The organism is Paenibacillus sp. YAF4_2, from assembly GCF_052113225.1.
Lineage (GTDB): Bacteria > Bacillota > Bacilli > Paenibacillales > Paenibacillaceae > Pristimantibacillus.
Window position 1 is genome coordinate 115,343 of the sequence record NZ_JBFRCT010000003.1, and the last position, 115,343, is coordinate 230,685.

General features: G+C 47.3%; 115 protein-coding genes, 5 tRNA genes, 1 pseudogene and 1 other annotated feature (2 of these 122 running past the window's edge). Of the genes and pseudogenes, 88 read left to right on the top strand and 33 right to left on the bottom strand.

The window, feature by feature from the left end; translation table 11 throughout:
* A protein-coding gene (locus AB4Y93_RS08035; protein WP_441890719.1) for a hydrolase/acyltransferase crosses the window boundary here: on the bottom strand, positions 1-26 show its start. It extends 325 nt beyond the left edge of the window; 26 of the gene's 351 nt are visible here — the first part of the coding sequence; it begins with the start codon at positions 24-26; its stop codon lies off the left edge, out of view.
* Positions 27-127: 101 nt separating this feature from the next.
* Here AB4Y93_RS08035 and AB4Y93_RS08040 point away from each other — a divergent pair, with 101 nt between their 5' ends.
* From AB4Y93_RS08040 to AB4Y93_RS08090, 11 genes are all read left to right on the top strand, one after another.
* The gene (locus AB4Y93_RS08040) at positions 128-601 is read left to right on the top strand and encodes a SprT family protein (protein ID WP_441890721.1); all 474 of its coding nucleotides are present in this window, start codon (positions 128-130) and stop codon (positions 599-601) included.
* A gap of 114 nt (positions 602-715) precedes the next feature.
* Positions 716-791, top strand: a tRNA-Asn gene (locus tag AB4Y93_RS08045).
* 1 nt (position 792) lies between these two features.
* Positions 793-883: transfer RNA gene (locus tag AB4Y93_RS08050), tRNA-Ser, on the top strand.
* 59 nt (positions 884-942) lie between these two features.
* Positions 943-1,017, top strand: a tRNA-Glu gene (locus AB4Y93_RS08055).
* Positions 1,018-1,068: 51 nt separating this feature from the next.
* Positions 1,069-1,144, top strand: a tRNA-Lys gene (locus AB4Y93_RS08060).
* A 53-nt stretch (positions 1,145-1,197) separates the two neighbouring features.
* Positions 1,198-1,282 (top strand) — tRNA-Leu (locus AB4Y93_RS08065).
* Between the two features lie 103 nt (positions 1,283-1,385).
* The gene (locus tag AB4Y93_RS08070) at positions 1,386-2,078 is read left to right on the top strand and encodes a response regulator transcription factor (RefSeq protein WP_441890723.1); all 693 of its coding nucleotides are present in this window, start codon (positions 1,386-1,388) and stop codon (positions 2,076-2,078) included.
* Positions 2,075-3,586, top strand: coding sequence for a HAMP domain-containing sensor histidine kinase (locus tag AB4Y93_RS08075; protein WP_441890725.1), 1,512 nt, complete (start codon positions 2,075-2,077; stop codon positions 3,584-3,586). Before AB4Y93_RS08070 ends, AB4Y93_RS08075 begins: the two co-directional genes overlap by 4 nt.
* A gap of 101 nt (positions 3,587-3,687) precedes the next feature.
* Complete coding sequence (locus AB4Y93_RS08080) at positions 3,688-4,818, top strand: TolB family protein (protein WP_441890727.1); 1,131 nt, start codon at positions 3,688-3,690, stop codon at positions 4,816-4,818.
* Positions 4,819-5,171: 353 nt separating this feature from the next.
* Positions 5,172-6,653 carry a hypothetical protein gene (locus tag AB4Y93_RS08085; RefSeq protein ID WP_441890729.1) on the top strand — a complete coding sequence of 494 codons (1,482 nt, stop codon included), beginning with the start codon at positions 5,172-5,174 and terminating at the stop codon, positions 6,651-6,653.
* A 138-nt stretch (positions 6,654-6,791) separates the two neighbouring features.
* The gene (locus tag AB4Y93_RS08090; protein WP_441890731.1) at positions 6,792-7,673 is read left to right on the top strand and encodes a fumarylacetoacetate hydrolase family protein; all 882 of its coding nucleotides are present in this window, start codon (positions 6,792-6,794) and stop codon (positions 7,671-7,673) included.
* 45 nt (positions 7,674-7,718) lie between these two features.
* Here the strand turns inward: AB4Y93_RS08090 and AB4Y93_RS08095 are convergent, their stop codons facing one another.
* On the bottom strand, positions 7,719-8,576 hold the full coding sequence (locus tag AB4Y93_RS08095; protein ID WP_441890733.1) for a helix-turn-helix transcriptional regulator: 858 nt from the start codon (positions 8,574-8,576) through the stop codon (positions 7,719-7,721).
* A 158-nt stretch (positions 8,577-8,734) separates the two neighbouring features.
* Between AB4Y93_RS08095 and fabF the strand changes: the two genes are divergently transcribed.
* A complete protein-coding gene (fabF, locus tag AB4Y93_RS08100; protein ID WP_441890735.1) occupies positions 8,735-9,973 on the top strand; it encodes a beta-ketoacyl-ACP synthase II in 1,239 nt (412 codons plus the stop codon).
* Here fabF and AB4Y93_RS08105 read toward each other — a convergent pair.
* Positions 9,917-10,777, bottom strand: a complete 861-nt coding sequence (locus tag AB4Y93_RS08105) for a WYL domain-containing protein (RefSeq protein WP_441890737.1) — start codon at positions 10,775-10,777, stop codon at positions 9,917-9,919. The genes fabF and AB4Y93_RS08105 overlap by 57 nt on opposite strands.
* Positions 10,728-12,080, bottom strand: a complete 1,353-nt coding sequence (locus AB4Y93_RS08110; RefSeq protein ID WP_441890739.1) for a WYL domain-containing protein — start codon at positions 12,078-12,080, stop codon at positions 10,728-10,730. The genes AB4Y93_RS08105 and AB4Y93_RS08110 overlap by 50 nt, the downstream gene beginning before the upstream one ends.
* A gap of 770 nt (positions 12,081-12,850) precedes the next feature.
* Here AB4Y93_RS08110 and AB4Y93_RS08115 point away from each other — a divergent pair.
* The 9 genes from AB4Y93_RS08115 to AB4Y93_RS08155 all read left to right on the top strand — a co-directional run bounded on the left by AB4Y93_RS08115 (position 12,851) and on the right by AB4Y93_RS08155 (position 19,870).
* On the top strand, positions 12,851-12,988 hold the full coding sequence (locus AB4Y93_RS08115; protein ID WP_441890741.1) for a hypothetical protein: 138 nt from the start codon (positions 12,851-12,853) through the stop codon (positions 12,986-12,988).
* A 51-nt stretch (positions 12,989-13,039) separates the two neighbouring features.
* Positions 13,040-14,158, top strand: a complete 1,119-nt coding sequence (locus tag AB4Y93_RS08120) for a slipin family protein (RefSeq protein ID WP_441890743.1) — start codon at positions 13,040-13,042, stop codon at positions 14,156-14,158.
* 12 nt (positions 14,159-14,170) lie between these two features.
* A complete protein-coding gene (locus AB4Y93_RS08125) occupies positions 14,171-14,968 on the top strand; it encodes a nucleotidyltransferase domain-containing protein (protein ID WP_441890745.1) in 798 nt (265 codons plus the stop codon).
* Positions 14,969-14,994: 26 nt separating this feature from the next.
* A complete protein-coding gene (locus AB4Y93_RS08130; protein ID WP_441890747.1) occupies positions 14,995-16,674 on the top strand; it encodes a sensor histidine kinase in 1,680 nt (559 codons plus the stop codon).
* The gene (locus tag AB4Y93_RS08135) at positions 16,671-17,348 is read left to right on the top strand and encodes a response regulator (protein WP_167279471.1); all 678 of its coding nucleotides are present in this window, start codon (positions 16,671-16,673) and stop codon (positions 17,346-17,348) included. The genes AB4Y93_RS08130 and AB4Y93_RS08135 overlap by 4 nt, the downstream gene beginning before the upstream one ends.
* 139 nt (positions 17,349-17,487) lie before the next feature.
* On the top strand, positions 17,488-18,111 hold the full coding sequence (locus AB4Y93_RS08140) for an FMN-dependent NADH-azoreductase (protein WP_441890750.1): 624 nt from the start codon (positions 17,488-17,490) through the stop codon (positions 18,109-18,111).
* 172 nt (positions 18,112-18,283) lie between these two features.
* On the top strand, positions 18,284-18,439 hold the full coding sequence (locus tag AB4Y93_RS08145) for a hypothetical protein (protein WP_441890752.1): 156 nt from the start codon (positions 18,284-18,286) through the stop codon (positions 18,437-18,439).
* Between the two features lie 439 nt (positions 18,440-18,878).
* Positions 18,879-19,463, top strand: a complete 585-nt coding sequence (locus AB4Y93_RS08150) for a C40 family peptidase (protein WP_441890754.1) — start codon at positions 18,879-18,881, stop codon at positions 19,461-19,463.
* Positions 19,464-19,549: 86 nt separating this feature from the next.
* Positions 19,550-19,870, top strand: a complete 321-nt coding sequence (locus tag AB4Y93_RS08155; protein WP_441890756.1) for a hypothetical protein — start codon at positions 19,550-19,552, stop codon at positions 19,868-19,870.
* 133 nt (positions 19,871-20,003) lie between these two features.
* On the opposite strand, the gene AB4Y93_RS08160 is transcribed toward AB4Y93_RS08155, so the two are convergent.
* Positions 20,004-20,234 (bottom strand): hypothetical protein, encoded by a 231-nt coding sequence (locus AB4Y93_RS08160; RefSeq protein ID WP_441891595.1) that lies wholly within the window; start codon positions 20,232-20,234, stop codon positions 20,004-20,006.
* A gap of 130 nt (positions 20,235-20,364) precedes the next feature.
* Here AB4Y93_RS08160 and AB4Y93_RS08165 point away from each other — a divergent pair, with 130 nt between their 5' ends.
* The 8 genes from AB4Y93_RS08165 (at position 20,365) to AB4Y93_RS08200 (ending at position 26,766) form a co-directional block, all read left to right on the top strand.
* On the top strand, positions 20,365-20,847 hold the full coding sequence (locus AB4Y93_RS08165; protein WP_441890758.1) for a tetratricopeptide repeat protein: 483 nt from the start codon (positions 20,365-20,367) through the stop codon (positions 20,845-20,847).
* 416 nt (positions 20,848-21,263) lie between these two features.
* On the top strand, positions 21,264-22,421 hold the full coding sequence (locus AB4Y93_RS08170; protein WP_441890760.1) for a Gfo/Idh/MocA family protein: 1,158 nt from the start codon (positions 21,264-21,266) through the stop codon (positions 22,419-22,421).
* 15 nt (positions 22,422-22,436) lie between these two features.
* Positions 22,437-23,510: a Gfo/Idh/MocA family protein gene (locus AB4Y93_RS08175; RefSeq protein WP_441890762.1), complete on the top strand. Its 1,074-nt coding sequence runs from the start codon at positions 22,437-22,439 to the stop codon at positions 23,508-23,510.
* Between the two features lie 30 nt (positions 23,511-23,540).
* The gene (locus AB4Y93_RS08180) at positions 23,541-24,404 is read left to right on the top strand and encodes a sugar phosphate isomerase/epimerase family protein (protein ID WP_441890764.1); all 864 of its coding nucleotides are present in this window, start codon (positions 23,541-23,543) and stop codon (positions 24,402-24,404) included.
* A gap of 1 nt (position 24,405) precedes the next feature.
* Positions 24,406-25,230 (top strand): AraC family transcriptional regulator, encoded by an 825-nt coding sequence (locus AB4Y93_RS08185; protein ID WP_441890766.1) that lies wholly within the window; start codon positions 24,406-24,408, stop codon positions 25,228-25,230.
* 425 nt (positions 25,231-25,655) lie between these two features.
* The gene (locus tag AB4Y93_RS08190) at positions 25,656-26,225 is read left to right on the top strand and encodes an alpha-L-fucosidase (RefSeq protein ID WP_441890768.1); all 570 of its coding nucleotides are present in this window, start codon (positions 25,656-25,658) and stop codon (positions 26,223-26,225) included.
* On the top strand, positions 26,183-26,602 hold the full coding sequence (locus AB4Y93_RS08195; protein WP_441890770.1) for an alpha-L-fucosidase: 420 nt from the start codon (positions 26,183-26,185) through the stop codon (positions 26,600-26,602). The genes AB4Y93_RS08190 and AB4Y93_RS08195 overlap by 43 nt, the downstream gene beginning before the upstream one ends.
* Before the next feature lie 17 nt (positions 26,603-26,619).
* Positions 26,620-26,766, top strand: coding sequence for a hypothetical protein (locus tag AB4Y93_RS08200; protein ID WP_441890772.1), 147 nt, complete (start codon positions 26,620-26,622; stop codon positions 26,764-26,766).
* Positions 26,767-26,811: 45 nt separating this feature from the next.
* On the opposite strand, the gene AB4Y93_RS08205 is transcribed toward AB4Y93_RS08200, so the two are convergent.
* Entirely contained in the window at positions 26,812-27,714 is a 903-nt protein-coding gene (locus AB4Y93_RS08205) for an AraC family transcriptional regulator (RefSeq protein WP_441890774.1), read from the bottom strand.
* Positions 27,715-27,882: 168 nt separating this feature from the next.
* Here AB4Y93_RS08205 and AB4Y93_RS08210 point away from each other — a divergent pair, with 168 nt between their 5' ends.
* The 3 genes from AB4Y93_RS08210 (at position 27,883) to AB4Y93_RS08220 (ending at position 31,523) form a co-directional block, all read left to right on the top strand.
* The gene (locus AB4Y93_RS08210) at positions 27,883-29,634 is read left to right on the top strand and encodes a beta-galactosidase (protein ID WP_441890776.1); all 1,752 of its coding nucleotides are present in this window, start codon (positions 27,883-27,885) and stop codon (positions 29,632-29,634) included.
* A 10-nt stretch (positions 29,635-29,644) separates the two neighbouring features.
* Positions 29,645-31,111 carry an arylsulfatase gene (locus AB4Y93_RS08215; RefSeq protein ID WP_441890778.1) on the top strand — a complete coding sequence of 489 codons (1,467 nt, stop codon included), beginning with the start codon at positions 29,645-29,647 and terminating at the stop codon, positions 31,109-31,111.
* A 190-nt stretch (positions 31,112-31,301) separates the two neighbouring features.
* A complete protein-coding gene (locus AB4Y93_RS08220) occupies positions 31,302-31,523 on the top strand; it encodes a hypothetical protein (protein WP_441890780.1) in 222 nt (73 codons plus the stop codon).
* 94 nt (positions 31,524-31,617) lie between these two features.
* Here the strand turns inward: AB4Y93_RS08220 and AB4Y93_RS08225 are convergent, their stop codons facing one another.
* Together AB4Y93_RS08225 and AB4Y93_RS08230 are read right to left on the bottom strand one after the other, a co-directional pair.
* Positions 31,618-33,387 (bottom strand): sensor histidine kinase, encoded by a 1,770-nt coding sequence (locus tag AB4Y93_RS08225; RefSeq protein ID WP_441890782.1) that lies wholly within the window; start codon positions 33,385-33,387, stop codon positions 31,618-31,620.
* Complete coding sequence (locus tag AB4Y93_RS08230) at positions 33,384-34,811, bottom strand: response regulator transcription factor (protein WP_441890784.1); 1,428 nt, start codon at positions 34,809-34,811, stop codon at positions 33,384-33,386. The genes AB4Y93_RS08225 and AB4Y93_RS08230 overlap by 4 nt, the downstream gene beginning before the upstream one ends.
* 266 nt (positions 34,812-35,077) lie before the next feature.
* Between AB4Y93_RS08230 and AB4Y93_RS08235 the strand changes: the two genes are divergently transcribed.
* The 7 genes from AB4Y93_RS08235 (at position 35,078) to AB4Y93_RS08265 (ending at position 44,314) form a co-directional block, all read left to right on the top strand.
* Positions 35,078-36,973, top strand: coding sequence for a beta-N-acetylhexosaminidase (locus AB4Y93_RS08235; RefSeq protein ID WP_441890786.1), 1,896 nt, complete (start codon positions 35,078-35,080; stop codon positions 36,971-36,973).
* Between the two features lie 66 nt (positions 36,974-37,039).
* Positions 37,040-38,440, top strand: coding sequence for a sulfatase family protein (locus AB4Y93_RS08240; RefSeq protein WP_441890788.1), 1,401 nt, complete (start codon positions 37,040-37,042; stop codon positions 38,438-38,440).
* Between the two features lie 272 nt (positions 38,441-38,712).
* Positions 38,713-39,651 carry an ABC transporter permease gene (locus AB4Y93_RS08245; protein ID WP_441890791.1) on the top strand — a complete coding sequence of 313 codons (939 nt, stop codon included), beginning with the start codon at positions 38,713-38,715 and terminating at the stop codon, positions 39,649-39,651.
* A 25-nt stretch (positions 39,652-39,676) separates the two neighbouring features.
* Positions 39,677-40,570, top strand: a complete 894-nt coding sequence (locus tag AB4Y93_RS08250; RefSeq protein WP_441890793.1) for a carbohydrate ABC transporter permease — start codon at positions 39,677-39,679, stop codon at positions 40,568-40,570.
* Positions 40,571-40,638: 68 nt separating this feature from the next.
* The gene (locus AB4Y93_RS08255; protein ID WP_441890795.1) at positions 40,639-42,273 is read left to right on the top strand and encodes an extracellular solute-binding protein; all 1,635 of its coding nucleotides are present in this window, start codon (positions 40,639-40,641) and stop codon (positions 42,271-42,273) included.
* A gap of 694 nt (positions 42,274-42,967) precedes the next feature.
* On the top strand, positions 42,968-43,693 hold the full coding sequence (locus AB4Y93_RS08260; RefSeq protein ID WP_441890797.1) for an MBL fold metallo-hydrolase: 726 nt from the start codon (positions 42,968-42,970) through the stop codon (positions 43,691-43,693).
* A 45-nt stretch (positions 43,694-43,738) separates the two neighbouring features.
* Entirely contained in the window at positions 43,739-44,314 is a 576-nt protein-coding gene (locus AB4Y93_RS08265) for a WHG domain-containing protein (protein ID WP_441890799.1), read from the top strand.
* On the opposite strand, the gene AB4Y93_RS08270 is transcribed toward AB4Y93_RS08265, so the two are convergent.
* Positions 44,311-45,180 (bottom strand): AraC family transcriptional regulator, encoded by an 870-nt coding sequence (locus tag AB4Y93_RS08270; RefSeq protein ID WP_441890801.1) that lies wholly within the window; start codon positions 45,178-45,180, stop codon positions 44,311-44,313. The two genes, AB4Y93_RS08265 and AB4Y93_RS08270, sit on opposite strands and share 4 nt — an antisense overlap.
* A gap of 163 nt (positions 45,181-45,343) precedes the next feature.
* Between AB4Y93_RS08270 and AB4Y93_RS08275 the strand changes: the two genes are divergently transcribed.
* From AB4Y93_RS08275 to AB4Y93_RS08300, 6 genes are all read left to right on the top strand, one after another.
* Positions 45,344-46,624: a glucuronate isomerase gene (locus AB4Y93_RS08275; RefSeq protein ID WP_441890803.1), complete on the top strand. Its 1,281-nt coding sequence runs from the start codon at positions 45,344-45,346 to the stop codon at positions 46,622-46,624.
* A gap of 132 nt (positions 46,625-46,756) precedes the next feature.
* Entirely contained in the window at positions 46,757-47,098 is a 342-nt protein-coding gene (locus tag AB4Y93_RS08280) for a hypothetical protein (protein ID WP_441890805.1), read from the top strand.
* A gap of 126 nt (positions 47,099-47,224) precedes the next feature.
* Complete coding sequence (locus AB4Y93_RS08285) at positions 47,225-48,457, top strand: MFS transporter (protein ID WP_441890807.1); 1,233 nt, start codon at positions 47,225-47,227, stop codon at positions 48,455-48,457.
* Between the two features lie 120 nt (positions 48,458-48,577).
* Positions 48,578-48,868 (top strand): ArsR/SmtB family transcription factor, encoded by a 291-nt coding sequence (locus AB4Y93_RS08290; RefSeq protein WP_441890809.1) that lies wholly within the window; start codon positions 48,578-48,580, stop codon positions 48,866-48,868.
* Positions 48,869-48,907: 39 nt separating this feature from the next.
* Positions 48,908-51,388, top strand: a complete 2,481-nt coding sequence (locus AB4Y93_RS08295) for an FAD-dependent oxidoreductase (RefSeq protein ID WP_441890811.1) — start codon at positions 48,908-48,910, stop codon at positions 51,386-51,388.
* Between the two features lie 75 nt (positions 51,389-51,463).
* Positions 51,464-52,150: a hypothetical protein gene (locus AB4Y93_RS08300; RefSeq protein ID WP_441890813.1), complete on the top strand. Its 687-nt coding sequence runs from the start codon at positions 51,464-51,466 to the stop codon at positions 52,148-52,150.
* 69 nt (positions 52,151-52,219) lie between these two features.
* Here the strand turns inward: AB4Y93_RS08300 and AB4Y93_RS08305 are convergent, their stop codons facing one another.
* Entirely contained in the window at positions 52,220-52,447 is a 228-nt protein-coding gene (locus tag AB4Y93_RS08305) for a 3-dehydroquinate dehydratase (protein WP_441890815.1), read from the bottom strand.
* Positions 52,448-52,814: 367 nt separating this feature from the next.
* Between AB4Y93_RS08305 and AB4Y93_RS08310 the strand changes: the two genes are divergently transcribed.
* The 4 genes from AB4Y93_RS08310 (at position 52,815) to AB4Y93_RS08325 (ending at position 56,587) form a co-directional block, all read left to right on the top strand.
* Positions 52,815-53,582, top strand: coding sequence for a sugar phosphate isomerase/epimerase family protein (locus AB4Y93_RS08310; RefSeq protein ID WP_441890817.1), 768 nt, complete (start codon positions 52,815-52,817; stop codon positions 53,580-53,582).
* Positions 53,583-53,615: 33 nt separating this feature from the next.
* Entirely contained in the window at positions 53,616-54,635 is a 1,020-nt protein-coding gene (locus tag AB4Y93_RS08315) for a Gfo/Idh/MocA family protein (protein WP_441890819.1), read from the top strand.
* 379 nt (positions 54,636-55,014) lie between these two features.
* Positions 55,015-55,833, top strand: a complete 819-nt coding sequence (locus AB4Y93_RS08320) for a CAP domain-containing protein (protein WP_441890821.1) — start codon at positions 55,015-55,017, stop codon at positions 55,831-55,833.
* A 118-nt stretch (positions 55,834-55,951) separates the two neighbouring features.
* Positions 55,952-56,587, top strand: coding sequence for a 3D domain-containing protein (locus AB4Y93_RS08325; RefSeq protein ID WP_441890823.1), 636 nt, complete (start codon positions 55,952-55,954; stop codon positions 56,585-56,587).
* A gap of 29 nt (positions 56,588-56,616) precedes the next feature.
* On the opposite strand, the gene AB4Y93_RS08330 is transcribed toward AB4Y93_RS08325, so the two are convergent.
* Complete coding sequence (locus AB4Y93_RS08330) at positions 56,617-57,426, bottom strand: polysaccharide deacetylase family protein (RefSeq protein WP_441890825.1); 810 nt, start codon at positions 57,424-57,426, stop codon at positions 56,617-56,619.
* A gap of 345 nt (positions 57,427-57,771) precedes the next feature.
* Positions 57,772-59,037 carry a methyl-accepting chemotaxis protein gene (locus AB4Y93_RS08335; RefSeq protein WP_441890827.1) on the bottom strand — a complete coding sequence of 422 codons (1,266 nt, stop codon included), beginning with the start codon at positions 59,035-59,037 and terminating at the stop codon, positions 57,772-57,774.
* 242 nt (positions 59,038-59,279) lie between these two features.
* Here AB4Y93_RS08335 and AB4Y93_RS08340 point away from each other — a divergent pair, with 242 nt between their 5' ends.
* A complete protein-coding gene (locus AB4Y93_RS08340; protein WP_441890829.1) occupies positions 59,280-59,714 on the top strand; it encodes an O-methyltransferase in 435 nt (144 codons plus the stop codon).
* Positions 59,715-59,762: 48 nt separating this feature from the next.
* Here the strand turns inward: AB4Y93_RS08340 and AB4Y93_RS08345 are convergent, their stop codons facing one another.
* The gene (locus tag AB4Y93_RS08345) at positions 59,763-60,185 is read right to left on the bottom strand and encodes a DUF1980 domain-containing protein (RefSeq protein ID WP_441890831.1); all 423 of its coding nucleotides are present in this window, start codon (positions 60,183-60,185) and stop codon (positions 59,763-59,765) included.
* Complete coding sequence (locus AB4Y93_RS08350) at positions 60,182-61,204, bottom strand: permease (protein ID WP_441890833.1); 1,023 nt, start codon at positions 61,202-61,204, stop codon at positions 60,182-60,184. Before AB4Y93_RS08350 ends, AB4Y93_RS08345 begins: the two co-directional genes overlap by 4 nt.
* A gap of 156 nt (positions 61,205-61,360) precedes the next feature.
* Positions 61,361-61,622: a binding site (T-box leader), on the top strand.
* Between the two features lie 67 nt (positions 61,623-61,689).
* Here AB4Y93_RS08350 and trpS point away from each other — a divergent pair.
* Entirely contained in the window at positions 61,690-62,679 is a 990-nt protein-coding gene (gene trpS, locus AB4Y93_RS08355; RefSeq protein WP_441890835.1) for a tryptophan--tRNA ligase, read from the top strand.
* Between the two features lie 42 nt (positions 62,680-62,721).
* Here trpS and AB4Y93_RS08360 read toward each other — a convergent pair whose 3' ends face one another.
* On the bottom strand, positions 62,722-62,904 hold the full coding sequence (locus tag AB4Y93_RS08360; protein WP_441890837.1) for a DUF5325 family protein: 183 nt from the start codon (positions 62,902-62,904) through the stop codon (positions 62,722-62,724).
* A gap of 131 nt (positions 62,905-63,035) precedes the next feature.
* Between AB4Y93_RS08360 and AB4Y93_RS08365 the strand changes: the two genes are divergently transcribed.
* Positions 63,036-63,263 carry a small, acid-soluble spore protein, alpha/beta type gene (locus tag AB4Y93_RS08365; protein ID WP_441890839.1) on the top strand — a complete coding sequence of 76 codons (228 nt, stop codon included), beginning with the start codon at positions 63,036-63,038 and terminating at the stop codon, positions 63,261-63,263.
* 139 nt (positions 63,264-63,402) lie between these two features.
* On the opposite strand, the gene AB4Y93_RS08370 is transcribed toward AB4Y93_RS08365, so the two are convergent.
* Complete coding sequence (locus AB4Y93_RS08370) at positions 63,403-64,389, bottom strand: metal-dependent hydrolase (protein ID WP_441890840.1); 987 nt, start codon at positions 64,387-64,389, stop codon at positions 63,403-63,405.
* A gap of 153 nt (positions 64,390-64,542) precedes the next feature.
* On the opposite strand from AB4Y93_RS08370, the gene AB4Y93_RS08375 reads away from it, so the two are divergent.
* Entirely contained in the window at positions 64,543-64,800 is a 258-nt protein-coding gene (locus tag AB4Y93_RS08375; protein WP_441890842.1) for a hypothetical protein, read from the top strand.
* A gap of 3 nt (positions 64,801-64,803) precedes the next feature.
* Here the strand turns inward: AB4Y93_RS08375 and gerQ are convergent, their stop codons facing one another.
* Complete coding sequence (gerQ, locus tag AB4Y93_RS08380) at positions 64,804-65,361, bottom strand: spore coat protein GerQ (protein ID WP_441890844.1); 558 nt, start codon at positions 65,359-65,361, stop codon at positions 64,804-64,806.
* 105 nt (positions 65,362-65,466) lie between these two features.
* A pseudogene (locus AB4Y93_RS08385) lies at positions 65,467-65,562 on the bottom strand (cell wall hydrolase); the annotation flags it as partial.
* A 224-nt stretch (positions 65,563-65,786) separates the two neighbouring features.
* Here AB4Y93_RS08385 and cyoE point away from each other — a divergent pair.
* Genes cyoE through AB4Y93_RS08400 form a run of 3 tightly spaced genes read left to right on the top strand, consistent with a single transcriptional unit; the run spans position 65,787 to position 68,256 of the window.
* Positions 65,787-66,662 (top strand): heme o synthase, encoded by an 876-nt coding sequence (gene cyoE / locus AB4Y93_RS08390; RefSeq protein WP_441891597.1) that lies wholly within the window; start codon positions 65,787-65,789, stop codon positions 66,660-66,662.
* 31 nt (positions 66,663-66,693) lie between these two features.
* Positions 66,694-67,314: an SCO family protein gene (locus AB4Y93_RS08395; RefSeq protein ID WP_441890846.1), complete on the top strand. Its 621-nt coding sequence runs from the start codon at positions 66,694-66,696 to the stop codon at positions 67,312-67,314.
* A 3-nt stretch (positions 67,315-67,317) separates the two neighbouring features.
* Positions 67,318-68,256 carry an AEC family transporter gene (locus AB4Y93_RS08400; protein WP_441890848.1) on the top strand — a complete coding sequence of 313 codons (939 nt, stop codon included), beginning with the start codon at positions 67,318-67,320 and terminating at the stop codon, positions 68,254-68,256.
* On the opposite strand, the gene AB4Y93_RS08405 is transcribed toward AB4Y93_RS08400, so the two are convergent.
* From AB4Y93_RS08405 to AB4Y93_RS08415, 3 genes are all read right to left on the bottom strand, one after another.
* Entirely contained in the window at positions 68,234-68,587 is a 354-nt protein-coding gene (locus AB4Y93_RS08405) for a toprim domain-containing protein (RefSeq protein WP_441890850.1), read from the bottom strand. The two genes, AB4Y93_RS08400 and AB4Y93_RS08405, sit on opposite strands and share 23 nt — an antisense overlap.
* A gap of 139 nt (positions 68,588-68,726) precedes the next feature.
* Positions 68,727-68,846 carry a dihydroorotate dehydrogenase gene (locus tag AB4Y93_RS08410; protein ID WP_139230780.1) on the bottom strand — a complete coding sequence of 40 codons (120 nt, stop codon included), beginning with the start codon at positions 68,844-68,846 and terminating at the stop codon, positions 68,727-68,729.
* Positions 68,847-68,974: 128 nt separating this feature from the next.
* The gene (locus tag AB4Y93_RS08415) at positions 68,975-70,138 is read right to left on the bottom strand and encodes an MFS transporter (RefSeq protein ID WP_441890852.1); all 1,164 of its coding nucleotides are present in this window, start codon (positions 70,136-70,138) and stop codon (positions 68,975-68,977) included.
* A 164-nt stretch (positions 70,139-70,302) separates the two neighbouring features.
* Between AB4Y93_RS08415 and AB4Y93_RS08420 the strand changes: the two genes are divergently transcribed.
* From AB4Y93_RS08420 to AB4Y93_RS08500, 17 genes are all read left to right on the top strand, one after another.
* Positions 70,303-70,761 carry a hypothetical protein gene (locus AB4Y93_RS08420; protein WP_441890854.1) on the top strand — a complete coding sequence of 153 codons (459 nt, stop codon included), beginning with the start codon at positions 70,303-70,305 and terminating at the stop codon, positions 70,759-70,761.
* A 43-nt stretch (positions 70,762-70,804) separates the two neighbouring features.
* Positions 70,805-71,962, top strand: coding sequence for a transglutaminase domain-containing protein (locus AB4Y93_RS08425; RefSeq protein ID WP_441890856.1), 1,158 nt, complete (start codon positions 70,805-70,807; stop codon positions 71,960-71,962).
* Positions 71,963-71,982: 20 nt separating this feature from the next.
* Positions 71,983-74,052: a peptidoglycan D,D-transpeptidase FtsI family protein gene (locus AB4Y93_RS08430; protein WP_441890858.1), complete on the top strand. Its 2,070-nt coding sequence runs from the start codon at positions 71,983-71,985 to the stop codon at positions 74,050-74,052.
* Positions 74,053-74,383: 331 nt separating this feature from the next.
* Entirely contained in the window at positions 74,384-75,304 is a 921-nt protein-coding gene (locus AB4Y93_RS08435; protein ID WP_441891599.1) for a metal ABC transporter solute-binding protein, Zn/Mn family, read from the top strand.
* A 59-nt stretch (positions 75,305-75,363) separates the two neighbouring features.
* A complete protein-coding gene (locus tag AB4Y93_RS08440; protein WP_441891601.1) occupies positions 75,364-76,140 on the top strand; it encodes a metal ABC transporter ATP-binding protein in 777 nt (258 codons plus the stop codon).
* A gap of 7 nt (positions 76,141-76,147) precedes the next feature.
* Entirely contained in the window at positions 76,148-77,104 is a 957-nt protein-coding gene (locus tag AB4Y93_RS08445; RefSeq protein ID WP_441891603.1) for a metal ABC transporter permease, read from the top strand.
* Complete coding sequence (locus tag AB4Y93_RS08450; protein WP_441890860.1) at positions 77,101-77,973, top strand: metal ABC transporter permease; 873 nt, start codon at positions 77,101-77,103, stop codon at positions 77,971-77,973. Before AB4Y93_RS08445 ends, AB4Y93_RS08450 begins: the two co-directional genes overlap by 4 nt.
* A 171-nt stretch (positions 77,974-78,144) precedes the next feature.
* Positions 78,145-78,897 (top strand): Cof-type HAD-IIB family hydrolase, encoded by a 753-nt coding sequence (locus AB4Y93_RS08455; protein WP_441890862.1) that lies wholly within the window; start codon positions 78,145-78,147, stop codon positions 78,895-78,897.
* A 7-nt stretch (positions 78,898-78,904) separates the two neighbouring features.
* Positions 78,905-79,390, top strand: coding sequence for a DUF456 domain-containing protein (locus AB4Y93_RS08460; RefSeq protein ID WP_441890864.1), 486 nt, complete (start codon positions 78,905-78,907; stop codon positions 79,388-79,390).
* A 13-nt stretch (positions 79,391-79,403) separates the two neighbouring features.
* On the top strand, positions 79,404-80,129 hold the full coding sequence (locus AB4Y93_RS08465) for a ThuA domain-containing protein (RefSeq protein WP_441890866.1): 726 nt from the start codon (positions 79,404-79,406) through the stop codon (positions 80,127-80,129).
* A gap of 38 nt (positions 80,130-80,167) precedes the next feature.
* Positions 80,168-81,808 (top strand): putative polysaccharide biosynthesis protein, encoded by a 1,641-nt coding sequence (locus AB4Y93_RS08470; RefSeq protein ID WP_441890868.1) that lies wholly within the window; start codon positions 80,168-80,170, stop codon positions 81,806-81,808.
* Positions 81,809-81,925: 117 nt separating this feature from the next.
* Entirely contained in the window at positions 81,926-83,506 is a 1,581-nt protein-coding gene (locus tag AB4Y93_RS08475; protein ID WP_441890870.1) for a copper amine oxidase N-terminal domain-containing protein, read from the top strand.
* Positions 83,507-83,537: 31 nt separating this feature from the next.
* Complete coding sequence (locus tag AB4Y93_RS08480; RefSeq protein ID WP_441890872.1) at positions 83,538-83,882, top strand: thioredoxin family protein; 345 nt, start codon at positions 83,538-83,540, stop codon at positions 83,880-83,882.
* Between the two features lie 198 nt (positions 83,883-84,080).
* Positions 84,081-85,013 carry a COX15/CtaA family protein gene (locus tag AB4Y93_RS08485; protein WP_441890874.1) on the top strand — a complete coding sequence of 311 codons (933 nt, stop codon included), beginning with the start codon at positions 84,081-84,083 and terminating at the stop codon, positions 85,011-85,013.
* The gene (locus tag AB4Y93_RS08490) at positions 85,010-86,770 is read left to right on the top strand and encodes a UbiD family decarboxylase (RefSeq protein ID WP_441890876.1); all 1,761 of its coding nucleotides are present in this window, start codon (positions 85,010-85,012) and stop codon (positions 86,768-86,770) included. Before AB4Y93_RS08485 ends, AB4Y93_RS08490 begins: the two co-directional genes overlap by 4 nt.
* 32 nt (positions 86,771-86,802) lie before the next feature.
* A complete protein-coding gene (locus tag AB4Y93_RS08495) occupies positions 86,803-87,510 on the top strand; it encodes a Cthe_2314 family HEPN domain-containing protein (protein ID WP_441890878.1) in 708 nt (235 codons plus the stop codon).
* A 23-nt stretch (positions 87,511-87,533) separates the two neighbouring features.
* Positions 87,534-88,313, top strand: coding sequence for an SDR family oxidoreductase (locus tag AB4Y93_RS08500; protein WP_441890880.1), 780 nt, complete (start codon positions 87,534-87,536; stop codon positions 88,311-88,313).
* 59 nt (positions 88,314-88,372) lie between these two features.
* Here AB4Y93_RS08500 and AB4Y93_RS08505 read toward each other — a convergent pair whose 3' ends face one another.
* On the bottom strand, positions 88,373-88,618 hold the full coding sequence (locus AB4Y93_RS08505) for a NifU family protein (RefSeq protein ID WP_167280498.1): 246 nt from the start codon (positions 88,616-88,618) through the stop codon (positions 88,373-88,375).
* 87 nt (positions 88,619-88,705) lie between these two features.
* On the opposite strand from AB4Y93_RS08505, the gene AB4Y93_RS08510 reads away from it, so the two are divergent.
* On the top strand, positions 88,706-88,939 hold the full coding sequence (locus AB4Y93_RS08510) for a YuzB family protein (protein WP_441890882.1): 234 nt from the start codon (positions 88,706-88,708) through the stop codon (positions 88,937-88,939).
* A 2-nt stretch (positions 88,940-88,941) separates the two neighbouring features.
* Here the strand turns inward: AB4Y93_RS08510 and AB4Y93_RS08515 are convergent, their stop codons facing one another.
* On the bottom strand, positions 88,942-90,009 hold the full coding sequence (locus AB4Y93_RS08515) for an NAD(P)/FAD-dependent oxidoreductase (RefSeq protein WP_441890884.1): 1,068 nt from the start codon (positions 90,007-90,009) through the stop codon (positions 88,942-88,944).
* Between the two features lie 73 nt (positions 90,010-90,082).
* Positions 90,083-91,186 carry an aminofutalosine synthase MqnE gene (gene mqnE / locus AB4Y93_RS08520; RefSeq protein ID WP_167280495.1) on the bottom strand — a complete coding sequence of 368 codons (1,104 nt, stop codon included), beginning with the start codon at positions 91,184-91,186 and terminating at the stop codon, positions 90,083-90,085.
* Between the two features lie 291 nt (positions 91,187-91,477).
* Between mqnE and erpA the strand changes: the two genes are divergently transcribed.
* Positions 91,478-91,852 carry an iron-sulfur cluster insertion protein ErpA gene (erpA, locus tag AB4Y93_RS08525; protein ID WP_341805887.1) on the top strand — a complete coding sequence of 125 codons (375 nt, stop codon included), beginning with the start codon at positions 91,478-91,480 and terminating at the stop codon, positions 91,850-91,852.
* Positions 91,853-92,315: 463 nt separating this feature from the next.
* Here the strand turns inward: erpA and pstA are convergent, their stop codons facing one another.
* From pstA to AB4Y93_RS08545, 4 genes are all read right to left on the bottom strand, one after another.
* Positions 92,316-93,221, bottom strand: a complete 906-nt coding sequence (pstA, locus tag AB4Y93_RS08530) for a phosphate ABC transporter permease PstA (protein ID WP_441890887.1) — start codon at positions 93,219-93,221, stop codon at positions 92,316-92,318.
* Positions 93,218-94,168, bottom strand: coding sequence for a phosphate ABC transporter permease subunit PstC (pstC, locus tag AB4Y93_RS08535; protein WP_441890889.1), 951 nt, complete (start codon positions 94,166-94,168; stop codon positions 93,218-93,220). The genes pstA and pstC overlap by 4 nt, the downstream gene beginning before the upstream one ends.
* 86 nt (positions 94,169-94,254) lie before the next feature.
* A complete protein-coding gene (locus tag AB4Y93_RS08540) occupies positions 94,255-95,121 on the bottom strand; it encodes a phosphate ABC transporter substrate-binding protein (protein WP_167280490.1) in 867 nt (288 codons plus the stop codon).
* Positions 95,122-95,221: 100 nt separating this feature from the next.
* Positions 95,222-96,553, bottom strand: coding sequence for a TolB family protein (locus AB4Y93_RS08545; protein ID WP_441890891.1), 1,332 nt, complete (start codon positions 96,551-96,553; stop codon positions 95,222-95,224).
* A gap of 283 nt (positions 96,554-96,836) precedes the next feature.
* On the opposite strand from AB4Y93_RS08545, the gene AB4Y93_RS08550 reads away from it, so the two are divergent.
* The 4 genes from AB4Y93_RS08550 to AB4Y93_RS08565 all read left to right on the top strand — a co-directional run bounded on the left by AB4Y93_RS08550 (position 96,837) and on the right by AB4Y93_RS08565 (position 101,498).
* Positions 96,837-97,556 carry a winged helix-turn-helix domain-containing protein gene (locus tag AB4Y93_RS08550; RefSeq protein ID WP_441890893.1) on the top strand — a complete coding sequence of 240 codons (720 nt, stop codon included), beginning with the start codon at positions 96,837-96,839 and terminating at the stop codon, positions 97,554-97,556.
* A complete protein-coding gene (locus AB4Y93_RS08555) occupies positions 97,553-98,614 on the top strand; it encodes a sensor histidine kinase (protein ID WP_441890895.1) in 1,062 nt (353 codons plus the stop codon). The genes AB4Y93_RS08550 and AB4Y93_RS08555 overlap by 4 nt, the downstream gene beginning before the upstream one ends.
* Positions 98,615-98,818: 204 nt before the next feature.
* Entirely contained in the window at positions 98,819-99,595 is a 777-nt protein-coding gene (locus AB4Y93_RS08560; RefSeq protein WP_167280486.1) for an ABC transporter ATP-binding protein, read from the top strand.
* Positions 99,570-101,498, top strand: coding sequence for an ABC transporter permease (locus tag AB4Y93_RS08565; RefSeq protein ID WP_441890898.1), 1,929 nt, complete (start codon positions 99,570-99,572; stop codon positions 101,496-101,498). The genes AB4Y93_RS08560 and AB4Y93_RS08565 overlap by 26 nt, the downstream gene beginning before the upstream one ends.
* 21 nt (positions 101,499-101,519) lie before the next feature.
* Here AB4Y93_RS08565 and AB4Y93_RS08570 read toward each other — a convergent pair whose 3' ends face one another.
* Together AB4Y93_RS08570 and AB4Y93_RS08575 are read right to left on the bottom strand one after the other, a co-directional pair.
* The gene (locus AB4Y93_RS08570; protein ID WP_441890900.1) at positions 101,520-102,467 is read right to left on the bottom strand and encodes a hypothetical protein; all 948 of its coding nucleotides are present in this window, start codon (positions 102,465-102,467) and stop codon (positions 101,520-101,522) included.
* Positions 102,468-102,516: 49 nt separating this feature from the next.
* A complete protein-coding gene (locus tag AB4Y93_RS08575; protein ID WP_441890902.1) occupies positions 102,517-103,671 on the bottom strand; it encodes a metallophosphoesterase in 1,155 nt (384 codons plus the stop codon).
* Between the two features lie 176 nt (positions 103,672-103,847).
* On the opposite strand from AB4Y93_RS08575, the gene AB4Y93_RS08580 reads away from it, so the two are divergent.
* From AB4Y93_RS08580 to sda, 3 genes are all read left to right on the top strand, one after another.
* Positions 103,848-106,001, top strand: coding sequence for a DNA topoisomerase III (locus AB4Y93_RS08580; protein WP_441890904.1), 2,154 nt, complete (start codon positions 103,848-103,850; stop codon positions 105,999-106,001).
* A 128-nt stretch (positions 106,002-106,129) separates the two neighbouring features.
* Positions 106,130-106,801, top strand: a complete 672-nt coding sequence (locus AB4Y93_RS08585) for a YheC/YheD family protein (protein WP_441890906.1) — start codon at positions 106,130-106,132, stop codon at positions 106,799-106,801.
* 285 nt (positions 106,802-107,086) lie between these two features.
* Positions 107,087-107,230, top strand: a complete 144-nt coding sequence (gene sda / locus AB4Y93_RS08590) for a sporulation histidine kinase inhibitor Sda (RefSeq protein WP_441890908.1) — start codon at positions 107,087-107,089, stop codon at positions 107,228-107,230.
* 9 nt (positions 107,231-107,239) lie between these two features.
* On the opposite strand, the gene AB4Y93_RS08595 is transcribed toward sda, so the two are convergent.
* Both AB4Y93_RS08595 and AB4Y93_RS08600 read right to left on the bottom strand, forming a co-directional pair.
* On the bottom strand, positions 107,240-107,476 hold the full coding sequence (locus AB4Y93_RS08595) for a hypothetical protein (RefSeq protein ID WP_441890910.1): 237 nt from the start codon (positions 107,474-107,476) through the stop codon (positions 107,240-107,242).
* A 216-nt stretch (positions 107,477-107,692) separates the two neighbouring features.
* Entirely contained in the window at positions 107,693-108,694 is a 1,002-nt protein-coding gene (locus AB4Y93_RS08600) for an NAD(P)/FAD-dependent oxidoreductase (RefSeq protein ID WP_441890912.1), read from the bottom strand.
* A gap of 338 nt (positions 108,695-109,032) precedes the next feature.
* Between AB4Y93_RS08600 and AB4Y93_RS08605 the strand changes: the two genes are divergently transcribed.
* Together AB4Y93_RS08605 and AB4Y93_RS08610 are read left to right on the top strand one after the other, a co-directional pair.
* Positions 109,033-110,226 (top strand): NAD(P)/FAD-dependent oxidoreductase, encoded by a 1,194-nt coding sequence (locus tag AB4Y93_RS08605; RefSeq protein ID WP_167280477.1) that lies wholly within the window; start codon positions 109,033-109,035, stop codon positions 110,224-110,226.
* Positions 110,226-110,486 (top strand): hypothetical protein, encoded by a 261-nt coding sequence (locus AB4Y93_RS08610; protein ID WP_167280476.1) that lies wholly within the window; start codon positions 110,226-110,228, stop codon positions 110,484-110,486. The genes AB4Y93_RS08605 and AB4Y93_RS08610 overlap by 1 nt, the downstream gene beginning before the upstream one ends.
* A gap of 606 nt (positions 110,487-111,092) precedes the next feature.
* Here the strand turns inward: AB4Y93_RS08610 and hemQ are convergent.
* Positions 111,093-111,839, bottom strand: a complete 747-nt coding sequence (gene hemQ / locus AB4Y93_RS08615; protein WP_441890915.1) for a hydrogen peroxide-dependent heme synthase — start codon at positions 111,837-111,839, stop codon at positions 111,093-111,095.
* Positions 111,840-111,996: 157 nt separating this feature from the next.
* Between hemQ and AB4Y93_RS08620 the strand changes: the two genes are divergently transcribed.
* From AB4Y93_RS08620 to AB4Y93_RS08635, 4 genes are all read left to right on the top strand, one after another.
* The gene (locus AB4Y93_RS08620) at positions 111,997-112,284 is read left to right on the top strand and encodes a YuiB family protein (protein ID WP_167280474.1); all 288 of its coding nucleotides are present in this window, start codon (positions 111,997-111,999) and stop codon (positions 112,282-112,284) included.
* Positions 112,285-112,436: 152 nt separating this feature from the next.
* Positions 112,437-113,957, top strand: a complete 1,521-nt coding sequence (locus tag AB4Y93_RS08625) for a helicase DnaB (protein ID WP_441890917.1) — start codon at positions 112,437-112,439, stop codon at positions 113,955-113,957.
* Between the two features lie 23 nt (positions 113,958-113,980).
* A complete protein-coding gene (dnaI, locus tag AB4Y93_RS08630; RefSeq protein ID WP_441891606.1) occupies positions 113,981-114,937 on the top strand; it encodes a primosomal protein DnaI in 957 nt (318 codons plus the stop codon).
* Between the two features lie 349 nt (positions 114,938-115,286).
* Positions 115,287-115,343, top strand: the start of a protein-coding gene (locus tag AB4Y93_RS08635) for a peptide-binding protein (protein ID WP_441890919.1). Its footprint extends 1,686 nt past the window's final position; 57 of the gene's 1,743 nt are visible here — the first part of the coding sequence; the start codon lies at positions 115,287-115,289; its stop codon lies off the right edge, out of view.

A 115,343-nucleotide genomic window follows, 5' to 3' on the forward strand; every position in this document is an offset into this window, starting at 1 on the left:
ATAAGGACATAACGCATAGTAGGCATAGTGTAAGTAAACTCCCCTCATAAGGCACGTTCTATAATGATTGCTACTTGACAGTGTAGCCTATGATCGCTTTAAAATTCAAGTAGTGGGGGAGAATACAATGACGATAACAATGAATAATGAAGAGCTGCAACGCTGGGTAGAGCGTGTATCGCTCGAAAACTTCGGACGACAGTTCAAACATTTAGCGACGTTCAACGGCAGACTGAAGGCGACTGGTGGCCGTTACTTTACGAAGTCACATCATATTGAGATCAGTCCGCATCAGCTAGCCGCGTTTGGTGTTGAAGAAACCGAAAAAATTATTAAGCATGAGCTGTGCCATTATCATCTCCATATTATGAAGAGAGGATATCAGCATCGGGATGAGGATTTCAAAAAGCTGCTCGCTTATGTTGGCGGATCCCGCTATTGCAATTCACTACCGGAACGAGCAGCAAAGGCGCCTGCGCCTTATAAATACATGCTAGTCTGCCGTAGCTGCGGTACAGAATATCCGCGTAAAAGAAAGCTTGATCCTGCCCGTTATGTATGCGGAAAATGTCGCGGAAAACTTTTTTTAAAAAATGCTTGACCTTCTGAAATGACCGTGATATATTATTACTTGTCGCCGCGGTAAACAAGCGGTTGAAACGAAAGAAAAAAGCAAGTCAAAAGTAAGTAAATTAGCAGCAATTGATGGAAGTATTCCCTGATAGCTCAGTTGGTAGAGCACTCGACTGTTAATCGAGTTGTCACAGGTTCGAGTCCTGTTCGGGGAGCCATGGAGAGATACCCAAGTGGCTCAAGGGGACCCTCTGCTAAGGGGTTAGACTGCGTAAGTGGTGCGAGGGTTCGAATCCCTCTCTCTCCGCCATATTTTCTTGGTGGACAAGTCGCTCGAGAGAGATGACGATAGGAACAAGAAATAAGTAAGGCCCGTTGGTCAAGTGGTTAAGACACCTCCCTTTCACGGAGGTAACAGGGGTTCGAGTCCCCTACGGGTCACCAAATTTCCTCAATGAGTGAAGCAAGCTCTCAAGAGTGCGTTTTACAACATGAGAGCCATTAGCTCAGTTGGTAGAGCACCTGACTTTTAATCAGGGTGTCGAAGGTTCGAGTCCTTCATGGCTCACCATTTACTTCTTCCCTCGAAGTGATATGGTATGAAGGAAAGACAATTTAAAATGTGCGGTAGTGGTGGAACGGCAGACACGCTATCTTGAGGGGGTAGTGTCCCATGGACGTGCAGGTTCAAATCCTGTCTACCGCACCATAACTTAAAACCAACAAGTCCTTGCGCAGCAAGGGCTTTTTTTGTTTTGTTTTTGTTATAATGAAAAGAATACATAGTAATAAGGACGAGGAGTGAACACGGCATGATCAAAGTGCTGGTTGTAGATGATGAAGTTAGTATCTCCAGCGCGATTGCTTATGCGTTGCAGCGTGAGGGATATACAGTGGAGACGGCCGGAGATGGTTTGGAAGCACTGGAAAAGGTGGCAGTATTCAAGCCGGATGTTATGGTGCTGGATGTGATGATGCCAAAGATGAACGGCTACGAAGTGTGCCGGAAGCTGGATGACAATAATAGGCCGGCAGTTATGCTGCTCACGGTTAAGAACGATATTGTAGATAAGGTGCTAGGGCTTGAGCTAGGGGCCGACGATTACATGACCAAGCCATTTGATATCCGGGAAGTGGTCGCCCGGGTGAAGGCACTGTATAGAAGGCGCCAGATCGAAACGCCGGATCCGGCTTCGAGCAAAGAGGGTCGGATAGAGCTTGGCGGGATAATGATCGAACTGCTCAGCCGCACGGTTAAGATTGATGGAAAACTGCTAGATTTGACGCCAAAAGAATTTGATTTGCTGGCGCTGCTAGCCCAGCATCCTGATCGGGTATACACCCGAGAGGCGCTGCTCGGGCAGGTGTGGGAAATGGATTTCGCTGGTGGAACTCGTACGGTGGATATTCATGTTCAACGGCTGCGCAAGAAGCTAGGCGATTGGCAGGGACACATTCAGACCGTTTACGGTATCGGTTATAAAAGCACGAGGACAAACTCATGACTCGATCCGCCGTTTCTCGGCATAAGTTCAGGATCGGTCTGAAAGGGAAAATCACCTTTTTTCTCGCTTTGCTGCTCGCGTTTGTTGTGGTGCTGCTGAGCATGTTGGTACTTGCGGGTATCCATGAGGATCAGCAGAGAAGGATGGAGCAAAGCTTCGCCCAACTGGCGAATTCAGCGAATCTTCGTGTGCGCGAGGAGTATTTGACTGGTGAACGGGTGTCACCAGATGAATTTATGGAACGAAATGGACAAAGCCTGGCAGTAGATCTAGGTGGACAAAGCGGTATTGCGGTCACGCTGTATAGTGCTGCCGGGGAGTTTGCCGGGACATCGCTGCCTGTTCAGCCACTTACTGACGTCAAGGATGCACTCGCTCATACGGCCAAAGGTCAAGCGGCGTACATTACACTAGGTAATCAGGTTTTGTACCTGGCACCACTCTATAATGCCGATCAATTTCTTGGCAGTGTACAGTTTCACGGCTCGCTGCAAGAACAAAACATGTTCTACCGCCATATCCGCGACTTGTTTATCGGAACAGGTGCTGCCGTATTGGCCGCTGGCCTCTTGCTTGGATATTTGTACGTGTGGCGGCAAGTGTTTATCCTTAGGAAACTAAATCAGGCTGCCCGGGAGATCGGTCAAGGCCGTTATCTAGACAAGCCGCCTGTCCGTCGGCGAGATGAAATCGGGGAGCTGTCGGAAGGGATTTATGATATGAGTGGCAGCATTTCTTCCTATGTTAACGAGTTAAATGAAGAGAAGCAGAAGCTGTTGACCGCTATTCAGCGATTGCAGGAGCTTGAGCAGCAGCAGAAGCAGTTTATCGGCAATATCAGCCATGAATTAAAAACCCCGTTAACCTCGATTCTGGCTTACTCGGATCTGCTGGGTATGTACAGTGATGATCCAGTTCTACTGCAAAATGCACGTATCCAGATCAGCAAAGAAGCGGAACGGTTATATGCCCTTATCGAGAAGGCGCTTCAGCTCTCATCGATGGATATTTACGATTTTGAGACGAATGCTGCCTTATTCGAGGTAAAGCCGCTGCTGGAAGAGGCTCTAGGACGGCTGCATATCAAGGCGGAAAAGCGAGGTATCTCCTTGGATTCGGATTTGATCGATGATCAGGTATGGGCGGATCAGGAGAATCTTATGCATATCGTCACGAATCTGCTTGATAATGCGGTGAAATATAACCGTTCCGGAGGGTGGGTGCGGCTGTCGAACCGTTCGGAAACGGATGCGACTGGAGAACGCCGAGTTGTCATCGAAGTAGCGGACAACGGGATTGGTATTCCTGAAGAGTTGCAGAGTCAGATTTTTGATCTGTTTTATACGGTTAGTGATGACCGTTCGCGTGAAACTGGAGGTACTGGACTAGGCCTTGCCTTGGTAAAGAGTTTGGCAGAGAAGCAGCATGGCTCTATAAAACTGGCCGAATCAAGCCCCGAAGGCTCCAGATTCGTTATTTCCTTGCCCGGAAATCCAGTAGGTAACTAAATAATAAGTTTGTTACAACTTGGATACAATTCAGAGATGTTTTCGACATAAGGGGCTTTTATACTAAGAGAAATTGGTTATAAAGTCCGGGAGGATTAGCGATGAAAAAAATCATAAAATTAACCGCAGTGCTGTCGCTCGCAGCAGCGCTTGCGGCGTGTTCCTCTACTCAGAATGGTGATCCTGCGAATAATGGTAATAACACGGATACACACGGAGAATTGACGGTCGTAAAAGGATCAAAGCCAAAACCGAATCAGGATATTGTGGTGCAAAGCATTCACCGTTTCGAGGGAGCTAGTATGGAAAAGTGGCTGTCTGACGATCAGGTACAGCTCATGTTTACCAAGCTCGTCAAAAAGGCTACAGCTACGGAAGAGGCTCAATATGAATACACTACGATGAAGATTGATTTAAACAATAACGAGCAGAAATCTGCCGCTGAGCCTGTGAAGCAGATTGAAACGGTCGAGAAGGAGCAGCCTTCCCCTGACGGTAAGTATGTTTTCATCCAGCAGTGGAAGGATAAATATTCGGCACGTAACTTTATTAAAGAAGTCAGCACCGGGAAAATGACAGAAATAAAGGGCAGCAACTATTTGGAGAGCGGCGGCTGGCTGGATAATACAACTTATATTCTTGCTGCAGGTTCGATGAACGGACTTGGCGATATTCGTCAGATTAAGGTAGATGGAATCATGACGCTGCTGAAGCTTGATGATCTGGACCTGGGAGAACAGCCGTTTACGAACTTCGGAACCGGTCAAGGTCATATTTATTACACGGATAGTAACCAGACCTTGAAGCAATTCGTACCTGGAGATCCAAAGCCAAGCGTGCTGGTCAAACATGTTATGACGTTCCAGCTATCGCCTGATGGTAAACATCTCGCAGTCGAAGTTCAGAAGGAAGCCGGGAAGGCTGGCAGCGAACTGCGTATATTTGACTCGAATGGAAGTGCGGAGGGACTGTCGATTGCAAAAGGTGATTTGATCCCTTATATAGCGTGGTCACCGGATTCGATGAAGCTTGCGGCAGCGTTATATACTGAGAATCAGAGCGGGATGAACGGGGTCTATATTTTTGATTCGGCAACCGGCAAAGTTTCTCCAATCGGACCAAGTTATTTCCCTGAATATCCGCTTAGCTGGAATCCGTCAGGTACTCGTCTTGGTGTGACGGTGTCGGATAAGAACGGCATAGCTGTCACTCATATTATTGATTTCAAATGAAAGATCCGGATCAATTGATCCGGATCTTTTTGTATCTTATTTTTATCCTATAAATGTTACATGTTCGATACAAGCCCGATATGTTTTGGAGATATCGGCTTACTATACTAGGTTTATCAACAAGAACAACAATAAAGGAGAGGACAGTATGAATTAATCATTTTTGAAATCGAGCGAGGCAAAATGTTTACAGGTTCGTTACAAGCCGGAAATGGTTTAGAGATATCGCCTCTATATACTGAAGTCAGTAAGGAGCTTCAAACAAGCGCAAACAGGTTATAAAAATCAGAGAGATAAAAAGGTTAGAAGTTAGAAGAAAACACAAAAAAACGATTCTAAAGGAGATAATAAAAATGAACAAAAACGTTAAAAGAACTGTTGCAACGATGATGATCGCAGGGATGACGGTATCGGGAGCGGCAGGGGTATATGCCGGAACAAATTTGCAGAAGATCAGCGCATTTCTGAACTACAGCATCGGCTTTAAAATTGACGGCAGCACTTATATTCCTAAAGATGAGAACGGCAATAAGCTTGCACCAATTACGTATCATGACACGACTTACCTGCCGGTTCGCGCCCTCTCCAATGCGTTGAATACACCAATCCAGTATGACAGCAAGACAAATACGATCTACATTGGTACAAGCACAACTGAACAGTGGGTATTGACGAACTATACTGCAGCTCAACTCGATGAGATTAAGAAAGCTTTTGCTGGCTTTGACGGATTCGAAACGGCTTATGCTCCACAAATGATGATCAAAGGCGACGCCCTGCAAAAGGTAGTAGCAACAGCAGACGGCGTAAACCTGCTCTTCAATAACATGACGGTAAATGTATCGCCGCGTGATTACTCGTACGAATATGACGGTACAACGGTGACTTTATCGAACGGAGCAAAAGCAAAATGGTATACAGAAGGTAAAACGCAAATGCTGACTGTAAAAGTAGATGACCGTTATGTAACGGTAAGCTCTCCGAACGGGAAGTTGAGCAAATCCCAACTGGAAAAAGCAGTGGTAAGTGTAACAAAAGTGGGCGCTATCCAAACAGATCTAGTAAAAGTAACCTATACAGCAGCCCAACTGGATGAGCTCAAGAAAGCTTTTGCCAGCTTTGACGGATTCGAATCTCCATACGCACCACAAATGATCGTAAATGGCGATGCACTGCAAAAATCAGTGGCTACTGCAGACGGGGTAAACCTGCTCTTCAACAACATGACAGTAAACGTATCGCCGCGTGATTACTCTTATGAATATGACGGTACAACGGTGACGTTATCGAACGGTGCAAAAGCAAAATGGTACAAACCAGGCGATACTCAAATGCTGACCGTAAAAGTGGATGACCGTTATGTTACCTTGAGCTCCCCGAACGGAAAACTGACTCAAGCCCAACTGGAAAAAGTAGCAGTTAGCGTTGTAAAAGTGGGCACTGTACAAACGGATCTGGCAACAGTAACATATTCGGCTGCACAAACCAAAGCGATTAAAGAAGAATTTGCGAAATTTGACGGCTTCACTGCCGCCTATGCTCCAACAAAAATGGTGAAAGACGATGCTTTCCAAAAAGTAGCGAGTGGAGATTCGGTTATCTTCTGGTTCAAACATATGACTGTCCAAATCTCGCCGCGTGACTATTCCTTCGGATATGACAGCACGAATGTAACGCTTTCGAATGGTGTAAAAGCGAAATGGTTTAAGCCAAGTGACACGGCGATGTTATCCTTCCAAATTGACGACCGTTATGTAACAATCAGCTCGGCGGATAACAGTCTGACTAAGGCTCAAATCGAGCAAATTGCAACTGGCATAGTGAAATTGAAATAAGCTCTCTGAAGGACTCCCCGTACAGCTTCTGCAGCTGTACGGGGAGTTTTTTTATTTTGTTCCGGGGATCAAGCAGGGCTATAATGGAGAAAGTTGCCGCAATTATTTTTGTATCTCAATTATGGGGAGGATTTGTTCATGAGAATAGTCGCTTTCAGGGAAAAGGAAGCTTTTGCTTCTTACCGCATGGGAATATGGACGAATAAAGGGATCATTGATGCAAACAGCGTTCCAGGAGCAGCAAACACAATAAGTGGATTATTGCATGGCGGAGAGACGGAATGGGATAAACTTCAACAATGTATTGCGGGCATGGAGGATGAACAAGTCTTTTACATAAACGAATCGGAAATCAATTATGGTCCATGTGTGCCGGAGCCAGGGAAAATCATTTGTATCGGTCTCAATTACCGCAAACATGCGGAAGAGACCAACATGCCGCTGCCGGATTATCCGATCCTGTTCAGCAAATTTAATAACGCGCTGGCGGCACATGGGGAAGCTGTGCCTCTGCCGCAGGCAACACTGAAGGTTGATTATGAGGCGGAGCTTGCCATTGTGATCGGACGTACGGCGAAAAATGTATCTGTGGATGAAGCGCTCGATTATGTATTTGGTTATTGTGCATCTAATGACCTGTCGGCTCGTGATTTGCAGACGCGGACAAGCCAGTGGCTGGCCGGCAAATCCTGCGATAAATTCGCACCAATCGGGCCATACCTTGTCACTAAGGATGAGGTGGGAGATCCGAATGCATTACGGATCAGTTGTACTGTCAACGGCGAAGTTCGCCAAGACTCGAATACATCCGATATGATCTTTAACTGCCAGGAAATTGTCAGCTATATTTCGCAATGTATGACCCTTCAGCCGGGAGACATTATTCTGACGGGTACTCCGGAAGGTGTCATGATGGGCTATCCGCCTGAGAAGCAGGTTTACCTCAAGGCTGGAGATGTTGTGACGATTGAAATCGAGAAGCTTGGTGCTCTGACGAATCGGATGGTTACAGATGTGTAAATAGTTACTAGGAGAAAGAAAGCCGTCTTTGGCCCTGATCATGGGCTAAGACGGCTTTCCTCGCATTAGCTTGCTTAATTTTTCCTCCGTATCGCTGTCCGGTGCTGGAGTATAAATGCTGCAGCGCAGATCCGACCCGCCCTGTAATTGCAGGGAAGTGAGATGGAAGAGCATTTTCCCCGCCTTCGCATGCCGGAATTCAAGCACCACCTCGGGCGCCGTACGAACCTCGCTATGCTCCCACAGCTCTTGGAAATCCGGGTGCAGCTCCATCATTTCCTTCAGAAATTGATCATACCAATTATCCTCTACATATTGCCCGTAATAAGCCCGGAAGATCGATAAAAAACCGCTGGCGAACTGCTTCCAATTAACAGCGAGACGCTTCAGTTCTTGCCTTGTAAAAAGGAGTCTGATCATATTTCGTTCCTGCTCAGGAATCTGAGCAAAGTCAACAAAGACATGTGCAGCAGCTTCGTTCCAGCCAACAATCTGGCAGCGGCGGTCCGAGATGATGGAGGGACATTGCCTGAGTTCTTGTAAAATTTTGCGCAAGGGCGGGCTGACAGCATCGGAGGAGTAGGAAGGTATTTCACTTATGGATAATGTTCCGGTTCCGGACTCCATAGCAAGGCCATATAAGTAGTTGCGTTCATCATGAGTCAGGCGCAGCGCGGAAGCGACAGCATCCAGCACATTGGGCGAAACTTGAATATCCCGGCCTTGCTCCAGCCATGTATACCAGGTCGTACTTACACCGGCCAGCACAGCAACCTCTTCCCGTCTTAAGCCAGGTGTTCTTCTTCGGATGCCTGGGGGCAGGCCAGCATCTTCGGGAGATAGTTTGGCGCGTTGTGCTTTAAGAAAGCTGGAGAGAGCGGCAAGCCTTGTTTTATGATTCATATCGCTTGATACCTCCATTAGGTTTGTTCATAGTACTCATTATACTAGGATAAACAACAACTTGTAATAGGATAACGGCTGTGGCAACATGACTTAATATCAGGTACTAATTTTCGAGTGTTGAGGAAGCAACATCTAATGAAGGAGTGTTGATGAATATGGAACGAGTCGTTGTTACCGGAATGGGAGTTATCTCACCGCTTGGAAATTCGGTTGATGAAATGTGGACCCGTATGAAGCAGGGCGAATCGGGCATTTCCCGTATAGAGGCTTTTGATACAGCAAGGTTAAAAACCAAAATGGCAGGTGTAGTAAGCAACTTTGACCCGGAAGCATTGTTTGGACGGAAAGAAGCTAGAAAGTTGGATCGCTTCGTTCAATTCGCTGTTGCGGCAGCTGACCAAGCAATCAGTAGTTCAGGGCTGAAGCTGCATGAAATGGATCGTGATCGGATAGGCGTATATGTGGGGTCAGGAATCGGTGGGCTAAGTACATTGGTTGAACAGGATCGCATATTACGCGATCGCGGACCGGAGCGTGTAAGTCCAATGCTAGTACCGATGATGATTGCGAACATGGCGGCGGCATCCATCAGCATTCGATACCAGTTAACAGGTCCAACACTTGCGCCGGTTACCGCCTGCTCGATTGGAAATACCGCGATTGGTGAGGCGATGCGGCTCATTCGGCTTGGAATCGCCGATGTTGTTATTGCCGGAGGGGCTGAGGCTGCGATAAATGAACTGTCGCTTGCAAGCTTTGGCAATGCCCAAGCTATATCTTCACGAAATGATGATCCTAAGGCAGCAAGCCGGCCTTTCGATACAGACCGGGATGGCTTTGTGATGTCAGAAGGAGCAGGTATCGTTGTACTTGAATCTCTCGCTCATGCTCAGAAACGGAATGCTGAGGTTTATGGAGAAGTGCTGGGTTATGGAGCAAGCTCTGATGCTTATCATGTCGTGGCGACACATCCTGAAGGGGCAGGGGCGTTTACGGCTATGCGGACGGCCATGGCCGATGCAGGAATCAGCACATCTGAAGTGGATATGATCAGCGCGCATGCAACAAGTACAGGACTTGGCGACCGCTCGGAAGGGCAGGCCATCAGCAGATTGTTTGGCGAGGAGGCCAGCCGGATTGCGGTGACGGCGAACAAGTCCATGTTAGGCCATATGCTTGGCGCAGCAGGCGGCGTTGAAGCGATTGCTTTGATTCAAAGTCTTCGCGAAGGTATCGTGCCGCCAACGATAAACTTAGGGCAGTTGGATCCAGAGTGCGGAATCACCAATGTCTCTTCACATCTACAATCCGTTCCACTGCGTATTGGGGTATCCAATTCATTCGGCTTCGGCGGACATAACGCCGTTATTGTCCTCAGCCGGTTCGAGGGTTAATCCGTAACGGGCTAAAGATTTCTGCGCTGCTTCACGCATTCGAAACTTCATAAAAGGATGATCAGTCACACGGACACGAAGGCCGAGAAAACGAAGCTTTGACAGAATATATTCCGTTTCATCACCAAGAAAGGTCAATTTAATCGTATAAGTGTCTGCCTGCTCGTCATAATGAACTTGCTTGTCAAAGCAGGAGAAGGCATAAAGAATACGCGAAAGCTCCTTGTTATACGCCGGAATGATCTCAATAGCTGCGTGCTGCATACGCTTGTCGAGCTGTCTGGCAAGCGTTGCGGCCGCCTGATCAAAAAACTCCGCACTTACAGGCATCTCCTCCACCTGTTGTATGCTTCGTAACTTGGTCGACATCAATGAGCGGGTTCTCCGGTTGTACCAAAGAAGATACCACTCGCGTTTCACCATGGAATATTCCAGCTTATACGGAACGCCGGTTTGACGGGGCAAGATTGTCCCGTCCTTGCGGGAATAGAGGAGCTGCATGCCGGATTTGTTCACGATCATCCGCCGAAGCGTCCGCATCAGCGGATGATAGATGGAGGAGGAGACGCTGCCAGCCTTTTCCACAATAAAACCGCGTATTCGTTCAGGATCCTGCAGCTTGTCATCCATACCAAGGCTTTGCCGAAGTCTTGCCAGCGTATCCGCTTCAAGTGCTGAAGCAGCTTCCGGATGCTCCAGCATCATCAGGAGCCAGCGCCGTTCTTGTGCAGTAACGGCAATGGCACCATGCTCATCAAGCTGTGCCATCATCTTGTAATTGAATATTTTTTCGAACAGGTTCATAATAAGCCGCTAGCTCCTTCCATTCTTTAATCAGCTCTCGGCGCAATGCCGAAGGCTCTAACACCTCACAGCTTGATCCAAAGCTGCGCAGCCAAGGCTTAATCTCCTGTGTGCCATTAACTGTTATTTCGAAGAGGAAAGACTCCTCATCCTGTTCTATTATTACTCCCCATTGTCCTTGCAGCAGCACCCGTTCTTTGATGAAATTGCGTTTTGCGCCGAATGGATTAAAAAACCTCACTTTCACTTCTACGGGCCTGCCCATATCGACCAGCCAGCTAAATTGCGTGTTCCGCTCAAGCGAGGCTAGCTTCGCCTGATACTCCTCTTCGTTAACTAGAACACTTTCCTCAAGCTGTGTAAGGCCCTCCATCCGGAAGATGGCCACACCAGATCTGCCTGAGCTATAGCCAAGCAAATACCAGCGTCCATATTGATGGTCATAGGCAACCTTCAGCGGCAGCATCTCGATCAGCCTGCCTTCGGACTGCCTGGCGAACAGTGGATTCGTATTTTTTGAATGATAGCTTTGATTCGATTTGGGTGTGAAGTAATGGAAGCTCAGCTTCCGTCTTGCTTCAATCGCCTGCATGATCGTATAGAGATGCGCTTCGTCCAGAATGCGCGAATGATAATGGTATTTATATAAGAAGAGATCGCTTGCTCCATCTGGCAGCTGCCGCCGTCTCATCGCCTTCTTCAGGCTGTCACGGAGCAGGTATCCTTGAACGGAAGGGACTTGCGTATTCGCCATTACGTCTACAAAAGCATACAAGTCCGATAATTCCTCATCCGTCAGTTCGCTGACAAAATCATTATGCGCGGTATACTTCTGTGGTCTTCCACCTGCCAGCCGTCTTATGACGCCAGCCTGCTCCAAATATTTTAGATCGGAACGGATTGTTTTCTCATCTGGCAGGGACAGCTCCTCGGGTATCCCTTTGCTGCAAAGGTCTAATATCTCTAGGGATGTGAGCGACTGCTCCTGTAAAACAGCGATGATGAGGGATAACCGATAGCTCTCGGATTCCTTAAGTGACTTGGAGCGGAACAGGAAAAGCAGCAGCGGATCTGCTGATTCGTAATAGCTCGTCCGCATCATATCTGCCATTGCTTTGTTCGGTTCCTCTGCAGCCTGCTGCTGGACCGTCCCGGCAATATCCTTCAGCCGCCGGATCGTTTTATCAAAGGTATGTACAGAAATGCCAAGCCGGTCAGCAAATTGCTGCCGATTATAAGCGCCGCTTGTCAGTACAAGCATGCGGAGGAATTGAATTTCTTTATCAAAGCTTTCTTTTGCCACGTTTCCTAAGGCCCCTTTCGGAAGGAAGAGGATTGATTCTTTTATTGTAACAAGCGATGGAGGAAGAGGATAGAAAAGTTTGAGTGTACGTTGGATATTATCCATTAGCTTTGAATCCGTTAGTAATTTGAGATCCACTATGCTGGATTTCATCCAATCTAATCAAGCTTCTTCATGAATTACTCGGATCAAAGAGCATATTTCACTGTATGGAATCCAACGTAGCAGAGCAAGGGACGTCCGTTTGACCAATAAGATGGAAGAAATCCAATGTAGCATCAGGGATAGGCTTAAACTTTTCGCAAACTGCGCGAAAAGTTTAAGCCTATGCTTTCGATTTAACTTTTCGCAAACTGCGCGAAAAGTTTAAGCCTATGCTTTCGATGTGAATTTTCCTTTGGAAAATTTTTAATCGCCATACTTTTACCATGTTCCGGAAGTGTGATCTGAATGATAATAGGTTTTGTAAAGCAACGGCCGGGCCGAACCGGGCTGGGATTTCGATAGATGATCAATCCCGCAGTGCCGGTACAGTCTCTGTACGCGGTGTGCTGTCGGAGTCGGAACGTACTTTACGGTAAAATGTGGAGGTTCGATTCCTCCATCGTCCTATGGAGACGATCTTGGTTGAGCCAATACTCGACTTTCACTCGAGTGAATTCAAACATGTAATAATGCAGTTGGCGAAAATGCTCAGCAGGCTCTTATAGCTGCACCAAACACGGAAGCTATGCAGTTCGCGGATACCGATCTGGAGATGCACTGCATCAATGGCTGCTGCACAAAGCGAGCGAGAGCAAGCTAGGCAAGATGGCTTGTTTCGCTGCTGGATGCGTACGCCGGAGAGCAGAACAATATCCGGTCTTAAGCTGGACTCCGCTTCTGGTTCGGGAGCATTTTCACCATAAGCACAAAATCAAGCTATTGTGTGGTAATTCATTTTAGGAGGATATCTGCCTATGACTACATATATAAACAAGATTACGATTCAAAATGACCAGCGAGGATTATTATTCAAGGATGGCAGCTATACTCGTCTGCTTGGTCCGGGCAAGCATCGCTTTCCCTTTTTTGCGAAAATGACGGTCTATGTGATGGATGTGACGAAGCCATTTGCGGTACCGGGCAAGGAGCTGGCGTTATTCCTGCATGACAGTAATTTGATGGAAGAACTTCTTGTTGTAGATGTCGCTGATGATGAATACGTGCTTCACTATGAAGATAATAGATGCAAGGGCGTCCTCAAGGCAGGGAAACATGCCTTTTGGCAATCAGCGATTACGCATACGTTCACTCGGTTGAACACGCTGGAGATTGAACTGCCAGCAACGCTTAAAGCGGCTGATCTGTTGAAGTTGAACGGACTTTACAGCACCCATGAGGTCGCAGGACATGAGAGAGGATTCTTGTTCTATGATAACGTGCTGCAGCGCGAGCTTGGTCCCGGCAAATACCGGTTCTGGCACACGCCAGTTACCGTATCCGTCCGAACGGTTGATATGCGCCGTCAGCAGCTTGACTTAACCGGTCAAGAAATGATGACAGAGGATAAAGTCACACTGCGGTTAAACTTTGTCAGCCAGTATGTCATGAAGGATCCGCTTAAGGCGATGGAGATTAAAGGATTCGAAGAACAGCTGTATATCCAGCTTCAATTAATATTGCGGGAATATGTAGGGACAATGAAGCTCGACGAGCTGCTTCGTACGAAGCAGGAGATTGGTGCTTTTGTGCTGGAACGGCTGGCAGTAAGAAGCGGGGAGTATGGTGTTGCTTTCCTAAGTGCAGGGGTGAAGGACATCATTCTGCCGGGCGAAGTGAAGGACATTATGAATACGGTACTTCTAGCGGAGAAAAAAGCGCAAGCTAATCTCATTACCCGCCGAGAGGAAACCGCGTCTACGAGAAGCCTGCTGAACACCGCAAAGCTGATGGATGAGAACGCAACGCTGTACCGCTTGAAGGAGCTCGAGTTCCTGGAGAAAATATGCGATAACGTCGGCAGTGTATCACTGACGGGCGGAGGCAATTTGGTTGAGCAGTTAAATCAGCTGCTGGGCGGCAAACGTACAAATTAGGAGGAGTGCGGCATGGATGAACATTATCGGTTGAAGATCGAAGCCGAGCTTGCTCGCATCGAGGAGGAGGAGAATGTCCGTATCCTGTATGCCTGCGAGTCCGGTTCCAGGGCTTGGGGCTTTCCTTCGAAAGACAGTGATTATGACGTTCGCTTCCTCTACGTACGCCCGGTGGAATGGTATTTATCGATCCGGGAGCGCCGGGATGTGATCGAACGTCCGATCAGCGAGATGCTTGATATTAACGGCTGGGATTTGCGCAAGGCGCTAGGCTTGTTCAGCAAGTCGAATCCACCTCTCCTGGAATGGCTGGAATCGCCGATCCGTTATCGAGAGCCTTACTTCACAGCTGAACGTATCCGTACCTTTTCCAAAGCTACTTTTTCGCCAAAGTCCTGTATGTTTCATTATCTTCATATGGCAAAGGGCAATTACAGGGAATATTTGCAGGGCGATACGGTACGAGCGAAAAAATATTTCTACGTGCTTCGTCCACTGCTTGCCTGCGGCTGGATTGAAAAATATAACGCAATGCCGCCTATCCTGTTCGAGCAGCTTGTTGCTGAGCTGGTGCCCGCTGAAAGCGAGCTGCATAGCATCATTCAAAGCCTGCTTGTACGAAAACGTGCCGGAGAAGAGCTTAGCATGGAGCCACGTATCGAGCAGCTTAATGATTATTTGGAAGCCCAAATCACTTATTATGAGCAAGCAGCCAAAGCATTACATTCGGCTGAAGGTCTGGCGGATGAACAGCTGGATGAGCTGTTCCGGCATGCTTTGCTGGAGGCATGGGGAAAAGTAAGTGTATAATGGTCGTAGAAGAGGAGGGATGCCGGATGCCAAGGGAAATTCGGGAGAGCGAGCTCGCTGCGCTTAAGGAAATCGCAGAAATGCTCAACATGACCAATGATATGGATCAAATGTTGAATGATGTGTTAGCGAAGCTACTTGAAGTGACTGATTTTACGACAGGCTGGATTTTCTTAATTGATGATGATGTGCCTGGAAATACTTGCGCGGCCCATCATAACCTGCCTCCCGCTTTAACGGTCGGCAATTATGCGCTTATGTGCGGGGAAGACTGCTGGTGTGTGGAGCGTTATCGCCAGCTTAAGCTTACCCATGCTGTTAATATTATTGAATGCAAAAGAATTAACTATTCAGTTACTCATCAATTGGGCAGTACAGAAGGGATTACCCATCATGCGACTGTACCACTCAAGGCAGGCAAAGACCGGTTCGGACTGCTGAATGTTGCGCAGGCTGGCAAGGAACAATTCAGCGAGGAAGAGCTTGCTCTGCTGCAGGCTATCGCCCTTCAGATTGGAACAGCGATAAATCGGATTCGACTGTATCAGGCGCAAGAACAGAATGCGATGCTGTATGCAAAGCTTGGAGACGTGATTCAGCAGATTAACGGTGTTCAGGATATTAATCAGCTGCCGATCAAGGCGGTACAATATATTGGAGACGCCTTCGGCTGGCCGAATGTCTCCTTATTTATGTTTGACGGGCAGCAGTTATCACTTAGGGCTTTATATTCTAACGGGAAAGTGACAAAGGAATGGCAGTCACTCGCCACGGAGTCTGCTGGTCTTGTCAGCTTGGCTCTGCGGGACAATCGTTTGGTTACTGAATCGTCTTGTATCGAAGGCGGTTTGTTAAGCAGTGTTGGTATTCCGCCATATCGTTCGGCAGCAGCGATTCCACTGCGTGTCCGCAGCCGTACGATTGGCGTGATGTTCATTAGTAGTCCGGATCAGCGGCAATTTGATGGGCTTAATGAGGACTTTATGTATTCACTTGGTGATCATTTTACATTAGGTGTAGAGAATTTGCGGGTGTACGAGCATCGGAGCGAGCTTGCCCGCATGGAGGAACGGAACAGGATGGCGCGAGATCTTCATGATTCTGTTGTACAGAAGGTATTCTCTTTATCTTTCCTTGCGAAAGGAGCGGAGACCATCCTTGCTGGAAAGGATCCTGTTGTGCAGAAGTCTCTTCTCGAAATTCAGCAGCTCTCGCAGGAGGCGCTGAAGGAGATGCGCACGCTCATCTGGCAGCTTCATCCAGCAGGCTTGGAGAATGGACTTCTGCCAGCGCTTAAGCAATATGGGCAAGGGCTTAACTTAACGGTTTATGACCGGACGGACGGGGTGAAGGAGCTCCCTCGTGCAATTGAAGAAGCGTTCTGGCGGATCGGTCAGGAAGCCTTAAATAATGTTCGGAAGCATTCCGGGACAGAGACCGCTTATATACGGCTCAATAAGCAGCAGGATGGGGCAGCGGTTCTGGAGGTTAAGGATGAAGGAGCCGGTTTTCAAGTGGACCGGAAAAAAGGACGTCAAACGTTGGGGATGCGTTCTATGCGAGAGCGGGCAGAAACGCTTGGCGGCTCCTTAACGATTACAAGCGGCAGAGGGAAAGCAACCATAGTTAGAGCGATTATACCGCTTGAATCGGTGCAGGCGCATTGCGCAGAAGAGAAGGGAAGCAACGGTGATTACTTATTATGAAAATCAAAATTTTGCTTGCAGATGATCATCAAATCGTGTTAAAAGGAATCTCATTCTTTCTTTCGATGCAGCCGGATTTCGAATTAGTCGGGGAAGCACATAACGGGCAGGAAGCCGTGGAAAAGGCGGCAGAGCTTCAGCCGGATATCGTTCTAATGGATCTGAATATGCCGATTATGGACGGGATTGAGGCAAGCGCCTTAATTAAGGAACAGCATCCGCATATCAAAGTGCTGGTGCTGACTAGCTTTTCTGATCAAAGCCATATCGTTCCTGCCCTACAAACCGGCGCGATCGGCTACATGCTGAAGGATGTAGAGCCGGATCAGCTCGCTGAGGCGATAAGAAGCGCCTATAAAGGGAACATTCAGCTGCACCCGGATATATCACGAGCGCTGCTTAGTCGTCCGGAGCCGGAGGCTAGAACGGAGCTGGTTAGACGGTCTGTGAGTAAGGACAAATCACTTGATGCATTGACGCCAAGGGAGCTTGAGGTGTTGGAGCTGCTCACGAAAGGGCAAAGCAATAAGGATATTGCACAGACGCTTATTGTCGCCGAAAAGACCGTTAAGACGCATGTTAGCAGCATATTGAGTAAGCTCGAATTGACAGACCGTACGCAGGCAGCGCTGTTTGCGGCACCCTTGTTTCAAGATAAGGGGCAAATGGCATAAAGGTTCTACGCCTAAAGTCGTAAGACTAGTCCCGAACTATTTTCCGCCTAATTGCTGATGTTGGCGGGGTTAAATCTCTATAAAATAAAGGTAGTTACAAAAAGTTACTGCAAATTATTTTATGGAGGGAATTAAAAAGATGAGTACTGTACTGTTCGTAAAAGCAAATGACCGTGGAGAACAAGCTGTCAGCGTTAAGCTGTATGACGCTTTCTTGGCTAGCTATAAAGCAACTCACCCGCAAGACACTATTATTGAGCTGGACCTGTTCAAACAAGAGCTTCCTTACCTGAATGCTAACCTGATCAACGGTGGCTTCAAATCGGCTCAAGGCATGGAGCTGACTGCAGAAGAGCAAACAGCTGTAAGCATTGCAGACAAATACCTGGATCAATTTATTGCTGCAGATAAAGTTGTATTTGGCTTCCCGCTTTGGAACTTCACAGTTCCAGCTGTACTGCACACTTACATTGACTACTTGAACCGTGCAGGCAAAACATTCAAATATACAGCAGAAGGTCCAGTTGGTCTTCAAGGCGACAAAAAAGTTGCATTGCTGAACGCTCGTGGCGGTGTATATTCGGAAGGTCCTGCTGCTGCAGTTGAAATGTCCAGCAGCTTTGTAAGAAACGTAATGGGCTTCTTCGGCGTAACGAACTTCGAGACGGTTATCGTTGAAGGTCATAACCAATTCAGCGACAAAGCAGAAGCGATTATTGCTGAAGGCGTAGCGAAAGCTGAGCAAGTGGCAGTAGGCTTCTAATTTTATCAATATGTGTAAGTGAATAAATATAAAGTCCCGTATTTGCCTTGAGAAAAGGGTGGAATACGGGACTTTTTTCTTAGTTTACGACAAATTTTGACAAGTTTATTGATGCGGAAGTACAATAGGGCTCTAGTGTACAACATGATGCATTTGACGGAGATGGTAGCAGGTGGATAAACAGTTTTTTGCGGAGATGAGAAAGATCAGCCATGAGGACGAGCTTAGATCTAAGCTGCTGCTGCATGGTGTAAAGCGGATTCTGGAGGAGAGACAAGAGAAGCTGCTCGGATTTATAAGAAAAAAAGAAGAAAAACATCTTATGTAAGATGTTTATATGATGCAGCCAGGCATAGATGCCTGGTATATTTTTTATTCCGCAGCGAACAAACCATATGCAAATCTAAAATTAAAAAACTTTAACGAGCTATTTCCCTAATGTAAATCTGCATTAGTATAACGTCATAATTAGAGAAATAAATATGCGATATAACCCTTTTTGCGAATTAAATATTGGGTTTTATTTAAAATATAAGTAAATTACTTTAATTTTAGTCTTATTTTTTTATCTATGTCCGTATTTATTTACATTTTATTCTTTTCAGGAGAAAAAAGGATTAATAAAAGAATACTTATTTTCCGGATTTGCAATCGAATTGGTAACTTTTATTGGCTGACTCTCCCAGTAGAAGTCATTAGTATAAAAGTGCCAAACAAAACTTGATCTGGCAGCTTATACACGAATACACACTGGGAGGAATATATACATGACTAAAAAAATGATTTTCAAAAAAGGGATCATCACCCTTGCCGGCGTCATTGCATTATCCGGAGTTGTACAAGCACCTGCAATTGGAATAACCACTCCTAAAGCGGCAGCGGCTACTACTGTCCAAAGTACGCAGCTCAGTAAATTGATTACAAAAGGCAAAACCCAGCTTGGTGTCAAATGGCGCAGCGGAGTGCAAAAGGCCGGCTACGGCTTTGACTGCTCCAACTTTACTTCCTGGGTATACAGCAGCACGCTCGGTATCAAGTTCTCCAGCGCTTCGCGCACACAGCGTTACAGCAGCAGCATCGGGAAGCAAGTTATCCTTGATTCCAAAAATAAATATAAAAACCTGAAAGTGGGAGATCTGCTGTTCTTCAAAAACTCAGCTGATCCCGGTGACGGAACATTAAACCGCTCCACAAGCGGAGGCGGCGGTCACGTCGGTATCTATGCAGGCATCGTGAATGGCAAGCATTATATCCTTCAATGCGGCGGCGGACGTGCAAAGGTAACCTACGAGCCAATGGAAGGCACATGGTTTGCATCTTCGCTGGTTTACGCGAAAAGAATTGTGAATTAATACCGGCGGGACGACAAGAACATATATACAACGGAAGTCGCATAAACTGCGGCTTTTTTTGTTTTTTGTATAGAAGTTCTTGTCATGTGCCTATCAAGAGCAGTTTATATTCTATTTATATAGCTGCTTTATTCTATATAACATCGGCATTAGAAATATTAACGGACAACTGGGCACATCACGCCGGTTACGGTTATGGGCTTGGCGTAAGAACCCATATTTCTAAAGCGGGCAGCGGCTCCCTGTCCCCACTCGGCGAGTTCGGCTGGAGCGGCGCGGCCGGCTGTTTCGCTATCATCGATACCGAGTCACAGTTGACCGTCATGTATGCGCAGCATTTGGTGAACAATCAGGAGCCTTACGTACATCCTCGATTAAAAAACATCGTGTACTCCTGCCTGTCATAGGGATCCGGACAGTCCGAGACAATATGTTAGCAAGGAACGATAGTTTAGAACCATTTAATGGCAGCCGATCTGAGGATCAGCTGCCATTTTAATGTTTCCTCCGTCCTCGGCGTCGCGGGGATTCGGGCCGAGGTCAAATCCCCGTACGATACTTACGTTCGCTGAAAGAATCCTGTTTCGTACGGCTCTTGTTCTTCTCATCCTGCTGCCCGATGGTCTGGTCCTCGACCGGGATCGGATCGACCGTACGCTCGCTGGCGAACTTGTCGAACAAGCTTTCTTTTTCGGTCGGAATGCCCTCCGGATTATCGCGCTTGCCTTGCTGCTGCCGCCGGCGGTCGGCGCTTCGTTCGAATGGCTTCATCGCTGTCACCTCACAAGTAGATTGTATATCTACTTACCCATTTTCCGGTATACCTTAAACCTTGTGAATTTGCGAAATTCGCATATCTGTTGTTAGATGAAATAAATGAAAAGCGTGAGGAAGGGTACCCATGAATCAATTAGAAACTGCTATTCAATTAAGAGAGTCAGGAAATTTAGAAGAGGCACGATCGTTATTGCTTGAATTACTAGATCAACAACCATTAAATCCTTCTGTTTGGTATCAATGTGCATGGATTCATGACGTTCTTGGATTAGAAAGAGAAGCAATACCTTATTATCAGAAATCATTAGAACTTGGATTAAAAGAAGAGGAAAGAAAAGGTGCGTTATTAGGGCTTGGAAGTACATATAGAACTTTAGGGATGTATGATGAAGCCAAGTTAATATTTGAAGGAGCTATTAAAGAATATCCAGATCGTAGAGAATTTCAAGTTTTTCATGCTATGGTCTTATACAATCAGAATGCATTCAGTGAAGCGATGTCAGTTTTATTAAAGCAATTAGCAGAAACAAGTAAGGATGAGGGAATCCAAGACTATAGTAAGGCAATCCTATTTTACTCAGATAAATTGGATCAGATATGGAATTGAAGTTGAAGAGTCGTGAAACGGAGGGAAAACTTGGAGTTTTCGGAGCGGGAGTGCCCGCCTTTGTCCAAAAACAACAGCGGCCGAAAGCCCAAGCTTTTTCGTAGTGGCATTAGGCTTGTTTATTTCTAAAAGAGAAATTAAGGGAGCCACAGTACTCGACTTTATTCCTGCCCTTTAACTGTGAAAGTTAAATACAAGTGTATTCAAAAATAACAGCGGCCGAAGAACTAAGCTTTTTTACAGTTTCCATAGGCTTGTTCATGAAGGACATTTAACTGTGATAACTTCCTGATCAGAACAACCAGAGTTAAATGACGCCCATTATTGGCTCATTAGAATCAAGCGCTTACATCGTACTTCATGCTAGAATGAAGAAAGAGATTCCTTATTTCATCAAGTATGGAGAGGGTGTAATCATGGTACGTATCGGTATTGTTGGATTAGGAAATATGGGAACGGGGCATGCCCGTTATTTGATTACAGGAGGCGTCAAAGGAGCTGAGTTGACAGCAGTGTCCGATGTGCGTCCGGAGCGTTTGGCAGAAGTGAAGGAAGAGTGGGGCGATCATATTCAAGGCTTCCTCAGCCCGCAGGAACTGTTCAAGTCCGGAGCGGTAGACGGCGTCATTATTTGTACACCACACTATGATCATCCGGAGCAGGCGATCGCGGCATTAAACGCAGGTCTTCATGTATTGATCGAGAAGCCGGCTGGTGTCTACACACGTGCGGTTCGCGAAATGAACGAAGCTGCAGCGCAAAGCGGCAAAGTATTCAGCATCATGTACAATCAGCGTACGAATCCGCTGTATGCGAAGCTTAAAGAGCTGATTGCCTCCGGTGAACTAGGCGAAGTGCGCCGTACGAACTGGATTATTACAGACTGGTACCGTTCGCAAAGCTACTATAACTCGGGCGGCTGGCGCGCAACTTGGGCTGGCGAAGGCGGCGGCGTTCTCATTAACCAAGATCCACATCAGCTGGATCTGTGGCAATGGACAACAGGTCTTATGCCAAAACGTGTCCGTGCGTTCTGTCAATTCGGCAAACACCGGGATATTGAAGTAGAGAATGATGTTACGGCTTACGTTGAATATGAAAACGGTGCAACAGGTGTATTCGTAACTTCTACGTTCGAAGCACCAGGTACAAACCGATTCGAAATTTCGGGTGACCGCGGTAAAATCGTTATCGAAGATAACAAACTGACCTTCCATCGTCTGCGTGTATCGGAGACGGAATTTAATAATACCTTCACAGGCGGCTTTGGCTCACCGGAATGCTGGAAGTTCGATATTCCAATCAGCAACGGTGGCGGCAGCCATATGGAGATTACCCAAAACTGGGCAGATGCGATTAACAAAGGAACAGCACTTATTGCTCCTGGCGAAGAAGGCATTAAAGGCCTGATGATCTCGAATGCGATGCTGCTTTCTACTTGGACAGACAGCTGGGTAGATCTGCCGATTGACGAAGAGTTGTTCTATAACAAGCTGCAAGAGCAAATCGCCAAATCCGAATCGAAGAAAAATGCAAATGAATACCATACCCTTGATGTTACAGGTACTCATTAATCAGGAGGTCAAATCATGTCTTCATCTAACGGAATGAATTATGCGCCGCAAGGTAAACCGCGCCCTGTTGTTTCGCAGGGCGAGTTCATCTTCGCTGCGATGTCGCTTGACCACGGACATATATATGGCATGTGTAACGGCCTTCGCGAAGCGGGCGGCACTTTGAAATGGGTGTACGATCCGGACCCTGCCAAGGTGGAAGTATTCTGCCGGACGTATCCGGAGGTACAAGTAGCGTTTTCCCAGGAGCAAATCCTGCAGGATAACGAAGTAATGCTGGTAGCTGCAGCAGCAGTAACGAACGAGCGCGGCCCGCTTGGGGTGAAAGTCATGCAGCACGGCAAGCATTATTTCACAGACAAAGCACCGTTCACAACGCTGGATCAATTGGCCGATGCCAAGAAGACAGCTGCAGAGACAGCTAAAAAATATTCGGTTTATTACAGCGAGCGCCTTCATGTTGAAAGCGCGGAATTCGCTGGGCAGCTTGTTAAAGACGGGGCAATTGGCCGCGTCCTGCAAGTCATCGGCTTAGGACCGCATCGTCTGAATGCACATATGCGTCCGGAATGGTTTTTCCAAAAGGAGAAATACGGCGGTATCCTATGTGATATCGGCAGTCATCAGATTGAGCAATTCCTGTATTATGCAGGGTGCAAAGATGCTACAGTCCAGCACAGCAAGGTGGCTAACTATAATAATAAGCAGTATCCAGAGCTTGAGGATTATGGGGATGCTACCCTTATCGGAGATAACGGCGCTACGAACTACTTCCGCGTTGACTGGTTTACACCGGATGGCCTGTCTACCTGGGGGGATGGCAGAACGATGATTCTTGGTACCAACGGTTATATCGAACTCCGCAAATACGTGGATATCGCGAGAAGTAACACGGGAGACCATCTGTTCCTGGTTAATGGCGAAGGTGAACATAAGATTGAAGTGAAGGATCAGGTAGGCTTCCCTTACTTTGGAGCACTCATTCTTGATATATTGAACGGAACGGATCTGGCAATGCCGCAGGAGCATACATTCAAAGCAGCCGAACTATGCCTTGAGGCGCAAAGACAAGCTATACGGGTCGAATAGAACAACCATTAGCGAAAGAAGGGTTCATATATGAAACTGTCTATCTTCACAGTAGCAACCCCCGAGCTGTCGCCGGAGGAATTAGTAAGCGTTGCGCGCGAAGCCGGAATTGACGGTATTGAATGGCGGTATAAAGAAGCGCCGGAGAATGCAGCAGAGCAAAAGCCATCCTTCTGGGGCAACAACCTGTGTACACTGCTTCCTTCCGGTGGTGAAGCGATGGTTGACCGGTTCCGTGAAGCGACGGCTTCGCAGGGCTTAAGCTCCATCAGCGTAACGCCTTATTTGACGGCTGGTGATCTGGAAGCAACCGAAGATGTGCTCCGCGCAGCCAAACGTATGGGGGCGAAGTTTATCCGCCTTGGCGTTCCGGGTTATGATCGTTCCCGTCCTTTTGGTGAGCTGTTCACGCTGACTCGTCAATATTTGAAGGACTCGGAAGTTCTTTGTCGTCAGTACGGCATTAAAGGCTTGGTCGAGACTCATCATCAGACGATTGCGCCAAGCGCATCGGCTGCTTACCGCTTGGTAGAAGGACTTGATTCTTCCTTCATCGGCGTCTTATTTGATCCGGGCAACATGGTCCACGAAGGCTTCGAGAACTACCGGATGGGCATGGAGCTTCTTGGCCCTTACCTTGCACATGTACATGTGAAAAATGCAGGTTTCGTAACAGACGGAACAGCCGAGGACGGAAGCACGCGCTGGAAGTCAGAATGGAACGGTGTTAAGGAAGGCGTTGTGCCTTGGAAACAGGTTATCGCCGATCTGAAAGCAGTAGGTTACGACGGTTACCTTGGTGTTGAAGACTTCAGCGGACAGTTCCCGGAAACACAGCAAATGCTGAAACATTTTGTCCAATATATGCAAGAGCTGCTGCAAGCCGAGGCTTAATATGCTGGACTTGCACTACTGGTCGGACCAGCCGATGGAGCCGTTTTTTCACTCCCATATGTTCTACGAGGTTTATTATTTCCACGGCGGCAAATGCAACTATCTGATCGGCGACCAGATTTATGAGCTTGCCCCAGGTGATCTGATTATTATGTACGGCATGACGCTTCATTGCGCTAAGACAGACCCAACGGTTGAGTATATCCGTTCGATTATTCATTTTGAACCAACCTTGCTCCAGCCTTATCTCGAACTGCCTCATGCTCGGAACGTTCTTCAGCCGTTCCAACAGCTCAACAATTACAGGCTGCGGCTGCGGGGCGAGGATAAGGCAGAGGTTGAGCGAATTCTAGCAAGGATGCATGAGTATCAGAAGCGCGGGGATACGATTGGTGAAAACCGGCTGCGGCTGGCGTTTGTTGATTTGCTGTACTTGATTCTCGATCTCTGTGAGCAGCCGCTTCTTCATCGGAACAGACAGGAATACAGCTCTGAGAAGGAAGCGACTGTACAACGCATTATTTCAGTGCTGGAGGAACGTTATACCGAGGATATCAATATGGAACAGCTGGAGGAACAGCTTCATCTTAGTAAGTCGTATCTATCCAAGCTGTTTAAAGAAGTCACCGGTGTAACGATCTTTCATTTTATTTATAGAAGGCGAATTAACGAAGCCAAAATTTTATTCCTCATGCAGCCTGATCTGTCGGTCACGGAAGTATGTTTCCGTCTTGGCTTCAAGCATCTTGCCCATTTCAGCCGGTTGTTCAAGCAGTATGCGGGCATGACGCCGGAACAGTTCCGGAAGCGGGAACCGATTTTGTGAACGTGAAAAATCTCTAGCGCTGCCTCTTCGTGAGCAGCAAGCACGACGCTAGAGTACAACGACATAATAATCCCGATTTAGAACCTTGAGAAATCAAGGTTCTTTTTTATTTTGTACGTATTTTCTTGTCGTTTTTTTTTTTTTTTTTGGACATGAAAGTCTCGTTATACCGAACTAACGACATAAAAATCACCTTAATGAGGTTTATTGAAGGATAGAGGATAGAGCTCCAGGTGGGATTTATACCGGCTAAACATAAATTTACTGCTTAATGATGAGGTTTTTTATGAGTGGTTATTACAGTGGTGGGACATCAATTTCCCTGAAAAGTTATACATAACAAATTGAATGTTCACTATTGATTATTAGGCTTGATGATGCACTGGGCATCGGGCTCCCAGCTTGGCATTTACGAATCATGGTGCATGAGTGACGATAGCGCTCACTGGTCTCGGTCGGCTGTTGATTGGACGGACGATATGAACGAGTTTCGCGTGCAGTATCGGAATATGTATAAGTCTTTTAATCCCGTACGTTTTCAGCCGGAAGTGTGGGCGGAGCTCGCCGAGCAATGCGGATTTAAATACTTCATGTTCACAACGAAGCATCATGACGGTTTTTGCATGTGGGATACGAAGACGACCGATTATAAAATCACGAATGAAGCTTGTCCATTCAGCACGCATCAGTATGCCGATATTTGTAAAAGCTTGTTTGATTCGTTCCGCAAACGGGACATCCCGATTCATGCTTATTTTTCTAAACCCGATTGGCACAGTCCTTACTTTTGGGCACCGGAATTCGCTTCTCCTGACCAGGCGACAACCAGGCATACGAATTACGATATCGGTGAACATCCAGAGCTCTGGGAACGGTTTGTGGAGTACACGCATAATCAAATTTTTCATTTCACTATGACGATGAATATAAGTCCCCAAGAGAGATCGTTCACTTGCTCATTCAGGTGGTGGCCAAAGGCGGAAATCTTACCCTGAATATTACACCTCTGCCGGACGGGAGATTGCCTAAGCGCGGTGTTGCTTTAATGCTGGAGCTTGGTGGTTTTCTAAAGGATTACGGGGAATCGATTTACGGGACGCGTGCGTACGAGCCGTACATTAGCGGGGAGCTGGCTTTTACGCGGAAAGGCAGCAGCATCTATGTCTTTTACCAATACGCGGATGACCATGCTCAAGCGGCTGGAACCATAAAGTTTCCGGTCACGTTTGATGTGAAGTCAGTTCAGCTTCTTGGCGTTGACCTGCTGGTCGATTTCCGCCGGGTAGACGGGGAATTGGAGCTTAGCCTTCCCCCGAGACAATGGGACAAGGCTCCTTACGCCGATGTATTTTGCATTGAGATTTGCCCGTAGTAGATGAGGGAATTGTGATGACGCCGGACATGTATAAGCGCTGTCTTGTGCTTGGCGCGGCTTCAGTCGTAGTCGGCGGTGCAATTACCCGCCAGTTGAAAAAAACGAGGCGGTTCATAGAAGCGCAGCATGATGTAATAGGAACAAACAAGCCTGGCATCTAATGGTGCTGGGCTTGTTTGTTTAATTTGGCTTCAGCCTTATTCCTATTATTCGCCGGACACGGGGACATCCGAGACGTTACCCTGATGCTTCGGCTTGAATGCAGTCGGCGAATGGCCAGTCCAGCGCCGGAATTGCCTGGAGAAGTGGCTGGCCGATTGAAAGCCGAGCCGCTCTGCGATTTCAGAGACTGGCAAATACGAGGTGACGAGGAGCTCCTTGGCCAGCATCAGTTTTCTCCGGCTTAAGTATTGGCGAGGCGACATGCCATACACCTTGGTGAACAGCTTAGTACATTGGCTGCGGCTCATATTCAACTCTTTCGCCACGTTTGTGATCAAGATATTGTCGGATTGATCGAGCGACAGCTTCTCCTCAATGGCATGCGCCGCATCGACGGCTGTTAACGTGACGCTGCCCTTATCAATTCTTCCATCGCTTTGCCCGCGAATTAATGAAAGCATCTCCCGGATGATAAGTAGAAGGTTCGCTTGCAGCAACAGCTTTACTTCCAGTTGGGACTCAGCAACGCTCGCTTCTTCACGCGGTGGCTGCTCTGTCAATTCACGCAGTTCCCCGGTGTAACGGCTCAGCCTGCCGGAGCGGGCGGCTTCGGAGTCGGGCACAAGACGGTAGGAAGCTGCGCCTAGCAGGCTGCGGATCTCCAGATCGTCCAGGTCGAAATGCACATTAAAGAACTCGTAATCCATTTGGGAAGAATTCACGGTCCTGTGCCTCTCCCCCGCGTTGATCAGCAGCCAGTCCCCCGGCCGAAGCGTAACCATCGTACGATTGATTTCCTGTTCCACCTCGCCGCCCAAGCAGCAGAGGAGCTCGAACAAATGATGATGGTGCCGCGGGTATTCCCAGCCAGGCGGGAATTTGCCGAAATGAAAGCCGGTCACCTGAAGGGTAGAGGTCATGTTCGGGAAGTCAATCACGTTATGCATGGCGGATCACTCTCTCGCTAGTGGTTTGCCTTTTATTCTATCACATCCAACTTCAACTCGAATGTACGAATGGCACAAATGGTATAGAAAATGAACCATTTGGCGATTGAGGCTCGGGCTTGCAATTCGGATAATGGAGCTGAAGTGATTCATATTGGAGGGGTAACAGTGGCTGATCTTGAAAGAAAAGGTACGCAATTTCTGCTGGATGGAGAACCAATCCGGATTTTGTCCGGTGCTATTCATTATTTCCGGGTGGTCCCTGACTATTGGGAAGACCGTCTGCTCAAGCTCAAAGCTTGCGGTTTCAATACGGTGGAAACGTATATTCCATGGAATTTGCACGAGCCGGAGGAAGGAGGATTCTGTTTTGACGGATTGGCGGACGTCGAACGGTTCATCGCTCTCGCAGGGAGGCTCGGTCTTCACGTCATTGTCCGGCCTAGCCCGTATATATGCGCGGAGTGGGAATTCGGAGGATTGCCTGCCTGGCTGCTGCGTGAGCCGGATATCCGGCTGCGCTGCATGGATAGCGCTTATTTGAGCAAGGTGGATGCCTATTACGACGTACTTATTCCGAGGTTAGTACCGCTGTTAAGCACGAACGGCGGACCCATTCTTGCCGTGCAAATTGAGAATGAATACGGCAGTTATGGAAACGACAAGGAGTATTTGTCCTATCTGAAAAAGGGTCTGCAGGAGCGTGGCATCGATGTGCTGCTGTTCACCTCCGACGGGCCGACGGATCAAATGCTGCAAGGCGGGACGTTGCCGGACGTGTTGGCCACCGTGAACTTTGGTTCCAGACCCGAGGAAGAGTTCGCGAAATTCCGGGAGTACCGTCCGGAGGAGCCGCTCTTCTGCATGGAATATTGGAACGGCTGGTTCGATCATTGGCTCAAACCGCACCATTGCCGGGATGGGGGAGACGTGGCGGATGTGCTTGACCGGATGCTGAACACAGGCGCTTCGGTCAACTTCTACATGTTCCACGGCGGAACGAATTTCGGTTTCTATAACGGGGCGAACTATCAGGAGAAATACGAGCCTACCGTTACCAGCTATGATTATGATGCGCCGTTGTCCGAGTGCGGGGATCTTACGGAGAAGTATATGGCGGTACGCGAGGTGCTTCGCAAGCACGGCGCCAAGGTTTCAGAAGTTCTGCCGGAGCCGGCTCGCAAGAAAGGTTACGGAACCGTGGCCATGAAGGAAGCGGCGGACTTATTTGTTAATCTTGAGTCATTGTCGAGCTCTGTTCGGCGCTCCTGTCCGGAGCCGATGGAGAAGCTCGGCCAAAACTACGGCTTTATCCTGTACCGAACGCTTGTAACGGGTCCGCGTAAATCGCAAGAGCTGCACTTGCAGGATGTACACGACAGGGCGCAGGTATTCCTTGACGGATGCTGGATCGCAACGGTCGAGCGCTGGGAACCGAAGCCGATAGTCGTGGATATTCCGGTGCAAGGCGCAACGCTTGATATTCTTGTCGAGAATATGGGGCGCGTCAATTACGGGCCTCGCTTGAAGGATGCCAAGGGCATTACAGAGGGCGTGCGCCTCGATAATCAATTCCTGTTCGACTGGACGATTTATCCGCTGCCGCTTGCCGATCTGTCAGCCTTGCCGTTTGAGCGGCTCACGAACCAGTCAAAGACTTCTGAACATCCGACGTTCTTCAAAGGCGAGGTCATCATCGACGATATCGCCGATACGTTCATGCTCCTCGAAGGATGGACGAAAGGGGTAGTCTGGATCAATGGCTTCAACTTGGGGCGCTACTGGGAGAAGGGTCCGCAACGAACGCTGTATGTTCCTGCTCCGCTGCTCCTCAAAGGCCGCAATGAGATCATTGTTCTGGAGCTGCATGGTACGGATATGCCTGAACTTCAGCTGGTCGAAGCACCGGATCTCGGATAAGGAGGCGGCAATGAACGACTCGAGACCAAATTTGCTGCTGATTACTGTAGATCAAATGAGAGGCGACTGTTTGAGCATTCTTGGGCATCCGGTGGTGGAGACGCCGAATTTGGATCAGCTGGCGCGCAGGGGGATGCTGTTCCGCAATGCGTATTCCTCGACGCCTACCTGCGTGCCGGCACGTGCGGCGCTGTTCACCGGCATGAGTCCGCGTTCGCATGGCCGCGTCGGTTACGAGGAGAAGGTACCGTGGAATTACGAGCATACTTTGCCAGGCGAGCTGGCAAAGATCGGCTATCATACGCAGTGTGTGGGCAAAATGCACGTCGATCCAGCGCGTAGTCTGTGCGGCTTCCATAACGTTGTATTGCACGATGGCTACTTGCATCATAACCGATTCAAGCATACGAACACGGTAGCGGAGTCGCATGACAGCTGCGACGATTATTTGCCATGGCTGAGGGAGCGCGCGGGAGCCGGGGCGGATCTCATCGATCTTGGTCTCGACTGCAACGCCTCCACAGTGGCGAGGCCATGGCATTTGTCGGAGGCGCTTCATCCGACGAACTGGGTCGTAACGCAATCGATCGATTTTTTGCGCCGGCGTGATCCGAGCAAGCCCTTCTTCCTATGGAGCTCATTCGTTCGTCCGCATCCGCCCTTCGATCCGCCGCAAGTTTACTGGGACCGGTACGACGGGGCGGACTTCCCGGACCCGGTCGTCGGCAAGTGGGCAGCACAGGACGATCCGGCCCGCGGCGGTCTTGACCCTGTGACCCGGTCGGGTATCGTCCCGAGAAGACGCCTGCGCCGTGCGATGGCCGCTTACTACGCGCTTATTACCCATATCGATGACCAGTTGGGAAGGCTTATGAACGCGATGGAGGAATATGGGGTTCTGGACCAAACAATCATTGTCTTCACCTCCGACCATGGGGAGATGCTTGGTGACCATCATCTGTTCCGCAAGGCGCTCCCTTACGAGGGCAGCGCGAAGGTTCCGCTGATTATAGCCGATCCGGGCGGTTTGCTTGGAGCTCGTCAAGGGATAACCGTCAATGCTGTTGCTGAACTGCGGGACATTATGCCGACCCTGCTTAGCTGCGCAGGTGCGGACATCCCTCCGGCAGTGGACGGCGAGAACTTGCTGCACGCGCGGGAGCGAGATCAGGACGGCAGCTGGAGATCCTATATTCACGGAGAGCATGCTTACGGTGAACAATCGCATCAATTTTTGACGGATGGCTGTCAAAAGTATATCTGGTTTACACAGACGGGGGAGGAGCAGTTGTTCGACCTGGAATGTGATCCGCATGAGCTTACGAATATAGCCGGGGAGGAATCGCACTCCGCCAGCATGCAAATGTGGCGTGCACGCCTCATCCGCGAGCTGGACGGGCGGGAGGAAGGCTACGTACAGGGCGGAGGGCTCGTCGCTCGGCGGAGGCCGTGGACAACTCTCAGCCATATCTTATAGTTACAGAATGGGGAGAGTTTACGGCGGCAGCTTGCTGCATTCTCTCCCTTATTTATTGCTCCATTCGTTGAATCCAATCGCAAGACAGAGCGATCGTATAACATGATTGTAAAAAATTTACTATAAACAGATAAAACCAATAGGATATGGCTCGTTCCTCTATCAACAACAATAGATGTATTCACCTCTCATGGAAGAGACGGAGACTGTCATCCAAGTAACGGGTGCGACGCTGGGCCACGGGGACGGTAAGGAGACGGCAGCTGCTCCTGCTGCCCGCAGTGTTACTGTGACGACACTCGAGGGATTGCCTGGCGATGTGAACGGCGATGATAAAGTCAGTATAGGCGGCCAAGCCATCGTAGCAACTCATTATGGCAAAAACACGCCATATTGGAGTAGGGTTGAATAACAAGAAATAAAGAACGAAGGACATCCTGTCGCTGAAAATCGACGGGATGTCCTTTTATTTCTCCAAAATATTGCAACGTAGTGGAACCGCAAGTTCAAGTCATTGAGATGGGCAGGCGTAACCGCACAACAGTGCCGCTTCCAAGCCAGCTGTTGATTTCGATGCCGTATTCTTCGCCATAATGGAGGCGAATCCGGTCGTGTACGTTTTTGATGCCAATATGCTGATTGGCCGTGCGGTCTTTTGATCGAAGGGTGCTCCTGAGCTGCTCCAGACGTTCTGGTTCCATGCCGACTCCGTTGTCTGTCACAGTGATTTCCATATGATGCTCTTCCCGAAGCTCCGCTTGAATGACGACCTTGCCTCCTAGGGCATGAGGTTCCAGACCGTGGGTCAGCGAATTTTCGACAAGTGGTTGAATAATCATTTTAGGTATAAGAACGCTGGGCAGCTCCTCCGATATATATAAATTGAACTGGATTCTGCCCGGGAATCTTCCCTGATGAATCGTTATATAAGAGCCGACGATCTTCAGCTCTTCCTCCAGCCTTACTTCATTCGCTCCCTTAATGCTGTAGCGCAGCATCCGGCTTAAGGCAGCGGTAATTTCGTAGATCTCTTGATTCCCTTTTACAATGGCGATACCTTTGATCGCATCCAGCGTATTGCTGAGAAAGTGCGGATTGATTTGACTTTGCAGGAACGACATCTCCGCGCGCTGCCTTTCGATATCGGCCTGGTAGAGCTCGCCCGTCGTCTCCAGCAGCTGCTGCGTCAGATCGTTGATCCGGTTCAGCATGGTGTTGAACTGGGTCGAGATAACCTCAATCTCGGCGTAGCCCTTCAATTCCACCTTCGTATGCAGCACTTCCAGATTGCCGCTCTTCAGCCGCTTCATGAATGCGATCAGTTTTCCGAGTGGCTTCAGTATATTCATCATGAGAACGGAATAAGGGATTGTAACGAGCAGGATCGTAACAAACAACGTCACATAGCTGGTACGCTTCAGCCCTTCCAGCTCCTTGATTAGATTGCCAATCGGCACTGCAGATACGATATTTCCTTTGATCTCCGGTAAGGCGAATGATTGGATTGCGAAGGACTTTCCTCTAATCTTCTCCATGACGGCGCTTTCGCCATAACCGGAGTAGCGCGCCAGACGCTTCCCATCAAGGTTCAAGTCCAATCCACTTGCATTCGCATAGACCAGCTCGCCGCCGTTTGTACTAAGATAGAAGCTTGTACCTGACAGTCTAGGAAACTTCTCAATCTCGGATTGAATGAAATTGGCATCCATGATAACTGCGATAAAGCCGATCTTTTCTCCGTAGCGGTAAGTATCTTTCGATGCGAATAGATTCATACCGAAGAGGAACGTATCTCTGATGACCACAGTATCCGCCTTTCTGAATCCACCGTAGTGGACGTTAACATCGTTGTCAAGCATATTGTCCATCATGTTCTGAGCCAACCCGATTTGGCCATGCAGCGAAGTATGCTTACCGGAATCGTTCACGATAATAATATCTACAATATTGGAGTTGGTGCTTTTGATGACCCCCATCAAGCTCTGTACTTTCTTCGACAGCTCGTAATTTCGTAGACGGTCGTTCTCCGCAAGAAAGTCCTGTACCGTCGTGTCATAGCCCAGATTCATCATAATACCCGAAATGTTGGCGTAATTATCGGATACCCGCTGCTTTAGATTGGTTACCAGTTCCATGTTGTATTGCGTGTTCTGGTTAACGATTACTTCGCTGGATTGCCTGAATGCCAGAATGCTTACAAGCGGGATAACGGCAAGGAGGATAGCGCCGATCGCGAGCACCTGCGTTCGAATGGAAAGCTTGCTGAACGCTCTCATCGTGACTCCCTATACTGAGTTGGCGTCATGCCGTTCAGACGTTTGAAGATGCGGGTGAAGTAAAAGTAGTCATTGAAGCCACATTTTTCTCCAATCTGGCTTACCGTCATATCGGTCTCGGCCAGCAGTTTGCAGGCATATTGGATTCGCTGGCGGGATAAATACTCCACGAAATTTTCTCCGACTTCTTTCTTGAACAACTGAGACAAGTAAGTGGGACTCAGGTAGAACTTTTCGGACAAGCTCTGGATGGATATTTCCTGATTAAAATGATGATGAATATACGCAAGGATCTCCTTAATACGATTATGCGTAACGCCAGCGAGCCGCGAGAATAATTCGTCGGAAAAATGCTCAAGCGTATGCTTCACCAGATAGTCGATCATGATGTCGGAATGGCCGTAATCGTAATAGAGCTGGTCATAGCCCTCCAGAAAACGGGCATTTTCCTTTATGCCTTTCCTTGTGAATAGATACATAACGGTATTAAAGATCAAATAAGCGTCCTTAATGGTTAAGGCATATCGGTGGAACATCGGTCTGCAGGACTCCATCACGGCCATGAACCGCATACGGTCCTTCTGGGCTAGTGCATCAGTCAGTTCCGCTATCAGGCTGCTCAACACAGTTTCAGAAGTCACAAACGGCCGATAGATGCCGCCTTTGCCTGTCGAGAAGCTGCCGTATGCCGCCACGGATGCCGCCTCCAGTGAAGCTTCCAGCTCAGCTGGGCTTGTTGAGGGAGAACCGATACCGATGCTGTAGTCTATAGCGATGTCTGGCTTATCGAGCGGACTCAGTAAGCTGTCTGCCAGGTGGCTATAGACGAGAATACCGACACGCCTCTTATTCATGCGGAAGCGGATATGTTGGACATCTTCACGGAATGGCGCGTGCGCATAGCCTTGCACGAGGATCGGTGTAACGGGCATGCCAGCATTAACCGGCATGCCGGCAGCAACCAGCTTCTCCGCCAGCAGCAGCTCGTTTCCGGAGCATAACAGCTCGTACAGATCCTGGGTGTCCCGCTGCGGCCCCAATTGGTCCCGATGCTTCAAAGAATGAGAAAGCTTGCCCAGCATGTTCTCGATTTCCTCGATCTCGAACGGCTTCAGACAGTAGCCGAATGTCCCGTAATTCAACGCCTTCTGAGCGTATGCAAATTCTGCGTGCCCGCTCAACACGGCAAAAATCGTACGTGGGGAGATTTCCTTGCCCTGCTTAATTAGCTCAAGACCGTTGACGAGAGGCATCTTAATATCGGTCAGAACGAAGTCCGGCCGCAGTTTTTCGATCAGCTCCAGCCCTTCCTGTCCATTTTCTGCTGTTCCTGCAACTTGAAAACCGTACTTCTCCCAGCGTACGCCGGTTTTTATCCCTTCTACAATCCATCGTTCATCATCGACGATAACTGTTTTATACACAGCAACGCCCCCCTTTACAGCAATCGTACTCGAGCATCCTCACGAAATCGTATAGAAAAAAGTATGATAAATATGTGTAAAACTATGATTTTTCGAAAAAGTAAGCACTTTCATAATTATGAACAAGAATATACCGATTTTATCTATACTGTGCAGTCCTAAATGTTCATTATAATATGGCTGAATACATGATGGAAGAGGATGTCTCTTCCTGCGTTCGAGCAGCAGAATGATAAATGATATAAGACAGAGCGGAGCGAAAAAATATGAATATTCGAGTAAGGGGTTTAACGGAGGAACAACGGCAGGCATTATCCGAAGCGGCAGGCTGCCTGCACGTCACGTTGTCGGAGACAGGTATTCCCTTGCAATTCCAAGCGGGAAGCGGCGGAATCGCCATTCAGTATGATGGACAATCGGCAATCGTCTCTTGCGGCGGCGGCTCTCAATTTGTTCGGGCGCTCGGATTGACGATAGAGGGTATCAGGAAAGGCAAGCCGTTCAGCGTGGAAGAGACGCCGTGTTACGACAGTTTGGGCGTTATGATCGATTGCTCCCGCAACGCCGTTCTGCATATGGATGCATTCAAAAATATAATCAGGCGCTTGGCCCTGATGGGGTATACGACGGTGCAGCTGTATACAGAGGATACGTACGAGATGGATGCCTATCCGTATTTCGGCTATATGAGAGGGCGCTATACGGCGGAGCAGTGGAAGAGTATGGATCGCTTTGCGTCGCTATTTGGCATCGAGCTGGTGCCTTGCATACAGACGCTCGCGCATCTCGGTCCCGCGCTGAAGTGGGCGGCGCATGCCGACCTGGTTGACTGTAACGACATATTGCTGATCGACGAACCGAAGACCTACGAGCTGATCGATGAAATGTTCCGAACGATGGCGGGTAATCTGAGCAGCCGGAGCATTAACATCGGGATGGACGAAGCCCATATGATGGGATTGGGCAAATACTTGGACAAGCACGGTTATCAGGACCGCTCCTCGCTTATGATGAAGCATTTCGCCAAAGTCATGGAGATAGCCCGTTCGTACGGCTATAAGCCGATGATGTGGAGCGACATGTTCTTCAGGCTTGCGAGCGGCGGCGAATATTACGACCCCGAAAGTCCGATCAGGGCGGATATTGCCTCCCTGATCCCGGAGAATTTAAAGCTGGTTTATTGGGATTATTACACGGAAGACCGGGCGAAATACGAAGGGATGATGAAGAAGCACAAGCAGCTGAGCGATAACATCGTATTCGCCGGCGGCGCCTGGAAGTGGATGGGCTTCACCCCGAACAATGCGTTCAGCCGCCATATTGGAATAATGGCGCATGAGAGCTGCGTCGCAAGCGGGATACGCGAGACGCTTGTCACGGTATGGGGAGACAACGGGGCGGAAGGCTCTTTCTACGCCGTCCTTCCAACCTTACAGCTGTGGGCAGAGCTCTGTTACAAGAATACGGGAGACGAATCCGTACTGCAGGAGCGTTTCTCGACATGTGCAGGCGGAGAATACGGAGATTTCATCTCCTTGGATCTTGCCAATCTTGTGCCTGATAATCCTTCACCCGGACGAAGCATGGGCAATCAGGTAAATCCAAGCAAATACCTGTTATATCAGGATGTGTTGTACGGGCTGTTCGACAAGCATGTGCTGCCGGAAGCCTACAAGGAGCATTATTACAGAAGTGCGGTGCTGCTGGATGCTGCGGCTGAACGCAATCCGGAATGGCGATTGCTTTTCGAAACGCAGGCTGCGCTTTGCAGACTATTGGAGCTGAAGGCGACTGTCGGAATCGAGATTCGTCATGCCTATCATAGCGGTGACAAAGAGGGGCTCGGTCATATTGCGAAGATGCTGCTTCCGGAAATATCAGCAAGGGCCGTATGGTTCATGAACGCTTATAAGAAGCAGTGGATGCAGGAGAATAAAATATTCGGCTTGGATGTATTCGATCTGCGCATGGGTGGACTCTTGCAGAGGATCGAAACAGCGATCGTTCGTGTGAATCAGTACGTAAGCGGCGAAGTTTCTCATTTGGAAGAACTGGATGAGCTTATCCTGCCGTTTGATGCAAGAGAAGAGAGCGAGGCAAAAGTCATTAGTGTTGCCTTGTGGCATTCCATTGCCACGCCTTCGGTACTTGCCGGCATATAGAATGGCAGATAAACCGGACTTTTAAGCACTTACTTTCACCTACTTTAAGAAGGAGATGGATTTATCATGAGAATACTTTTATTAGACCTGGACTCTCTTCGTCCCGATCATCTAGGCTGCTACGGCTATCCTCGCAATACGTCGCCCAACATTGACCGCATAGCCAAAGAAGGTGTTGTTTTCACGAACTATTATTGCTCTGATGCCCCGTGTATGCCTTCCCGGACTGCTCTCATGTCGGGTAGATTCGGCATTCACACCGGTGTTGCGGGACATGGCGGAACCGCGGCGGATATGCGGCGGGACGGGGCAATCCGCGGCTTCGAGGACCGGCTGAAACGGGAAAGCCTCCCCTACGTTATGCGGGAAGCGGGCTATAAGACAGCGACGATCAGCACGTTCGCCGACCGGCATTCCGCATGGACCTTCAATGCCGGCTTCAATGAGGTTCATAACATTGGGGAGAACGGGTTGGAATCAGCGCATCAAGTGCTGCCAACCGCTCTAAAGTGGCTGGAGGACAATGGCCAGTCCGATCAATGGTTTTTGCATTTGAACTTTTGGGATCCCCATACACCTTACCGGGTGCCGGATGACTACGGTCATCCGTTCGCGGAAGAACCGTTGCCGGAGTGGCTGACGGAGGACGTATTCAGGTCTCATCTGCAGAAGGATGGACAGCATAGCCTTAAGGATATGAACGAACTGGCGAAGTCGCATTACAGCAAGTGGAGCAGACATGGCCGGGAGATCGAATCTTATGAGGATATCCGTCAGATTATCGACAATTACGATTGTGCGATCCGCTATATGGATGATCATATCGGACAAGTGCTGTCGTATCTGAAGCGGCTCGGCGTCTTGGAGGAGACAGCTATTCTTATTAGCGCGGACCATGGGGAAAACCTGGGAGAGCTTGGCATTTATTCCGAGCACGGCACGGCCGACCAGGGTACCTGCCGCATCCCGATGATCTTCCGCTGGCCGGGCGGCGCGAGGGGCATCATCAACGAAGGATTGCATTACCATTTGGATCTGGGACCGACGCTGGCTGATCTTGTTGGCGCAAGGCATCCGGAGCGTTGGGACGGCAAAAGCTATGCGGATAGTATAACGGGCGTATCCGGCGCATCCGACCAGGGAAGAGACTGCCTTATATTGACACAATGCGCACATGTCTGCCAGCGCAGCGTCCGATTTGGAGACTGGCTCTATATTCGGTCTTATCATGACGGTTACCACGGTTTTCCGAAGGAAATGCTGTTTAATTTGAGGGAAGACCCCTATGAGCAGTACAATCTGGCGAAGGAGCGGAGGGACGTGTGCAAGGAAGCCGTCTATCTGCTTAACGAATGGCATGACGACATGATGTCGACGATGGACAGCGACATTGATCCGTTATGGACGGTCATGAAAGAGGGCGGGCCGATGCATGCGGAGGAGTACCGGAGCATTAAGGGGCAATAACGGAGTAAGAAGGAGGCTGGCGCAGTTTGCGCCGGCCTCCTTTCTTTTCACTGCGTGGTCTTAAAAAACAAGAATAATGAACAATGTGCTATGTACAAATTTATTGCGCCTATGTCGGATTCTATGAATGAAAAAAGATGAAAGCACTTTCATTACGGAGTCCACATAGAAGGCTGATTATGTCCATACTCGACTCTCGATGTCCCTTTTATACTAACAAAGCAGACAGTGATACCGGATTTATAACTTAGATTAGCAAGGAGTGACTTCTAATGCAGAGCGGAGCGAGCGTTGGAAAAACGAAGAAGCTTTGGGCAACCATGCTTCAGTACAAATATTTTTATCTGATGGTCCTGCCAATTCTTCTATGGTACGCGATCTTCGCCTACGGGCCGATGTACGGCGTAACGTTGGCATTCAAGACTTTCGATTACAGAGGCGGCATTCTGGGCAGTCCTTGGATCGGGTTCGACCATTTCCAAAAAATATGGACGGATCCGGATTTCCATACGGCATTCAAAAATACGATCATTATCAGCTTGATGAAGCTGTTGATCAACTTCCCGATGCCGATCCTCTTAGCCATTCTGCTAAACGAATTTTCAAGGAAGACGGCCAAACGTTTTTTTCAGACCGTCCTTACGTTCCCGCATTTCATTTCATGGGTCGTGCTGGCAGGTATTATTACGAACATCCTTAGCCGGGACGGAGTAGTGAACCAGCTCCTCATGGCTGTCGGATTCGAGGCGATCTCGCCATTAACGGACAGCGCATCCTTCAGGCCCCTCCTCTATATCACGCATATGTGGCGGGAAGTCGGCTGGGATTCGATCATCTACTTGGCTGCACTGGCGGGTATTAATCCCGAGCTTTACGAAGCGGCCGAGATGGACGGAGCCAACCGGTTCAAGAGACTGCTCCACATCTCATGGCCGGGATTAAGAAGCACGGTGGCGATCCTGCTCATTCTTCATGTAGGCCAGCTTCTGACACAGGGCGCAAGCTTCGACCAAATCTTTAACCTATACAGCTCACCGGTCTATTCCGTGGCCGATGTTATCGACACGTATATTTATCGGACGTCGTTCCAGATCGGCGGCGACTTTGGTTATATGACAGCAGCCGGACTCATCAAGTCCGTCATTAGCCTGGTGCTTCTCGTCTTGGCAAACACCATCGTGAAGCGAATGGGCGAAGAAGGACTCTATTAAATTGCGGTTTGGAGGTATTCGACAGATGAAGCTAACGCAAACGAGGAAGAGGACAAGACTGGGCACCTTCGACATTGCCGTATATATCGTGCTCGGCCTGCTGTCTCTTATCACATTTTTCCCATTCTATAACGTGCTAATTATTTCATTCGCCAAATTCGATGTCATCAGCAAGCAAAATCTTTATCTGCTGCCGTTGTCCTTTGATTTAACGCCATACAAGGTGATAATGACCGATGCGAAGTTTTGGAGCTCTACGCTGAATACAGTCATCGTAACCGTCGCCGGCGTATTGTTCAGCATGATAATTTCGGTTACGGGTGCTTATGCGCTCTCCAAAAAAGGGATGCCGGGCCGGAACGCTATGCTGACGCTCATCTTGTTCACGATGTTCTTCAATGGCGGACTTATCCCCTTTTATCTCATCATTAAAGATTTGGGGCTCGTCAACAACATACTCGTTATGATTATCCCGGCAGGTCTCAATACGTTCTACTTGATTATTATGAAAAACTACTTCGGTACGCTTCCAGAAAGCCTGGAAGAATCCGCAAAACTCGATGGGGCCAACGATTTGTACATTTTGTTCAAAATCATCCTGCCCATCTCCGCGCCGTTCATTGCCACCTTTGGTTTGTTCTACGCGGTGGAGCGGTGGAATGAGTGGTGGTACGCGCTTATCTTCATCAGCGACTCCGCCAAGGCGCCGCTTCAGATTTATTTGCGTGAGACGCTCATTACGAGCAATCAGCTGCTGAACACGCTGGCTCAACAGGCGGCAGGCAGCAATTCCAGGGTCTACACCCCGGCTTTGCAGATGGCGACGATCGTGGTCTCAAGCGTGCCGATCCTTATGGTCTATCCCTTCTTGCAGAAGCACTTCGCCAAAGGGATATTGGTAGGCTCCATTAAAGGATAAGGAAATTCATATAGATGCTTGTCCTATCCTAACAAAGGCTTCAGAATGAATAAAGGGAGGATTAAAGGATGAAAGGAATTAAGAAGTTAGGCATCATAGTAGCATGTATGACTTTGTTCACGGGGCTGCTTGCGGCTTGCAGCGGTAACGGGAACGAGAAGACGGCAGAAAGTGAAAGCCCTTCGTCGGCGAATTCGAGTACGGCAGGAGAGGAAAACCCGTATAAGGATCCGATGGAAATTTCCGTTTCCTTCTGGGATATTGAAGCGGAAATGGCCAAAGTCAAGGATGATCCGATTGTGCAGGAGATTATGAACAAATTCAACATTAAGATTAAGCCGGTCAACACAACCTGGGACGACTATGGCCAAAAGATTCAAATGTGGGCCGCTTCAGGACAACTGCCGGATGTATTCGCAATTGACGCGATTGGCACGCAATATCAGCGCAAGTGGGTTGAGCAAGGCGTTGTAGCTCCATTGCCGGACCTCACGAAATATCCGAATCTGGCGAAATACTTTGAAACTCCGGACATTGCGGGACTAGCTGTCGACGGCAAGCAATACACGATTCCGAGAAGGATGTTCCCAAGCGTTGACTGGAGCGCGCTTGACCGCGTTGTCTACTACCGTTGGGATTTAGCGCAGGCAGCCGGCATTACGAAGGAGCCGGAGACTTGGGATGAATTTAATGCGATGCTTGAAGCGATCGTGAAGGCAGATCCGGAGGGCAAGAAGATTACGGGCCTGACAACGGCACAAGTGAAAATGCTGGGCGGCTTGTTCTGGCTGTATGGCAATCCGGTTGCGACAAGCGACGGCAGCGGTGCGGATTTCAAATGGATCAAGGAAGACGGGAAGTTCATTCCTGCAGTATTTTCCAAAAACGCGATACCAGCCCTTCAGAACATGAAGAATATGTATGACAGAAATCTAATCGATCCCGACATTGCGCTTACAAGTCCGGACATCGCTTATGATAAATTTGCTTCCGGCAAAGTGGCAGCCATGCTCTCCGGCGGTGGATTCATTAACCTGGATTTGAATGTTAACACGAAGCGTTGGGCTGCAAGCTACCCGGATACTGATATTTCAGAGGCTGTGAAAGTATTGAAACCACTGAAAGGGCCTGACGGAGAACGCAGCCATGCGATCTTCAAGACATATTGGTCTGAGAGCTATTTCAGCGGAAAAATCGCTCCGGAGAAGTTGGACCGTATTCTGGCACTGTATGACTACGTGCTGTCTCCTGAAGGCAAAGACCTTCTGACGTACGGCAAAGATGGCGTGGACTACAAAGTAGAGGGCGACAAGAAGGTTATGCTAGATGATACGCCTTTTGTCGAGAAGTACCCGGCTGCCGGCTTCCTGAGAGACTTGGTTGCTTATGAAACGTCAGACCGCTATAACATCAGCAACCCGGCAATTGCCGATGAAGGCCTGAGACAAGATGCGGTTGATTATGTTGACTGGATTCTGAACAATACGAAGGTACCGGAATACGACATTCGCTTGACCTATATGTCAACTCCGACCAAAGACAGCTTCACCATCTTCGACCATGACGATTTGCTGAATGTGATGCTGTCGAAGGATCCTGTGGAGAAATCATGGCAGAAGGTCGTGGACGACTATAAGTCCAAAGGTCTCGACAAAATGATTGAAGAGGTTAATGCGAAGGCGAAAGAGGAAGGCATCGAATAGATGAGATAAGCAAGCCGTTCAGACGGGAAATCCGTACTGAACGGCTTTTTTTCATGAACTTGCCAGCACTACAGATACCATTTTTGTACTTGAATCTGTGTTTTTTCAACATCAAATTCATGATTTGCTAAGGCACTATGAGGCTTCTGATAGCCAAATTGAGCAGCATATTCATGGAATCGCTAATCGAATATTCGCTATGAATCCCGTCTTGATTTATTTAACCCAACCTAGTGTACGGGAGCAGCAGATATGGATTTCATCCATCCGCTCTAAACCACACTTCGCAACGGAACATAATATTAAGTTTATGGAGAACCGTAAACGGATCGAATTAAGGTTGCTTGATTCGCTTCCTTTCCCTACCCATGCGATTGAAAATGTGAATATGAACTGGGAAGATGTCTTTTGTAAAATGGTATGCGCAATGAAAGACGAAACGGAGCATTCATTGCGCTAACGAAGAACTTTAGTTTAATTAGAACAGTGCTGCAGCCGTTCAATAATGACCGGCTGCAGCTGACGTTTCTCAACTATAGGCAGTTGAATGACTGGTTCACATTTTTATCGGGATTTTCTTGTCGTTGTACTAGATTTTTTCTATTTTTAGGCAAATTCCCTCTTGCCAAAACTAATGGTATTAGTTATTATAAAACTAACGAAATTAGTTTATGAGCGAAGGTGGTTATTTAAAATGAAAATAACTCGTCAAGAATCGATTTATCAACTAACGTATTTGCCAAACGTATTTCCTGTTAATTGCTATTTGGTCGAAGAAGAGAAGAGCTTAACTTTAATCGATGCAGCGATGCCAAACAATGCGGCTGATATTTTGAAAGCAGCTAATGAGATTGGCAAACCCATTACCCGCATTGTGTTGACGCATGCTCATGGTGATCATATTGGTGCACTGGATGCGTTGAAGAAGCAGCTGCCCGATGCGACCGTTTATATTTCCGCTAGGGATTCCCGCCTGCTTAACGGCGATCGCTCGCTTGACGCGAATGAGCCAACCACGCCGATCCGAGGCGGCGTGCCAAAGCCGGGCAAAATAGTAACGCTGCCTGATGTACTGCTTCAGGATGGAGATCGTGTTGGTTCGCTGCTCGCAGTATCAACACCAGGACATACGCCAGGCTCCATGTCCTTCCTTGATTCACGCAATCAGGCTTTAATAGTGGGAGATGCTTTCCAGACACGAGGTGGAGTTGCGGTAAGCGGGCAGGTACGTCCATGGTTTCCGTTCCCGGCGATGGCTACCTGGAATAAGAAAGAATCACTTAACAGTGCGATAAGGCTGCTTAAGCTGAAGCCAACCTTACTTGCTGTAGGTCATGGGAAGATGCTTGCTAATCCGGAAGCAGCCATGGAGCAAGCGGTACAGGAGGCTGCAAGAAAGCTTGAATCGGTATTGGTATAAATGGAATTAGACTAAAGCAGGAATGAAGTTAAGGGAGAATAACATATGTCACCACGATTAGGATTGGATTTATCAACCATTATACAGAAGGCTGCTCAGCTGGCGGATGAGAACGGGCTGGAGTCCGTAACTCTTGCCTCATTAGCCCAAAAGCTCGGCATCCGCTCCCCCTCTTTGTACAATCATGTAGACGGATTAAGTGGACTCAAGGAAAAGCTTGCCCTATACGGCTTAAAGAATTTGCACAATAAGCTGCTTCGGGCAGCAGCCGGGAGATCCGGTGACGATGCTGTCTTTGCCATTGGCAGAGCGTATATTACGTTTGCAAGGGAGCATCCAGGTTTATATGAAGCTACGCTTCCTGCCCAGCATTCTGATGATGCGGAGCTTCTGAAAGTAAGTGAAGAGCTGATTCAGCTTATTATACAAGTGATGCATCATGCGTATGACATGAAGAAGGAGGATACGATTCATCTTGTAAGAGGATTCCGCAGCCTCATGCATGGCTTCGCCTCACTTGAACGAAGCGGAGGCTTTGGCCTGCCGGTTAATCTGGATGAAAGCATCCAGGTTGTGCTTCAAGCTTATTTATCCGGTATTCGGGAACAATTCCATTCTTAGCGGGACAGAGTTGGATCTTTATAGGACCGGGCAGTTCCCTTACGATATTCGTCGGGCGATTGCCCGGTATATTTTTTGAACGTTTGGCTGAAATGCGATACATATTTAAAACCCACCTCGAACGCCATCTCCGTAATCGATCGGTTCGGATTCATCGTGAACAGCATTTTCGCCTGATTTATACGACGTTGGTATAGATAATGAAATAGGGTAATACCTGTCGTTTCTTTGAAAATTTTGACGATATAATGCTTGTTCAAATGCATGTAGCCAGCTAAATCATCAAGCTGAATATCATCTCGATAATGCTCCTCGATAAAGGCAATTAACTTTTGGACATTTTGATGCTTCACACTTGTTGGCGGAGTGGCTTGTCCGTAGCTTGGCATATTGGATAGTTCATAGATGAGCAGAAGCAGCTCTTGAAAACATAGAATCAGCCGGTCATGTGACAGAGGGTCTTCACTTTGCCGCAGCTCACATAACCGTTCAAGCAGCGGCTCGATCCGCGAACGTTCCTCCGGCTGCAGCGAGATCAAGCGGTTGGTCTGGCGCTCGAACGGGAGCAGCAGCGGAACGAGGAACGGCGGCTGGAATAATCCAGAAGCGAAAGCCGGGTCGAAATGAACGACCGTTCGGCAATACTCATAACGATTATCTATTGATGGATAATGAAGCGTCATGCCGTTCATCAGGATAAGATTGCCTGGTGCAAGTTCATAGATGCTGTCGCCGATTAACAGCTTGCATTTTCCGCTGTGAAAATAATAGATTTCATACTCCAGATGGGAATGAAAGTCGGTTGGGATTTGGGATGTATTATACATGGCTTCAATGGGAAGCGAGTGTAGTTCGTGAATGCTCATGCGATCCTCCATGACAGAAATAAGCTGCAGATTCATTATACAGCGCTCTTCGGAATACACCAACCACGTATAAATGAGATGTGAATCAACGATAACCGTATAGAAGCGGTATATTCCTTCCGGTGGTACGATGATGATAGGACAAGCTGAGGAGGAATATCGCATGATTAAGGAACAACAGACGATTGATTCCGTCAATACGGTAAAAGAAATCGTTGAACAGCTCGCGATGACAATGCCGGTAACGGATATGCATACCCATTTATTTTCCGCTGACTTTGGTGATTTGCTGCTCTGGGGGATAGATGAGCTTCTTATTTATCATTATTTAATATCGGAGTCGTTCCGCTGGTCGAGTGATGAGGAGACCTATGAGGCATTCTGGACAATGTCGAAGCGTGAGCAGGCGGATTGGATCTGGAACAAGCTCTTTATAGAGCATTCACCTGTCAGTGAAGCAGCTAATGGCTTTATTACGATTCTTCACCGTCTGGGACTTGATGTTTCTTCGCGCAATTTGAATGAATATCGTGAAGCGTTAGCTAAACGTACAACTGCCCAGCAGGTAGATGAAGTGCTTCGTATTTCGAATGTGAAGCATGTCGTGATGACAAATGATCCATTTGATGCGGTAGAACGTGAAGTATGGCTGAAGCGCGAAGGAAATACCGACTCCCGGTTCTCAGCGGCTTTGCGTGTGGACTCCTTGCTTAATGATTGGCCTAATGCGGTCGAACATCTCCGCTCGCTTGGTTATGAGGCCTCGGTAGAATGGACTGAGCGGACGAAGGAAGAAGTACGCCGTTTCCTCTCGGAATGGATTGTACGAATGGATGCTTTATATTTGGCTGTATCCATGCCTGGTGATTTCGTATATCCAGCTGATGATCACCGCACCCGGATGATTGACGAAGCGATGGTGCCGGTCTGCCAAGAGCATAGTATTCCATTCGCCCTTATGATTGGTGTTCGCCGTCGTGTTAATCCCGAGCTTCGCTTGGCGGGGGATATGAGCATGGATTCGGATGTCTCGGCGGTTGAAGCTTTGTGCAGAACATATCCGACACAGAAGTTCCTGATCACTATGCTTGCTCGCAGTAACCAGCATGAGCTGACTGTGCTTGCACGGAAATTCCGCAATCTGATGGTGTTTGGCTGCTGGTGGTTCCTCCATATAGAATCGATGGTGGAGGAAATGACGAAGTTCCGTTTGGAGCTGCTTGGTACATCCGTTATTCCTCAGCATTCGGACTGCAGAGTGTTTGAACAGCTGATTTACAAATGGGAGCATTCGCGCCGTATCATCGGCCAAGTGCTGGCTTCGAAATATGAGCGGCTGTATAACAGTGGATGGAAAGTCACGGAGGAAGAGATCAAGCGAGATCTGGATGATTTGTTCAACCGAAACTTCTGGCGCTTCCTCGGTAAGGAACAACCGGAATAAGCCAATGAGAAGCAGATGATGTCTGCTTCTTTTTTTGTGCCTGTACGCCGTCATTCTTTAGAAAATAATGCGAATCTCTGTCTTATTGCGCCATATACTGGAGTAGTGCAACAGAAATGGAGGCGATTGCTCGTGTCCAATAGACGATTGCCGCGCAGCTCTCTTCTATCTCTTGGCGGCATGTTATTTCCAATAGTCGTACATGGCATTCATTTGCTTATTCCGCTTCTTCTGACAGGCGGTGTAAGTGCATTGGAATGGTCCAATATGCATCATAGCGGTGGCGGGATGAGCGGGATGATGAACGATCCCTTCATGGACGGCATCATGATGGGAATCATGATCATTTCCATTGGATTTACGGTGGTCTACCTGATCCGAATATGGAAACTCCGGGATTGCAGTCTCGCGGCAGCCTGGGGCTATACTGGTACATCCATCGCCTGTTTTGGTTTATTGCTAATGGTGATGTAACAGGTAGCGGCGTTCGGTCCGATAAGGACCGTTTTTTTTATTGTTGCGCTTTGCAATAATCTCTGATCTAATGGGTATGTCTTAAAAATATAGAAACGGTCAGTGGAGCGAAAGGATTGCAGCGAGATGGAAACAAAGGGCAGTGTGTATAAGCTCGGCATGCAAATGATGCCGCGTGTCTGGTTTAATGCAAGAATTGATTTTAGCGCGACCTTATTATTCAGTATTTTTAACGTAGTATTGAATCAATTTTTTATGCCGTTCGCTATTCAAGAAGGAGCCAGCAACCTGCAGGTTGGGCTGTTGTCCGCTGCACCGGCAGTTGGATTACTGTTCTCGCCGATCTGGGCAGCCTGGATTGAGAAGACTGGAAATCCTAAGCCGTTCGTTATTATTCCGAATGTAATCGGCAGGATGCTGATCATATTTCCGGCCTTGTTTGCATTTCCTTCTGTGTATGTTGCAACTGCACTGGTCTTCCAAATATTAATGGGAATCCAAGCCCCCGCTTACGCGTCGCTTGTAGCCCGGATGTATCCAGCTGATGTCAGAGGCCGTCTTATGGGATATGTACGTGTAGCAAGTGGTGCACTAATGATTCCTCTTGCTTATATCGTTGGCATTTGGGCAGACGGAGCAGGACCAGCTGGTCCACTTATTACAGCCGCTATCTTTGGTACAGCATCTGTTATTTTGTTTAACTCGCTTCGGCTTCCGAAGCAGCTTATGCCTGTACCATCAAGGACAGCAGCTAAATTCTCGCTGAGAGACCAATGGGCACTCGTATCAGGAAATCGTAAGCTTGCCGTATTCCTCGCGGCTACGACATTTGCTGGCTTTGGTAATATGCTGTCCAATCCGCTTTATCAGATTATTCAGGTACAGGTGCTGGAGCTGAGCAATTTACAAATCGGCTATGCTCGCATTTCTTATTTTGCCGGTTTGCTGCTTACGTACTTAATTGCCGGGCGGTTAATTGATCGAATAGATATTAAGCATGTCTTGGTATGCGGGATTAGCGCTTATGCGATCGTTCCCATGTTATATGGTGTATGGGGAACCTATACCGCAGTTATTGTAGGCAATGGGATTCAAGGCGTAGGGGAAGCCATTTGGGATATTGGTATTCTTGCTTTCGTATCCAGGCTTGCACCAGGAAGAGAAGCAACTGTATTTGGCGTTCATCTGATGTTATTTGGTGTTCGCGGAACGTTAGGGCCGCTGCTGGGAGCAGGGCTATCGGACAGTGTATCGCTATCGATGCTGCTTGTGATTGCTTCGATATGCGGCTGGATCGGGACTGCGATGTTCTTGTACGGAAACAAGAAAGCATTAAATCAAGAGCAAGCGCCAAGCTGACGCTTATAGAGGGAAGGACCTGATACAGGTCCTTTTTTGTTTGTGAGTGGCTTGTCTTTTTTCATCGTTACATCGTAATATTACGATATTATGATTTAGTAAAGAGATAGAGGTGGAGAAATGGATAACAACTTTAAAGCTTACGATGATGCCGCTGAGATGCTGAAGGCATTAGCGCATCCGGTACGGTTATGTATTGTAAAAGGGCTGCTCCAGAAGGGCCGCTGTAATGTTTCGTTCATGCAGGATTGTCTTGATCTGCCGCAGTCAACGGTATCGCAGCATCTACAGAAGCTGCGAAGTGCGGGCATTGTAGCCACAGAGCGAAGCGGGCTGGAAATTCATTATACAATCGCTTCTCCAAAGGTTGCGAGATTGATCCTAGCGATGTTCAGCGACGGAGAGGCTTAATTTTATAAAATACGCATCATACATCAGGAGGCATACAACATGAGTAAAAAAGTGATTATTGTCGGTGGAGTTGCAGGTGGAGCTTCCGCTGCAGCAAGGCTGCGCAGACTGGATGAGAAGGCGCATATTGTAATGTTTGAACGTAATCAGTATATTTCTTTTGCGAACTGCGGTCTGCCTTATTATATTGGCGGTTCGATTAAGGAACGCAGTAAGCTGCTAGTTCAAACACCTGAAGCGATGTACAAACGGTTCAATATCGATATTCGAACACAGAGTGAAGTTGTTGCTATTAATCCGGCTGCAAACACGGTCACTGTACGCAACCTCGCAAGTGGAGAGCAATATGAAGAAAGCTATGATCAAATGATCTTGTCACCTGGAGCAAAGCCAATTCGTCCGAATGTACCCGGTGTGGATCATACTTCTATTGTGTCGCTTCGCAACCTGGCAGATACGGATCGGATTAAGGAAAAAGTTACACAGTCGGACACGAAATCTGCCGTCGTTATTGGCGGCGGCTTTATCGGCATCGAGATGGCGGAAAATCTGAAGGAGCTTGGACTTGAGGTTGCGCTAGTTCAATCCGGTGATCAGATTCTGTCTCCATTTGATGGAGAGATGTCAGGCATGATGGCGAAGGAATTAGAAGATAACGGTGTGAAGCTTTTGTTCAAGCAGCAAGTATTGTCATTCAGCCCGTTAGAGCATAATCGTGTGGAAGTCCGTCTGTCTTCTGGAATGGTAGTGCAGACAGAGCTTGTTATTTCGGCTATTGGTGTAACACCGGATACAGCATTCCTGCAAGGAAGCGGTCTTACCTTTGGCAGCCGTGGACATATTGTGGTTAACGATCAGATGGAGACTAACCTACCGAACATCTATGCAGTAGGTGATGCAGTGGAAGTAACGGATTTCGTAAGTGGAAGACAAACGGCGATTCCGCTTGCAGGACTGGCAAATAAGCAGGGCAGGATTGCAGCAGACAATGTTGCGGGTTTGAAAACTACCTTCAAAGGTTCACAAGGCACTTCGATCATTAAAGTATTTGGCATTACAGGCGCAGCGACAGGCAATAATGAGAAAACACTGCGGGAACAAGGTATTGCGTATCGTGTGACGTATGTGCATCCTAATTCGCATGCCGGTTATTATCCAGGTGCAGTACCTATGTCGCTGAAGCTGCTGTTTAATGATGAAGGGCGGATTTTAGGTGCTCAAGCGGTAGGGCGTGATGGTGTAGATAAACGGATCGATACGATTGCGACTGTTATGCGGTTGAAAGGGACGGTTGTAGACTTAACGGAGCTTGAGCTTGCTTATGCGCCTCCCTTCTCCTCAGCCAAGGATCCGGTTAATATGGCAGGCTATACGGCTGAAAATATTTTATCTGGGGTGACGGAAGTGTTCGTTACGGAGCAATTAACATCGAGGGATGAACAAAACGCCATTCTTGTTGATGTCAGGTCCAAGATGGAGCATGATAACGGACATATTCCAGGTTCGATTCTTATTCCTGTAGACGAACTTCGCGGCCGCTTGGATGAGCTGGACCGGAGCAAAGAGATTTGGGTATATTGCCAGGTTGGTCTGCGGGGTTATACGGCTTCACGTATTTTACAACAAAACGGTTATAAAGTAAGGAACTTGACTGGCGGTTATAAAACATATCTTCTAACTCAATATACGCCAAAGAAAAATGAACAGCCTCCCGTACAAGCTGAAGCAGCTGTAGAGACAGTGACTGCAGGGTTGAAAGAAACCGCAGCAGCTGCACTGCAAGCGGATGCGACTTTGGATGCCTGCGGATTATGCTGCCCAGGACCCCTTATTCAAGTTAAACAGCAGATCGATGGGCTTAAGGCAGATGATGTGCTGAAGGTAACAGCGACGGATCCGGGCTTTTATGAAGATATCCAAGCCTGGGCAGGAATGACCCATAATCGAGTGGAAAAGCTGACCAAGCATCAGGACGGCACGATTGAAGCATTTGTTCGGAAAGGTGATTCAGAGATTGCTTCTGAGGCCAATCAAGCCGTGGTTCAAGGACCAGACAACAGCACAATGATTGTGTTCAGCGGAGACCTAGACAAAGCGATTGCATCGTTTATTATTGCGAATGGTGCTGCATCCAGCGGTAAAAAAGTAACGATGTTCTTTACGTTTTGGGGACTTAACGTTATCCGCAGACCGGAGAAGATTACGGTATCGAAAAGCCTGATTGGCCGTATGTTTGGCATGATGATGCCACGCGGCAGCCGGAAGCTGAGCTTGTCCAAGATGAATATGATGGGCATGGGTGCTAAGATGATTCGCGGAGTGATGAGCAGCAATAATGTCTCCTCTCTTGAAGAGCTTATTGAGACGGCTATCTCGCAAGGTGTTGAAGTCGTTGCCTGCCAGATGTCGATGGATCTGATGGGTATTCAGAAGGAAGAGCTGATCGATGGTGTCAAAATTGCAGGAGTAGGCTATTACCTCGGCAAGGCGGATCAATCTGGTATTAACCTGTTTATTTAAAGGACAACCGTTCATTTCACGTTCATATTGATCTGCTACAATGCAATCAAAATGGCATAGAGAGGAATACGTGAGATGAACAAATGGAAAATCACTTTAAGTGGTGTCGTGCTCGCAGTAGCCTTGACAGGCTGCGGTTCCAAATCGGAAGATACTACGACGAATACGGCGGCTAACGGTCAGGCTGTTCAACAAGACCAGCAGCAAGATACGCAACAAGGTCAAGGGCAAGGCCGAGCAATGATGGGAACTATCGGGAAGATCAAGGCGATAAACGGACAGACGATTACGATTTATAAATCCTCTTTCCAACGTCCGGAGGGAGGCGGAAAGGGCGGTAATGGCGCACCTCCGCAAAATGATGCACAGGCCGGTAATGCGGCAACAGGTAATGCGCCTGCCAGCGATGCTGGAGCAACTCCGCAAGCTGGGGATGGACAAGCGCCTTCTGGTGATCGTCAGCGGAACATGGAAAATATGTTCTCGGATGAAACGATGGATATTACGGTAACTGACTCAACGAAGATCGTATCGGCAACCTTTGCAGATGGTAAAATGAACGAAACCGATAAGACGCTTGCCGACTTAAAGGCAGATGACATTATTACTGTACAGCTGAAAGATGATACGCAGGAAGCTGAATCCATTCGAATTGGCGGCTTTGGCGGAGGATTTGGCGGCGGCGGCCGTGGACAGTTCCAAAATGGTGGAGCTCAAGATGGACAGCAGCCAGCAGATGAGCAGCAAACGACTACAAAATAACAAAAAGGAAGAAGCAGGTGGGCTGCTTCTTCCTTTTTTATGGTCAAGCTATGTTATCTTTCGTTGTTCTTAATACAAGGAGATCGTCAGGCTGTCTTTCTCATATAACGAATGGAGCGTCGCTTCACTGCCGACAATCTCTACGCTAATTAAAGATTTGATGCAATTTCTCAAGGCATTTTTGCCTGTTTGAAGTTTGCGATTCAGCACATCGGATAACTTCTCGATTGCTTTTTTATTTGTATCGGTTAAGTAAACGGGAATTGTACGGTTATTAAATAAAATCATTGTTTTCATATAGAGAATGCCTCCATTCCATTAATAGGCTTTGATATCATTTATACGAATCAAACAAGCAGAAAGTTTCGTCTGAATAATATTTAGCTTACTGTTTGATCCTATTCTAATGGATAAAGATTAAGATAATCTTAAAATTTGGTTATGATTTCTTTACAATTAAGCGGAAAATGACTCCAAAATCTGTCATTCAGACTATCGGAGGAATCAGGTTTACTCAAAAGAATGACAAAATCGCATAAGAAAAGAGTAATAAGACAACTGTTTTTCTATGTCCCATTACCCGTATAATGATAATCGTAAGACTACAATAAACAGACAGTTATAATGAATTGAATGATTATATGATAAAAGGAGTGCTTAACGAATGACACGTCCGGGAATCGGTTTACAATTGTATACGCTTCGGGAAGAAACGGCTCAAGACTTCGAAGGTACATTGCGTCAAGTCGCAGCTATGGGCTATGAAGGTGTTGAATTTGCTGGCTACGGAGATATTCCTGCCGATAAAATGAAAGCGCTGCTAGATGAACTTAACCTGATTGCAATCGGCAACCATGTACCTCTTGTAAATCTGGAAACAAAGATTGAAGAGGAAATTGCTTATCTGAAAACAATCGGAGCAAAGTATGCTATTTGCCCTTGGCTTCCTGTTGAAGTGCGTGATGCTGAAGCATGGAAGAAGCATCTTGTAAGCTTCGCGGAATTCGGTAAGCGATTCCAAGAAGAAGGCATTATTTTCTGCTACCATAACCATGAGTTCGAATTTGAAGTTGAGATCGATGGACAAATTGTATTCGATAAGCTCTATGAGACCATTAGTGCAGACCTTCTGCAAGTTGAGATGGATCTTGGCTGGGTACAATATGCGGGCCGCGACACGCTTGAATACATTGCGAAATACGCTGGCAGACTGCCGCTTGTTCACTTGAAAGACTTCGTTAAAAATACAGGAAAAGCGGAAATCGATACGGTTGAGCTTGGCAACGGCGATTTGGATCTGCTGCCACTCATTAAACAATCGGAGCAATCTGACGTGAAATGGCTTATCGTAGAACAAGACCGTTGTGCGAATCCACCACTTCAATCGGTTGAATCAAGCATCAACTGGCTGAAAGCAAACTATCTGAACTAATAATTTTTAAAATAGAAGAGGCAGGGGAAAATAATGAGTAAAGTAAGAGTTGCAGTAATCGGTTGTGGTTCCATCTCCAAACATCGTCACATTCCTGAGTATGCAGACAATAACAATGTAGAGCTTGTAGCCTTCGTTGACCCAGTGATCGAGCGTGCTGAAGAGTATGCAGCGAAACACGGCGGCAAAGCATTTGCTGATTATGAAACGATGCTGGCTGAAATTAAACCGGATGCAGTAAGCGTATGTACGCCTAACTATCTGCATGCTCCAATGTCTATTGCAGCAGCGAACGCTGGCGCGCATGTACTGGTTGAGAAGCCAATGGCAGTTACAGACGAAGAAGCGGCGGCAATGAACGAGGCTGCAGCGAAAAACGGTGTGAAGCTGATGGTTGGACATAACCAACGTCTGATGCCTCCACACGTGAAAGCAAAACAAATCCTTGATTCCGGTGTTCTTGGCAAAGTATTGACGTTCCGTACATCATTTGGCCATCCAGGTCCAGACGGCTGGAGCATCGACGGTGCAGGCAGCTGGTTCTTCCGCAAACAAGAAGCAATCATGGGCGCTATGGGCGACCTTGGCGTACACAAATCCGACCTTATCCGTTACCTGTTGAACGATGAAGTGTCTGAAGTAGCAGCATTTATCGCTACAATTGACAAACCAGGCGACGTAGATGACAACGCAAACGTTATCGTTCGTATGAAGAGCGGCGCAATCGGCTCCCTTGTTGCAAGCTGGACTTACTACAAAGGCGAAGACAACAGCACTGTTCTGTGGTGTGAAAAAGGCGTTATGAAAATCGGCACGCATCCAGAAGATCAAGTTATTGTTGAGCTTCGTGATGGTTCCATCGAGAAACATAAAGTGGGCGAAATCTCCACTAACACTAAACAATTGTCGAGCGGCATTGTTGATGCGTTTATCGATTCGATCGTCAATGATACTGTACCAGCTATTTCGGGTGAAGAAGGCCGTAAATCGTTGAAGGTTATTCTTAGCGCATTTGAATCGCAAGCAACTGGCCAGTTCATCAAAGTGAACTAATCATTATATTAGAAGAGACTCCTCGAAGCATCACTTTTTATAGGTGATTGCAAGAGGAGTTTTTTTAGTTTTCAACTAGTTGAAAACGCTTTCTAAAAGGATTCTAATGTTTCTGCAGCCATTGAGTTGAAATATTCAGACATTTTATCGAAACGTTCAATGCCCGCTTGATTTTGCGCTGTTTTTGAATTGTGAGCACTTTCTCATAAACATGCTCAATCGCTTGTTTTTACAGTGAATACGCACTTCTTGCCAGTTTTTGTGCCATGAAACAGGGATAAAGCCCGTGTTACGATAAGTGGCGTCGGAGGGCAAGTGCTTAACTAGCCAAGCCAAATAAGCAATTATTCGAATATACAATCCTGAGGAGGATGATTTCATGAAGATGCAAACATTACGAGTAGGTGTCGCAAGCATAGCAGCAGCAGCGTTGATCAGTGTAGTAGGTGTAACGGCTCCAACTGTAGGTGCAGCACCAGCTGTGAAGACTTACTCCAACTTAAATAACGTTTCGATCGATCAAATTAATGAAATTGCAAAGCAATACGGTATTGATTTGAGCAAAATTACTTTCGGCGGCATTACAATTCAATTGCCTACGCAAGTAACTAAGCCTACAACGCCTAGCACTGGCACTGGCAACACAACAAAGCCTACAACGCCTAGCACTGGCACTGGCAACACAACGAAGCCTACAACGCCTAGCACTGGCACTGGCAACACAACAAAGCCTACAACGCCTAGTACAGGTACTGGCAACACAACAAAGCCAACAACACCTAGCACAGGTACTGGCAACACAGGTAACACTGGCAGCGGTACAGTTTCCCAAAGCGCATTTGCAGCACAAGTCATTACTCTTGTTAACCAAGAGCGTGCGAAACAAGGCCTCAAGGCATTAACATCTGATGCTCTCTTGACTAAAGTTGCAACTGCAAAAGCAAAAGACATGTACGATAACAACTATTTCGATCATAACTCTCCAACTTACGGTTCGCCATTTGACATGATGAAATCGTTTGGAGTGACTTATAGCTACGCTGGCGAGAATATTGCCATGGGTCAAAAATCCCCAACAGAAGTTATGACAGCTTGGATGAACAGTGCTGGCCACCGTGCCAACATTCTTAGCGCTAACTACTCTAAAATCGGCGTTGCTTATGTGAACGGCGAGTGGGTTCAAGAATTCACAGGCTAATGGAAGACCAATAAATAAATGATTTCGGAAACACGCAGCGTCAGGCGTATCCGCCTGACGCTTTCTTTTTAGCAACAAAGGTACTTAGAATACGCAGAAAACCAGGGGGACAACACATATGAAGAAAGCTTCGATACTTACTACGGCAGTACTAGGCTTATCTCTTATCATTGCCACAGGATCGGTTCATGCGGCCAGTAAAACACATACGGCTGTTGAGGGAGATACATTTTGGAAGCTCTCGCAGAAATATCATGTTTCAGTTGATAAACTCATGCAAGCGAATTCAAAGGTCAGTGCTTCTAACATCTATGCTGGACTTAAGATCGTGATCCCAACAACTGCAACAGTTAACGAAGCTGCTACGGCTAAAGCGAAAACAACAACGGTCAGCGCGCAAAGCGTGACGGATGAAGCAGGAACGATTCATACCTTCAGCAAACAATTGACTGTAAAAGCAACGGCATACAGCGGCGCTGCTTCAGAGAATGGCGGATGGGCAGGGATGGATTACTTCGGCAATAAACTTAAAGTAGGTACAGTTGCCGTTGATCCTAAAGTTATCCCGCTTGGTACAAAGCTTTATGTTACAGGCTATACTTATAATGGTCTGCCTGCAGGCGGTATGGTTGCTACAGCTTCAGATGTTGGCAGTGCAATCAAAGGTAATCATATTGATATTTACGTGCCGGGTTCTTCCGCGCAAGCGAGTAAGTTTGGTATTCAAAATGTAAAGGTATTTGTTTTGAAATAAAGGGTAACCGGAGGCGATTGAGCTTCCGGTTATTTTATTTTAGCAGCAGATTGGTTCAACAGCTCGGGGAGGGTTACAAACTGGTAACCTTTCTGTCTTAGCTGTGAGATTAGAACCGGCAGAGCTTGTATCGTACCGGAGAGATCCTGACCGTAACCGCCACCTGCATGCTGTAAAACAATGGAGCCAGGCTGTAACGTCTTCTTAATGTTGCGAAGAATAGAAGCGCTGGAAGGGTTGCTCCGCCAATCCACCGAATCTACATCCCAATTCACGACCGTGTAGCCGCTTCTTTTTGACCACGCTACTTGTGCTGGCAGCATTTCGCCATAAGGCGGCCGCACGAATCGCGGATGATACCCGATGATCCGACTGACGATAGCATCCGTTCTCCAAATTTGATTATGAAAATCACGATCCTTGAGCTTGGACATGACGGCATGATTATAAGAATGATTGCCGATAGTATGCCCTTCACGGTGAATACGCTGAACGAGAGCAGGATGCTTGGCTGCGCGGGATCCAACAACAAAGAAAGTCGCGCATACATCGTAGCTGGCAAGAACATCTAAAATTTGTGGCGTGAACCGTGGATCCGGTGCATCATCGAAGGTTAAAGCCACACGTTTACTGTTTCTTGGCCCATTGATGATAAAGGCATCCGGGAATTGCTTATGCATCTTTACCCAGGACATTTCCTCGGGGCGGTGTTTTTTCTTCTGTGATGGGGAAGATGCACTCGTTTGTTCCACTGATGCGAGCAGCAATATGATCGTCAGTACAATAACAATACATCGTCTGCATTTGCCGAGCAGGCCGGAGTTCGGCATTCGCGCCATTATTTCTTGCCCCCATTCTTATGTAGTCTGTGGGGCTATTTTTCCCGAACTACAAGGGATCATTCGTTGGCTCCTATTAAGATTTATTTGGGTTAAAGCTGCAACCTGCTCAATTCAAATGTTCTTCCAATCGCCATTGCTTGGGGATTCCTTGAATTAAAGTAATAAGGTTGGAATCCCCAAGCAAAAGCGAACGCTTCGCTTTTACAGAATCATTCGAATTGCTCCGGTTGCCGTTAACCCTTATTAAATTCTTAAAAAGGAAAGCAACAATTGATAAAAAAACAAAAGCGGTCGTGTGGGTTTAAAATCCACATGACCGCTTTGCTATTATAAGACAATCTTTTATTTCATCTTGAATACTTGAATCGTACGTTGAAGCTGCGTAGCCATATTATGCATCCGTTCGGTCTCTTGGACAACAGCTTGTACGGAAGAAATTTGCTCATTCATCGAAGCAGATACTTGCTGTGTACCAGCAGCAGACTCCTCTGTAATCGCGGAAATGTTTTGGATTGCATCGGAAATTTTACGCGCGCTGTCCAGCATTTGATCACTTTCGCTTGCAAAAGCAGCAATTTGGCGAGTGATGAATTGAACACTTTGAACAATTTCAGAGAAGACCATCTCGGATTCGCGGATACGCTCCGTTTGAATCTTAACAACCTCTTCGTTAACCTTCATATGATTGATCGTTTGTTTGATGCCTTGATCAATACTCTTCACGAGACCAAATACTTCTTTCGTTGATGCCGTTGATTCTTCAGCAAGCTTACGGACTTCCTGTGCAACAACTGCGAAGCCCCGTCCATGCTCGCCGGCACGGGCTGCCTCAATGGAAGCATTAAGCGATAAGAGATTAGTCTGCTCTGCAATATCAGAGATTGCTGTTGTCATCGCTGTAATGCCTTGTGCCTTATGGGCGAGGTCTGTAATCGTCTCGGAAACCTTCTCCGTTGCCTCCACGTTGCGGCGCATCCCTTCGGACTGCGCTTCGAGTGCTTCACGGCCTTTATCGACAAGGCTTAAAGTGAATTCCGAGCGTTCATTCATTTCTTTCGTAGCGCTCGCGTAGTTCGCGACTTTCTTCTCGATCTCGGCGATGGATTCGCTCATGTCAGCGACATCCTCGGAAATTTCATTAGCCCCAGTAGCAAGTTCGTTGGAGGAGGCCGCAACTTGCTCCATAGCTACTTGAATGTGATTGTTTTTATCAAAAATATTTCGGCTTGTTTCCGATACATGTCTTGTAATATTAGATGTTTCGGTAAGAATATCGCGAAGCTTGTCCACCATGCTGTTGAATGCATGTCCAACTTCGCCAAGTGATGCATTTGAAGCGCTGTCAATTCTTTGAGTGAAATCACCCTTCGAAATTCGGAATGCCGCATTCGCCATTTCTTCGAACGATGAGCTGAGTGCTCTCTGGATAAAACCAACGGTTGGATAAGCAACGATTGCTAATACCACCGTTACAATAATGCCTGCAAGGAAGGAGCCGCCACTTAACAGAATAACTAAATTTAGTGCAATTGCCACTAGCGCCAAATTAAAATAAATGGAAGTCAACAGCTTACCTCTAATCGATAAAGAATAGTACCATTGGCTCATTATGTAAGCGCTCCTTTTGATAGAATATCCATATTATAGCATCACCGGTGAAATTGGTCTATAAATGTCGAATAATCTCGAGTCAATATTTGATAAAGTAAAATATGTAATTGCGCGATAATTTAGAAAAAACATAAATTACTATATTGTCAATTTATTGAAAAGATTTTATAATCAGTCCTAAGAACTAGATATAAACATCTAGTTTCCATATTTTCAGGGTAGAAAGGAGGAGAAATAATATGAATTTAGATGCTATGCCATTGGCACGGCAAGTTGATTTTGTTTTTCGCCAATTAGAAGAGGAACTTACACATGCCGTTGGAGGAACGGTTCACATTCACATCCGGAATAATGCTGTAGGTAAATTTGCTCTTCGGCATAACCCAATTGAAAGTAAAAATGGGAAATTAGAGCAAGATGATGAGGGAGGAATGACACCAACTCAAGTTCAAGATTTTCGCAAACTTGCGATTGATGCTTTAAAATTGAGAAGGAATTGGACTCATGGTGAGATCGTGTACGATTTCGCTGTCCGGCAAAACACGGGCACCTGGTCGGCTAGCATCTGCTACGAATCCAATTATAATACAGCGAATTGGAGCTATCGTTACCAACAACCGAAGCATCAGATGCTTCGTGAGATCAAAGGCGATAATAAAGGCTTTGATTTCTAACATAACTGTAAAGGCCGTGCGGGGTTTAGCCTGCACGGCCTCTTATGTTCATTTTTCAGCCTCAGGTATTTGACCCGAATGCAGATGCTTTATCCCACTACTGTTTACTTCATGATCATGTGCCGCTGCCGGAAGCAGAAATCCAAGCAGAAGCGGCAGCAGAAATAATCCATAGACAAGGATGCTCTTTAAAGGGGACATCGAATGGTCGTGATCATGATCGTGATCGTGATCGTGATCGTGATGAGAATGATCATGGCTGCATTCTATACAATCGTCAGAGTGGGACTTAAAGCGCAGAGCGAGAAAGGCTTGATGAACGGCAGCTGCATTAAGCACAATGGCGGACAGCTTGACGTAAAGCTCCATACGAGGGGCAAGATATATAGGCAATTGATCAAGCCTGTCGAGATAGATAATAAGGAAAGCAAAGGCGGAAAGAAAGCCTGCCCGGATCCAATTATGGTTCACCTAACCACCTCCAGCAGCCAAACGCTGATCAGGACAAGAGTAAATGTTAAAGCGGTAATGGACAGGACGACCCTTGTCCGGAAAGCGGACAGCATCATCAGCAGATTTTTTAAATCAATCATGGGTCCAAACACGAGGAATGCAAGCAGCGGACCATGATTAAACATGCCGTCAAACGATGCTGCGATAAAGGCATCTGAGGTTGAGCAGATTGATAGCAGGAAGGCTAGCCCCATCATGAAGAAATAAGACAATACAGGCTGGTTCGCAACAGACTCAAATGCCTGGCGGTCAATAAAGGATTGAATAACAGCTGTTAGCAGAGCACCAAATATCAAATATTTGCCCATATCAAAAAATTCATCCGATGCATGGCCAAGTGTTTCGGATAGGCGTGAGCCCCAGCTTGGTTTAACCGGTTCATGTCTTTCTGGATGATCGTGATGATGGTGGTTATGTTCATGTTTTACTGCAGCTTCCTTGAGCGGATTCCCTTTCATAAATCGATGAAGCAGCAGGCCGATGACAATGGCTACAATAAACGCAATGATAATCCGATCATATGCCATCTGTGGTTCTGCTCGGAAGGCTGCGTAGGTGGATGTAAAGACGATAGGGTTAATAATAGGTCCTGCGAGCAAATATACAATTCCGATATAAGCAGGCATACCTTTGCGGATTAATCGCCTTACAACAGGGATCATACCGCATTCACATAGTGGAAATATCAGACCAAGCAAAGCGCCAAATAGGATGCCTACGATGTGATGTTTTGGAGTCATCTTCTGGATCATCTCGTCGGTTACGAATACCTGTAGCAAGGCTGAGAAGATCACTCCAAGCAGAATGAATGGAAAAGCTTCTAATATAATACTTAAAAATACAATTTTGAATTCCTGTGCGCCGCCAGATTCTAATAAAGCAAGCGACCAGGGTTGTCCGGCCAAAATAAGGCAGATCATAACCAGACAGCCGATAGCTAGCATCGGTGTCCCAAATCGGAATAACAAGTTCAGCATAGGCCAACCTCTCTTTATTACTATTAAAGATGACGGATGATAAACAGCTTATGCGGATCATTTACCGGATAGGACAACTTTTTAAAAGATAATGCAGGGGATTGGAATTGGAATAGGCTTGACATGACGGTAGCGAATTGCGCTATAATCAGGATACGAAATGCGATGATGGGAACAAGTAAGCACAGGTGTTAATGCGGACAGAGAGCTGGTGGAAGGTGCAAACCAGTGCAAGCCTGATTGCTGAATGGATCCTGGAGCGGAAAGCGGAAAGCAGCCAAGCTATTTGGGCGCTGCCAATGCTTCTCCGGCAGTTCCCCGTTACGGAACAATGAAGGCTTATTGGCTAAGACGCATAGTGAATGAATGCGCAGACAATAAGTAAATTAGGGTGGCACCACGGTCCCTCGTCCCTTGCGGCGGGGGATTTTTTGCGTTCACTTACGCAATAGATGATTATTCAGAAGAGAAAAGGGGACGAATCAATGAAAAAAGTACTTTCCGGCATTCAGCCGAGCGGTCAGCTTACGCTGGGCAACTATATCGGAGCGATGCAAAACTTTGTCAAACTGCAGGAAACGGAAGAATGCTTCTTTATGGTCGTGGATCTGCATGCGATCACTGTGCCGCAGGATCCGGCTAATCTTCGCGAACAATCGGAGTCTGTGGCAGCTCTCTTTATCGCTGCGGGTATTGATCCGGCGAAAGCCAATATTTTCGTACAATCTCATGTACGTGCACATGCAGAGTTGGGCTGGATCCTAACAACCCTTACGGGTATGGGCGAGCTCGAGCGTATGACGCAATTCAAAGATAAGTCTGCGGGCAAAGATTCGGTTGGCGCAGGTCTGTTCGTGTATCCATCGCTGATGGCGGCAGATATTCTCATCTATAACGCGGATCTTGTACCTGTCGGCGATGACCAGAAACAGCACTTGGAGCTGACTCGTGACCTTGCGAACCGCTTCAACTCGCGCTTTGGTGATTACTTCACAATTCCGGAGCCATACATTCCTAAGGTTGGCGCACGAATCATGTCACTTGATGATGCTAGTAAGAAGATGAGTAAGAGTAACCCGAATGTGGGAAGCTTTATCGCGCTTCTTGATGAGCCAAGTGTTATTCGTAAAAAAATCAGCCGTGCAACAACCGATTCCGGCCGAGAAGTGAAATATGATCCGGCAACTAAACCGGAGATCAGCAATTTGATCAGTATTTACTCGCATTGTGCTAATATCTCCATTGCAGAGGTTGAAGCACGATATGAAGGACAGGGGTATGGACCTTTCAAGAAGGATCTTGCTGAGCATGTCGTAAATGTTCTTGAGCCGCTGCAGCAAAAATATAAAGCGATTCGTGAATCGGGCGAAATCCATGAAATCTTGAAGCAAGGCGCAGCACGTGCATCGGAGCTGGCTGACCGCACGCTTGCGGATGTAAAAGAAAAAATGGGCTTCCTGGCACCTCGCGGATAAGAAATGACGGATAAGAATAAGCAAAGGCTGGCGCAATATGCGTCAGCCTTTGTTTTCGTTTCTGCGGCGTAATCTCGCTTTCACAATAAAGCCGCCTCCGATCATAAACAAGGTGAGAATTCCAAATAAAACAGCCAGCCATGCGTTGAAAGACATTGAGATTGCAGTGGCACACATAAGCAGGACAGAGACAACGGCAAAGAACAAAGATAGTGATTTAGACAAGGTTTTAACTCTCCTTTATAGATCCTTAATATTATTTTTTGAGGTTAGCATAAATTACGCCAACATGCTCATAATAAGTTTGCAAGCTTGCAAAACACATCACAGTGCTCAACTGAAGGGAGATTATCAGCATGGCTAGCAACAAATCGAGCAATCAATTGGTGGTTCCACAAGCACAAGCAGCTCTTAACCAACTCAAAATGGAAGCAGCACAAGAGCTTGGCGTACAAATCCCAGCAGACGGTTACTATGGTAATGTGTCCACTCGTGAAGCAGGTTCGCTTGGCGGATACATTACGAAGAAACTTGTCCAAATCGCTGAACAACAATTGTCCGGCGGCAACGGCAACTTCCGCTAATCGTTGTTAATACACAATGCTTCAGAGGAAGCCAAAGCTCAAGGGTTAATCCCCTTGAGCATTTTTTGATGTTTTTTTTCGCACCAACAAAAGAAAGCCCCTTCTATTGTGCGCCAGGGGCTTTCCTCCGTCAAGTTTGCTAATACGTATTCATGCGCAGCCGCTTCATTAATCGATCGTCACTTAACCATCCGACATAAGAGCCAACCGTTTCATATTCCTTATTCATGAGAAGAACGGCGACGAACGGATACTGCTTACGGTGGCGGTATCTGACATCTGACCAGCGTACCTCATAACCCCAATCATGCTCTTTGACTTCCGCACAAGCGAACTTTGTGAAATAGAGGAATGATCGGACCGCATTATCATTCCTTGATTTGGCAACTGCAGGATGGTCAGAGCAGCGAACATTGTCCAGCCATCGAAGCTTGCCGCCTCGCAGATCACCAATCGTAAAGCTTCCATCTGCTGCACGCTTGACGATGTTCCAATGGGAGAGTGAGATGGTGGGTATCGCAACATAAGCTTTTGTTCCGTCCTGCTGTGGATCAAGTGAAGGCAGCTTACGAAGCGTACTTCTGTGTGCGATTGTTCTCCATGTATAATAGAAGATGGTGAACAGATACAGGACCGGAAATATAGCAACGGGACTAGCTAACCCAAATGCCCAGATCAGAATAGCAGCGACATGGGTAGCGAATATAACCGGGTCAAAGATATGGATAATATTCCATGATATCCACTTTTCCGTAAACGGGCGCATCGCTTGGGTGCCATAAGCATTAAATAAGTCGGTGAAAACATGAATACAAACGGCGAGCAGTACCCACGATCCAATATGAAGCCACGGAAGGCTTCCGCGGTAAAATAACTGCAGAAGACCGGTAATGACAATCGTCCATATGGCGATGGCTGGCAAGGAGTGTGAGATGCCGCGATGATTCTTGATATAGATGGCATTTCCTTTCAGTCTGAGGAGCGTATCAAAGTCCGGGGCTTGCGAACCGACAATGGTACCAATTAAGACAGCGGTGAAGATGGATGTGTTGTTAGCGATGACAGGATCGATGCAGGCCAGTCCGGCCAGTCCGATGCCCATAACAAGATGCGTGCCTGTGTCCACAGCTAGACCCTCCTAAAAAGAATTGCATCATTTGAATTCAATTATGATGTAGTATCAACGGAGAAGCTTGAATTTATCAGTGGCAAAAGAAAGGGGTTAAAGACAAGCATGTATATATGTTTTGCTGAGTATAAGATAGCTGCGGAGAATAGGATGGTTTATTTAGCCTATGCGGATACTTTAATGAAGGAATCAGGGAATAACGTCCATTTATATGAAGGGACAGATCAAATCAACTTATTTGTTGAGATCTGGTCAGCCAGCACGGAAGAGGAAGCGGAAGACATAAAAAAAGAACGCTGCAATGAGCGTTCTCCTTGGTACCGCATTACCGAATGGATTCCTGGCGGTGCGGACAAAATGCATGTATGGACATTCAAGCCAGCGGGGGTTAGCCAGAATGCCGGTTAGTCATTAGCCTTGTGCCAGCGGTGTCGTATTCGTAATCAATCCGCCTTGGAAGGGATATTCATAATTGATTTCGCCATCGAAGGTTACATAATCCAAGTTCAATGACAGCAGCAGGTAACGCATGCCTGTGGAAGGATCGCTAATAATAATGTGGTCACGGCCGGCTGCTTCAATGATGCCACGGAATACTTTGGCGTTCCATTCACGGTTATTCTCATAAGTCATGTAGAAAGTGGCCAGTTTACCGCGGTTGAGGCGTAAAATGTTCTCTACATAAGACTCTTCAGCGACCGGAACGGCAACGATATTGCCACCAGACGGGGTGATGACTGCGCCATTTGGTACAGGTGGAAGGGATTGAGCGCCCATCGTTCCTGTCATTGGCATCATTTGCATTGGCATCGACATTGGCATTTGCATTGGCATGTTAGGATTTGTGCTGGCAGGAAGAACGGATGGGAAACCACCGTAGCCTCCACCTGCAAACGGGCTGACTCCGCCACCATAACCTCCCGTGCTTGCCGGGCTTACACCGTTTTTGTAACCATAACCATAAGACATGCTGTTGATCCTCGCTTTCAATCTTTGGAATTTGTTGGCCTGTCAGTAAACTCTCGGACAATCATCTCTAGTTGGGATAAAGAAGAAGTGGGCTTTATATCGGCCCATCAGCATACCAAGCTCACCTTCGCCTTCTGCTTCGGCACGCATCAGTCTGGCAAGCATCTTCATCTGTTCATCATTTACTTTGATGACTGCCATATGTGTCGCCCTTCACTTCCCTTAATCATCTAAAGAGTTGGGCACTTGACTACATACCTATAGTATTGAAAGGTGGGCAAAAGGGTTCCTCATTTATTGTCACAATTTGAGTGGCGAATTGATGAACAATCCGGTCGAACGTTGTCACAGCACCTATTTTTCTGTATGATTAAGAACGATTCATCAATGAAAATGTATAGGCGCGTTGAGGCGTGCCTTGTTGCATAACTCGGGAGGCTCGCTTCGTGTTGAAAGATTTAATTGCATTAACCAAACCACGGCTGCTCCGGCTTAATGTATTTGCCGCGATAGGCGGTTTCTGGGTCGCTTCCAAATGGGATTTTGACTGGCTGAAGCTGCTATGGGTCGTCATCGGCTCAGCGATTACGATAGGTTCCGCTTGTGTTATTAATAATTATTGGGATCGTGAGCTTGATCAGAAGATGGAGCGGACGAAAGATCGCGCATTGCCGACAGGCCGTCTACAGCCTGGCTTTGTTCTGGGGTATGGTATTGTGCTTGGGATTGTTGGTCTTACGATATTGTTTGTCCTCGTTAATCCTGTTACGGGCTGGCTTGGATTCTTAGGCTGGTTTGTCTATATTTTCATTTATACAATTTGGCTGAAGCGTACGTCGACCTGGAGCACGTCAATCGGCGGTATTTCCGGGGCAATGCCTCCGGTACTTGGTTACTGCGCGGTTACGACTGAAGTGGATATGGGGGCATGGCTCCTGTTCGCCTTCTTGTTCTTATGGCAGCCAGCGCATTTCTGGTCACTTGCTATTCGGCGGGTAGAAGAGTACCGTACAGCAGGCTTCCCGCTGCTTCCCGTTGTGAAAGGGATTAAACGGACGAAGCTGCAAATGATTCCTTATGTCGTATTACTAATTCCAACCTGCGTGCTGCTGTACGCTTATGGTTACACAGGAATTGTATTCCTGATTTTGTCTGTAATTGCCGGGATTGTTTGGACTGTGCATACGATTCGAGGAATTAAGGCGGAAAATACCGAGAAATGGGCGAAGGTTAACTTCCTTATTTCCGTTAATTATTTGATGGTGATCTTTATCGTCATGATGGCAAATACCGTGAAGTAATCTTCTTTTTAGGGAAAGGACGAGAACTTGTATGGCATTTCTCAAAAAACATAGCTTTAAACTCGCCGTGCTGGCGCTATGTTTGGCAATGGGCATTTATTTATTCATAACGAATTATTCAAGCGGCGGGACCAGCTCCATGCCGGTGCAGAAGGCTGCACCGGCCTTCGAGATGGCCGACATTGACGGCAATCAGGTATCACTTGCCTCAACAAATGGCAAAGCTCGACTTGTTTATTTCTATTATGCGAGCTGTCCGGATGTATGTCCTCCAACTACCTTCATGATCTCAGAGGTTGAGGATCAGCTTCAGAAGGAAGGACTGCTTGGATCAAAGGTTGAACTCATCTCGATTACATTCGACCCAGTCACGGATACACCAGAAGTTATTAGAGATTTCGCTACTCGTAACTTTGCGAAGCTTGAAGGCGGCTGGGATTTCCTGCGCGGGGATGAAGAGGCAACCCTGAAGCTTGCGAGGGATTTTGGAGCAGATGTAATCAAGGATAAGAAGACTAATACCTATATACATATGAATGTTATTACGCTCGTTGATAAGAAAGGCCAAATACGCAAATGGATCAACGGCAGCGACGAATCTCTGACACCTGAAAGTATGGTAGCGGATTTGAAGCAGCTCGCGAAGGAATAAGCGATGGATATCTTTTGGCACATATTATGGAGTAACGTACTGCCGCTCACATTGATGATAGCTGTTGGCTTCACAATGCAGCGGCTTTTTTCATTGGATATCAAAACCTTATCGAAGCTGAACTTTTATGTATTTTCTCCATCGGTCATCTTTAATCTGTTGTATACAACGGACATATCCGCGAGCTTGATCGGGCAAGTGCTCCTGTTTGTTGTCATATTTATGATTTTACAGGCTATTATAGTGGAGTCAGTTGTCCGCTTACGGGGACTTGAGGGCGGTATGCGCGGGGCGATGCGCAACAGCGTATTGTTCTATAACAGTGCGAATTACGGGATTCCGCTAAACCAGCTTGCCTTTGCTGCTAATCCTTTTACCTTATCGATTCAAATTATCGTGATGGTGACTCAGTCCTTGCTGCCGAATACATATGGGATTTATAGTGTGAATGCCCATAAGATGAGCTTGCGGGCGACGATGCGGACCATAATGTCGCAGCCTATTATTTATGTGATCCCACTCGCATTCCTGCTGCATGGATTTCAGATTCAATTGCCTCAGCCGATCGTAACACCTATTACTTATTTGTCAAATGCCTTTATTGGTACAGCGCTTGTTACGCTTGGTGTGCAGCTTGGTAATATGAAGTGGGAGCTTAACCCGGTTCTGATCAAAAATGTTCTGCTCGCAAACGGCCTGCGCCTTGTCGTTGGACCAGCATTAGCTGCGCTTGTAGTCTGGGGACTAGGATTTTTCTTATCCATTGATCATCTTATGGCGGCTGCTTTAATCGTCTCTTCATCCGTGCCGACCTCACTTAGCAGTGTTCTGCTCGCTGTCGAGTTCGACAATGAGCCGGAATTTGCTTCACAGACCGTATTTCTCTCAACCGTTCTAAGCATCATAACCGTCGCTGTTGTTATCTTTCTTCTTCATATTTAACAGGGTATTGGATGAAAGGCTCGAGACCAGCTTTTTCAAATTGTTCAATGAGGTAATCCTCAGGAGTATGTTCTACACCCGGATAACCTCGGCGGGTATAGATATGTTCGGCATCAGGGAATAGGTCTCGGAGAATACCTCGGATCCGCTTGCCTGAGGAATCATTATCTGTGAAAATAAACACGTCTTTGCTGCCTACCTGCTTACGCAGCTTCTCAAGCTGAAGGGTGCCAGGCGTACCGAAGGTGCAGAAGATTGGTACTGCTTCATCGAGTACTCGGCGAATACGGCTTTTGTCGTTTTTGCCCTCCACAATAATGGCGATATCCATTGCAGTCACCATCCCTTTTTCTGAGTTTCTTATGTGTAGTGTAGCCAAATTTGCTCGTTGTGAGCAAGAAAAAGATTCCTAATAAAAACGGGACGGAGCATGGGCTCCGTCCCGTTTTTATTGTATTCAAAGGGTAATCTTAATGGCAGATTGTGCAGATGATGATAACGAGCAGAATGAACAATACGAGGATGGACCCCACATTGTTAAAGCCGCCTCCGCGATGATCGCTTACAGGTGAAACATGAATTTCAGACATCTAAGTCACCCCTCTCTAGCAAGCTTCAACGTCATGCTGACCGGACAATTCCTCTATGGATCTGCTCTTGTTGATGGCCTCATGACATAGTGCATTATATGCCCGGGGGAGCAGGTGGCCATGTGTATTCACCTAGATTTAGGAAAAATGGGTGTGAGCGTAGTTCTTCTCCGGTGGAAAGGCAAGATAGACACGCCAATCATCAGACCTAGAAAGGCCAAATAATACGGAGACAGATTGTCTCGCAGCTGGCCGGCAAGCATCGGGCCAAGGAAGGCGCCAATAGAATAGGCTATCGACAACACGGAGAAGGTTCGACCGTATCGAGCCCCCCCGCTAAGTTCGATAAGCAGCGTAGAGATAGCAGGGAGGATGATCCCTTTACCCATCCCGACTAATAGCAGAAGCAAAGCGAAAGGCAACGGTGTATGGGCGGCTATTACAAAATAGACAAGAGCTAGTGCCAGCGCTCCCCATAACGTCCGATAATAAGAAGAGAGCTTATTGAGGAACAGCATACTTAGTGTAATTAAGGCACCGATACTCACGACAGAGAACAGCAGCCCTGTCTCCATCATTCCTTCCGCTGAGGTAGACATAAGTGGAAGCTCGAAAGAGAGAATTCCCTGCGCACAACTGATCCCAACTGGCAGTACATAGACAAGCCATGGAATGGGAGTAGCCTCGGCGAGAGCTGGTTTGATGCCTTTAGATTTCTGCTCCTGCTCCTCGTTACTTTGTACTGTCTTAATGTCGCGAATGAAAAATAAGGCACATACGGCCGTAACGACAAGCACCCAGCCGAGCAAATAGAAGGCGGTTGTGAATCCAATCTTTGCGACCATATAGGCACCGGCTGCCGGCGAGACAACAGTTGCCAGCGTATGGACGAGTCCATTACCAGCCATAAACTTCCCTTGCTGCGTCCGGTCATTAGAGATGCGAGCGAGCAGAGAGAGGCAGGCCGGAGATAGAAAGGCTAGTACAAATCCACTGATCGAGCGCAGGACAAGCAGCTGCCAGGGATCGGTAACCTGGGATTGGAACAGCAATACAATACCAGCCCCCATAAGACTGAAGACGATAAACAGCCTGCTGCCGAACCGGTCAACGCCATACCCAGCCATGATGTTCCCAGGCAAATGAGTAATAGAGTACATGCCCATCATCAGTCCGATGAAGGAGGGTGCAGCCCCTAGAGAGATCGCGAATGGGGTGAGAATTGGATATTGTGCGTGCAGATCAAAAAACGCGACGAACAGAAATAAATAAAGCCAGATTGCGGTTTTCAACAGGCTGTTCCTCCTTGCAAAAACATCTTAATCTACTTGTACGTAAAAGATGGACAGGATATGTCTCTATCGAATGAGGAGCCTTACGTTTACGGCATATTATGGGTGGGTTATAATGTTTGATAATAGGACATTGCACGAGTTATAATAGGGGGGATTCTTTTTTGGATAATTACTTTGATTTTTCCGGTTATGATTGGGATACTTGGAGCACTTTTTTACAAGACCATTGGCTTGTGCTCATCATTGCACTTGTTGTATTGCTCTTTATCATTCGAGTCGTTAAGACTTTCGTGAAATGGGCGTTAGTACTTGTTATTGTTGTTGGTATTGTTGCTTACAGCGGATATACCCTTGATGATGTGAAATCAATTGGTACGCAGGCGATCGACAGCTTGAAGCAGGAAGCCGTATCAGCGATGGCTGGTGAAGTAAATAAAGCGACATTCACCTCCAATTCGGATGGCACCTTCACTGTAAAGACAGAGAATCTGGAGCTGACAGGTGTACCGGGCGCAGGCGAAGTTAATGTGAAGTTTCACGGCAAATCAGTTGGCACAATGAAGATCGATTCGACCATTCAGGCGCTTATTGACCAAGCGAAGGCGAATGGCAAAGTATAAATATTAATAGACAAGAAAGCGTAAGACGCAAGGAGGGGTGAACATGATGGAATGGATTCGCGCAGGGACGGTCTGGGAACCGGTCTCGCTGATCGTTCTTCTCCTTCTGCTCGGTTCGCTGCTGCAAGGAATGAGAAGAGGCGCGTCGGGTTCAGCGAGGCGTCTTTTCTTTTTTGTTTGGGATGGGATCCTTATTATCGTTTGTCTCGTTCTTGCGGGGCAAATCGCAGGCAGCTTATCTCCACGGGCAGCAGATTGGCTTAGCGCTCATGTAGAAGTACCGCAGCGGGAGCTTAGTGCAACTTCACAGGCTTGGTATACGTTTATTACAAGTCTGCGCGATTTCGCTTTGTTAAGGTATGGGATTCTATTCCTTGCCGCCTATCTGCTGCTACGGTTCGTTGCATCGTTCCTATCCCCGCTGCTCGAGACTTTGTTCGTAAGCCGGCAGCGTTCTGGCAGACACGAGAGCATGGAACGTCTCCCGGGCGGAGGTGCAGCAAGCCGTGCAGCAGGTGCAGTATTTGGTACGGTTCATGGAGCGGGACGGGCTTTCGTGTTTGTAGCAGCGTTGTTCATTTACGTATCGCTTGCGCCGAGTGGCTTGGGATCGGGATTAATCCAGCAATCGCCGTTATACATGAAGGCATCAGCCGTACTCGAGCCGGTTGCCGGAGATATGCTGGCTGATCGAGGACCTGTGCTTGCCGAAGCTGTACAAGCGGAGTTCCAGAACGTATTGCAGCGTAAATACGAAATTGTCGACTACAATATTCCAGCAGATATTGAACAAGCGGCCCTTCAAATTACAAAGGACAAGACTACCGAGGAAGAAAAGGCTCGTGCTTTGTATGACTGGCTGGGCAGTCGAATTGCGTATGACTGGGACAAAGCAGATAATTATGTGGAGAACGGGATTTGGAAGGAACAGAATCCGCAAGAAACGTTTGATACCCGCAAAGGTGTATGTATCGATGTGGCGAGACTTTACGCTGTTATGGCCCGCGCTTCTGGTCTCGATGTTAAAGTTGTTACCGGAACTGGCCTGGATGGGCGGGGAGGCTCCGGCCCACATGCATGGAATGAAGTTCAAATCGGAGGTAAGAACGGAACATGGATTCCGCTTGACGCTACCTGGGCATCCTCTGGTGATTGGTTTAACTCGCCAGGCTTTGAAGCAACACATATTCGCGCAACTTAATTAAGATGAGGTGACTTGGCTTGCATGATGATCCGCAGAAACGGGAAATAACGAATCGGCGTCATTTCTCGTTTCGTTTGAACTTTTTCTTTTTCATTGTATTTGGACTTTTTAGCGTACTTATTATTCAGCTTGCAATTTTACAGTTTGTTGATGGACCTAAGCTTAGCGCACAAGGCAGCAAGAAGAGCACGCGCAGCGTCAAGATTGCGCCGATTCGTGGCAATATTTATGATTCATCTGGTACGCCTATCGCCTATTCGACGTCGACACAATCGCTCTATTTTACAATCTCCCCTGACTTTAAGAGGGATGATTCTGAAGCGATCGCAGAAAAACTAGCAGACGTATTCAATAAATACGGAGACAAAGATCCTAAAAAAGTGATGACAGTTGATGATATTATCCGGCAGATGGATTTGGATTTCCGGATCAACACGATTTCTACGCCTAGACGAATTAAGTCAGGGCTGACGAATAAAGAAGTGGCCTATTTCATGGAGCATCGCACGGAATTTAAAGGGATTGATATTGTAGAGGAAAGCGTTCGTAACTACAGTGAGGATACCGTAGCGGTTCAATTAGTTGGTTATTTGAAAAAGTTTAAAGGTGTTCGTGAATCGCTGGATTTCTATAAGGCAAAAGGCGAGGAAGATGATGCTCAGCTGCAATATCTGGATGAAGAAGATGTTGGGTTCGACGGTCTTGAATATATGTATCAAGATATATTGCGTGGTAAGAATGGTTTGAAGACGTATCCGGTTAACAATGCGGAGCGTATTATTGGTCCCGTACAGATTACGAATCCGCAAAAGGGTGATGATCTGTATTTGACGATCAACCGTAACGTTCAATTAACGACAGAAACAGCGATTATGGACCAGATTAAAAAGATCAGCACTTCGACAAATAGGCTTGAGCGTGCGGAATATGCGAAGACTGGTTATGCTGTTGCGATGGAAGTCAACACGGGCAAAGTGATTTCGATGGCAAGTATGCCAGACTATGACCCAAACATCTTTGCAGGGGGCAAAATCAGCCCTGAGGATTACTCTAACTTCGAAGCCGTATTATCTAACGGTACAATAAGAGAGGTATTCGCAAAATACGCGACGGATAAAGAACGTAACCAGCATCCATCCTCCCTTGTGCCTCCAGGCTCGACGATGAAGCCATTATCTATCCTGATTGGCCTCAAAGAGAAACTGTTTACAACATCAAGCACTTATAACGATACCGGCGCATTCTTCTTTGGCGCAGAAGGGCATCAAGTACGTATTGGTAACGCGTCAAACCATGCTTACGGTCTGCTTGATCCGGCATCTGCTATTGCCCACTCTTCGAATCCGTTTATGGCGGCGATGGTCGGGAATCAGATGTATAAGAAATATAACGGCAAAAAAGGTGTAGATGTATGGGACAGCTACATGAAGGAGTTTGGACTTGGCGTCTTGACCGGCAGTGGTCTACGAGGTGAATCGAAAGGTACCATTGACTACTATCATGAAGCAGAAACAGCCAGCTCTCAATCCGCTCTAGTGCGGGCAGCATTCGGCCAGCAAGCGCGGTATACGACACTCCAACTGGCGCAATATGCAGCAATGCTCGCAAACCACGGCAAACGGATGAAGCCGCAGTTCGTTAATGAAATTAAAGATGCCGATGGGAACGTTGTTCAGACCTTCCAGCCGGAAGTGCTGAATACGGTCGAATTCCCTGATAACTATTGGGCAGAAATCGAAGATGGCATGTCGCGTGTTAACGTTCAGGGTTTCGAGGGCGTATCATACACCTATGAGAGAAAGACAGGTACAGCTCAATCCGATGTAGCTGGACGACGTGCGGATAATGCGGTATTTATCGCTTATGCCCCAAGAGAGAATCCGAAGCTTGCTGTAGCGGTTGTTATACCTGACGGTGAATTCGGCGGCTGGGGTGCTGCTCCAATTGCACGGAAGATCTTTGATGCTTACGATTATGAGTTTGGCTTAAACGGTACACCGGGTAAGCTGAAGGATCAAGCAAACAACACGGCAAATACGGGAACTACGGGTACAACTGGTACTACTGGTACAGCAAATCAGCCGTAATATGACGAAAAAAGAAGCTGTTTTTAGAGATTCGAAAAGAATCTTTAAAAACAGCTTTTTTAATTATAAGAAAGTATAAGTTTTCTTTATACAGAGCTTATAATTCACTGCGAAACTAAGCTGCGCCTCCTAAGGAAGGCGAAGTTGTTTACGCTTGTTTGAAACTTTTTCGATTAAATTCCGTAAAAAGTTGCATCAGAGAAACATTTTTGAATAGTATAAACAAAGAGGCGCTAAGCTAACTAATGTTCGTCCAGGCAAAACTTAAGGGTAGGGGGAACGGGCTGTGCAGTTATCTAAGAAAACAAATTCCGCAATTAAGCGATTTATTATGACGATCTTATTTTTGGTAGTGAGTGTTCTTCTAATGACGGCTTGTGGAGCAGAGCAGAATGGCGGAGGTGCAGGCGACGGCAAGCTTAAGGTTACCGCTACGACAGGCATGATTACAGACGTGGTGAAGGAAGTAGGAGGCGGCGATGTTGTGGTGACCGGCCTGATGGGAGCTGGAGTAGACCCCCATTTATATAAAGCGTCGTATGGTGATGTGAAGAAGCTGGACCGTGCGGACATTATTTTTTATAACGGACTGCATTTGGAGGGGAAAATGGCTGAGATGTTCGAGAAGCTGGAGAAGCGAAAGCCTACGGTCGCGATCTCTTTACGGATTCCGGAGTCACAGCTGCGAGCATTTCCTGGTGGGGGAAGTCAGTCGCATGACCCGCATATTTGGTTCAATGTGAAGATGTGGATTTCGGCAACAGAAGTGATCCGCGATTCCCTGATTGAAAAGGATCCTGAGCATGCTGACGGATACAGAGAGCGTGCAGCATCGTATATCGGACAATTGGAGGAGCTGGACCAATATGTTCGTGTGCAAATTGCTACAATCCCGGAAGCAAGCCGAATCCTCGTTACCGCTCATGATGCTTTTGGTTACTTCGGTGATGTGTATGGGCTTCAGGTAACGGGTCTACAGGGAATGAACACGATGTCCGAGTATGGCTCGAAGGATGTAAGCTCCCTTCGGGATTTCCTGGTCGAGAAACAGATCAAAGCGGTCTTTATTGAGTCCAGTGTTCCGAAGAAAGCGATTGAGTCGGTAATCGAAGGGGCACGTTCAATGGGACACGAAGTTAAGATCGGCGGAGAGCTGTTCTCTGATGCTATGGGAGAAGCAGGCACAGAAGAAGGCACGTATATCGGAATGGTTAAGCATAATGTGGATACGGTTGTTCGAGCGCTGCGATAAACGGATGAAAGCGAGTGATGGTGTTGTCGAGAACGGAGTCAAAGTCTACAACATTTGTGATGGAACGGGAGGCTGCTGCCCCTCCGTTAACGGTTAATGGGCTTACCGCAGCTTATCAGAAAAAACCGGTCTTGCGTGGCGTCTCCTTCACGATTACAGAGGGAGAGCTGGTAGGCGTCATCGGTCCTAACGGGGCAGGCAAATCAACGATGATGAAGGCGGCACTTGGCCTTATTCCTCGTCTTAGCGGCGAAGTGCTGGTATACGGCAAACCTTACAAACAACAGCGTAAGCTGGTTGGTTATGTCCCGCAGCGTGAGTCGGTAGACTGGGATTTCCCAACGAATGCGCTTGATGTCGTCATGATGGGCAGATACGGTCATCTTGGCCTGTTTGGACGTCCAGGCGCAAAGGAACGTGCCATTGCTATGGAATGCCTGGCTAAGGTTGGAATGGCGGACTTTGCTTCGCGTCAGATCAGCCAGTTGTCCGGTGGGCAGCAGCAGCGTGTGTTCCTCGCACGTGCGCTTGCACAGGACGCGAGCTTGTACTTTATGGATGAACCCTTTGCCGGCGTTGATGCTGCCACGGAGAAAGCGATCATTACGCTGCTGCAGGAGCTGAAGCAGGAAGGGAAGACGGTTATTGTCGTGCATCATGACCTTGCGACGGTAGAGGAATATTTTGATTCCGTGCTGCTGCTTAATGTAGAGCTGATGGGCTACGGCAAGACAAAGGATGTTTTTACACAGGATTTACTACAACGTACTTATGGTGGGAGATTGGCATTTCTTGACCGGAGCGGGTTGGCGCAGCCGGACATCACGAAAGGGTGAGCGGATTATGAATACGTTATGGACGCTTCTTCATGACCCGAACATGCGGTGGATCTTTATCAGCTGTACGCTTCTTGGTCTAAGCAGCGGTGTTATTGGCTGCTTCTCTTATCTGCGTAAGCAAAGCCTCATGGGCGATACGCTCGCTCATGCTGCATTGCCTGGTATTTGTATCGCGTTTATGCTGACCGGTACAAAGTCTATTTTGTACTTTCTGATCGGAGCAGGTCTTGCGGGAGTGGTGGCGACCTTTGGCATTGGCTTAATCACGCGGCATTCGCGTATTAAGCATGATTCGGCTATGGGGATTGTGTTATCTGGATTTTTTGGCCTGGGCATCGTTCTCTTGACCATTGTCCAGCATGGCGGCTACGGTAATCAGGCAGGGCTGGATAAGTTTCTGTTCGGTCAGGCGGCGTCTATGGTTGGTTCGGATGTGCTGACACTGTCGATCGTAAGTCTATTCCTGATAACCATTTGTTACTTCTTGTTTAAGCAGTTCAAGCTTGTATCGTTTGATCCTGGCTTTGCCAAAGGGATCGGTTATTCGGTTGGCTTTTATGAGCAGCTGTTAATGCTTCTAATGGTTGTCGCCGTTGTTGTAGGCATTCAGGCTGTTGGTGTCATTCTGGTTGCGTCTTTAATCATTACGCCTGCAGTATCCGCCAGGTACTGGACGGACCGGCTTGGTGTAATGGTGGCCGTATCCGGCGTATTTGGAGCGATAAGTGGTGCAACGGGGGCAGTTATCAGTTCGACTGCATCAAGCCTGCCAACGGGGCCGCTTACCGTGCTTGCCGCAACCACTTTGTTTGTGCTATCTCTATTGTTTGGCTCGAAGCGGGGGCTGCTTATCAGGAGACTAGTTCAGCAGAGAATGAAGCGGAGACTTGGTTTCTATTATGAAGAACAGGCAGCAACAGCAAGTGTGGATGAGCGGATCAACAAGGAGGCGGCGTTATGAGCGACTTCTGGATTTTACTGACTGGCGTACTGGTTGCAAGCTGCAGTGGTATCCTTGGTACCTTTCTCGTCCTGCGTAAAATGGCGATGATCGGTGATGCAATCAGTCATTCGGTTATGCCGGGGATCGTTATTGCGTTCCTGCTAAGCGGCTCGCGGGATTCGCTGCTTATGATGGTTGCAGCGATGGCCTGTGGTCTATTTGCGGTATTCCTCATACAGCTGTTTCAGCAAAAAGGCGTGCAGGCCGATGCTTCGATTGGCGTGGTGTTTACCGCGTTGTTCGCGATAGGGGTGCTGCTCGTCAGCCTGTTTGCAAGGCAGGTGCATCTGGACCAAGATGCCATCTTGTACGGCGAAATCGCCTATGTGCACTGGAATACGTGGATTATGAACGGGGTTGATCTGGGGCCCAAAGCGGTATGGCTGCTCGGCGGGACGTTGATCATTATCGTAACGGTAATCAGCTTGTTCTATAAGCAGTTCAAGCTGATTTCCTTCGATCCGACGCTTGCTGCCGCCTTAGGTATCCCAGTTGCGTTGTTCCACTACTTGCTAATGGGCATGGTGTCCATGGCAACAGTTAGTTCATTCGAGAGTGTTGGTGCTATTCTGGTTGTTGGGATGCTCATCATCCCAGCTGCTACCGCCTATCTGCTGACCGATCGGTTGGGGACGATGATTCTGCTCAGCGTAGGAGTTGGCATCGCGAGTACCTTCGCTGGCTATGGCGCTGCTGTTATTATCGATGCTTCAATAGCAGGATGTATCGTATGTGCGGCAGGCATCCTGTTCGTGCTGGCGTTTCTATTCTCACCATCGCATGGCTTCGTCGCCAAGAAGCTTCGCCTGCGGAAGCTTGCAGCTTAATGAGCATGAGCCTCGCCCCTTAACATGGGGCGGGGCTTTTTTGCGTCCCATATTCGTTGAACCTTTCATTGATTATTCAACGTTAATAACAATAGGCAGTTCCTTACGTTTGGAATCTCCCTAATCTGTGCTAAAATATTGCATAGTAGATATAGGCAGGAGGTTACATACATGGGGAATTACAAATTAATAGCTCTTGATATGGACGGTACGCTGCTGAACGAGCAAAGCGAGATCAGCAAGGAGAATGCCGAATGGATTCAGCGTGCGCTTGATGCCGGTATCACGGTAAGCTTTTCGACGGGGCGTGGGTTCCGCGGGGCGCTTCCGTTTGCGGAGCAGCTAAAGCTGGAGACACCAATGATTACGGTCAATGGCAGCGAGATTTGGCAGAAGCCGCATGTGCTGCACAAACGTACATTGATGAGCCCGGTGTATATCAAGCAGCTGCACGAGCTTGCTCTGAGACATGAGGGGACTTGGTTTTGGGCCTACTCAACAGAGGGAATCTATAATCTTGAGAAGTGGATTGATCCTTCGACGACCTATGAAGACCATCATTGGCTCAAGTTTGGCTACTATACGGAGGATGATGGCGTTCGTAACCGCATCCTGCACGAAGTAACCGAGTGGGGAGCTCTTGAAATTACGAACTCCTCCTTACAGAACCTTGAGTTGAATGCGAAAGGCATCACGAAGGCGAGTGCAATTCGCGAGCTTTGCACGATGCTTGGTATCGAGATGTCGCAGGTTGTAGCTGCCGGAGACAGTTTGAACGATATTGCTGCTATTCGTGAAGTGGGACTTGGTGTAGCGATGGGCAATGCGCAGCTGGCTGTCAAAGAAGCGGCTGATGTCGTAACGTTATCCAATAACGAGCACGGCGTCGCAGAGCTCATCAAACAATATGTATTGAAAGGTTGATGCCTAAGTGGATATTTTAGGCTGGTCGCTGGTCGTCATATTATTTGTAGTCGGGATGGCTGGAGCTATCTGGCCGATATTGCCTGGCGTATTTGCGATTTATGGTGCTTTTTTCGTATACGGGTTCTTCTTCTCATTTGAGCCGTTTGGCTGGGTATTCTGGACGATACAAACGTTAATTCTAATCGTCCTCATCATAGCCGACCATGCGGTTAGTGCGTGGGGAGTACATCGATTCGGCGGATCTAAGGCGTCGATTATTGGTAGTACGATTGGCCTTATTTTGGGTCCATTTGTTATACCGGCCTTTGGTCTTATCATTGGTCCATTTGCTGGAGCTGTTATTGGTGAGCTTGCTGTTGGATCTAATATCGAGAAATCGTTTAAGGTTGGTATCGGCTCATTAGTTGGCTTATTGACAAGTGTCGTTGTAAAAGTTATTCTTCAAGCCGTTATGATTATTTTATTTATTATTTGGCTAATGTCCAATTAGGGAGATGAAAACGATGGTTAGAGTAACAGTATGGAACGAGTTTTTGCATGAGAAAGAGCATGAGGAAGTAAGACAGGTTTATCCAAATGGTATTCATAACGCATTGGCGGAAGGCATTCGTACGGAAGACATCGTAGTTCAAACCGCAACGCTGGAAGAACCGGAGCACGGCTTGACCGAGGAAAAGCTGAACAACACCGATGTGCTGATCTGGTGGGGACATATGGGCCATGAACGAGTCGAGGATGCTATAGTTGAGCGGGTTCATCAGCGTGTCATGGACGGTATGGGCTTGATTGTCCTTCATTCCGGCCACTTCTCGAAAATTTTCAAAAAGCTGATGGGTACCGGCTGTGATCTGAAATGGCGTGAAGCAGGCGAAAAGGAGCGGATCTGGACCGTTAATCCAGCCCATCCGATTGCTGCAGGCATTCCGGAATATGTAACACTTGAGCATGAGGAAATGTACGGCGAGCACTTCGATATTCCAGCACCAGACGAGCTCGTATTCGTCAGCTGGTTCGAAGGCGGCGAAGTATTCCGCAGCGGCTGTACGTTCTTCCGTGGACAAGGCAAAGTGTTCTACTTCCGTCCTGGTCATGAAACTTACCCTACTTACTACAACAAAGAGGTGCTTCAGATCATTCGCAACGGCGTCAACTGGGCGGCACCATCTGGCGCAGCGAAACCTGTCCGCGGCAACCATCAGCCGCTTGAGCCAATCAAGGGTAACGCTTAATCTGCTTAGGCAGGTAATCGCAGAAAGAGAAGGAAATCATGAAAAAAGATTCGCTAATAAAAGGAACATTAATCCTAGCGGCGGCCGCGCTTATAGCGCGGTTCCTCGGGATTTTTCAACGGGTACCGCTTGATCATATCCTTAAGGGAGACGGCGGAACATATTTTGCAGTTGCGAACAACGTATATTTGACGCTGCTCGTAGTCGCAACCGGAGGACTTCCCAGCGCCATTAGCAAAATGGTAGCCGAGCGTTATTCACTAGGACGTGAGCATGAGGCGAAGCGTGTCTATCAGGCAGCGCTGTTATTTGGCATTGTGACTGGGGTTATCTTAACGATTGCCTTGTACGCAGCGGCTCCTTATTATGCTGTGCATATTGCCAAAACGCCGGGCGCGGAGGTCGCGATCCGGGCAGTAGCACCAACGCTTCTGATCTTCCCGATCATCGCGATGATGAGAGGCTACTTCCAAGGCCGTCAATTTATGATGGCGGGGGGCATGTCTCAGATCATGGAGCAAATCCTGCGCGTTATCGTTGGGGTTGCACTTGCTTATTACGTTGTCTCCATTGATTGGGGCGAGAAGTGGGGAGCAGCTGCAGCATCATTTGGTAACGTTATTGGCGGTGTTGGCGCTCTGCTGGTCATGATTTATTATGCCGGAAAGCTGCGCCGAGGAGACTTAGCGGAACGGCCAGTGGTAGATATCGAGGCCGTAAAAGCGGCTTCGAAAATTCCATTCCGTTCGATCTACCGTGAGATTTTTACGATATCTATTCCGATTGTTATTACGGCGATGACGGTTCAAATTATTTATACGTTTGATTCGTCATTATTCATTCGGTTAACTGAAGATTATTATGGCGGTTACCACGAAGCTAAAGCTGTCTTGAGGGAACTCAGCTTTAAAGCACAGACGATTGCCGGTATTCCGCCAATCCTTGCGATTGCACTTAGTACCTCGATTATTCCGGTTATCTCGTCAGCTTATTCCCTTCGTAATATGAGAGAGGTTGAACGGCAAACCTCACTCGTTATGCGGATTGTTCTCTTTACTGGTGTGCCGGCAGCGCTTTGTATTGCGGCAGCATCTTACTCGGTAACAGGGCTGATCTTCGCTGATGCAAGTGGTTACGGTGTTGTAGCTGCTTTAACATCAGGAACGATTTTCCAAATTACGATGATGACCAGTAACTCGATTCTGTTCGGTCTAGGCAAGCAGCGTATTCCGATGATGAACACCTTCGTAGGTATTGGTCTCAAAATCATATGCAGCTACGCGCTTGCTCCGGTCTATGGGGTGTACGGTGTTGTTATGGCAACAAGCGTATGCTTTGTTATTATGACGTGGATGAATATGGAAGCGATCCGTAAAGAAGTGAGATTTACGGTGCTTGGCAGCCGCTGGCCTTCTTATATCGTAACGATCGTTGTTTCGGTTGCTGCTGGCTGGGGAACGGAAGTTGGAATTCGGCATCTGACAAACAGCTGGCCGGACAAGCTTACTTATTTCGTATCAGCTGCTGTAGCAGCTGGCGTTATTGGAGTACTTTATCTCGTACTCCTGGTCCTGCTCCGTGTTGTTACAATGGAAGATGCGAGGTCCTTCCCGGGACCACTGCGTAAGCTGTTCATCCTGCTTCTAAAGCTGTTTAACCGTTCTGAGACGCAGAAATAGTGACATAAATCTACTTTTTCCATACATTTACAATATCCCCTTTTCTCAGTTACAATAGATAGGGTTATAGGTCTATTACTGTTACCCTATTACTAGTAGTGAAGGGAGATTTGCAAATTGAAAAGGTTGAAAAGGTTTAAGAGGGGAATCATACTGATTCTGTCTCTGGCCCTCGTTATTGTTGCGGGCTGTCAAGCGATCTCAGGCATTGACTTTAATGCGGTTCTGAAAAACACGCTTAAAGTGACCTCTTCTGAAGGCAAGCAGGCGGTAGAACTGAAGCTTCTCTTGAATGAAGAAGCTTTTGAAGGTATGTCCGATGAAGAAGCCTCACTGCTGAAATTATTTTCAAATTTTAAGATTCAGTTAGATAGCGTAAAAGTACAAGATGCTAGTCACGCTTCATACGCGGGCAAGCTGGTCCTTAGCGGAAATGTTAACATCGGCTTCTCGATCAAACAGTCGGATACAACGGCTGTAATTGAGGTAGAAGGTGCGAAGCTTCCGATCGTTCTGGATGTGAGCGGCTCTGGCCTGGGTTCCATGCTTGGAACAACAGAGCTTGATGCAGATGCTGCAGCTGGACCGGACGAAGAAGCATTAACAGCAATTGGCAAAGAGGTTATGGACAGTGCAACGGACTTCTTCATCAATAATCTGCCTAATCCGGATAAGCTGTCGGTTAACACTGTTCAAGAGCCGATTAACGGAGTTAACACTTCGCTCTTCCATGTGAAGGCTGAACTCAGTGGTACCGAAATTTGGACATGGGTAAAAAAATATGTAGACGTGCTTGCTAACGACCATGATGGTATGGAAAAGTTCGTGAAGCAGATCGTTACGATTGTTAGCAGCCACCCTGAGCTTTGGGAAGAAACCGGTGTGAATCCATTCGAGCAGACTGGTCTTGATATGCCAACAACAGAGGATCAGATCAAAGAAGCTACAGATGAACTTATGGCGGCTATTGTATCTCTTCAAGATGAGTTTAAAGCTTTGGACGAAGAGAGTGCAGAGGATCTCAAGCAGATCTTCAATGATGATTCATCAATCAAAGCCGATCTGTATGTGGACAGCAAGCTGGATATTCGTAAGCAGGCGGTTGATGTTACGTTTAAACCAAGCGAGCAGGCGCTGTTCCCACTTGAAGGCTTGGTACTCCATATGGAGAGCGAAATGTGGAATGTAAATGGCGACGTAAAAGCGGATGCTCCAGTCATTCCTGATGCGGCCATTACATCGGATCAGCTTGATTCGCTGCAAGGCTATCAGGTGCTGAGAATGTTCGATACGAAGTCCACTGCGTATGCTCTTCTGCAGCAGCTGCATATCGGCAAACAAACGGTTGAGCTGTCTGTTGATTATGGCCGATATCCGGCAATTGTAACGCCCAAATATGTGACCATTGTTCCGCTCCGGACTGTCGCTGAAGAGCTTGGCGCTACGGTGAAATATGATAAAAAGACAAAAAGTGTTACAGTCTATGATGAAGCGACGAATACAACAATTGTCCTGAAGGATGGCTCAGACAAAGTAACGGTTAACGGAAAAGCCGCTACATGGTCGTTTGTATCGAAGTCCGTAGACGGCGCATTGTATGTAGCTGGCCGTGACTTTGCGAATGCACTTGGTGCGAAGGTTCATTGGGATGACAGCTACGGCAGTGATACCTTTGTCATTGACCGTGAAGTGAGCTAATCATTGTAGTTAAGCAGGGAGGATGACCAGCATGATTAAATTATCAACAGATGTGGCCTTCCGTGAAGCAGTTCAAGGCGACGGTATTACAATGGCGGTATTTAAGACGACCTGGTGTCCAGACTGCCATTATATTGATCCGTTTATGCCGGAGGTAGAGCAGCAGTACAGCGGAAAAATTTCATTCTACGAAATTGACCGTGATGAGCTGCCTGATCTATGCTCCGAGCTGAACATTCTTGGCATTCCAAGCTTCGTTGCTTTCCGGAATGGCAAAGAATTGATTCGGTTCGTCAGCAAGCTGCGTAAAACACGGGATGAAATTGAACAATTCCTGGAGCGTACGGTGCAGATAGCGGACGCACTTCCGAACTAAAAGACACACATAAAAAAGCCCGAATCACTTTCTAAATTGAAAGAGATTCGGGCTTTTGTTATTAAAGATTTTCCTCGTCTGCATCATTGCCACGGAACTGTCACACCCTAGGAAGTGTCACATTTTCAACATGGCTTTTGACCCTTATAATCGCTATAATGAGGTGACAACAAAACCCCGAAAAAAGGTGATTTTATTATGGTTACCGGCCGTTTTCGCACGCTTGCTCTCGCATCGTGCATCGGAATGCTTTTTGTATTGCTCGCCGGAGCACTTGTAACAAATACCGATTCGGGACGCGGGTGCGGAGATGATTGGCCGCTTTGCAACGGTAAGTTTATTCCTTCTTATACAATGGAAACTGCGATTGAATTTTCACATCGTTTAATTACCGGATTCGAAGGTCTGCTCGTTGTGGCTGCCTTTGGTGCAATCTACCTGCTGTTTCGGAAAAATAAGCCTGATTACAAAGAACCGTTTGTGTATGCCAGCGGAGCTTTACTCTTTACGATTATTCAAGCGCTGATGGGCGCTGCAGCTGTTGTTTGGTATCAATCTGCTGCCGTAATGGCGATTCATTTCGGCATATCCTTGATCGCATTTGCTTTTACGCTGCTTTTGGTTGTATGGTCTTACCGTGCGAAGAATGGCAAGCCTGCGGAGTTTGTGGTGCCACGCGCTATTTTTCCTCGTATGCTGGCTGTCTCCATATTTTGTTATATCGTGGTTTACCTCGGTGCTTATATTCGCCATACCGATTCGGCGGGTGGCTGCCTCGGCTGGCCGCTTTGTAACGGTGAAGTTGTACCGGAGCTCGAGGGTGCAACAGCAGCAGTCTTTATTCATCGTGTAGGGGCACTTATTTTTGGTCTTGCTCTCATTGGTTTGTATGTACATGTACGGAAAATCAGCCGCAGAGGCGAAGGCCTTACGAAATCTGCTGGCTGGGCGCTTATCCTTGTAATTGCGCAGATCTTGAGTGGTGCGCTGCTAACGGAGACAATTGGGAACGAAGATTGGTTCCTGTTTACGAACTTGCTTCATAATCTGATTATTACGGGCTTGTTTGGAATATTGAGTGATATGCTGATACGTTCCTGGCGGCTGCGGGAAGGACGGGAAAAAGTTTGAGTTTTCAAAACCTGCGTGAATTTGTTGAGGTATTAAAGAAAGAAAAGGACCTGCTCGTCATAGACGTGCAGGTTGATCCATATTTGGAGCTGGCTGAAATTCACCGCCGTGTCATTGAAGAGGAAGGTCCGGCGCTGCTTTTCACCAATGTGAAGGGTACTCCATTCCCTGTTCTTACGAATATGTTTGGGACAAGCCGTCGTGTCGATCTGGCTTTTGGACCACGTCCCGAAGAAATTATGAAACAGATTGTTGGTGCTGCGGATCGTATTATGCCGCCAACGCCTAAAGCCTTATGGGGCGAGAAAAAGCTGATTTGGGACATGCTGAAGGTAGGCATGAAAGAAGTGCCAAGCGGTACGGCGCCGATCCTGCAGTCTCTGAAACGTCAAAACCCGCTGAAGGATCTCCCGAGAGTAACCAGCTGGCAAGAGGATGGCGGACCGTTTGTAACACTGCCTCTTGTCTATACGGAGAGCTTAAAATCCCGCAAAGCGCATAATCTAGGGATGTACCGAATGCAAATCTTTGATGATTCCACAACGGGTATGCATTGGCAAATACATAAAGGCGGGGGCTTCCATTATCACGAAGCGGAGCAACGGAACGAAGCGCTGCCGGTGTCTGTTTTCCTTGGCGGTCCTCCTGCTCTAATCGCTTCTGCGATTGCGCCGCTCCCAGAACATCTGCCTGAGCTGCTTATGGCTTCCCTCATCTTGGGAGGCAAGCTACCGGTTGTAGCTGATCCGCATAGCAAACATCGGATTCCAGCAGAAGCAGAATTTGTGATCAGCGGTCATGTACCGCCGCATATTCGCAGAGCCGAAGGGCCATTTGGCGATCACTTTGGGTATTATTCGCTTGTTCATGATTTCCCTGTCTTTAATGTTAATCATGTTTGGCATCGTAAAGATGCGATCTACCCGGCTACGATCGTAGGTAAACCTCGTCAAGAAGACTATTATTTAGGCGAGTATTTGCAGCGTCTGCTGGCACCGGCATTCCCGATGGTTATGCCAGGCGTCAGAGAGCTGTGGGCTTATGCAGAAGCCGGCGTGCATGCGCTGGCAGCAGCTGTTGTACGTGAATCGTATTCCCGTGAGGCGCTTTCTACAGCATTCAGTATCCTTGGCCAAGGTCAGTTAACCTTAACGAAATTCCTCATCCTGACTGATCAGCCAATTGACTTGTCGCGCTTCGACGTCTTGCTTGAGACGGTGCTTGAGCGGTTCCAGCCGCAGACCGATCTATTTGTTTTTGATGAAACGTCACATGATACGCTGGACTATACAAGCGGCAAATTTAATCATGGCAGTAAAGCGGTTATGCTTGGTGTTGGCGAGCCCATTCGAGAGCTGCCATCGAGCTATGAGGAAGGCATTATTGAAGAAATCAATAATGCACAGGTCTATTGCCGAGGATGTCTTGTTGTATCCGGAGCAGCCTATGAAGCAGAGCCGCAGCTTGCGGAACGCCTGCTTGCAAGATTGTCGGAACGTGGTACAGAATGGCCGCTTATCTTCCTAGTTGATGACGCTGATATTGCTCATGGCCAAACGTCATTCTTATGGACGGTATTTACTCGGTTCAATCCGGCGGATGATATTTATGCCAATGCCGATATTCGCCGTCATCATTTTGGCTACAAACTGCCAATCGTGATTGATGCAAGAATGAAGCCGGGTTATCCGGATGAATTATTCACACGTGAGGATATTACGGAGCTGGTTGATCGCAGATGGAACGAATACTTCTAATCATGAATCGCTAAGAGAGGCGGGAGCGGCCGATGCTGCGTTTTCTATTCAATGAACCGGAACGGGAGCCGGAAGGTCGTCTTGCTGAAACGATACAGCTGATGAATCAGTTCGTGTCACTGCTTCACGAGAAGATCGAGGCGGGCAAGGATATAGACCATAAACTGCGTACCTATGAAGTATGGACGAAGGGTTTACTTGCATCCTTGAACGAAATCGAGCAGAGCTGTTATGCCGCTCGGCGCTTCAAGGAGAAGATCAAGGCTCCATCGGTCAGTCAGATGTCGGAAGAAGAGATGCTGAACTATCAGCGTTATGTGTATTTCGACAAAAATGCGTTTATCCGGATTTTCGCCTTGCTTGATAAGTTGAGTATATTGCTCAATGATATGCTCGGTATGAAGACGGAGCGGATTAAGCCACATTTCTCCTACTTCACCGTTCTTCGCAATATGCGTGACAAGAAGGCGCATCCGGATTTGACCTGGAAGCTAAGCGATATCAAGGAAAGCCTCAAGGAGCCGATGGGCAGGCTGCGAAAGCGCCGTAACACGGAGATTCACTATATGAATACGGAAATGCAGGATGATCTGGCCCAAAGCCATACGATGTATGGTGAGGAGGTTCGTCTTGAGAATATTGAAGGGCAGTCACAGGATCTACAGGATGGATTGCAGTTGGTAACAGGATCATTACGTCTTACCTTTGATTATGCCTGCAAATTTATACGAACCAGGTAAGCGAATCGCGAGGGGGATTGCTCGTGGAGCTGATGGGCAGAACGGCGCTTGTAACAGGGAGCGCCAAAGGGCTTGGTAAACGAACTGCATTGCAGCTCGCAAGTCTTGGCTGCAGCATCATGTTAAACTACCTGGAGAGCGGACAAGAGGCGCTGGAGTTACAGAGCGAGATCGAGAAGATGGGCGTAAGAGCTACGGCTATTCAAGGCGATATTGCAAGCCCTGTGGGTGTAGCAAAGCTTGCTGCAGCCGCGGAAGCCTGGAATGGCGGCATCGATATTCTGGTGAATAACGCTGGTCCGTTCATGCGGGAGCGTCGTCTGTTCGCCGAATACAGCGAAGAGATGATTATACAGCTGTTAAACGGTAATCTGCTCGGTGTGATGCTGCTTGATCATAAGCTGCTCCCTGGCATGCGTGAGAGAGGCTGGGGACGGATTGTGCATCTTGGCTTTGGCCATGCGGACGAAGCAAGAGCGTGGCCTCACAGGGCTGTCTATGCGGCAGCTAAAACGGGGCTGGTCTCTTTCACCAAATCATTGGCGGTAGAAGAAGCACCACATGGCATCACCGTCAATATGATTGCACCCGGCGATATTCGGGGTCTGAATAAAGAGATGACGATTGATGATGCCGCCGCTCTTCGGGACCTGGAATCCCCGATTGGGAGACCTGGAACCGGTGAGGATGTAGCAAGAGTGATCGGATTCTTATGTCAATCCAAATCCGATTTCCTGACCGGCAGTATTATTAATGTGACCGGCGGCTTTGACGCCATACGTTCTAATATTATTGGGTTGTAGATAACAAAAAAAGAGTCTTGCCTGCGTGAAGCGGGCAAGACTCTTTTTTAATTCCAAGCTTAGAATACTTGAACAACTTCCTGTACGCCTTCAACCTCTTCGAGCAAAGCGCGCTCGATGCCGGCTTTCAGTGTAATTGTGGAACTTGGGCAGCTTCCGCATGCACCCATCAGACGAAGTTTAACGATACCGTCCTCTACGTCCACCAATTCTACGTCGCCACCGTCACGTTGCAGGAACGGACGCAATTTATCCAGTACGTCCAATACTTCATCGTACATTGTATCTTGTGCTTGTTCACTCATTGCAATCATCTCCTTTCTCCCCTATTATAGTACAAAGTGCAAGGATTGAAAATGGATATCAACCGCTAAGGCCAGGTGATTCGAAAAATGTCTAAACCACTTATTGAGTTCTGTAATGGCAATATGCATCATGGTACAGAACAATTCATGAAGCAGCTGGAAAAAAATGAACAGCTGAAAGTGGTCGAATACGGATGTCTTGGCAATTGCGGAGAATGTTACTTGAAACCATTCGCGTTAGTAAACGGCTTGATTGTTGCAGCAGACTCCGTAGATGATCTGACCATTCGTATTCGAGATACTATCAGCATTAAGCAATAATTCTAACCGAAATGGCGTTTTGATTTCCAGAGGATACCGCTCTTGATCAAACGCGGAATTTTCCCCATCATTGGGGTGCTGCCCATGAGACCAAAGCCGCTTTTCTTACCAAGGGAACCCATTACACCCTTCAGCTTGAGTTTGCCAAGCTTAGGCGTCTTATTACTCCAAATGGCATGCATGACCTCGGCGATTTGCTTGCCTTGAGCACCAGCCGCTTGACCGCTTGGCGAGAATGGCAGGGATGCACAGTCACCGCAAATAAAGACATCATTATAGTCCGGCAATTGATGGTATTCATTCACAATAAGCCGGCCTTGTTTGTCCTTCGGCAGATTCATGCGTTGAACAATCTCAACTGGCTGAATGCCAGCTGTCCATACCGTCACGTCTGTCAGGATCGTTTGATCCGTGTTGGAGTCATGCAAAGCCCCTTGCTCAAGACGACACAAGGAAATATGGCTTAGCATCTCAACATTATGCTCTCTGAACCAGGAAGCAACAAACTTCTGAAGCGATCCAGGAAAAGCGGACATAACGCTTGGTCCGCGGTCGATGATGCGGATATTCAGGTCAGAACGGGCTTCGCGCAGCTCGGCAGCAACCTCTACGCCGCTTAAGCCCCCGCCGATAATGGACACTTGGCCGTAAGGCTTCACGTCGTTCAGCAGCTGGTATGTTTTACGTGCATTCGAGAGCGTCTGAATGCTTGTTGAGAACTCTTCAGCACCTTCGATGCCATGATAATTATCCGTACAGCCAAGTCCAACAACCAGCCATTCGTAATCGATTGGATCCTGACCCTCCAGATGAACAAGCTTATTCTCAAGATCGATATCCAAGACTTCTCCATAATGAGTCGTAAGTCGCGGATCCTGCGGGAACTTTACACGGATATCGAGATCCGATACCGTACCTGCTGCAAGAGCGTAATATTCCGTTTTAAGGCCTTGATAAGGCATACGGTCAACGAGAATAACCTCTACGTCGATTGGCAGCTGCTTCTCTATAACATCTGCAGCTATTGCCTGACCGCCGTAACCGCCGCCCAAAATTACAAATTTTCTCATATGATTTCCCTACCCAACTCCAAAATATGATTGCTTTGTTGTGTGTGCCTAATATGTGCGTCTCTTCGCATCATTACTCATAGACTTTAATTTCGTTGTAGAACGTATCTCTCTCCACAGGAATACGTCCGGCTCCTCTAATGAGCCACAACAGATCTTCGCGCGTAATACCTTCTGGCGTAAGTGCGCCAGCCGCATGACTGATTTTTTCTTTAACAATTGTACCGTGAGCATCGGATGCCCCCATCGTCAGTGCAACCTGAGTCAACTGAGTACCGATGTTAATGAAGTAAGCTTTAATATGCTGGATGTTATCAAGCATCAGACGGCTGATTGCAATGGTCTTCAAATCCTCAAAGGCAGAATTACGACGGCGAATGCCGGCCTTAGGATTAATGGGCTGCATCGACAATGGAATAAAGACCTGGAAGCCGTTCGTTTCATCCTGAAGCTCACGGATCTGCATCATGTGACGAACACGGTCCTCATGCGATTCAATCGAACCATACAGCATCGTCGTATGCGTGCGCAGGCCAAGATTATGAGCCGTGCGGTGCACTTCTAAATATTGGCTGACATCAGCTTTATCAACGCGCATTTTTTTACGGTAATGGTCAGATAATATTTCTGCTCCGCCGCCCGTAAGTGACTTGAGGCCAACTTTCATCAGTTCTTCCAATACTTCCTTGTAGCTTAAGCCGCTAATACGCGAGAAAAAGTCGATTTCCGCAGCTGTGTAGGCTTTAAGCGTTACTTCCGGGAAGCGCTCATTTAATGCCTTCAGGGAATCGACATAATATTGGAACGGAACATGTGGGTTATGTCCGCCGACAATATGGAATTCTCGTACACCAGGGTGGAAGTGCTGCTCCACGTATTCGATCATTTCCTGACCGGACAGCGTGTAGGATCCAGGAGCACCCTCATCTCTACGGAAGTTACAGAATGCGCAATGCGCTTCACAGACGTTCGTAAAGTACAGGCTCATGTTCTCGATAAAATAAACTTTCTTACCGTTCTTGCGAAGATTGACTTCATTTGCGAGTTGCCCGATCGTAAGCAGATCGTCCGATTTGTAGAGGAATACACCGTCCTCAAGTGTAAGACGTTCTCCATTACGCACCTTCTCGATAATTTCCTGCATTTGCTTATTATCAGATGGGATGGCGATGTTCATCTTGGCAACCTCCTTCATCTTTAAAATAATTCCGTAATACTACAATGTGGCATGCTGTCGATATCGTCCTTGTTATCAGAGCAAGGAATGGATCAAGCTCGAGCGATACCTTGTGAAAAAAATAACTTGCTCATCCGATAAAGAAAGCTATCCATTATTATAAACCTGTACGTTACATGGGGCAACACCTAAAGTCTTGAATATTCATCAAGAGCGGCAGGCATTGGTCTCTTGAGGAACCAGGGGAAGAAGAGTATACTGTAACTACAACGATACATTTATTACATTTATATAGAGGAGGTACGAAGTATGATCACTATTAGTGAATCGGCATCTGACAAAATAAAAGAAATGCTCGAGGAGGAAGGAACTCCTGGGCTGTTCCTGCGCATCGGCGTGAAGGAAGGCGGCTGCACAGGCTTCTCCTACGGCATGGGCTTCGACGATGAAGAGCATGAGAACGATAAGTCATTGGAGGTCGCAGATCTCAAAGTTGTTGTTGACGATGACAGCTTGAAATACCTGTTCGGTCTTGTTATCGACTGGAAAGAGTCGGCAATGGGCGGCGGCTTCACAATCGAGAACCCGAACGCAACTGCAACTTGCGGCTGCGGCTCGAGCTTCCGTACCGCTGCTGCGGCTGGTAAGCCGGATAGTGACTGCTGAGCACGCTTGTGCTCAGCTTTTTTTGTTCGCCAGTATGCAGGCTGCGCAAGGGAATGTTCTTCCAATCGTCATTGTTACCGGAATCAGTGAATTTATCGTACAAGGTACGATTCCGGTAACAAAAGCGAGCACTCCGTTTCTCCAGAACATTCCCTTGCTCCGCCCGCATGGCGAAGCCAAACAGCATTCGCAAAAAGCTGGCGCAGCCAGCCTTTTGCGACATAGGTTAGACAGGTTGCAGATACAACCTGTCTATAAACAAATCTAACCGGCGTCCCATTTAATGGACGCCGGTTTTTGTTTTAATAAAGAAGTCGGCTGTGGAACGGAGTAAGTGAATGCTCTTGAGAAGCGAAGCGCCCGCCTTGTATTCGGATAATAACCTTAATTAATTGTTCCAAGTAATCCGAATACAACAGCGGTCGAAAGAGCATTTACTTGCGCAGTGAAGGAAACCAACTTCCTACGACCTCTGCATTTTACGTGAATTCAGCCATAGAGGAATACGGAACACCAAGTTGATCAGAAGAACGAAGAACACGAGGACCGCCGCCGACTTCTGGGCGATCTCCTGGGCATCAGGAACAATGGCTTCGGACTGTACATACCAAAGATGGACGGCAAGCGTCTCACCTGACGAGAATAAGCTGAAGTCCCACATTTCTCCGGAGGTTGTCACGCCGGCTGTCAGAATAATAACGGCACTTTCACCAAAGGCACGGCCGGCTACGAGACAGATGCCTGTAATAATTCCGTTCATTGCTGCAGGGATAAGCACCCGAACAATCGTCTGTAAATGTGTAGCCCCAAGTGCAAAGGAAGCGTTCTTCAGTTCCTTGGGCACAGCACGGATGGATTCTTCGGTGACACGGGTCAGAACAGGCAGGTTCAGAAAGGCCAAGCTTACTGCACCGCCTAGAATCGTCAGGCCTAGCTGGAACGTCTCAACGAAGAGTGCAATCCCAAACAAACCGAAGATAATGGATGGAACCGAAGCTAATCCTTCTACGCATATACGGACGAAGGAAATCAGCTTATTGACCGGCGCGAACTCGGCGAGATAAATGCCGGCAGCCATACCAAGCGGAATAGAGATGAGCAGCGATAGGAACAGGATATAAAAAGAGTTCAGCAATGCAGGCCCAATACCGCCGCCCTCATCAATTTCACTAGGCAGTCCAAACAGGAAGCTCCAGGAGAGCTTTGGCAAACCATCTTTTAGAATTAAGAAGAGAAGCCCAAGGATAAATAAGACGACAACAATTCCTAGGGTCCATACCGCTATTGTAAATACACGGTTGTTGAAGCTGTTTATTCCTCGTTTGCCACGGAACGGATTAGCGTTCACAGCTGTATTTACATTACTCATTGCTGTACTCCTTTCCCTTGCAGCCAACGTACGCCAACGATCATCAAGAGAGAGATAGCAAGCAGCAGGAAGCCCATCAGATAAAGTGCGTAGTTCCATGTTGAATCAAACGGAACATTGGCGATCTGCATGACAATGTTGCTGGTCAAAACGGAGGTAGGTTTAAGCAGGCTGTCCGCCAATTGCGGCGTATTGCCAATGACCATAACGACGGCCATCGTCTCGCCAATTGCACGGGCCATCCCAAGTATGACAGCGTACATAATGCCGCTGCGAGCAGATGGAACTAGCACTTTCCAGACCGTTTGGAAGCGGGTTGCACCAAGGGCGTAGGAGGCATCGCTGAATTTCTTAGGTACAGCAGAGATTGAATCATCGCTGATCCGGCTGATCGTAGGCAGCACCATAATCGTGAGGACTAATGCAGCAGCAAGCAGGCCGTCACCCATACCTGTACCGGTAACATTCCTTATCAGGGGAATAAGGACAGTCAAACCCAAGTAACCGTAAACGACGGACGGAATGCCGACAAGCAGGTCCATGACTGGACGCAGCATATTTTTCAGCCAAGTCGGAACGAAGGTCGACAGAAAGACCGCGATCAGGAGCGAGAGCGGGACTGAAATGATCAAGGTTAATAAAGTAAGGGCAAATGTGCCAAAAATGAATAACAGCCCGCCATACTGCTCGGTTTCCGGACTCCATTCCGTAGATAGGAAAAATTCGGAGAAGGATACCTCACCAAATGTCAGCACACCTGTGCGGAACATGAGCAGCAGGATGAGGAATAGAATCAGACACACAAAAGCAGCTGCAGCAATACAAACATAACGGAACAGGCGGTTCATCACAAACAGCCGCTTCTTGCGGTCAAACGGCTTGCCGCTTCCCGTCAAAAGACTGCCGCCCAGATCGATCTGCCCCGCAGTAGATGAGGTATCTATCATAATTACAATCGGCTCCTTCGGTAGCAAGCAGCCGCCTGTCGCTTCGCGAAAGACGGCCGCTGTTACCTATATTCGATTAACTTAGATTATTTCATTGCGGAAAGCGGGATGAACTTAAGCTTTTTAAGAGAACCGTTTTGGAACTTAGCGCTTTGTACATATTTGATGAATTCTTTAACAACACCTGTAGGTTGGCCCTTAGTCATGTAGTAGCCGTAGCCCCAAACTTTGTATTTACCGTTGATTACGTTGTCTACAGTTGGAGCAACACCATTAATGCTTACGCCAGTCATTTTCGTAGTGATGTAAGCGAAGTCGAGGTATCCGATAGCGCCAGGAGTTGATTCAACTGCTGTTTTCATGTCGCCGCTAGTTTTAACTTCTTTGTAGTTGCTGCCTTTGGTCATGAAGTCTGTACCGTTTAGTGCTTTTTGCTGGAAGTTAACGCGAGTACCGGAGCCGAAAGCACGGTTAACAACGATAATGTCAGCATCTTTGCCGCCAACCTCTTTCCAGTTCGTTACTTTACCGGAGAAAATGTCTTGCAGCTGCTTTGTTGTCAGGCTTGTTGCTGTAACGCTTTTGTTTACTACTGCAGCGAAAGGAGTAACTGCTACTTTGTTAGCTACTTGACCTGTGAAAGCTTCGAAGCCAGGTACTGCTTTTGTAGCATCCCAGTCAACCGCGCCGATATCAGCGATACCTTTGCGTACTGATTGAGGACCGGTAATGGAGCCTGCTCCCGATGCGGAGATTTTAACCTTCGGGTTCAGCTTTTTGAATTCGTTGGACGCTTGAAGAGTAAGCGGAAGAAGGGCGGAAGAGCCATTGATTACGATTTTGCCGGACAGCTTGCTAGCTGCTTCTGTTTTAGTAGGAGCTTGGACGGAGCCAAGACCAATTGTTGCGATAAGTGCGGCCACGGTAGCCACTTTTAACCAGTTCAGTTTCATTATTTTAATATCCTCCTAAAATGAATTGTCACACAAATGGCCTAATTCTGGCCATTTGTGATGATTCATGCTTCGTAAGCATGGCTAATTGAATTGTGTATTAGCGAGTGATTGTTGTGAATTTGCCGTTTACAGGAACAGCTACTTGCCCGTCACTGATTGCCGCGATATCACCGTTACCAGAAACGATAAGCTCGGATACGCCATCTGACACGCTGTACAGCTTGCTTGCAGTACCTGTTGCAGGATCAAGAGCGCTGATGCTGTTTGCATCGCCTTTTGCAGTCAGCAGGACCAGCTTGCCGCCAGCTTGGTTCAGTTGATATACATCTTCAGCGCTGTAGACGCTAGCTGCTTCAATAGAAGCTGTATCTACCGAAGCGACGCTTCCTACAGCATCGTCGTTGATGCTTACGAAGTAAGCTTTCGAACCATCAGCGGACAGCTCCAGGAATGCTTTGTCGTTCTTGTCAGTTGTCAGTTGAACCGGTTTGTTATCTCCTTTTGCGGAGTCGTAGAAGTAAGCTTGCGTTTCTGTACCTGTTGGATCGATGGTTACATCGTCCTTGCTTACATCTGTAGCGTCATTTTTCACAACTGGCTGTTTGATTTGGAAGTAAGCCACTTTTGTTCCGTCAGCAGATACCGATAGGTTTGCTTTGTAGTCGACTTTGTCTTCTAAAATTTTTGTTACGCTGCCGTCAGCCAGGGTTAACTTGCAGATAACGGAGTTTTTGTCGCCTTGGAAGAAGAAGATCGAGCTTCCGTCAGCTGAGAATAGCATTTCGTTCTTAATCGATGTATCTGTGCTTACTTTAGTTGATTGCTTTGTGCTCAGATCAATGATATTAACGGTGCCGTCCTCTTCGGAATAAGCGGCTTTCGAACCGTCCGGGGAAACAATCAGTTCGGACGTGTCAGACGAAGTAAGCAGTAATTCATTTTTACCAGTCGCAGCATCAACCAGGTAATCCTCGCGGCCTGTATCGCCAGATTTCGATACGATCAGCTTGGAAGCATTCACCCAAGTCACTTGATCCACATCCTGAAGGAGTTTGATCGTTGTGATGTTGCCCTGCGAGTAGCCAACGCCCAGCTTGCTCAAGAAGCTTACTGGTTCAACAAAAGCTGTTCCATTAACAGTAACCGCATCATTGAGCGAAACGACGTTGTGGTTGAGTTGAACGGTAATCGTGCTGCCAGCTACATTCAGCGAAGCTTCAAGAGCTTTGGCCAGGTCGCGTACAGAAGCGAGTGTTACACCAGAAGCATCAATCGTGCGGATCGCTACGGCAGTGCCGTTGATGGAGATTGTTGTCGAACCAATTTGTACAGCTTGTGCCGATTGTGTCGCCGATTGTGCCATGACAGGAGTAACAGCTACTGCTCCAAGTGCTGTTGCGAGCACGGAAATGACTACTGCTTTTTTCATTTGTTGTTCGTCACCTTTCTTATTTTCGAATAAGTTCTTAGGTCCGACGGCCCTTCGTCGGTATGTATGATAGGCCTTGATTTTTCCCCCGCAAGCCGCGTCGGAACTATTTCGATTTCCTAAGTTAGTGTAACAGCGGATTATTATCCCATTATTTAGAAATTGTAATGATTTTGTTAAGTTGATTGAAAAAGATGAAATTGCTATTCTAAAATGACATGATTGTATTTTATAGAATTATCCAGTGTGGAAGGTGCTCTACGTATTAGAGGAGGATTAATAGATGTATCGGATATTTATTATCGAGGATGACGACAAAATCGGCATGATTCTCAAATCTACGATGGAAAAGTACGGGTTTGAGGCTGTAAGAGCCGTTAACTTTAAAGATTTACTGGGGGAGTTCGCCGCCTATGAGCCCCATCTTGTTTTGCTGGATATCAACCTGCCGTATTTCGACGGCTTTTACTGGTGCAGACAAATTCGGACAAGATCTAATGTTCCGATTCTATTCATCTCAGCCCGAGAAGGGGAGATGGATCAGGTAATGGCTATCGAAAATGGCGGAGATGATTATCTGCCGAAGCCAATTCATTTGGATCTGCTTCTTGCAAAGGTAAAAGGAGCGCTTCGTCGTGCCTATGGAGAATATGCGGCAGCAACTGCTTCTTCTGCGAGTGGCGGGGAGCTGGACTTGTACAGCCTTCGCTTGAATTTAAGCCGTAATGAGCTTGAATGGGGTGGACTTCGTACGGAACTCACGAAGAACGAACGTCTGCTGGCTGAAGCATTTATGAAAAGACCGGATGAGATTGTGACGAGGGAGCATCTTCTTGAAGCGTTATGGGATGATGTTCAGTTTGTGGATGACAATACGTTAACCGTTAACGTAACAAGACTTCGCAAGAAGCTGGAGGAGATCGGAATTATGAAAGCGATAGAGACTGTCCGTGGACAAGGCTATCGGCTGAATGGGGAAGCCCTTCGGGAGGCAAGGATATGATCCGATCTTACCTTTGGGATCGAAAAGTATTAATTGTTACTTATTTATTAGGGACAGGTCTTGGTTGTGCGATGTTCCTTCTTGATAAATTGCGATATGAAGACAAGGCGGATTCCGGTTTGGTCTATTATTTTGCCGAACTGGCCGTCTTTTTGCTGATTGTAGGCTTAACGATCGACTTTTTGAGGCAGCGTACCTATTATAAACAACTGCATGATGCGATTGACCGATCAACAGAGCTCAAAGCCTCCATGGTTGTAAAAGCAGGAGTGACGAGGGAACAGCTCGCAGTTCAGCGGCTGCTTGAAGCGCAATATGGTGCTTATTTGACGGAACTCAGTCATTACCGAAGGCAGCAGGAGCAGCATAATCATTTTGTCCTGCAGTGGGTGCATCATATGAAGACGCCAGTATCGGTTATTGACCTGCTGGTGCAGGAAACGCTGCAGGAGCGTAATAAGGAAGACGTGGATGTAGAGCGGTTCCAAAGCATTCGTGAGGAAGCGGGGAGAATGACAAGAGGGCTAGATATGATGCTGCATACGGCTAGACTCGACAAGATCGAATTTGATTTGCATCTTCGTTTGATCCCGCTGCATGAAGCGGCGCGAAGCGTCATTAATGCACATAAACAGCTATGTATTAGACATGCCATCTTTCCTCGGATTGAGGGGGAAGCTATGGTTGAAACGGATGAGAAATGGCTGACCTTTATCTTGAATCAACTGATCGGGAATGCAATCAAATATTCAAAGAGAAAGCAAGGCTCGAAAAAGTTGATCATCCGGATCGAGCCCACATTGGATGATAAGGCCACTAAACTGTCTGTCATAGATGAAGGAATTGGAATAGCGGCTCATGATTTGCCACGCATCTTTGATCCTTTCTTTACGGGGGAGAATGGACGGGCTGTCGAAGAATCAACAGGTATGGGCTTATATTTGACGAAGCAGGTATGCGGTCTCCTTGGCCATGAACTGTTTGTTGAATCAGAGGTCGGAGCGGGTACAACGGCGATGGTTATTTTCCGTCCCGAAGGTATCCACCGGATTCATTAAATGACGAAACATGACAAAATCGTAAGGTTTGACGCCTCCAATTGAAAGGTAAATCGATGGGTACATAGCCGGTAGGGGCGCTATACTGAGTCCATAATCAAATAAATCGAACATTTACAAGTTTTGAGCCCATGCTTTCGAAGCATGAATCACCACAAAAGGTAGATGCTTTGTGAGGCAATTCATTTGAGGAGGATTATTACGATGAGCGTATTGCAAACAAAAGGGATTGGAAAGATCTATCATTCAAAGGGGAATTTGTCCTACCGGGCGCTTGAGGATATTGATCTGAATATAAAAGCGGGAGAATTTGTTGGGGTAATGGGACCTTCCGGCAGCGGTAAGACCACACTTCTGAATTTGCTGGCAACCATTGATCGGCCGACATCAGGTGAGCTTGAGATTAATGGGGTACAGCCTGCCAAGCTGAGCGACAAGAAGCTGGCTCTTTTCCGACGTAGAGAGCTTGGGTTCGTGTTTCAAGATTTCAACCTTCTTGATACGATGACCATTAAAGAAAATATTATTTTACCATTAGTACTGGAAGGTGTGTCACCTCGAAAAATCGAGGAAAAGCTGAAGCCGCTTGCGATCATGCTGAACATTGACAGCATACTGGATAAGCGGACTTATGAAGTATCGGGTGGACAGAAGCAGCGTGCTGCTATTGCCCGGGCAATCATTCATCAGCCTGCACTAGTATTGGCAGACGAACTGACAGGCAACCTGGATTCGAAAGCAGCAAAGGATGTTATGGATGCACTGAAGGATATGAATGAGAGACTAGGCGCAACGGTTCTTATGGTAACGCATGATCCGTTCTCTGCAAGCTATTGCGAGCGAATTGTCTTCATTAAAGACGGCAAGCTGTTCTCCGAAATTCGCAGAGGTACAAACCGGCAGGCCTTTTTCCAACAGATTCTTGATGCTTTGAGTGTACTGGGAGGTAATTTCGATGACGTTCCGTTCGCTCGCGCTTAGCAACATGAAGGGAAATTGGCGTTCCTACAGCGCCTTTTTCCTAAGCTGCGTCTTCTCTGTACTCATTTTCTATATGTATTCGGCATTTATTTATCACCCGGATGTCGTAAGCGGACATATTTTGCAGGCTTCGAAAATAAGAAGAGGGATGATGTTCTGTCTTTACATTATTGGTATCTTCTCATTCCTGTTTGTCCTCTATTCCAATTCGGCCTTTCTGAAAACTCGTAAGCAAGAGTTTGGCCTGTTGTCGTTATTCGGTATGACAAAGGCCCAGCTTCGCAAGCTGGTTATTTATGAAAGCATCGCTATTGCTCTTTTGTCGATTGGTGCAGGCATCGGGCTCGGCATGTTGTTTAGTAAGTTGTTCTTTATGGCGCTGTCGGTCTTCCTGAAAGTAACGGATCCTATACCGTTTGCCGTACCACTGAAGGCAATTGGAATTACAGGCTTTGGTTTCTTTATCTTATTCGTGGCCATCGCCGTACTTACATCGCTGCGAATTGGCAGATCAGAGCTGATCGACTTGTTTAAGGCAGGCCGTAAGCCTAAGGGCCAGCTTATCTTTTCCCCATGGCTTGTGGCACTGGCACTTGTGTCGCTTGGCTCGGGCTATACGATGGCGCTTATGTTAGATCCGTTTAACTTCTTCTATATGGCACTGCTTATTCTCGTTACAGTTACAATTGGAAGTTACTTTCTGTTCACGCAATTCAGCGTGCTGCTTATCCGTTTTCTACAGAAACGGCATTCCTTCTTCTATAACCGGACGAATATGATCGTGCTTGCCCAGCTTGGGTACAAGCTAAAGGATAACGCGCGGATCTTGTTTATGGTGTCGATTATGAGCGCTGTTATTTTAACAGCATCAGGTACATTTTATTTGCTGCAGATCAGCTCCAAACAGCAGATTTATGATTTCTATCCCTACACAGTAGCTGTAATGGAGAAAGGAATTCATAGTCATGACGTTATTGATTTGGATGCGATGAAAGCGCAGCTGCGTGCCGAAGGCTTCCCGGTTACGGATGAGAAGATTGTCACCGGTATCGCGGCAACGAATATTAAACTGACACGCAGCAACGGTAATGATATGGAGTATAGCCCTGCGACAATGATTATTTCTGAGTCTGACTACAACCGTTTGGCGAAGGATAAAGGGAAAAAACAGCTTCATTTGAAGCCGGGGACAGCAGCTATGCCAGGTTCTTTTTCGCCGCCAATTGAAAGGATTACGGGCAGTGTTCAGGGGCAGCCCATTGATTATAATGCAGCTGCTGAACCTTCGGAGAGTATTATGAACCAGACCAATTTGAATTATATGACGGTCATTATGGGGGATGCTGATTATGATCGGATTACCGCTGGTGTACCGGAGGCAGATCAGCTCGTATGGTACGGCTATGAGTTGAAAAATTGGGAGCATGCAGGTCCAGCGCTTAATAAGCTTGAAGTATCTGATGATTTTATCGATCAAATCAATCGGTCCCGGCCTGATAACTATGCGAATATGAGAGATACCAGCTCGCTGACGCTGTTTATCGGCTTGTTCATCAGCTTACTGTTCTTTATTGCGTCAGGCAGCTTGATTTACTTTAAGATGTTCACGGAATTGCAGGAGGATCAAGCACAGTTTAACGCATTGAAACGAATTGGAATGACAAGGCAGGAGATACGGAAAATAACAGTGACACAAATCGCTATTATCTTCTACCTTCCTTGTCTTATCGGAACCATCCATGCATTATTTGCTATGAAGGCGTTGGATGGACTGATGGGTTCAAGTGTATGGCTATATTCCCTGGTCATCATCGGGATCTTCGTGGTGATGCAGACGATCTACTTCCTGCTCGCCAGCATGAGTTATTCCAAAGGATTAAATAGAGGAACAGCCAGCGCTTAATGCGCTGGCTGTTTTGCTGTTTTATGTGGTTTGCTGCTGCTCAAGCCAGGCAATGCGTTTGCTCTTCATACCGCTCAGGATTGAGTCTGCGGATGTGTATTCCGTCTGCAATGTCTTCACGACAGTTCTTACTTGATGAGTCGCTTCACTGGTTCTGTCTTGCGCTTCATTAATTCGTTTCTGGACGATCCAATCGGTAATGAGGCCGTCGAACCAATAATCTCCGAACTTCAGCAGGCTGCTGATATCTATATGAATATTTAGGTTTTGCTTCAAGTCAGCCAGCTCATCCTTGAAGGATTTTAATTGATGGTTGGCCGTTGCAATGGACTGCTTGGCATCATCGATATGACCATGCTTGATATGTGTGCTAACCATACCGCCATTGGCCCATAAATCCCAATTGCCCCAGTTAATGGCTTTATCAAGACTTTCGATGGCCGGCTCAAGTGATGCAAGTACCCGCCTGCCAGCCGTGAATGCTTCGTTCAATTCTCGAACAACAACGGTCTGCTCCGCAATTTCATTCTCCATAACGGTCAGCACAGTAGCTGTATCGGGCTGGTTCTTCAAAGCAAGCTCCTGTTCAATCATCAGCTTCTTATATTCCTGCTCGGCTTGGATATTATCCGTAATGATAACTCCGGCTTGAAATATCTCTTCCTTCAGCTTATCGCGTTCCTGCTGTGCTTCCTGGAGCTTAAGGGCAGCTGCAAGCGCCTGCTGCCGCTCTAATTCGAGTTGTTCGTCCTTGCTGCGTAGGATCGTATGAAATAAGTTCGTCAAGGACATCCGGGTAAGCTTATCGACATCAGCCTGCTCCGTTTCAAGATCAAGCTCAAGCCGGATGATCTGCCGCTCCAGCTCATTTAATCTGGAACGGTATTGCTGCTGCCTGCGCTGGGCTTTCTCAAGTTCATATTTACGTTCCTTGGCGTCGGTTAAACGGTCGAAAAAGGAATCTGCCATACGTACCTCCTTGCGGTTAATCAGATGCACTTGTATACGCTAGTGATCTTTATTTGGTTTCGAACACAAGGTCAATTTGAATAATCTCGGAACGGCTTCCCAATCGGATAGGTGGTCCCCATAAGCCGAAGCCGGAGGAGACAATCGCATGCAGGCTGCCTTTTAGCTTGTAGCCCCAATCCAGTTCGAAAATGCGGCGTGTAATAAGATGATTAGGAGCCATCTGCCCGCGATGGGTATGACCGGATAAGGAAAGGTCGATCCCGTTTAACGACGCTTGCTCCAGATCAGATGGCTGATGATCCATCAGGATAAGCGGCTTATCTGTATCCAGGTTTGTAATCAGCTCACTGATAGGCAAACGTCCTTCTGGATCGCTGTGTTTAGCCGATAAATCTTTCCGTCCAATGACGTAGAAGCTGTCTTGAATAAGAATCGTTTCGTCTTGGAGGACTTGAATGCCGATGCTGTTCATCTCAGCGACAAACTGTTTAATATGGCCTCCAATGTATTCATGATTGCCAAGCACGGCATAGATGCCAAGAGGGGCTTTCAGCTTGCCCATCGTAGCGGCCATATTTCGATGGATGAACGGATGAATACTGTCGTCAATGACATCTCCAGGCAGCAGAATGAGATCCGGCTTCATTTCTTCCATATGACGAACCAGTCGTTCCAAATGCCGATTGCCAACTACGGTTCCAAGATGAATATCAGAGGCTACGCCGATGCGAAGTTTATCGAAGGAACCGGCTTTTTTAGGAATAGTCAGGCGGTAAGGGCGAACGATAGGCGTCCAGGCATTCCAAGTGCCGCGGATCAGAATGGCTGCGAGTAAGACAAAGGCTGCCGTTCCAACGGTTACAAAGGCTGTATCGTAATCTACAGACATCAAGGTAAGCAGCCATATAATAAGATCAGCCACAGGAAGAATCAATAAACTGTACTGCATAACGGCGAACCAGTAAGAGCCGATGTACTTAAACCCATAGGCGATTTGACGGAAAGGTGATGACAGATGCTGTCCAAACCTGCCGATAATATATGAGATGGAGATAATGCCGACAATGATGCCAAATGGCAGGGCGTTATCCAGTCCCGTAATGGTGGACAGATACTCCCAACCGTTCCAGCCGATATACCAGTTGACGAGGACGAGTAGGAGGAAGACAACAGTAATAATAGGAATAAAACGAGCTTTCACGAGGGCACACTCCTTGTTACCATTCATTAAGATGATGGATTGTGAAACTACTATATCATACCGGCAATTGCTGGGTAAAATAAGGCGCTGTAAGCGGCGGGCATTGGTCTCACCATCGTTTTTCTAGTATACTTTGGTTTATTGACGCGGGATGTAATGGAGAGAGGGATAAGGAAATGAAATCATTAGTGCTTGCAGAAAAGCCAAGCGTAGCAAAGGAAATTGCACGTGTTCTTGGCTGCAGCAGCAAACATAAAAGCTATATGGAAGGCCCATCGTATGTGGTGACCTGGGCATTAGGACATCTGGTAACCTTAGCAGAACCGGAGGATTATGATCCGAAATACAAGACATGGAATCTCGAGGATCTGCCTCTCTTGCCAAATAAGATGAACCTGAAGGTGATGCGCGAGACATCACATCAATATAAGGCGGTTGCTCAGCTCTGCAAGCGTTCTGATATCGGTGAGCTTATTATCGCTACCGATGCTGGACGGGAAGGTGAGCTTGTTGCGAGATGGATTATGGAGCTTGTCCATTGGCGGAAGCCGTTTAAGCGGCTCTGGATTTCGTCCCAGACGGACAAAGCTATTAAAGATGGCTTCAAGGCCTTGAAGCCGGGCCAGCACTACAATAACCTGTATGCCTCGGCTGTGTGCCGCGCGGAAGCGGATTGGCTGATTGGTCTGAATGTTACACGGGCACTTACCGTGAAATATAATGCCCAGCTGGCTGCAGGACGTGTTCAGACGCCAACACTTGGCGCTCTCATGGATCGGGAGAAGGAAATTAACCAGTTCCAATCGCAGCCTTTCTGGACCGTCTCAGCTGAGTTTGGAGATTTCCAGGCAGCGTGGCGTCAGAATGACTCCCATGACGGCAGATTGTGGAGCCGCGAGGAAGCGGATGCTGTTGTTGCACGCCTGCAAGGACAGAAGGCGAAAGTAGACAAGCTGCGCACCGTTGAGAAATTAGAACCACATCCGCAGGCATTTGATCTAACCGAGCTGCAGCGGGAAGCGAATAAGCGTCTAGGTTTTTCGGCGAAAATGACATCTAATGTCTTGCAGAAGCTGTACGAGCAGCATAAGCTCGTGACTTATCCACGTACGGATTCTCGTTATTTGTCGAGCGACATCGTTCCAACGTTAAAAGGACGGCTTGAAAGCGTTGCGGTTGGACCATATGCGCCGCTTGCCCGGAAGCTGCTGCGCGGACAGCTGGCCGTTACGAAACGGTTTGTTGATGACAGTAAAGTGAGTGACCATCACGCCATTATTCCAACGGATGAATATGTGAATCTGTCGGCATTAAGCAATGATGAGAGGAAGCTTTACGATCTCATCGTCCGGCGATTTATCTCCTTGTTCTACCCGCCGTATAAATACGATGAAACAAGTGTAACGTTAACCGTTGGTGCAGATAAGCTGTATGCGAAAGGGAAGATACAGAAGGACATCGGCTGGAAGGAGCTTTACGCAGGCAATGATTCGCGATTCGCATCGGATGATGAAGATGAGGATGAGCGCAGTGAGGACAAGAGAACGCCAGAGCAGCTGCTGCCTGCGCTTGTACAGGGGCAAGCTGTTCCGGTCAAGCAGAGCCGCTTGAAGGAGCTGCGCACGATGCCTCCTGCCCGCTACACCGAAGCATCCCTGCTCTCGAAGATGGAGAAGCATGGGCTAGGCACGCCGGCTACTCGCGCTGATATTATTGAGAAGCTTCTGTCTACAGAGACGATCGAGCGGACGCAAAACCGTCTCATTCCAACAGGTAAAGGCAAGCAGTTAATCGAACTCGTTGTGGACGAGCTGCGAAGTCCTGATCTAACGGCTGAATGGGAGCGGGAGCTTGAGCGGATCGCACTTGGCAAAGGGGATGCCGCTAAGTTTATGGCGGGTATTCGTGAGCAGGCCAATAAATGGGTTAACGCTGTGAAAAATGAAACGAAGGAATATAAGCCTCATAATCTGACCCATTCCCGTTGTCCGGAATGTGGGAAGCTGCTAATGGAAGTGAAGGGCAAACGCGGCAAATCGTTTGTCTGCTCGGACCGGGAATGCAGCTATCGTCGTCAGGCGGAGCCAGCGCTGTCGAATAAGCGTTGTCCGCAATGCCATAAGAAGATGGAGATCCATAACGGCAAAGCAGGCAAATACGCGCAGTGCAGGCCTTGTAATGTCATCGAGATGCTTGGTGATAAGCAAGGCGGACGAGTTAATAAACATCAGCAGAAGAAGATGATTGATCAGTACAGCGATAACGTGTCGTTATCGAACAGTCTTGCGGATGCATTGAAGGCAGCTATGAATAAGCAAACTGAAGACTAATTTGAGGGAGCTCAGTTCTGTGGAACTGGGCTCTTTTTTTGTCGCAAAGCCGCAAGTCTTGGTTATCCATCCAAGAGACCACCTTCAATCTTTCATATGCTACTAAATATCGAAAGGAGATTGATAGCATGGAGGATCAACTTGGCAGACCGGTTCCTGACAAATGGGCCAAGCAAGCAGCGCTGCTTGCTAATCCGTCGATTGCTCCGCATATCCCTCCGACAAAGAGGTATAGTGCCGGCAATTTACGAAGCATGCTTAACAAGCATCAAATGGTGGTTATTAAGCCGCTCGTAGGCACTGGCGGACATGGCGTGATTAAAGTGATGAAGACAAGTGGAGGCTTCAGTTTCACCTCCTCGTCGACAACCAATCATTTTACAAGTTTCGATGCTTTAAAATCAGGGCTCGACAAAAAACGGAAAGGGCGTCCTTATCTGATTCAGAAGGGGATTCGTCTGGCCAAGGTCGGCGGCCGTCCGATTGATTATCGTGTGAAGTATGTGAAGACAGAAGCCGGGTGGGAATACCGATCGATGGTTGGGAGGATTGCTAAACCAGGCTTGTTTGTTACGAATTTATGCCAAGGAGGAACGATGGTGACGGCAGCGGCAGGTATTCGCAGATCTTTGTCAGCATCGCTGGTCGAAGTCAAGAAGCAGCAGATGCGTGACCTGACAGTCCTGTCGACCAGCATGCTGGAGGAGCGGTTCCCTGGTATTGCTCAGCTCGGTTTCGATTATGGCATTGATGTGAACGGCAAGATCTGGATTTTCGAGGTAAATACAAGGCCGCAATAGGCTTTGAATCTACAATCCTATGTCATCTATTATCAATATATTCCATTTATGGGGTGGTGATTTCCGATTAAAGTTTTTTATCAAAGTTTGGAAAAAAAAGGCTGTGTATAAAAGTATCCACATCATCCACTGTGCTAAACCCTCATTTTTCGACGCGTATTCACATATCATGCACAGCCTGTCCACAAGGGGATGTGTATAAGCAGGGCCATTGTTGAAGGGAAAAGAGCATGATACGATGTGTACAGATTTAGGAAACTTTAGGAAGAAAGGAAGTGTCCATATATGGAGCTGCTCTCAGACGAGCTGCTGGAAGACACCTACCTTGCCGCCATTCAGTACAATCTAGAAGATGATTTTATTCGAATGCTGCTGCTCGAGATGAAACGCAGACAATTAACCAAGACTGGCGCATCAAACTTCTCTTAACGAGATTGTTCACCATTCGGTGACAGCTGCCTCTAACGTCTGTGAACAGGACGGGCAGTACGCAACATGCATGCAGTTTATTTCATCGGCCGATTGATTTATCCATCCCTTTTCCGTCTCTAGTGGCACATAAGGTGCGTAAGGACCAATCCAATCCGTCATTCGGCCCCAATCTTCCATCGTTTGACCACAATTGGCGCAGGCTGCCTCCAACGGCTGCATGCCATTGCATACAGGACAAAACATAAGGGTATCCTCCTTGGCTTCGTGCAACTGCTTGCACTTGAATGAAACGCCAACGTTAGGATACCCTTGTTATTTTTGTTTTACCACAATGGAATTCATAAGTTTCACGAGTTAATGAAACTAGAATTCCATTTGGCGATAAAACCTACCACTAAGCGCGGTCGCACATCTTCGAGGGGCTTCGATATAGGTTTTCTCACCACAATGGAATTACTTTTACAGCTTCATATTACTGCTATGCCCAGGTGAAAGCTTCGCTTCTGGGTCAATATATACTTTTGCGTTATTTATAGCGGTAGGCGCTTCGCCGAAGCCAACGGCAATCAGCTTGAGCTTGCCAGGGTACGTCGTAATATCTCCAGCAGCGAAAATCCCGCTGACACTTGTCTCCATTCGTGTATCTACAACAATGGATCCGCCTTGAATTTCAATTCCCCATTCGGCAATTGGGCCAAGAGAGGAGACAAAGCCGTAGTTCACGATGACGGAGTCCACTTCGATCTCGATTTGTTCCTTCGATTTAACATCGGTAATTGTCACACTATTAATGCGGCCATCGCCATGGAGTGCTGTAATTTCTTTAGGGGTCACCACGTTAACTTTTGAGTTCATCAGGTTTTCCACACTATGCTCATGCGCGCGGAATTTATCCCGACGATGTACAAGCGTCACACTCTCTGCAATAGGCTCAAGCATCAGTGCCCAGTCAACGGCAGAATCCCCGCCTCCTGTGAGCAGTACCCTTTGTCCTTTGAATCTGCTAAGATCACCAACAAAGTAGTGCAGGTTGCTCTTCTCGTATTGTACAGCATCTGGCAGTTCCAGCTTACGGGGTTCAAAAGCACCAACGCCGGCTGTAATAATAACAGCTTTTGCATAATGTACAGCTTTATTGGTTATGACTTCAAATAAACGTTCGTTCTTTTTATTTACGGATACAACTTTCTCCTCTAATAATACTTCAGGCTGAAATAAACCAACCTGCTCAATTAATCGATCAACTAGCTCTTGGGCTGTAACTTTTGGAAATCCGGCTACGTCATATATGTACTTCTCGGGATAAAGAGCAGCCAGCTGTCCACCAAGCTGAGGCATACTTTCAATGATTTTCACAGAAGCCTGGCGCATACCGCCATAAAAGGCCGCGAATAGTCCGGCAGGTCCACCACCAATAATGATAATATCTACAAGGTTTTCGGGCGATTCAAAGGATGACATGGAAAGCACCTCCAAAGTTTTGATGATCTGCTTCCTATTATATGCCTGCTATTTCAAAGAAGGAAATATTAATTTGTATGCTGCTCTAAAGTTTTTCGTATATTTTGCTCTTGAAGTTTAAGTGAAAACTATGTAATATTTCTGATGTATTGTATGTATGGCGCCGAATTTGGACCAGTCGATATAGAAGAAAAAGCTGGCTAAAGAGATGTCGGAGCGATAATCGGACCAATAAATGACACAATTCGCTGGTTGAAAAATATAGATCCAGCACGGATTGTGTAATTTTTCACAAACAAAGACACATAAACAAGCTAAGGAATGGATGGGATCATACGATGAGCAACATACCCAAAATTGTCATCTTAGGAGCTGGCTACGGCGGTGTGCTTACTGCACTGCGGTTGCAAAAAGAACTTAATTATAACGAGGCTGACGTCACACTAGTGAATAAGCACGATTACCACTATATTACGACACATTTGCATATGCCAGCTGCTGGTACGGATAATCCTGAGAATGCGCGTGTCAGCATTTCGAAGCTGATTGACGAATTCAAGATCGACTTCGTGAAATCAACAGTCGTACAAATTCGCCCGCAGGATAAAAAGGTTATTCTAGAGGATGGAACATTATCGTATGATTATTTGGTCATCGGTCTCGGCGGAGAGCCGGAAACATTTGGTATTCCTGGTCTTGGCGAGTACGCGATGAATATTCGCAGCATCAACTCTGTTCGTTTGATCCGTGAGCATATTGAATATCAATTTGCACGCTTCAAGCGTGAACCGCATCGTACCGACTACCTTACTTTCATTGTTGGCGGTGCAGGCTTTACTGGTATCGAATTTGTTGGCGAATTGTCTGATCGTATTCCAGAACTGTGCAAACAGTTTGACGTTGATCCAGCACTCGTGAAAATTTATAATATTGAAGCAGCACCAACCGCTCTGCCAGGCTTTGACCCTGAGCTCGTCGAATACGCGATGGACATATTGACGAAGAAGGGCGTAACGTTCCGTATTGGAACAGCAATTAAAGAATGCACGCCAGATGGCGTCGTTGTAGGTGAAGGCGAAGAGATTAAATCGCAGACGGTTATTTGGACCGGCGGTATCCGCGGCAATCGTTTGATTGAAGATGCTGGTTTTGAAACGATGCGCGGACGTGTGAAAGTAGATGAGAATCTGCGTGCTCCTGGCCATGAGAACATTTATGTAGTTGGCGACAATTCCTTGATGTTTAATCCAGAAGGCCGTCCTTACCCGCCAACAGCACAAATTGCAATGCAGCAAGGTGTTGTATGTGCACATAACCTGATTGCATCCATACGTAACCAACCGCTGAAGAGCTTCACGTTCAGCAATAAAGGTACAGTTGCATCGCTTGGTAAAGGGGAAGCCATTGGTCTCGCATTCGGCAAGAAGTACAAGGGCCGTACGGCTGCTTGGCTGAAAAAATTGATTGACCTGCGTTACCTGTTCATTATCGGCGGTATTCCGCTTGTGCTGCGCAAAGGGAAATTCCTATAATGCGTCACTGCAGCGTTCAAGTCCGCGGATTATTAACACGGGACGAACTCGACCGCTACAATGCTTTGATGGAAGTCGGCTCGTTTCTCGAATCGCAGATGCGTCATGATTTGTCGTATACGGTGCAAAAAGAAGTAGACCTCCTCATCCAGCCAGCGATTGAACGGCTGAAGGAAAAAGGCCGCGAGCGCGACCGCGCGACAGAGCTTTATCTGGAACAGAAACGTCTCGGCCTGTTGGACGAAGACGACGACGAATAAGTAAGAGGCTTTCGCTAAGGCGAAAGCCTTTTTTATTGGCAAGATCATCGCCGATCCTTCCGCTGCCCTAGCCGATCTTACCTGTTAAACCGACTAACGAATCGTAGTCACCTTATTTATCGAGAAATGGCTTCTTCTTAAACCTAACGAATCTTGGTAATTCTATTTGACTAGTTTCGTGCAAATCGAGGCGAGAAAGCAGGGAATAACGTTACTAGGATTCGTTACAATTATTAAACCATCCAATTCGAGCAAATAGCGTGATGTAGGTTCGTTAGCATAGATTAAGGGTATTTCAACGGTCTCCCAACTTATGAAGTGTGATAAGTGTAATTGCTGGGACTTATAAAGAAGACGTCTATCATTAAAAAACGCCACAGGAGTTACCCTGTGGCGTCACTTGTCTATAAAACAGGTTAAACGAGGATGGAGCAGGCTGAATGTTTCTGGAGAAGCAGCTTATGCTTACGAAGTAGCTTTCTGTTCAGAATGCTTTTAAGCGTTCGCCTTTGTTCTCAAAGTTTAACCTTATCTAATTAAATTCGGACAACTTTGAGAACAACAGCGATCGGAAGAACATTCAACTGCGCAGTCCTCCCGTTTAACCTACAGCTTCAGCATTGCAACAAACTTCTCCGAGTCAAGCAAATTACCAACGAAGAAATCACCGAAATCACCAAAACGTGCACTAACTTCGTCAAAGCGCATTTCATATACCAGCTTTTTGAACTGAAGCGCATCATCGGCAAACAGCGTAACACCCCATTCCCAGTCGTCGAAACCAACGGAACCGGTGATGATTTGTTTTACTTTGCCTGCATACTTACGTCCAATCATGCCATGACTGCGCATCATTGTGCGGCGGTCATCCATGCTGAGCATGTACCAGTTATCATTGCCAGAACGGCGTTTGTTCATTGGGTAGAAGCAAATATGTCTTGCTTTCGGAAGGGATGGCTTCAGGCGCGCAACAATCTCCGGATTTTGCAACGGATCGCTGCCTGGCGAATTCACGTAGTTGCTAAGCTCAACAACACTCACATAGGAATGAGCAGGTTGTGTAAATTCAGCAAATAGTGTTTTGTTAAATGCTGTTTCGATATCATTCAGCTCTTCAAGTGTTTCACGAAGGTGCATGAAGACGAAGTCAGCTTTTTGGCCAACGATCGAATACACCGCTGTACTTCCTTGTTTGTTCTCATCCACACTGTTCCATTCTGTCAGGAAGGATTGGAGCTCGTCCAGTGCTTGGCTCCGTTCTTTATCGCTTGCAAGCCGCCATGCCGCCCAGTCCATTGAACGGAAATCATGCAGGGCATACCAGCCTTCTAATGTAATGGCTACTTCACTCATGGTTAAAATCTCCTCTCGTCGCATTGCTTTTAACATTGTATCGTAAACAATTCCGCTAGAGCAAATGTCGGACTTGTGACAAATAGCCGCTTCTAATTGACTTCCTTATTTCCATTATTTAAACTGAAGAGCGAGACTTTCCAAAGGAGAAGAGGACATGCTTCAATTAATTGTAGCTACGGTGCTGTTCCTAGTTATGATGTTCGGCATCGGCTTTATACTTAACATGCTTCTCAAAACAACCTGGTTTCCCATTTATGCGTTTATCATTGTACTGTTGCCGGTTTATATTTGGCAGACTTGGGATGATACTGTTTCGTTTGTCGATAATTTCACGGAGTTTACATATGTCGACGTAATTCCTGTTCTTGGTGCTTTGGCAGGGGCGTATGTCAGCGGATGGGCGATTCGCGCGCTGCGTCGCGGCGGATATAAGATGTTTTAAATTTCACAAACGGTTATCGTTATCCCTGTAAAGGGCACGAGGCCGTTTTTTATTTGGTGGGAACCCCTCATATTTCTATTTTTGTATTCGTCCCCACCTCTTCTTTTTATGTTAAAATGATAGAAAGTACGTTATGAGATGGAGAGATGCAATTGCGCATCGGTAATCTACTGCAATATACAGAGAATCATCGTTATTACATTTTCCGAGATTTTTCGCTAAGCAGCTTGGACTATAAAATGTTATCGCTTATTTATCAGCCGATGATAGGCGCTTTTTCTATTGCTTTGTACCAACAGCTTTACCACGGGATCGCAGAAGGCACCTCGGGCTATTCTACCATTGAGACTCAACGTAAGCTGTTCCTTGGACTTGGACTTGAGATGAATGAAAAAAGCAGAAAATACTTAATTGACCAGGCTTCGCGGCTTGAGGCGGTTGGCCTCTTGCAGACATCGCGGGTCGGCGTGCCGGATCAGGCAGATATTATGTATGAGTATGAGCTATCACAGCCTATGTCGCCGAGTGAATTTTTCCGCAACCAGCATTTGACGCTGCTGCTTCGGGACAAGATCGGCAAATATGCGGTTATATCGCTTCGTGAATCATTTGGCGCCCAAGAGCCCGATGAGCTCGTGAACAGTCAACTGTCGAAAGAAAATATTTCCGTTCCGTTCTATGAGCTGTTTCAGCTTAATACGCATTCGATTGACCAAGAGCTTGAGCAAGCACTTACAGAGGTTGCGCCTACACGTCAGGCAGCACCAAGAGCCCAGCTTGAGACAGCAGGTATTCCTTATGGTGAGATTATTCTAAGATTCCCTCGTAACTCTGCGAACCGGAGTTTCGTAGAACGTATGCGCGGCAATAACGAGCAGCTTGCCCAAGTCAATTATGTCGCATATAAATACAATCTATCCGTAGCGGACATATGCCGTTTATTGGATGAGGATGGAATTTTCGCTTCAAGCGGTGAGCTGATTGTAGATGAAATACAGCTTCGTGCGAATCAGCTGTACCGTCAGGACAAGAAACGTGAAGGCGATCGTCAGCGTACCCTCGCCCGTGTTCAGGCAGCAACGGAACAAGCTAATGAGTCTGAGGAAGAACTCGTTGAGTTCGGTGTGCAGGAAGAATATCATTTACTTGTACCAAGCCAGTTGGCTGGCAGATGTGATGTGCAGCAATACAATATGCTCATGCGGAATGAGCCGCATACACGATTCTTGCAGCGCTTTTTCCCAGGAGCGGTACCTGATTGGATAGAAAGATCCTTCGAGCGGATTGACCTCAATTACAAGCTTCCGGCACCTGTCATTAATGTTCTCATTCATTATGTTATTGGTATGAACGACGCACAGCGTGTAACAAAAACTTTCGTGGAAGCTGTAGTGTCCAATATGCTCGTTAAGCAGGTGGATACTTTCGAGAAGGCTGTACTCTACGTGAGGGAGCAAGCTGAAGTTGAAGCGGACAAGGAGCGCCGCAGTGCCAGAGCAGCTGCTGGGCAGACCGGGGCAAAAGGCAATTCCCGTAATGGTGCACGCGGGGGAATCTCGCGTAAGCCGTCTATTCCGATTGTGCAGGACGAAGGCAGTGATGATGCAGCTATTTCGCCAGAGAAGCTGGAGCAGATGCGCAGGCTGGCAAGAAAGCTGGATGGCAAGGGATAAAACAAAAGGCGGGGTGAATGAGAATGGAATCGCTTGGTGAAATGTTGAAATCATGGCCTGGCGGAAAGTCGTTAAACGATCAAGCAGATCAAAGGCTTGGGGAGCTAATGGCGGACCCTCTTGTTGAGCGTCTGTTCATCAAGCACCCTGAGCTGGATGAAAGAGCGGTTCGTATGAATATGAATCGCGTCTATCAATATGTGAAGGAATATCGCAACTGCTCGAATTGTCCGGGTCTGGACAATTGCCCGAATGATTTCGAAGGACATTATACGTTGTTATCCTGCGAGACTGTAAGTGATCAAGTCCAATTGATAGACCGGAAGGTGTCTTGCAAGAAGTTTATAGCAAGGCGCAGCGAGGATCAGATCAAGAACCGGATCCGCAGCTTCTATGTGGATGAAGTGGCACTTAACAACGGTTACTCGGCGGATGAAATTTTGTTTAAAGATGCCAAACGGACGGAAGCGGCCTATCAAATATTAGCTTATATTGATAAGACGAAGGAAGAAGGACTGCAAAAGGAAGGCTTGTATCTTGCCGGGAAATTCGGTACAGGCAAGACGTTCCTAATGTGCTACCTCCTGCATGAGCTTGCAAAGGCAGGTTACTCTGGAGCGATCGTCTATATGCCGGAATTCGTAGAAGACTTGAAGTCTATGATGCATGAGCCTGGGAAACTGCGGGAGACGGTAGAGATTATGAAGGAAACCGATCTTCTAATATTTGATGATATTGGCGCAGAGAACTTGAATCCATGGGTTCGAGATCATGTGCTTGGATCTATACTCAATTACCGGATGAACCGTAAGCCTACGCTATACACCTCTAATTATGAGCTTGATGCACTGGAGAAACACTTCAGTTTTACAAGCAAAGATGGAGATGAACAGTATAAAGGTGAGCGTCTAATGAATCGGATCAAGCCTTATGTCGAGGTCGTTATGGTAACGGGTGAGAATAAGCGAGGCCGTAAATAAGAGGAAGAGGCTGCACATTTGTTCACATGTGCAGCCTCTTTTTGTGAAAATACTTTAACTATTTACCGCGTTAATAACTTGTAGTATACTCTCCTCAGGGGAGGTGAGAAAATGTTACATACTTGGAAAAATAAAGTTCAGGATGTGCAACGTTGGAAGATAGAATTGGTTTATATGAATACAGAATAAGGCTGTCATCTGAGATTATGAACGCTACGTAAATGGAAAGCAATACTTATAATGCAAATATTCAGAAAAATTAAAATATTTGAACAAATAGAAAGGCAGTGGATCATTCAGGCACCAAACGGACTGATAAAATCACGTGCTAATTAGAGGAGGAGATAGGATGATTACTCGAAAGAAACCCATGAAGTTTTTATTTCTATTAAGTATTTTGGCTATC

Coding starts and splice junctions, on each gene's coding strand:
- AB4Y93_RS08040 (WP_441890721.1), top strand. CDS start 128: ATGACGATAACAATGAATAATGAAGAGCTGCAACGCTGGGTAGAGCGT.
- AB4Y93_RS08070 (WP_441890723.1), top strand. CDS start 1,386: ATGATCAAAGTGCTGGTTGTAGATGATGAAGTTAGTATCTCCAGCGCG.
- AB4Y93_RS08075 (WP_441890725.1), top strand. CDS start 2,075: ATGACTCGATCCGCCGTTTCTCGGCATAAGTTCAGGATCGGTCTGAAA.
- AB4Y93_RS08080 (WP_441890727.1), top strand. CDS start 3,688: ATGAAAAAAATCATAAAATTAACCGCAGTGCTGTCGCTCGCAGCAGCG.
- AB4Y93_RS08085 (WP_441890729.1), top strand. CDS start 5,172: ATGAACAAAAACGTTAAAAGAACTGTTGCAACGATGATGATCGCAGGG.
- AB4Y93_RS08090 (WP_441890731.1), top strand. CDS start 6,792: ATGAGAATAGTCGCTTTCAGGGAAAAGGAAGCTTTTGCTTCTTACCGC.
- AB4Y93_RS08095 (WP_441890733.1), bottom strand. CDS start 8,576: ATGAATCATAAAACAAGGCTTGCCGCTCTCTCCAGCTTTCTTAAAGCA.
- fabF (WP_441890735.1), top strand. CDS start 8,735: ATGGAACGAGTCGTTGTTACCGGAATGGGAGTTATCTCACCGCTTGGA.
- AB4Y93_RS08105 (WP_441890737.1), bottom strand. CDS start 10,777: ATGAACCTGTTCGAAAAAATATTCAATTACAAGATGATGGCACAGCTT.
- AB4Y93_RS08115 (WP_441890741.1), top strand. CDS start 12,851: ATGGCTGCTGCACAAAGCGAGCGAGAGCAAGCTAGGCAAGATGGCTTG.
- AB4Y93_RS08120 (WP_441890743.1), top strand. CDS start 13,040: ATGACTACATATATAAACAAGATTACGATTCAAAATGACCAGCGAGGA.
- AB4Y93_RS08125 (WP_441890745.1), top strand. CDS start 14,171: ATGGATGAACATTATCGGTTGAAGATCGAAGCCGAGCTTGCTCGCATC.
- AB4Y93_RS08130 (WP_441890747.1), top strand. CDS start 14,995: ATGCCAAGGGAAATTCGGGAGAGCGAGCTCGCTGCGCTTAAGGAAATC.
- AB4Y93_RS08135 (WP_167279471.1), top strand. CDS start 16,671: ATGAAAATCAAAATTTTGCTTGCAGATGATCATCAAATCGTGTTAAAA.
- AB4Y93_RS08140 (WP_441890750.1), top strand. CDS start 17,488: ATGAGTACTGTACTGTTCGTAAAAGCAAATGACCGTGGAGAACAAGCT.
- AB4Y93_RS08150 (WP_441890754.1), top strand. CDS start 18,879: ATGACTAAAAAAATGATTTTCAAAAAAGGGATCATCACCCTTGCCGGC.
- AB4Y93_RS08160 (WP_441891595.1), bottom strand. CDS start 20,234: ATGAAGCCATTCGAACGAAGCGCCGACCGCCGGCGGCAGCAGCAAGGC.
- AB4Y93_RS08165 (WP_441890758.1), top strand. CDS start 20,365: ATGAATCAATTAGAAACTGCTATTCAATTAAGAGAGTCAGGAAATTTA.
- AB4Y93_RS08170 (WP_441890760.1), top strand. CDS start 21,264: ATGGTACGTATCGGTATTGTTGGATTAGGAAATATGGGAACGGGGCAT.
- AB4Y93_RS08175 (WP_441890762.1), top strand. CDS start 22,437: ATGTCTTCATCTAACGGAATGAATTATGCGCCGCAAGGTAAACCGCGC.
- AB4Y93_RS08180 (WP_441890764.1), top strand. CDS start 23,541: ATGAAACTGTCTATCTTCACAGTAGCAACCCCCGAGCTGTCGCCGGAG.
- AB4Y93_RS08185 (WP_441890766.1), top strand. CDS start 24,406: ATGCTGGACTTGCACTACTGGTCGGACCAGCCGATGGAGCCGTTTTTT.
- AB4Y93_RS08190 (WP_441890768.1), top strand. CDS start 25,656: ATGAGTGACGATAGCGCTCACTGGTCTCGGTCGGCTGTTGATTGGACG.
- AB4Y93_RS08200 (WP_441890772.1), top strand. CDS start 26,620: ATGACGCCGGACATGTATAAGCGCTGTCTTGTGCTTGGCGCGGCTTCA.
- AB4Y93_RS08205 (WP_441890774.1), bottom strand. CDS start 27,714: ATGCATAACGTGATTGACTTCCCGAACATGACCTCTACCCTTCAGGTG.
- AB4Y93_RS08215 (WP_441890778.1), top strand. CDS start 29,645: ATGAACGACTCGAGACCAAATTTGCTGCTGATTACTGTAGATCAAATG.
- AB4Y93_RS08220 (WP_441890780.1), top strand. CDS start 31,302: ATGGAAGAGACGGAGACTGTCATCCAAGTAACGGGTGCGACGCTGGGC.
- AB4Y93_RS08225 (WP_441890782.1), bottom strand. CDS start 33,387: ATGAGAGCGTTCAGCAAGCTTTCCATTCGAACGCAGGTGCTCGCGATC.
- AB4Y93_RS08235 (WP_441890786.1), top strand. CDS start 35,078: ATGAATATTCGAGTAAGGGGTTTAACGGAGGAACAACGGCAGGCATTA.
- AB4Y93_RS08240 (WP_441890788.1), top strand. CDS start 37,040: ATGAGAATACTTTTATTAGACCTGGACTCTCTTCGTCCCGATCATCTA.
- AB4Y93_RS08245 (WP_441890791.1), top strand. CDS start 38,713: ATGCAGAGCGGAGCGAGCGTTGGAAAAACGAAGAAGCTTTGGGCAACC.
- AB4Y93_RS08250 (WP_441890793.1), top strand. CDS start 39,677: ATGAAGCTAACGCAAACGAGGAAGAGGACAAGACTGGGCACCTTCGAC.
- AB4Y93_RS08255 (WP_441890795.1), top strand. CDS start 40,639: ATGAAAGGAATTAAGAAGTTAGGCATCATAGTAGCATGTATGACTTTG.
- AB4Y93_RS08260 (WP_441890797.1), top strand. CDS start 42,968: ATGAAAATAACTCGTCAAGAATCGATTTATCAACTAACGTATTTGCCA.
- AB4Y93_RS08265 (WP_441890799.1), top strand. CDS start 43,739: ATGTCACCACGATTAGGATTGGATTTATCAACCATTATACAGAAGGCT.
- AB4Y93_RS08270 (WP_441890801.1), bottom strand. CDS start 45,180: ATGAGCATTCACGAACTACACTCGCTTCCCATTGAAGCCATGTATAAT.
- AB4Y93_RS08275 (WP_441890803.1), top strand. CDS start 45,344: ATGATTAAGGAACAACAGACGATTGATTCCGTCAATACGGTAAAAGAA.
- AB4Y93_RS08285 (WP_441890807.1), top strand. CDS start 47,225: ATGGAAACAAAGGGCAGTGTGTATAAGCTCGGCATGCAAATGATGCCG.
- AB4Y93_RS08290 (WP_441890809.1), top strand. CDS start 48,578: ATGGATAACAACTTTAAAGCTTACGATGATGCCGCTGAGATGCTGAAG.
- AB4Y93_RS08295 (WP_441890811.1), top strand. CDS start 48,908: ATGAGTAAAAAAGTGATTATTGTCGGTGGAGTTGCAGGTGGAGCTTCC.
- AB4Y93_RS08300 (WP_441890813.1), top strand. CDS start 51,464: ATGAACAAATGGAAAATCACTTTAAGTGGTGTCGTGCTCGCAGTAGCC.
- AB4Y93_RS08305 (WP_441890815.1), bottom strand. CDS start 52,447: ATGAAAACAATGATTTTATTTAATAACCGTACAATTCCCGTTTACTTA.
- AB4Y93_RS08310 (WP_441890817.1), top strand. CDS start 52,815: ATGACACGTCCGGGAATCGGTTTACAATTGTATACGCTTCGGGAAGAA.
- AB4Y93_RS08315 (WP_441890819.1), top strand. CDS start 53,616: ATGAGTAAAGTAAGAGTTGCAGTAATCGGTTGTGGTTCCATCTCCAAA.
- AB4Y93_RS08320 (WP_441890821.1), top strand. CDS start 55,015: ATGAAGATGCAAACATTACGAGTAGGTGTCGCAAGCATAGCAGCAGCA.
- AB4Y93_RS08325 (WP_441890823.1), top strand. CDS start 55,952: ATGAAGAAAGCTTCGATACTTACTACGGCAGTACTAGGCTTATCTCTT.
- AB4Y93_RS08330 (WP_441890825.1), bottom strand. CDS start 57,426: ATGGCGCGAATGCCGAACTCCGGCCTGCTCGGCAAATGCAGACGATGT.
- AB4Y93_RS08335 (WP_441890827.1), bottom strand. CDS start 59,037: ATGAGCCAATGGTACTATTCTTTATCGATTAGAGGTAAGCTGTTGACT.
- AB4Y93_RS08340 (WP_441890829.1), top strand. CDS start 59,280: ATGAATTTAGATGCTATGCCATTGGCACGGCAAGTTGATTTTGTTTTT.
- AB4Y93_RS08350 (WP_441890833.1), bottom strand. CDS start 61,204: ATGCTGAACTTGTTATTCCGATTTGGGACACCGATGCTAGCTATCGGC.
- trpS (WP_441890835.1), top strand. CDS start 61,690: ATGAAAAAAGTACTTTCCGGCATTCAGCCGAGCGGTCAGCTTACGCTG.
- AB4Y93_RS08365 (WP_441890839.1), top strand. CDS start 63,036: ATGGCTAGCAACAAATCGAGCAATCAATTGGTGGTTCCACAAGCACAA.
- AB4Y93_RS08375 (WP_441890842.1), top strand. CDS start 64,543: ATGGTTTATTTAGCCTATGCGGATACTTTAATGAAGGAATCAGGGAAT.
- gerQ (WP_441890844.1), bottom strand. CDS start 65,361: ATGTCTTATGGTTATGGTTACAAAAACGGTGTAAGCCCGGCAAGCACG.
- AB4Y93_RS08395 (WP_441890846.1), top strand. CDS start 66,694: ATGGCATTTCTCAAAAAACATAGCTTTAAACTCGCCGTGCTGGCGCTA.
- AB4Y93_RS08400 (WP_441890848.1), top strand. CDS start 67,318: ATGGATATCTTTTGGCACATATTATGGAGTAACGTACTGCCGCTCACA.
- AB4Y93_RS08405 (WP_441890850.1), bottom strand. CDS start 68,587: ATGGATATCGCCATTATTGTGGAGGGCAAAAACGACAAAAGCCGTATT.
- AB4Y93_RS08410 (WP_139230780.1), bottom strand. CDS start 68,846: ATGTCTGAAATTCATGTTTCACCTGTAAGCGATCATCGCGGAGGCGGC.
- AB4Y93_RS08425 (WP_441890856.1), top strand. CDS start 70,805: ATGATGGAATGGATTCGCGCAGGGACGGTCTGGGAACCGGTCTCGCTG.
- AB4Y93_RS08435 (WP_441891599.1), top strand. CDS start 74,384: ATGACGATCTTATTTTTGGTAGTGAGTGTTCTTCTAATGACGGCTTGT.
- AB4Y93_RS08440 (WP_441891601.1), top strand. CDS start 75,364: ATGGAACGGGAGGCTGCTGCCCCTCCGTTAACGGTTAATGGGCTTACC.
- AB4Y93_RS08445 (WP_441891603.1), top strand. CDS start 76,148: ATGAATACGTTATGGACGCTTCTTCATGACCCGAACATGCGGTGGATC.
- AB4Y93_RS08450 (WP_441890860.1), top strand. CDS start 77,101: ATGAGCGACTTCTGGATTTTACTGACTGGCGTACTGGTTGCAAGCTGC.
- AB4Y93_RS08455 (WP_441890862.1), top strand. CDS start 78,145: ATGGGGAATTACAAATTAATAGCTCTTGATATGGACGGTACGCTGCTG.
- AB4Y93_RS08465 (WP_441890866.1), top strand. CDS start 79,404: ATGGTTAGAGTAACAGTATGGAACGAGTTTTTGCATGAGAAAGAGCAT.
- AB4Y93_RS08470 (WP_441890868.1), top strand. CDS start 80,168: ATGAAAAAAGATTCGCTAATAAAAGGAACATTAATCCTAGCGGCGGCC.
- AB4Y93_RS08480 (WP_441890872.1), top strand. CDS start 83,538: ATGATTAAATTATCAACAGATGTGGCCTTCCGTGAAGCAGTTCAAGGC.
- AB4Y93_RS08485 (WP_441890874.1), top strand. CDS start 84,081: ATGGTTACCGGCCGTTTTCGCACGCTTGCTCTCGCATCGTGCATCGGA.
- AB4Y93_RS08495 (WP_441890878.1), top strand. CDS start 86,803: ATGCTGCGTTTTCTATTCAATGAACCGGAACGGGAGCCGGAAGGTCGT.
- AB4Y93_RS08505 (WP_167280498.1), bottom strand. CDS start 88,618: ATGAGTGAACAAGCACAAGATACAATGTACGATGAAGTATTGGACGTA.
- AB4Y93_RS08510 (WP_441890882.1), top strand. CDS start 88,706: ATGTCTAAACCACTTATTGAGTTCTGTAATGGCAATATGCATCATGGT.
- AB4Y93_RS08515 (WP_441890884.1), bottom strand. CDS start 90,009: ATGAGAAAATTTGTAATTTTGGGCGGCGGTTACGGCGGTCAGGCAATA.
- mqnE (WP_167280495.1), bottom strand. CDS start 91,186: ATGAACATCGCCATCCCATCTGATAATAAGCAAATGCAGGAAATTATC.
- pstA (WP_441890887.1), bottom strand. CDS start 93,221: ATGAGTAATGTAAATACAGCTGTGAACGCTAATCCGTTCCGTGGCAAA.
- pstC (WP_441890889.1), bottom strand. CDS start 94,168: ATGATAGATACCTCATCTACTGCGGGGCAGATCGATCTGGGCGGCAGT.
- AB4Y93_RS08540 (WP_167280490.1), bottom strand. CDS start 95,121: ATGAAACTGAACTGGTTAAAAGTGGCTACCGTGGCCGCACTTATCGCA.
- AB4Y93_RS08545 (WP_441890891.1), bottom strand. CDS start 96,553: ATGAAAAAAGCAGTAGTCATTTCCGTGCTCGCAACAGCACTTGGAGCA.
- AB4Y93_RS08550 (WP_441890893.1), top strand. CDS start 96,837: ATGTATCGGATATTTATTATCGAGGATGACGACAAAATCGGCATGATT.
- AB4Y93_RS08555 (WP_441890895.1), top strand. CDS start 97,553: ATGATCCGATCTTACCTTTGGGATCGAAAAGTATTAATTGTTACTTAT.
- AB4Y93_RS08560 (WP_167280486.1), top strand. CDS start 98,819: ATGAGCGTATTGCAAACAAAAGGGATTGGAAAGATCTATCATTCAAAG.
- AB4Y93_RS08565 (WP_441890898.1), top strand. CDS start 99,570: ATGACGTTCCGTTCGCTCGCGCTTAGCAACATGAAGGGAAATTGGCGT.
- AB4Y93_RS08570 (WP_441890900.1), bottom strand. CDS start 102,467: ATGGCAGATTCCTTTTTCGACCGTTTAACCGACGCCAAGGAACGTAAA.
- AB4Y93_RS08580 (WP_441890904.1), top strand. CDS start 103,848: ATGAAATCATTAGTGCTTGCAGAAAAGCCAAGCGTAGCAAAGGAAATT.
- AB4Y93_RS08585 (WP_441890906.1), top strand. CDS start 106,130: ATGGAGGATCAACTTGGCAGACCGGTTCCTGACAAATGGGCCAAGCAA.
- sda (WP_441890908.1), top strand. CDS start 107,087: ATGGAGCTGCTCTCAGACGAGCTGCTGGAAGACACCTACCTTGCCGCC.
- AB4Y93_RS08595 (WP_441890910.1), bottom strand. CDS start 107,476: ATGTTTTGTCCTGTATGCAATGGCATGCAGCCGTTGGAGGCAGCCTGC.
- AB4Y93_RS08600 (WP_441890912.1), bottom strand. CDS start 108,694: ATGTCATCCTTTGAATCGCCCGAAAACCTTGTAGATATTATCATTATT.
- AB4Y93_RS08605 (WP_167280477.1), top strand. CDS start 109,033: ATGAGCAACATACCCAAAATTGTCATCTTAGGAGCTGGCTACGGCGGT.
- AB4Y93_RS08610 (WP_167280476.1), top strand. CDS start 110,226: ATGCGTCACTGCAGCGTTCAAGTCCGCGGATTATTAACACGGGACGAA.
- hemQ (WP_441890915.1), bottom strand. CDS start 111,839: ATGAGTGAAGTAGCCATTACATTAGAAGGCTGGTATGCCCTGCATGAT.
- AB4Y93_RS08620 (WP_167280474.1), top strand. CDS start 111,997: ATGCTTCAATTAATTGTAGCTACGGTGCTGTTCCTAGTTATGATGTTC.
- dnaI (WP_441891606.1), top strand. CDS start 113,981: ATGGAATCGCTTGGTGAAATGTTGAAATCATGGCCTGGCGGAAAGTCG.